This is a genomic window from Phenylobacterium sp. (genome assembly GCF_022402485.1).
Taxonomy (GTDB): domain Bacteria; phylum Pseudomonadota; class Alphaproteobacteria; order Caulobacterales; family Caulobacteraceae; genus Phenylobacterium.
Window position 1 is genome coordinate 37,922 of sequence record NZ_JAKRSA010000025.1, and the last position, 108,488, is coordinate 146,409.

The 108,488-nt window shown below is 66.7% G+C and carries 101 protein-coding genes, 1 tRNA gene, 4 pseudogenes and 1 riboswitch; of the genes and pseudogenes, 58 read left to right on the forward strand and 48 right to left on the reverse strand.

The window, feature by feature from the left end; all coding sequences use genetic code 11:
* From MH112_RS10140 to MH112_RS10150, 3 genes and pseudogenes are all read left to right on the forward strand, one after another.
* A pseudogene (locus MH112_RS10140) lies at positions 1 to 723 on the forward strand (hypothetical protein); the annotation flags it as partial.
* A gap of 153 nt (positions 724 to 876) precedes the next feature.
* Complete coding sequence (locus MH112_RS10145; RefSeq protein ID WP_296567300.1) at positions 877 to 1,353, forward strand: response regulator; 477 nt, start codon at positions 877 to 879, stop codon at positions 1,351 to 1,353.
* A gap of 103 nt (positions 1,354 to 1,456) precedes the next feature.
* Positions 1,457 to 1,882, forward strand: a complete 426-nt coding sequence (locus tag MH112_RS10150; protein ID WP_296567302.1) for a YbaN family protein — start codon at positions 1,457 to 1,459, stop codon at positions 1,880 to 1,882.
* Here MH112_RS10150 and MH112_RS10155 read toward each other — a convergent pair.
* From MH112_RS10155 to MH112_RS10165, 3 genes are all read right to left on the reverse strand, one after another.
* Positions 1,855 to 3,429 carry a cryptochrome/photolyase family protein gene (locus MH112_RS10155; protein ID WP_296567304.1) on the reverse strand — a complete coding sequence of 525 codons (1,575 nt, stop codon included), beginning with the start codon at positions 3,427 to 3,429 and terminating at the stop codon, positions 1,855 to 1,857. The genes MH112_RS10150 and MH112_RS10155 overlap by 28 nt on opposite strands.
* Positions 3,423 to 4,139: an SDR family NAD(P)-dependent oxidoreductase gene (locus MH112_RS10160; protein ID WP_296567305.1), complete on the reverse strand. Its 717-nt coding sequence runs from the start codon at positions 4,137 to 4,139 to the stop codon at positions 3,423 to 3,425. Before MH112_RS10160 ends, MH112_RS10155 begins: the two co-directional genes overlap by 7 nt.
* A gap of 311 nt (positions 4,140 to 4,450) precedes the next feature.
* On the reverse strand, positions 4,451 to 6,838 hold the full coding sequence (locus MH112_RS10165; protein WP_296567308.1) for a DNA translocase FtsK 4TM domain-containing protein: 2,388 nt from the start codon (positions 6,836 to 6,838) through the stop codon (positions 4,451 to 4,453).
* Between the two features lie 157 nt (positions 6,839 to 6,995).
* Here MH112_RS10165 and MH112_RS10170 point away from each other — a divergent pair, with 157 nt between their 5' ends.
* Positions 6,996 to 7,427, forward strand: a complete 432-nt coding sequence (locus MH112_RS10170; RefSeq protein WP_296567310.1) for a hypothetical protein — start codon at positions 6,996 to 6,998, stop codon at positions 7,425 to 7,427.
* 27 nt (positions 7,428 to 7,454) lie between these two features.
* On the opposite strand, the gene MH112_RS10175 is transcribed toward MH112_RS10170, so the two are convergent.
* From MH112_RS10175 to MH112_RS10185, 3 genes are all read right to left on the reverse strand, one after another.
* Entirely contained in the window at positions 7,455 to 8,156 is a 702-nt protein-coding gene (locus MH112_RS10175) for a DUF502 domain-containing protein (RefSeq protein WP_296567313.1), read from the reverse strand.
* 74 nt (positions 8,157 to 8,230) lie between these two features.
* A complete protein-coding gene (locus MH112_RS10180) occupies positions 8,231 to 9,118 on the reverse strand; it encodes a dienelactone hydrolase family protein (protein ID WP_296567317.1) in 888 nt (295 codons plus the stop codon).
* A 60-nt stretch (positions 9,119 to 9,178) separates the two neighbouring features.
* Positions 9,179 to 9,796 carry an alpha-ketoglutarate-dependent dioxygenase AlkB gene (locus tag MH112_RS10185; protein ID WP_296567320.1) on the reverse strand — a complete coding sequence of 206 codons (618 nt, stop codon included), beginning with the start codon at positions 9,794 to 9,796 and terminating at the stop codon, positions 9,179 to 9,181.
* A 20-nt stretch (positions 9,797 to 9,816) separates the two neighbouring features.
* Between MH112_RS10185 and MH112_RS10190 the strand changes: the two genes are divergently transcribed.
* The 3 genes from MH112_RS10190 (at position 9,817) to dnaJ (ending at position 13,715) form a co-directional block, all read left to right on the forward strand.
* Positions 9,817 to 10,317, forward strand: a complete 501-nt coding sequence (locus MH112_RS10190) for a hypothetical protein (RefSeq protein ID WP_296567323.1) — start codon at positions 9,817 to 9,819, stop codon at positions 10,315 to 10,317.
* 175 nt (positions 10,318 to 10,492) lie between these two features.
* Positions 10,493 to 12,394 (forward strand): molecular chaperone DnaK, encoded by a 1,902-nt coding sequence (gene dnaK, locus MH112_RS10195; RefSeq protein WP_296567326.1) that lies wholly within the window; start codon positions 10,493 to 10,495, stop codon positions 12,392 to 12,394.
* 163 nt (positions 12,395 to 12,557) lie between these two features.
* Positions 12,558 to 13,715: a molecular chaperone DnaJ gene (gene dnaJ / locus MH112_RS10200; RefSeq protein ID WP_296567328.1), complete on the forward strand. Its 1,158-nt coding sequence runs from the start codon at positions 12,558 to 12,560 to the stop codon at positions 13,713 to 13,715.
* A gap of 30 nt (positions 13,716 to 13,745) precedes the next feature.
* Here the strand turns inward: dnaJ and MH112_RS10205 are convergent, their stop codons facing one another.
* The gene (locus tag MH112_RS10205) at positions 13,746 to 15,287 is read right to left on the reverse strand and encodes an NAD(P)/FAD-dependent oxidoreductase (protein ID WP_296567330.1); all 1,542 of its coding nucleotides are present in this window, start codon (positions 15,285 to 15,287) and stop codon (positions 13,746 to 13,748) included.
* A 185-nt stretch (positions 15,288 to 15,472) separates the two neighbouring features.
* Between MH112_RS10205 and mutS the strand changes: the two genes are divergently transcribed.
* Together mutS and MH112_RS10215 are read left to right on the forward strand one after the other, a co-directional pair.
* Positions 15,473 to 18,157, forward strand: a complete 2,685-nt coding sequence (gene mutS, locus MH112_RS10210; RefSeq protein ID WP_296567331.1) for a DNA mismatch repair protein MutS — start codon at positions 15,473 to 15,475, stop codon at positions 18,155 to 18,157.
* Positions 18,154 to 18,759, forward strand: coding sequence for an HAD family hydrolase (locus MH112_RS10215; RefSeq protein WP_296567333.1), 606 nt, complete (start codon positions 18,154 to 18,156; stop codon positions 18,757 to 18,759). The genes mutS and MH112_RS10215 overlap by 4 nt, the downstream gene beginning before the upstream one ends.
* A 141-nt stretch (positions 18,760 to 18,900) precedes the next feature.
* On the opposite strand, the gene MH112_RS10220 is transcribed toward MH112_RS10215, so the two are convergent.
* Positions 18,901 to 19,887, reverse strand: a complete 987-nt coding sequence (locus MH112_RS10220) for a D-glycerate dehydrogenase (RefSeq protein WP_296567335.1) — start codon at positions 19,885 to 19,887, stop codon at positions 18,901 to 18,903.
* An 88-nt stretch (positions 19,888 to 19,975) separates the two neighbouring features.
* Between MH112_RS10220 and MH112_RS10225 the strand changes: the two genes are divergently transcribed.
* The 5 genes from MH112_RS10225 (at position 19,976) to MH112_RS10245 (ending at position 24,533) form a co-directional block, all read left to right on the forward strand.
* Positions 19,976 to 20,518: an SH3 domain-containing protein gene (locus MH112_RS10225; protein WP_296567339.1), complete on the forward strand. Its 543-nt coding sequence runs from the start codon at positions 19,976 to 19,978 to the stop codon at positions 20,516 to 20,518.
* 68 nt (positions 20,519 to 20,586) lie between these two features.
* Positions 20,587 to 21,099 carry a 3-hydroxyacyl-[acyl-carrier-protein] dehydratase FabA gene (gene fabA, locus MH112_RS10230; RefSeq protein ID WP_296567341.1) on the forward strand — a complete coding sequence of 171 codons (513 nt, stop codon included), beginning with the start codon at positions 20,587 to 20,589 and terminating at the stop codon, positions 21,097 to 21,099.
* Positions 21,100 to 21,122: 23 nt separating this feature from the next.
* On the forward strand, positions 21,123 to 22,337 hold the full coding sequence (fabB, locus tag MH112_RS10235; RefSeq protein ID WP_296567344.1) for a beta-ketoacyl-ACP synthase I: 1,215 nt from the start codon (positions 21,123 to 21,125) through the stop codon (positions 22,335 to 22,337).
* Between the two features lie 42 nt (positions 22,338 to 22,379).
* Positions 22,380 to 23,192: an enoyl-ACP reductase gene (locus MH112_RS10240; protein WP_296567347.1), complete on the forward strand. Its 813-nt coding sequence runs from the start codon at positions 22,380 to 22,382 to the stop codon at positions 23,190 to 23,192.
* 90 nt (positions 23,193 to 23,282) lie between these two features.
* Positions 23,283 to 24,533 carry a UbiH/UbiF/VisC/COQ6 family ubiquinone biosynthesis hydroxylase gene (locus tag MH112_RS10245; protein WP_296567350.1) on the forward strand — a complete coding sequence of 417 codons (1,251 nt, stop codon included), beginning with the start codon at positions 23,283 to 23,285 and terminating at the stop codon, positions 24,531 to 24,533.
* Between the two features lie 48 nt (positions 24,534 to 24,581).
* Here MH112_RS10245 and MH112_RS10250 read toward each other — a convergent pair whose 3' ends face one another.
* The 4 genes from MH112_RS10250 to MH112_RS10265 all read right to left on the reverse strand — a co-directional run bounded on the left by MH112_RS10250 (position 24,582) and on the right by MH112_RS10265 (position 27,089).
* A complete protein-coding gene (locus tag MH112_RS10250) occupies positions 24,582 to 24,797 on the reverse strand; it encodes a Trm112 family protein (RefSeq protein WP_296567351.1) in 216 nt (71 codons plus the stop codon).
* 22 nt (positions 24,798 to 24,819) lie between these two features.
* Positions 24,820 to 25,479 carry an LON peptidase substrate-binding domain-containing protein gene (locus MH112_RS10255; RefSeq protein WP_296567353.1) on the reverse strand — a complete coding sequence of 220 codons (660 nt, stop codon included), beginning with the start codon at positions 25,477 to 25,479 and terminating at the stop codon, positions 24,820 to 24,822.
* A gap of 116 nt (positions 25,480 to 25,595) precedes the next feature.
* Positions 25,596 to 26,495 carry a co-chaperone YbbN gene (locus MH112_RS10260; RefSeq protein WP_296567356.1) on the reverse strand — a complete coding sequence of 300 codons (900 nt, stop codon included), beginning with the start codon at positions 26,493 to 26,495 and terminating at the stop codon, positions 25,596 to 25,598.
* Between the two features lie 90 nt (positions 26,496 to 26,585).
* Positions 26,586 to 27,089, reverse strand: a complete 504-nt coding sequence (locus tag MH112_RS10265; protein ID WP_296567359.1) for a YbaK/EbsC family protein — start codon at positions 27,087 to 27,089, stop codon at positions 26,586 to 26,588.
* Between the two features lie 112 nt (positions 27,090 to 27,201).
* Here MH112_RS10265 and MH112_RS10270 point away from each other — a divergent pair, with 112 nt between their 5' ends.
* The 3 genes from MH112_RS10270 to MH112_RS10280 all read left to right on the forward strand — a co-directional run bounded on the left by MH112_RS10270 (position 27,202) and on the right by MH112_RS10280 (position 28,466).
* Complete coding sequence (locus tag MH112_RS10270) at positions 27,202 to 27,945, forward strand: DUF6065 family protein (RefSeq protein WP_296567363.1); 744 nt, start codon at positions 27,202 to 27,204, stop codon at positions 27,943 to 27,945.
* 82 nt (positions 27,946 to 28,027) lie between these two features.
* Positions 28,028 to 28,102, forward strand: a tRNA-Gly gene (locus MH112_RS10275).
* A 166-nt stretch (positions 28,103 to 28,268) separates the two neighbouring features.
* Positions 28,269 to 28,466 (forward strand): hypothetical protein, encoded by a 198-nt coding sequence (locus MH112_RS10280; RefSeq protein ID WP_296567365.1) that lies wholly within the window; start codon positions 28,269 to 28,271, stop codon positions 28,464 to 28,466.
* Between the two features lie 139 nt (positions 28,467 to 28,605).
* On the opposite strand, the gene MH112_RS10285 is transcribed toward MH112_RS10280, so the two are convergent.
* A complete protein-coding gene (locus MH112_RS10285; protein WP_365786909.1) occupies positions 28,606 to 29,181 on the reverse strand; it encodes a hypothetical protein in 576 nt (191 codons plus the stop codon).
* A 320-nt stretch (positions 29,182 to 29,501) separates the two neighbouring features.
* Between MH112_RS10285 and MH112_RS10290 the strand changes: the two genes are divergently transcribed.
* A complete protein-coding gene (locus MH112_RS10290; protein WP_296567370.1) occupies positions 29,502 to 30,272 on the forward strand; it encodes a sulfite exporter TauE/SafE family protein in 771 nt (256 codons plus the stop codon).
* 68 nt (positions 30,273 to 30,340) lie between these two features.
* On the opposite strand, the gene MH112_RS10295 is transcribed toward MH112_RS10290, so the two are convergent.
* The 4 genes from MH112_RS10295 to MH112_RS10310 all read right to left on the reverse strand — a co-directional run bounded on the left by MH112_RS10295 (position 30,341) and on the right by MH112_RS10310 (position 34,517).
* On the reverse strand, positions 30,341 to 30,745 hold the full coding sequence (locus MH112_RS10295) for an MAPEG family protein (RefSeq protein ID WP_296567374.1): 405 nt from the start codon (positions 30,743 to 30,745) through the stop codon (positions 30,341 to 30,343).
* 106 nt (positions 30,746 to 30,851) lie between these two features.
* Positions 30,852 to 32,084: an argininosuccinate synthase gene (locus tag MH112_RS10300; protein WP_296567376.1), complete on the reverse strand. Its 1,233-nt coding sequence runs from the start codon at positions 32,082 to 32,084 to the stop codon at positions 30,852 to 30,854.
* An 89-nt stretch (positions 32,085 to 32,173) separates the two neighbouring features.
* A complete protein-coding gene (locus tag MH112_RS10305; protein WP_296567378.1) occupies positions 32,174 to 32,536 on the reverse strand; it encodes a hypothetical protein in 363 nt (120 codons plus the stop codon).
* 64 nt (positions 32,537 to 32,600) lie between these two features.
* Entirely contained in the window at positions 32,601 to 34,517 is a 1,917-nt protein-coding gene (locus tag MH112_RS10310) for a potassium transporter Kup (RefSeq protein ID WP_296567379.1), read from the reverse strand.
* A gap of 235 nt (positions 34,518 to 34,752) precedes the next feature.
* On the opposite strand from MH112_RS10310, the gene MH112_RS10315 reads away from it, so the two are divergent.
* Entirely contained in the window at positions 34,753 to 35,553 is an 801-nt protein-coding gene (locus MH112_RS10315; protein WP_296567381.1) for an SDR family NAD(P)-dependent oxidoreductase, read from the forward strand.
* Positions 35,554 to 35,560: 7 nt separating this feature from the next.
* Here MH112_RS10315 and MH112_RS10320 read toward each other — a convergent pair whose 3' ends face one another.
* Complete coding sequence (locus tag MH112_RS10320; protein ID WP_296567383.1) at positions 35,561 to 36,247, reverse strand: MarC family protein; 687 nt, start codon at positions 36,245 to 36,247, stop codon at positions 35,561 to 35,563.
* A 191-nt stretch (positions 36,248 to 36,438) separates the two neighbouring features.
* On the opposite strand from MH112_RS10320, the gene pyrF reads away from it, so the two are divergent.
* A complete protein-coding gene (gene pyrF / locus MH112_RS10325; RefSeq protein WP_296567385.1) occupies positions 36,439 to 37,137 on the forward strand; it encodes an orotidine-5'-phosphate decarboxylase in 699 nt (232 codons plus the stop codon).
* Between the two features lie 27 nt (positions 37,138 to 37,164).
* Here pyrF and MH112_RS10330 read toward each other — a convergent pair whose 3' ends face one another.
* The gene (locus tag MH112_RS10330; RefSeq protein WP_296567388.1) at positions 37,165 to 37,851 is read right to left on the reverse strand and encodes a hypothetical protein; all 687 of its coding nucleotides are present in this window, start codon (positions 37,849 to 37,851) and stop codon (positions 37,165 to 37,167) included.
* A 191-nt stretch (positions 37,852 to 38,042) separates the two neighbouring features.
* Positions 38,043 to 38,240 (reverse strand): DUF1674 domain-containing protein, encoded by a 198-nt coding sequence (locus MH112_RS10335; protein ID WP_296567392.1) that lies wholly within the window; start codon positions 38,238 to 38,240, stop codon positions 38,043 to 38,045.
* Between the two features lie 138 nt (positions 38,241 to 38,378).
* On the opposite strand from MH112_RS10335, the gene MH112_RS10340 reads away from it, so the two are divergent.
* The 4 genes from MH112_RS10340 (at position 38,379) to purH (ending at position 43,931) form a co-directional block, all read left to right on the forward strand.
* The gene (locus tag MH112_RS10340) at positions 38,379 to 39,662 is read left to right on the forward strand and encodes an RsmB/NOP family class I SAM-dependent RNA methyltransferase (RefSeq protein WP_296567394.1); all 1,284 of its coding nucleotides are present in this window, start codon (positions 38,379 to 38,381) and stop codon (positions 39,660 to 39,662) included.
* Between the two features lie 66 nt (positions 39,663 to 39,728).
* Positions 39,729 to 40,391 carry a ribulose-phosphate 3-epimerase gene (rpe, locus tag MH112_RS10345; protein WP_296567397.1) on the forward strand — a complete coding sequence of 221 codons (663 nt, stop codon included), beginning with the start codon at positions 39,729 to 39,731 and terminating at the stop codon, positions 40,389 to 40,391.
* An 11-nt stretch (positions 40,392 to 40,402) separates the two neighbouring features.
* Positions 40,403 to 42,142, forward strand: coding sequence for a heparinase II/III family protein (locus tag MH112_RS10350; protein WP_296567399.1), 1,740 nt, complete (start codon positions 40,403 to 40,405; stop codon positions 42,140 to 42,142).
* 67 nt (positions 42,143 to 42,209) lie between these two features.
* Positions 42,210 to 42,292: riboswitch (ZMP/ZTP riboswitch) on the forward strand.
* A 25-nt stretch (positions 42,293 to 42,317) separates the two neighbouring features.
* Positions 42,318 to 43,931: a bifunctional phosphoribosylaminoimidazolecarboxamide formyltransferase/IMP cyclohydrolase gene (gene purH / locus MH112_RS10355; RefSeq protein ID WP_296567402.1), complete on the forward strand. Its 1,614-nt coding sequence runs from the start codon at positions 42,318 to 42,320 to the stop codon at positions 43,929 to 43,931.
* Positions 43,932 to 43,953: 22 nt separating this feature from the next.
* Here purH and MH112_RS10360 read toward each other — a convergent pair whose 3' ends face one another.
* Complete coding sequence (locus MH112_RS10360) at positions 43,954 to 48,828, reverse strand: NAD-glutamate dehydrogenase (RefSeq protein WP_296567404.1); 4,875 nt, start codon at positions 48,826 to 48,828, stop codon at positions 43,954 to 43,956.
* A gap of 498 nt (positions 48,829 to 49,326) precedes the next feature.
* Here MH112_RS10360 and MH112_RS10365 point away from each other — a divergent pair, with 498 nt between their 5' ends.
* Entirely contained in the window at positions 49,327 to 50,802 is a 1,476-nt protein-coding gene (locus MH112_RS10365) for a helicase HerA-like domain-containing protein (protein ID WP_296567407.1), read from the forward strand.
* 93 nt (positions 50,803 to 50,895) lie between these two features.
* Here the strand turns inward: MH112_RS10365 and MH112_RS10370 are convergent, their stop codons facing one another.
* Positions 50,896 to 51,678 (reverse strand): SDR family NAD(P)-dependent oxidoreductase, encoded by a 783-nt coding sequence (locus MH112_RS10370; protein ID WP_296567410.1) that lies wholly within the window; start codon positions 51,676 to 51,678, stop codon positions 50,896 to 50,898.
* A gap of 55 nt (positions 51,679 to 51,733) precedes the next feature.
* On the opposite strand from MH112_RS10370, the gene MH112_RS10375 reads away from it, so the two are divergent.
* The gene (locus MH112_RS10375) at positions 51,734 to 52,168 is read left to right on the forward strand and encodes a YkvA family protein (protein ID WP_296567414.1); all 435 of its coding nucleotides are present in this window, start codon (positions 51,734 to 51,736) and stop codon (positions 52,166 to 52,168) included.
* On the opposite strand, the gene MH112_RS10380 is transcribed toward MH112_RS10375, so the two are convergent.
* The 3 genes from MH112_RS10380 to MH112_RS10390 all read right to left on the reverse strand — a co-directional run bounded on the left by MH112_RS10380 (position 52,165) and on the right by MH112_RS10390 (position 55,087).
* Positions 52,165 to 53,028 (reverse strand): DMT family transporter, encoded by an 864-nt coding sequence (locus MH112_RS10380; protein ID WP_296567570.1) that lies wholly within the window; start codon positions 53,026 to 53,028, stop codon positions 52,165 to 52,167. The two genes, MH112_RS10375 and MH112_RS10380, sit on opposite strands and share 4 nt — an antisense overlap.
* 69 nt (positions 53,029 to 53,097) lie before the next feature.
* A complete protein-coding gene (locus MH112_RS10385) occupies positions 53,098 to 53,964 on the reverse strand; it encodes an SDR family oxidoreductase (RefSeq protein ID WP_296567417.1) in 867 nt (288 codons plus the stop codon).
* A 121-nt stretch (positions 53,965 to 54,085) separates the two neighbouring features.
* The gene (locus MH112_RS10390; protein ID WP_296567420.1) at positions 54,086 to 55,087 is read right to left on the reverse strand and encodes an NADPH:quinone oxidoreductase family protein; all 1,002 of its coding nucleotides are present in this window, start codon (positions 55,085 to 55,087) and stop codon (positions 54,086 to 54,088) included.
* Positions 55,088 to 55,280: 193 nt separating this feature from the next.
* Between MH112_RS10390 and rlmN the strand changes: the two genes are divergently transcribed.
* From rlmN to MH112_RS10405, 3 genes and pseudogenes are all read left to right on the forward strand, one after another.
* Positions 55,281 to 56,468 carry a 23S rRNA (adenine(2503)-C(2))-methyltransferase RlmN gene (rlmN, locus tag MH112_RS10395; protein WP_296567421.1) on the forward strand — a complete coding sequence of 396 codons (1,188 nt, stop codon included), beginning with the start codon at positions 55,281 to 55,283 and terminating at the stop codon, positions 56,466 to 56,468.
* A 69-nt stretch (positions 56,469 to 56,537) separates the two neighbouring features.
* Complete coding sequence (locus tag MH112_RS10400) at positions 56,538 to 56,966, forward strand: DUF350 domain-containing protein (protein ID WP_296567424.1); 429 nt, start codon at positions 56,538 to 56,540, stop codon at positions 56,964 to 56,966.
* Positions 56,967 to 56,973: 7 nt separating this feature from the next.
* Positions 56,974 to 57,798: pseudogene (locus MH112_RS10405) on the forward strand (serine protease); the annotation flags it as partial.
* A 101-nt stretch (positions 57,799 to 57,899) separates the two neighbouring features.
* Here the strand turns inward: MH112_RS10405 and MH112_RS10410 are convergent.
* The 3 genes from MH112_RS10410 to MH112_RS10420 are packed head-to-tail and all read right to left on the reverse strand — an operon-like array spanning position 57,900 to position 61,679.
* On the reverse strand, positions 57,900 to 59,642 hold the full coding sequence (locus MH112_RS10410; protein ID WP_296567427.1) for an MFS transporter: 1,743 nt from the start codon (positions 59,640 to 59,642) through the stop codon (positions 57,900 to 57,902).
* Positions 59,643 to 59,676: 34 nt separating this feature from the next.
* Positions 59,677 to 61,233, reverse strand: a complete 1,557-nt coding sequence (locus MH112_RS10415) for a response regulator (protein ID WP_296567432.1) — start codon at positions 61,231 to 61,233, stop codon at positions 59,677 to 59,679.
* 35 nt (positions 61,234 to 61,268) lie between these two features.
* The gene (locus tag MH112_RS10420) at positions 61,269 to 61,679 is read right to left on the reverse strand and encodes a helix-turn-helix domain-containing protein (RefSeq protein WP_296567435.1); all 411 of its coding nucleotides are present in this window, start codon (positions 61,677 to 61,679) and stop codon (positions 61,269 to 61,271) included.
* A 128-nt stretch (positions 61,680 to 61,807) separates the two neighbouring features.
* Between MH112_RS10420 and MH112_RS14970 the strand changes: the two are divergent.
* From MH112_RS14970 to MH112_RS10435, 4 genes and pseudogenes are all read left to right on the forward strand, one after another.
* Positions 61,808 to 61,978 (forward strand): annotated as a pseudogene (locus MH112_RS14970) (helix-turn-helix transcriptional regulator); the annotation flags it as partial.
* A gap of 136 nt (positions 61,979 to 62,114) precedes the next feature.
* On the forward strand, positions 62,115 to 62,447 hold the full coding sequence (locus tag MH112_RS10425; RefSeq protein ID WP_296567438.1) for a hypothetical protein: 333 nt from the start codon (positions 62,115 to 62,117) through the stop codon (positions 62,445 to 62,447).
* Between the two features lie 200 nt (positions 62,448 to 62,647).
* Positions 62,648 to 63,004 (forward strand): hypothetical protein, encoded by a 357-nt coding sequence (locus tag MH112_RS10430; protein ID WP_296567441.1) that lies wholly within the window; start codon positions 62,648 to 62,650, stop codon positions 63,002 to 63,004.
* A 103-nt stretch (positions 63,005 to 63,107) separates the two neighbouring features.
* Positions 63,108 to 63,554 carry a hypothetical protein gene (locus MH112_RS10435; protein WP_296567444.1) on the forward strand — a complete coding sequence of 149 codons (447 nt, stop codon included), beginning with the start codon at positions 63,108 to 63,110 and terminating at the stop codon, positions 63,552 to 63,554.
* On the opposite strand, the gene MH112_RS10440 is transcribed toward MH112_RS10435, so the two are convergent.
* The 7 genes from MH112_RS10440 to MH112_RS10470 all read right to left on the reverse strand — a co-directional run bounded on the left by MH112_RS10440 (position 63,509) and on the right by MH112_RS10470 (position 70,137).
* Positions 63,509 to 65,041, reverse strand: a complete 1,533-nt coding sequence (locus MH112_RS10440) for a YifB family Mg chelatase-like AAA ATPase (protein ID WP_296567446.1) — start codon at positions 65,039 to 65,041, stop codon at positions 63,509 to 63,511. The two genes, MH112_RS10435 and MH112_RS10440, sit on opposite strands and share 46 nt — an antisense overlap.
* A gap of 154 nt (positions 65,042 to 65,195) precedes the next feature.
* On the reverse strand, positions 65,196 to 66,143 hold the full coding sequence (gene gshB, locus MH112_RS10445) for a glutathione synthase (RefSeq protein ID WP_296567448.1): 948 nt from the start codon (positions 66,141 to 66,143) through the stop codon (positions 65,196 to 65,198).
* 78 nt (positions 66,144 to 66,221) lie between these two features.
* The gene (locus tag MH112_RS10450; protein WP_296567573.1) at positions 66,222 to 67,040 is read right to left on the reverse strand and encodes a transglutaminase family protein; all 819 of its coding nucleotides are present in this window, start codon (positions 67,038 to 67,040) and stop codon (positions 66,222 to 66,224) included.
* 10 nt (positions 67,041 to 67,050) lie between these two features.
* On the reverse strand, positions 67,051 to 67,452 hold the full coding sequence (locus MH112_RS10455) for a YraN family protein (protein WP_296567450.1): 402 nt from the start codon (positions 67,450 to 67,452) through the stop codon (positions 67,051 to 67,053).
* Positions 67,439 to 68,323, reverse strand: a complete 885-nt coding sequence (rsmI, locus tag MH112_RS10460; protein ID WP_296567452.1) for a 16S rRNA (cytidine(1402)-2'-O)-methyltransferase — start codon at positions 68,321 to 68,323, stop codon at positions 67,439 to 67,441. Before rsmI ends, MH112_RS10455 begins: the two co-directional genes overlap by 14 nt.
* Positions 68,324 to 68,368: 45 nt before the next feature.
* Positions 68,369 to 69,538 carry a radical SAM family heme chaperone HemW gene (gene hemW, locus MH112_RS10465; RefSeq protein WP_296567454.1) on the reverse strand — a complete coding sequence of 390 codons (1,170 nt, stop codon included), beginning with the start codon at positions 69,536 to 69,538 and terminating at the stop codon, positions 68,369 to 68,371.
* Positions 69,535 to 70,137, reverse strand: coding sequence for a non-canonical purine NTP pyrophosphatase (locus MH112_RS10470; RefSeq protein WP_296567456.1), 603 nt, complete (start codon positions 70,135 to 70,137; stop codon positions 69,535 to 69,537). The genes hemW and MH112_RS10470 overlap by 4 nt, the downstream gene beginning before the upstream one ends.
* A 390-nt stretch (positions 70,138 to 70,527) precedes the next feature.
* Here MH112_RS10470 and MH112_RS10475 point away from each other — a divergent pair, with 390 nt between their 5' ends.
* Positions 70,528 to 71,058 (forward strand): DUF2975 domain-containing protein, encoded by a 531-nt coding sequence (locus MH112_RS10475; protein ID WP_296567458.1) that lies wholly within the window; start codon positions 70,528 to 70,530, stop codon positions 71,056 to 71,058.
* Positions 71,059 to 71,071: 13 nt separating this feature from the next.
* Positions 71,072 to 71,305: a helix-turn-helix transcriptional regulator gene (locus MH112_RS10480; RefSeq protein ID WP_296567461.1), complete on the forward strand. Its 234-nt coding sequence runs from the start codon at positions 71,072 to 71,074 to the stop codon at positions 71,303 to 71,305.
* A 354-nt stretch (positions 71,306 to 71,659) separates the two neighbouring features.
* On the opposite strand, the gene rph is transcribed toward MH112_RS10480, so the two are convergent.
* Positions 71,660 to 72,376 carry a ribonuclease PH gene (gene rph, locus MH112_RS10485; protein WP_296567463.1) on the reverse strand — a complete coding sequence of 239 codons (717 nt, stop codon included), beginning with the start codon at positions 72,374 to 72,376 and terminating at the stop codon, positions 71,660 to 71,662.
* Positions 72,377 to 72,528: 152 nt separating this feature from the next.
* On the opposite strand from rph, the gene hrcA reads away from it, so the two are divergent.
* The 6 genes from hrcA to MH112_RS10515 all read left to right on the forward strand — a co-directional run bounded on the left by hrcA (position 72,529) and on the right by MH112_RS10515 (position 80,694).
* The gene (hrcA, locus tag MH112_RS10490) at positions 72,529 to 73,596 is read left to right on the forward strand and encodes a heat-inducible transcriptional repressor HrcA (RefSeq protein ID WP_296567467.1); all 1,068 of its coding nucleotides are present in this window, start codon (positions 72,529 to 72,531) and stop codon (positions 73,594 to 73,596) included.
* Between the two features lie 11 nt (positions 73,597 to 73,607).
* Positions 73,608 to 74,228, forward strand: a complete 621-nt coding sequence (gene grpE / locus MH112_RS10495; protein WP_296567469.1) for a nucleotide exchange factor GrpE — start codon at positions 73,608 to 73,610, stop codon at positions 74,226 to 74,228.
* Between the two features lie 129 nt (positions 74,229 to 74,357).
* The gene (gene dnaN, locus MH112_RS10500; RefSeq protein WP_296567472.1) at positions 74,358 to 75,476 is read left to right on the forward strand and encodes a DNA polymerase III subunit beta; all 1,119 of its coding nucleotides are present in this window, start codon (positions 74,358 to 74,360) and stop codon (positions 75,474 to 75,476) included.
* 108 nt (positions 75,477 to 75,584) lie between these two features.
* A complete protein-coding gene (gene recF, locus MH112_RS10505) occupies positions 75,585 to 76,727 on the forward strand; it encodes a DNA replication/repair protein RecF (protein WP_296567495.1) in 1,143 nt (380 codons plus the stop codon).
* Between the two features lie 10 nt (positions 76,728 to 76,737).
* A complete protein-coding gene (gene gyrB / locus MH112_RS10510) occupies positions 76,738 to 79,176 on the forward strand; it encodes a DNA topoisomerase (ATP-hydrolyzing) subunit B (RefSeq protein WP_296567497.1) in 2,439 nt (812 codons plus the stop codon).
* Positions 79,177 to 79,266: 90 nt separating this feature from the next.
* Positions 79,267 to 80,694 carry an amidase gene (locus tag MH112_RS10515; RefSeq protein ID WP_296567499.1) on the forward strand — a complete coding sequence of 476 codons (1,428 nt, stop codon included), beginning with the start codon at positions 79,267 to 79,269 and terminating at the stop codon, positions 80,692 to 80,694.
* A 217-nt stretch (positions 80,695 to 80,911) separates the two neighbouring features.
* Here MH112_RS10515 and MH112_RS10520 read toward each other — a convergent pair whose 3' ends face one another.
* The 3 genes from MH112_RS10520 to MH112_RS10530 are packed head-to-tail and all read right to left on the reverse strand — an operon-like array spanning position 80,912 to position 82,895.
* On the reverse strand, positions 80,912 to 81,640 hold the full coding sequence (locus MH112_RS10520) for a hypothetical protein (protein ID WP_296567502.1): 729 nt from the start codon (positions 81,638 to 81,640) through the stop codon (positions 80,912 to 80,914).
* Between the two features lie 32 nt (positions 81,641 to 81,672).
* Positions 81,673 to 82,509 carry a DUF3445 domain-containing protein gene (locus tag MH112_RS10525; protein WP_296567504.1) on the reverse strand — a complete coding sequence of 279 codons (837 nt, stop codon included), beginning with the start codon at positions 82,507 to 82,509 and terminating at the stop codon, positions 81,673 to 81,675.
* On the reverse strand, positions 82,506 to 82,895 hold the full coding sequence (locus MH112_RS10530; RefSeq protein WP_296567506.1) for a hypothetical protein: 390 nt from the start codon (positions 82,893 to 82,895) through the stop codon (positions 82,506 to 82,508). The genes MH112_RS10525 and MH112_RS10530 overlap by 4 nt, the downstream gene beginning before the upstream one ends.
* A gap of 122 nt (positions 82,896 to 83,017) precedes the next feature.
* On the opposite strand from MH112_RS10530, the gene MH112_RS10535 reads away from it, so the two are divergent.
* From MH112_RS10535 to MH112_RS10545, 3 genes are read left to right on the forward strand one after another with little or no spacing between them, the layout of a single operon-like run.
* The gene (locus MH112_RS10535; RefSeq protein WP_296567508.1) at positions 83,018 to 83,680 is read left to right on the forward strand and encodes an HAD-IA family hydrolase; all 663 of its coding nucleotides are present in this window, start codon (positions 83,018 to 83,020) and stop codon (positions 83,678 to 83,680) included.
* On the forward strand, positions 83,677 to 83,970 hold the full coding sequence (locus tag MH112_RS10540; RefSeq protein ID WP_296567510.1) for a 4a-hydroxytetrahydrobiopterin dehydratase: 294 nt from the start codon (positions 83,677 to 83,679) through the stop codon (positions 83,968 to 83,970). The genes MH112_RS10535 and MH112_RS10540 overlap by 4 nt, the downstream gene beginning before the upstream one ends.
* A 48-nt stretch (positions 83,971 to 84,018) precedes the next feature.
* Positions 84,019 to 84,795 (forward strand): SDR family oxidoreductase, encoded by a 777-nt coding sequence (locus MH112_RS10545; RefSeq protein ID WP_296567512.1) that lies wholly within the window; start codon positions 84,019 to 84,021, stop codon positions 84,793 to 84,795.
* Positions 84,796 to 84,805: 10 nt separating this feature from the next.
* Here MH112_RS10545 and MH112_RS10550 read toward each other — a convergent pair whose 3' ends face one another.
* Positions 84,806 to 85,228, reverse strand: coding sequence for a hypothetical protein (locus MH112_RS10550; RefSeq protein ID WP_296567515.1), 423 nt, complete (start codon positions 85,226 to 85,228; stop codon positions 84,806 to 84,808).
* Between the two features lie 95 nt (positions 85,229 to 85,323).
* On the opposite strand from MH112_RS10550, the gene pseB reads away from it, so the two are divergent.
* Together pseB and pseC are read left to right on the forward strand one after the other, a co-directional pair.
* On the forward strand, positions 85,324 to 86,379 hold the full coding sequence (pseB, locus tag MH112_RS10555) for a UDP-N-acetylglucosamine 4,6-dehydratase (inverting) (protein WP_296567517.1): 1,056 nt from the start codon (positions 85,324 to 85,326) through the stop codon (positions 86,377 to 86,379).
* 6 nt (positions 86,380 to 86,385) lie between these two features.
* Positions 86,386 to 87,549, forward strand: coding sequence for a UDP-4-amino-4,6-dideoxy-N-acetyl-beta-L-altrosamine transaminase (pseC, locus tag MH112_RS10560; protein WP_296567519.1), 1,164 nt, complete (start codon positions 86,386 to 86,388; stop codon positions 87,547 to 87,549).
* 16 nt (positions 87,550 to 87,565) lie between these two features.
* Here the strand turns inward: pseC and MH112_RS10565 are convergent, their stop codons facing one another.
* Positions 87,566 to 89,278, reverse strand: coding sequence for a hypothetical protein (locus MH112_RS10565; protein WP_296567522.1), 1,713 nt, complete (start codon positions 89,276 to 89,278; stop codon positions 87,566 to 87,568).
* Between the two features lie 181 nt (positions 89,279 to 89,459).
* Here MH112_RS10565 and MH112_RS10570 point away from each other — a divergent pair, with 181 nt between their 5' ends.
* The 5 genes from MH112_RS10570 to MH112_RS10590 all read left to right on the forward strand — a co-directional run bounded on the left by MH112_RS10570 (position 89,460) and on the right by MH112_RS10590 (position 92,923).
* The gene (locus MH112_RS10570) at positions 89,460 to 90,170 is read left to right on the forward strand and encodes a response regulator transcription factor (protein WP_296567524.1); all 711 of its coding nucleotides are present in this window, start codon (positions 89,460 to 89,462) and stop codon (positions 90,168 to 90,170) included.
* Positions 90,139 to 91,752 carry a stimulus-sensing domain-containing protein gene (locus MH112_RS10575; protein WP_296567527.1) on the forward strand — a complete coding sequence of 538 codons (1,614 nt, stop codon included), beginning with the start codon at positions 90,139 to 90,141 and terminating at the stop codon, positions 91,750 to 91,752. Before MH112_RS10570 ends, MH112_RS10575 begins: the two co-directional genes overlap by 32 nt.
* Positions 91,753 to 91,754: 2 nt before the next feature.
* Positions 91,755 to 92,162: an HPr kinase/phosphorylase gene (locus tag MH112_RS10580; protein ID WP_296567575.1), complete on the forward strand. Its 408-nt coding sequence runs from the start codon at positions 91,755 to 91,757 to the stop codon at positions 92,160 to 92,162.
* 87 nt (positions 92,163 to 92,249) lie between these two features.
* Complete coding sequence (locus MH112_RS10585) at positions 92,250 to 92,654, forward strand: PTS sugar transporter subunit IIA (protein ID WP_296567529.1); 405 nt, start codon at positions 92,250 to 92,252, stop codon at positions 92,652 to 92,654.
* The gene (locus MH112_RS10590) at positions 92,651 to 92,923 is read left to right on the forward strand and encodes an HPr family phosphocarrier protein (protein WP_296567532.1); all 273 of its coding nucleotides are present in this window, start codon (positions 92,651 to 92,653) and stop codon (positions 92,921 to 92,923) included. Before MH112_RS10585 ends, MH112_RS10590 begins: the two co-directional genes overlap by 4 nt.
* Positions 92,924 to 92,941: 18 nt before the next feature.
* Here the strand turns inward: MH112_RS10590 and bioB are convergent, their stop codons facing one another.
* A complete protein-coding gene (gene bioB, locus MH112_RS10595) occupies positions 92,942 to 93,937 on the reverse strand; it encodes a biotin synthase BioB (RefSeq protein ID WP_296567534.1) in 996 nt (331 codons plus the stop codon).
* Positions 93,938 to 94,036: 99 nt separating this feature from the next.
* Here bioB and MH112_RS10600 point away from each other — a divergent pair, with 99 nt between their 5' ends.
* The 4 genes from MH112_RS10600 (at position 94,037) to MH112_RS10615 (ending at position 99,097) form a co-directional block, all read left to right on the forward strand.
* Positions 94,037 to 95,512 (forward strand): CHAD domain-containing protein, encoded by a 1,476-nt coding sequence (locus MH112_RS10600; RefSeq protein ID WP_296567537.1) that lies wholly within the window; start codon positions 94,037 to 94,039, stop codon positions 95,510 to 95,512.
* Between the two features lie 124 nt (positions 95,513 to 95,636).
* A complete protein-coding gene (ahcY, locus tag MH112_RS10605; protein WP_296567539.1) occupies positions 95,637 to 97,028 on the forward strand; it encodes an adenosylhomocysteinase in 1,392 nt (463 codons plus the stop codon).
* A 102-nt stretch (positions 97,029 to 97,130) separates the two neighbouring features.
* Positions 97,131 to 97,976 (forward strand): bifunctional hydroxymethylpyrimidine kinase/phosphomethylpyrimidine kinase, encoded by an 846-nt coding sequence (locus MH112_RS10610; protein WP_296567541.1) that lies wholly within the window; start codon positions 97,131 to 97,133, stop codon positions 97,974 to 97,976.
* On the forward strand, positions 97,973 to 99,097 hold the full coding sequence (locus MH112_RS10615) for a serine hydrolase domain-containing protein (RefSeq protein ID WP_296567542.1): 1,125 nt from the start codon (positions 97,973 to 97,975) through the stop codon (positions 99,095 to 99,097). The genes MH112_RS10610 and MH112_RS10615 overlap by 4 nt, the downstream gene beginning before the upstream one ends.
* Positions 99,098 to 99,116: 19 nt before the next feature.
* Here the strand turns inward: MH112_RS10615 and MH112_RS10620 are convergent, their stop codons facing one another.
* Together MH112_RS10620 and MH112_RS10625 are read right to left on the reverse strand one after the other, a co-directional pair.
* Complete coding sequence (locus MH112_RS10620; protein ID WP_296567544.1) at positions 99,117 to 100,292, reverse strand: carboxynorspermidine decarboxylase; 1,176 nt, start codon at positions 100,290 to 100,292, stop codon at positions 99,117 to 99,119.
* Positions 100,293 to 100,296: 4 nt separating this feature from the next.
* Complete coding sequence (locus MH112_RS10625) at positions 100,297 to 101,502, reverse strand: saccharopine dehydrogenase family protein (RefSeq protein WP_296567546.1); 1,206 nt, start codon at positions 101,500 to 101,502, stop codon at positions 100,297 to 100,299.
* Between the two features lie 279 nt (positions 101,503 to 101,781).
* On the opposite strand from MH112_RS10625, the gene MH112_RS10630 reads away from it, so the two are divergent.
* Positions 101,782 to 102,501: a DUF4336 domain-containing protein gene (locus tag MH112_RS10630; RefSeq protein WP_296567549.1), complete on the forward strand. Its 720-nt coding sequence runs from the start codon at positions 101,782 to 101,784 to the stop codon at positions 102,499 to 102,501.
* Between the two features lie 80 nt (positions 102,502 to 102,581).
* Positions 102,582 to 102,914, forward strand: coding sequence for an isocitrate lyase/phosphoenolpyruvate mutase family protein (locus MH112_RS10635; protein ID WP_296567552.1), 333 nt, complete (start codon positions 102,582 to 102,584; stop codon positions 102,912 to 102,914).
* 240 nt (positions 102,915 to 103,154) lie between these two features.
* On the opposite strand, the gene MH112_RS10640 is transcribed toward MH112_RS10635, so the two are convergent.
* Both MH112_RS10640 and MH112_RS10645 read right to left on the reverse strand, forming a co-directional pair.
* Positions 103,155 to 103,904, reverse strand: a complete 750-nt coding sequence (locus MH112_RS10640; protein WP_296567555.1) for a hypothetical protein — start codon at positions 103,902 to 103,904, stop codon at positions 103,155 to 103,157.
* Complete coding sequence (locus MH112_RS10645; RefSeq protein ID WP_296567558.1) at positions 103,877 to 104,452, reverse strand: hypothetical protein; 576 nt, start codon at positions 104,450 to 104,452, stop codon at positions 103,877 to 103,879. Before MH112_RS10645 ends, MH112_RS10640 begins: the two co-directional genes overlap by 28 nt.
* Positions 104,453 to 104,603: 151 nt before the next feature.
* Between MH112_RS10645 and polA the strand changes: the two genes are divergently transcribed.
* A complete protein-coding gene (polA, locus tag MH112_RS10650; RefSeq protein WP_296567561.1) occupies positions 104,604 to 107,441 on the forward strand; it encodes a DNA polymerase I in 2,838 nt (945 codons plus the stop codon).
* Here polA and MH112_RS10655 read toward each other — a convergent pair.
* Entirely contained in the window at positions 107,438 to 108,229 is a 792-nt protein-coding gene (locus MH112_RS10655) for a metallophosphoesterase family protein (protein WP_296567563.1), read from the reverse strand. The genes polA and MH112_RS10655 overlap by 4 nt on opposite strands.
* A 74-nt stretch (positions 108,230 to 108,303) precedes the next feature.
* Positions 108,304 to 108,488: pseudogene (locus MH112_RS10660) on the reverse strand (methyl-accepting chemotaxis protein); the annotation flags it as partial.

Sequence of the window (108,488 nt, forward strand, 5' to 3'; positions counted from 1 at the left end):
CATATCATGGCTGAAGACGAGGTCCTGCCCCTTCCGACCAGCGGCGAAACCTTCCTGCCGGTCGGCTTACGCGCCTGCCTGGTTGAAGACTTCGAGTACTGCCCAGACCTTTGGTTAGAGTTCCCAGAGTACTCTTCTAGCGGGTTTGAATTGGCGCTGGACTTGTTCAACGAAGCCCACAGCCTGCCCGATACCGCGACGCTCTACCAAGATCGAAAGTGGCGGCTCACCGATTCCTGCGGGCTGGGACTGGCCAGGGCCTGCGCCCGGGCGGCCTGGGAGTGGAAACACGGTTTTCGCAACCAGCCTGTCGATCCCGTCCACGCCATGAGGTTCTACACATTTGCCTGCCTGCTCGGGGACGGCGCAGGGTGTAGCGAGGCTGGCGACGCCGCACGAAGTGGGGTCGGCACGTCGAAAGACCTGGGGATGGCCACCCAGTACTACAGCTACGCTTGCCAACTGGCCTATCCCCCAGGGTGTCAAAGCCTGGCCGGGATGCACAGACGCGGGGAAATCGCCGCTGACCTGCCTTTGGCGCGCAAGCTGGAGCGGTTTGTCTGCGACTCTGGTTGGGGCTGCGTCATCTATGCGGACATGCTGGTCCAGGGCGTCGGGGGCGCGCGGGACATGACCCTGGCCCGGCAGCTCCTGCAGGCCGAGTGCGACCGCCTCGGCACCTCAACCACCGCCTGCAACAGCCTGGCGCGACTTGGCGGCTAGGTCCCTTTCGCAGGGCTGATCGACGGCTCAAGCCTGCGGTGGACCATTTTGCCGCAGTGCAGCATCTTGCTGACCACGGAGGATTCTCGTACTGGAGGCGCCCACGCGTACTTACCGTAACAGTCGTCACACCCACCGCGTGGGTGACGCGACATGCCCCCAGAGTCGATCCCGGAGTCCTCCCCCGCCATGTCGGCCGCCCGTGCTGTTCAGGCTCTGCCAACGCCCAACGCCGCGCCCCGCCAGACGACGTCTCAGGTGGCGCGGGCGACCCGCGTCCTCGTGGTGGATGACTCTGCGGTCATTCGGATTCTGCTGGACGATGTGCTGAGCGCCCTGGGCTACGAGGTGCAGGTAGCTGAGGACGGGGTCAGTGCCCTGGCCATGATGGCGGCCTCCCGCCCCGACGTGGTGCTCACCGACCTCAATATGCCTCAGATGGACGGATTTGCCCTACTGGCCGCCATGCGCGACCTACCAGACCTGGCGACCCTGCCCGTGGTGGTCATCTCCAGCGAGGATGGAGAGGCCAAGCAGGCCCGAGGCAAGGCCGAAGGCGTGGCCGGCTGGATCGTCAAACCCTTCGAACCCGCAGAACTGATCGAAGCCCTCTGGCGTCTGGACCTTTGAGGCCCTGGGATCAGCCCGGACGAGGGCTTGTCCTCCCAAGCGTCCGCAACAGACCAGCATCTTTTCTGCGACCCCCTCGCAAGACCTGTGGCATGCTGGCGTGATGTCGGTGCCGAGCGATCCCGAACCACGGCCAGAGGAAGCCGCCGCGCCGCCCCCGACGCTCGCGCCAGGCGCGACCCTGCTTTATCGGCTGGTGGGCTTTCTCGCCCTGGGACTTGGCATTCTGGGCGCATTTCTGCCCCTGATGCCCACCACCATATTCCTGATCATTGCCGCGTGGGCCTTCGGCAAGAGCGCCCCCAAGCTGCGGGCCAGACTCTATGCGCATAAGCGGTTCGGCCCGACCCTGCGCGCCTGGGACCAGAAGGGTGCGATCCCGCCACGCGCCAAGCTCGCCGCCGTCATTGGCATGGGCCTGAGCCTGGTTTTGGTGATGCTGACCGCTACCACGCCCTGGGTTCCCATGGCCGCGGGCGTGGTCCTGACGCTCTGCGCCCTCTATGTGCTGACCCGACCCTCCGCCTGATCATCGTCCGGCGTAACGCCAAATCGGCGGCGCAGGTGCTTGGCCCGGCTGGCGATGGCCCTACGCTCAGCATCATCCAACCTGGCGAGGTTCTTGTAGGGCAGGGCCATCCGCGGATTGGCCGCCAGACGCGCGGCGTTCCGGTCCAGGAAGTCCCAATAGAGACTGTTGAACGGGCACGCCACATCCCCCAGCCGCGCCTTCACGTCATAGGCGCAACCCGAACAATAATCGCTCATCCGGCTGATATAGGCCCCGCTGGCCGCATAGGGCTTGGAGCCCACAATTCCGCCATCGGCATAGGTGGCCATGCCATGGGTGTTCGGGGCCTCCACCCATTCGTAGGCGTCGGCATAGACTCCCAGATACCAGGCATTGATCTCTGCCGGTGCCACGCCCAGCAGCATGGCGAGATTGCCGGTGACCATCAGCCGCTGGATGTGGTGGGCATAGGCATGGGCCTGGGTTTCTTCGACCACAGCCCGCACACAGGCCATGTCGGTCTTTCCCGTCCAGTAGAAGTCCGGCAGATGCCCTGTGGCGTTCAGGGCATTGGTCGCCAGATAGCCTGGCATCTTCAGCCAATAGATCCCGCGGACAAATTCCCGCCAGCCGAGGATCTGTCGGATGAACCCCTCCACGGCGTTGAGCGGTGCCCGGCCTGAACGCCACTCTGCCTCAGCCCGCCGGCAGAGATCCAGGGGGTCGAGGAGGCCAAGGTTGAGGGCCGCCGACAGCCGCCCATGCCAGAGCCAGGGTTCACCAGCGGCCATGGCGTCCTGGTGGTCCCCAAAGCCTGGTAGGATATCGGCGAAGAAGTGGTCAGCCAGGGCCTCAGCCTCCTCGGCATTGGTCGCCCAGCCAAAAGCTGACAGGTCACCGAAGCCCTTCGGCCTCAAGGCTGCGATCTCGGCGATCACCCCCTGGGTCACAGGATTGGGCGCAATGATCCGCCGGGCCGGGGGGCGCACCCCTTTGGGCAGCCGCCGCCGGTTTTCAGCATCGAAGTTCCAGCGGCCGCCTGCCGGCTGGTCTGCCGTCATCAGAAGGCCGTGACGGCGGCGCATGTCCCGGTAGAAGAACTCCATCCGCAGCTCCCGCCGCCCCGCCGCCCAGCGGGCAAAGGTCGCCAGGTCGCAAAGATAACGGTCATCGGCCAGACGCTGCAGAGGTTGGGCCAGGGTCAGCGCCAGGTCATCAAACCCCTGCTCCAGCCGCCATTCCCCCGACCGGGTGACCCAGACCTCATGGGGGGCCAGGTCTTGCGCGGCGCGCCGCACCTCACCCGTCAGGCTTCCCGCGTTACGGGGATCATCGTGGCGCACATACCGCACCCTGAACCCGCCCTCGCGCAGGCGATCGGCATGCTGGCGCATGGCGGCAAAGACCATGGCCACCTTCTGGCGATGATGTGGCGCGTAGGACATCTCCTCGGCCACTTCGGCCATCAGCACCACATCGCCCTCAGGGTCGGCGTCGCGGAGGGATGAGAGCCGGTGGGGGGGCGAAAGCTGGTCCCCCAGCACCAGGATGAGGCGCCTCACCATGGGACCGGCTGTCCGTCCCAGGCGAAAAAGCCGCCACTGTCGCCAGCCGTGAGGCCCGCAAGGACCTCAAGCAGACGCTCAGCGGCAAACTCCGGGGTAAACAGCGCCTCCCCGCTCACCCCGGCCTGAAAGGGCGCACTCAAGCCCGTATCCACAGTCCCAGGATGCAGGGCGACGCAGATGGCCTGGGGTCTCTGGCGGGCCAGCTCAATGGCCAGGGTGTGGATCAACTGGTTCAGGGCGGCCTTGGAGGCCCGATAGCCGTACCAGCCTCCCAGATGATTATCGCCGATGCTGCCCACGCGAGCCGACAGGGCGGCAAAGACGCAGGGCCGGTCCCGGGGCAGACGGGGCAGGAAATGCTTAGCGGCCATGGCGGGGCCCACGGCATTGGCGGCAAACGCCGCCATCAGCGCCTCGGCCTCCAGGTGACGCCAGGACTTCTCCGGGGGGCGTCCTGCGATATGCAGACGGCCGGTGGTCACCAGGACCCGGTCGAGGGGAACCTCAGGATCCAGGCTGTCGGCGGCCCGCAGGATTGAGGACTCGTCTTCAAGATCAATGGGTCTCCACATCACGCCGGAGGGCAGCGTCTCAGGACGACTGCGGGAGAGGGCCAGGACAGGCCCCGCATTCGGCTGCGCCGCCAGCCGCGCCACCAGGGCGGCCCCGATACCGCCGGCGGCCCCGATAATCACTGATGCGCCCATGAGCCCTCACGCCTTGCGGCCACGGCCGCCACGACCGCCACGGCCAAACTACGCTCGACAAGGCTGGATTGATGCGCTTCACCGGCTGAAACCCATATCGGGGTGCCAAAAAGTCGCAGGCGCTTGAATTTTCGCCCGGCAAACCAATTTGTTGGAGGCGCGAGGCGGCACCCCCCCACGACTGTTGAAAGACAGTTCGCCCGCCCCGCGCAGGGCGCGCCGGGCGTGAGACTGAGACGCTTCTCTCCCCCCAAGCCCCGTCCGGACTTCGTCGGGCGCGCCCCATCCTGGTTTCTGTAGCCGCCCGTGATCTAGGGCGGCGCTGCGGCCAGGATTTCCCGCTTACCTGCGTGATTGGCCGGGCTGACCACGCCCTCCTGCTCCATACGCTCAATGAGCGAGGCCGCCCGGTTGTAGCCGATCTGCAGCCGGCGCTGGACATAGCTGGTCGAGGCCTTGCCATCCCGGGTGACCACGGCCACAGCCCGATCATAGAGATCATCCCCAGACCCACCGCCGGTGCCGAAGTCGTCGCCGCCGCCGTCTTCGTCATCGCCGCCTGCAGTCACGTCCTCGACATACTGAGGTGCGCCCTGGGCCCGCAGGAACTTGGCGACCGACTCGACCTCCTCATCGGAGACAAAGGGACCATGCAGGCGGGTGATACGACCGCCGCCGGCCATGTAGAGCATGTCACCTTGGCCCAGCAGCTGCTCGCCGCCCTGCTCGCCCAGGATCGTGCGGGAGTCGATCTTGGACGTGACCTGGAAGGAAATCCGCGTCGGGAAGTTGGCCTTGATGGTGCCGGTGATCACATCGACCGAAGGCCGCTGCGTGGCCATGATCAGGTGGATGCCCGCCGCACGGGCCATCTGGGCCAGGCGCTGGACGGCGCCTTCCACATCCTTGCCCGCCACCAGCATCAGGTCGGCCACCTCATCGATGACCACCACCAGATAGGGCATCGGCTTGGGATCAATCCGTTCGCTCTCGTAGACGGCACGACCTGAGTCATCGAAGCCGGTCTGCACGGTGCGCTCGAAATGCTCGCCCTTGGCCGCAGCCTCCTTGGCGCGCTCGTTGTAGGAGGCGACATTGCGCACGCCGATCTTGGACATCAGGCGATAGCGGTCCTCCATCTCGCGCACGGTCCATTTGAGCGCGACGATGGCCTTCTTCGGGTCGGTGACCACAGGCGCCAGCAGATGGGGAATGCCGTCATAGACCGACAGCTCCAGCATCTTCGGGTCGATCATGATGAACCGGCACTGGTCAGGTGCCAGCCGGTAGAGGATCGACAGGATCATGGCGTTGACCCCCACCGACTTGCCCGAGCCAGTGGTGCCGGCGATCAGCAGGTGAGGCATCTTTGACAGATCAGCGATGTAGGGCTCGCCGCCGATATTCTCGCCGAGCGCCATGGGCAAGGCGAGGGTGGAGCGCTCATATTCCGGGCTGGCCAGCAGGTCGCGCAGATAGACTGTCTCGCGCTTCTGGTTGGGCAGTTCGATGCCGATGGCGTTTCGACCGGGCACCACAGCGACGCGACAGGCCGCAACGCTCATGGAGCGAGCGATATCGTCAGACAGTGCCACGACCCGGGCTGACTTCACCCCCGGGGCCGGGACGAGTTCATAGAGGGTGACGACGGGACCTGGGCGGATCTGGTCGATCTGCCCGCGGACGCCGAACTCGGCCAGAACGCCCTCCAGCAGTTGGGCGTTCTGGCGCAGAGCGCCCTCATCAAATGCGGCCGCCCGGGGCTTGGGCTTGGCCAGCATGGAAAGTTCAGGCAGCGAGAAGCCATCCGGGCGGACGAAGTCAAACACCCCCTGGTTCTCACGGCTTTCGCGCGAGGAGTCCCGCGGCGGGGTCTTGGGCGCGCGGATGCTCAGCCCTGAAGCCGGCTCCATAGGTTCGGGCTCGACCTCGCCCTCGGGCTGGTGGGTGACGGGCAAAGGCTGGCCCACAGACGGGGCCGACCTGTCGGCGGGCTGGGCGGCGCGGCGCGCCCGGGCGGCCCGGGCCGGCGCAGGGGGCGGCGGGGGCTCAATCTCGATCCGCGGACGGGGCGTGAGCGCCTGGGCCAGCCCCTCGGCCAAGGCCGAGAGGTTCACCCGCCGGATGCCAAGCGCATACGCCAAGGCGACCGCGCCTGCCGTTCCAAGACCAAGGGCTGCGAGAGGCCGCGCCAGGGGAATCTGGGCAAAGTCCAGCACCCCGGCGAGGCCTGCCAGAATGCCATGCCCCCAAAAGCCGCCAAGCCCCTTGGCCAGGGGCCAGAGGGCTGGCGGGGCAGGCCAGGCCAAGAGGGCCGCCAGACAAAGCGCGCCAATGACGCCCACCCCGGCCCGCAGGCGCAGGTCGGTGCGGCTGGCGTCGGGGTCGGGAGACAGGGCGCGGGACAGGCCAAACAGCACCATCATCAATGCCCCCAGGGCCGCCGCCAGACCCAGGGACTGGATGGCAATATCGGCGATGGTCGCCCCAGGGCGACCTAGGACGTTCAGAGGAGACTGAGGCGTTGCGGCGTTCAGGCTGGGGTCGGCGGCATTGTAGGTCGCCAGGGCCAAAGCCACGGCGATTCCCGCCGCCGCCAGCACACCACCGCGCAGGCGCGCGGTCAGGGGATGGGTCCATGCCAGCCGGGCGATATACAGCCCAAGCTCCAGACCAGACTTTCGCACCGCCCGCGCCATGGGGCCTCCAAATCGACTGGCGAACATCTATGGCCGCGGAGGGTTAAGAGGCGTTTACCCCGTGACAACCCGCTCCGCGTGCTCTGCGGCACACGAGGCTCGCTCTCGGTGATGATCGCGCTTCCGCTTCCGCCCGGGCCGCACTAGGTTTCGGCCCATGTGGACCATGCCTCACCCCGTCCTGCGCCTTGTGGCGATTCTGTTGCTGACCTGCGCGGTCGGCGCCTTTGTGCTCGGCATCCTGGGGGCCGAGCCCCGGGGTGGACGCCTGCCAGGTGAAGGCCTTGCGGAGGGCGCAGGGTCTGCGCCCATGAGCGCGACCGACGCCCAGGCCCTGGACCTTGCCGCGCCTGAACCGCCGCCGGTGGTGGTCATCGAGGAGACCGCCGAGACCCCGGCGCCTGCAGCCCCTGCAGAGCCTGCCCCGTCCGATCCACAGACGCCGGCCCTGCAGGTTCCCGACGAACCCGCACCAGCCCCTCGCGCCCCCGCCCCAACGGCACCAGCCCCCAAGGCACCCACGCCCCCAGCCAATGGCGACGCCATCGGCGATCTGGTGGACGGGCTGAGCGAGCAGCCCCCCTTCTGAGGGCTTGAGGCGGCGTGAAAGGCCGGCCTACGGGATAGGGGGAGGATCGTCGGCGGCGGCCACATCGGGCTGCGCCAGGGGCGGTCTCCCCCTGTCGCGGTACTTGATGGTCTCGGGGGCGGTCACCCCCGCCGAGACCACAAACTGAATCGCTTCATTCAGGGTCCAGTCCAGCCAGACCAGCCGCTCCACCGGCACAATCTCCACATAGCCAGATGTCGGATTGGGTGTGGTGGGCACATAGACCGCCGCCAGTTCTTCGCCGGTGTCGGCCGCGGTGAAGATCTGGGTCACCAGACCGACCGTTTTCATTTCCTCAGACGGAAACTCGATCAGCACCACCTTCTGGGCCTTTTCCATGGGCGACTGGAAGCTGGTGATAAGCTTCTGGGCTGAGGAATAGATCGTGCGGCCGATGGGAATGCGGCTGATGGCGTCATCCACCGCCTTACCCACCGCCCGGCCGGCCGCACCTCGGGCCAGCGTCCCGACAACCGTCAGGATCACCAGGGCGACGAGGATCTCCAGGATTGTGGTTGCCACCCCGCGCTCGCCGTCGCCGCCGCCCCAGGCCGTCAGGGGCCCGATCACCAAAGCCCCCAGCAGAGCCGCCAGCTTGGCCAGCAGCCACAGCGCCCAGACCGTCAGGGCCAGGGGAGCCAGGGTGATGGCTCCCACCGCCAGGGTCTGGGGCCAACGGATCAGCGTCTGTCGAAGGGCGGGGTCCATGGGCTGCGACTCTCTCGTATGGGTAAGTCAGGCTTACCTAAACGCAGCCGCAGCCCTTCGGAACCATGGCGAAGTTATGCCGCGCCCGGTGCCACGCCATGGGCCGCGAAGTGGGCCAGCATCCGCGCCCACCCGTCCTTGGCCGCAGCCGCGTCATAAGCCGAGCGATAGTCGGCATGGAAGCCGTGCTGGGACTCCGGATAGACGATGATCTGGCTGTCGGTCTTGCCGGCAGCCGCCAGGGCAGCACGCATCTGTTCCACGTGCTCCAGGGGGATGCCCTGGTCCTGGCCGGCATAGAGGCCCAGCACAGGGGCAGAGATCTGGCCGGCCAGGTCCACCGGCCACTGACGGCCATCAGCGGGCGCGTCGGCAGGTCTTGCCAGGCGCCCGTACCAGGCCACCCCGGCCTTGAACAGGTTCAGCTTTTGGCTGGCCTGCCAGGTGATGTTGCCCCCCCAACAGAAGCCGGTGATCGCTGCCGCGTCGGTCCGGGCGTAAGGCTGGGTGCTGAGGAAGGCCATGGCGGCTGACACATCGCCCATCACCTGGTCGTCGGTGGCGGTGGCGACAATCTTCCGAATCTCGGCAAAGTCTGTGAGCCCGGAGGGATCGCCGGCCCGGGCGAAGAAGTCCGGGGCCAGGGCGACATAGCCCAGCTGCGCCAGTCGGCGGCAGACATCGCGGATGTACTCGTGAATGCCAAAGATTTCCGACACCACGATCACCACGGGAAAGGCCCCGTCCGCAGCCGGCCGCGCCAGATAGGCCGGGATCTGGGCGTCGGCTGGGGACAGCTGGACGGTCTCAGTGATCAAGCCGGCATCGGGGGTGGTGATCGGCTCGGCCTTTGCCGACAGGGCAAAGACCGCATAGCCGCCGAGGGCGGCAACTGCGAGGCCCCGGCGCGACAGGTTCAGATCTGACGGCTGGGTCCCCTCAGGGCGAGTCAAGGTGGTCATGGCGTCCTCCATTATCCGGTTGCGGTGATCCTGCGGGCCAACCTCAGGGGAGTCCAGGGTTCAGCCGGGTCCTGGGCTGGCCCGGCGCAGAGTCAGGTTGATTCGTCCGCCGCCCGGGGTCAGACGCGAAGATCCCGCCAGGACGCGATCGATCCCATGATGGGCCAGACGGGCATCCCCGGTCAGGATGCAAACATCACCAGAGGCCAGCCGCACCGAGGTAGTGGGATCGCGGCGGTTCACACCGCCGATCCGAAACACCGCCGTGTCCCCCAGGGAGACTGAGAGCACCGGGAAGCTGAAATCGGCCTCGTCCCTGTCCTGGTGCAGGCCCATCCGCGCGCCGTCCCGGTAGAGATTGACCAGGCAGGCGTCCGGGGGTGCCGTTGCCCCGGCCACCTGATCCCAGAGCTTGAGCAAGGCTGCAGGAATGTCCGGCCAGGGCGCTCCGGTCACCGGATGGGTCGGCTGATAGCGATAGCCCAGCGCGTCGGTGACCCAGCCGAGGGGGCCGAAATTGGTCATCTCCACGCTCATCGGCTTTCCGCCAGGCGTCATCGGCCGGTAGAGCGGCGCAACCTCCACCCGGCGCAGCACCTCGGTCAGCAGGCTGGCCTGGGCCTCGGCGTCCAAGGCTCCTGGCAGGAGTCGAAATCCGGTTTGCGTCAGAGGCACCATCGGGCTCCATATAGGGCGTAATGATCGCCCGCGCGCCCTCGCCTCACCTTGCCTTGCGACCGCTGACGGCGGGGGAAATCGCCCTGGCCCACGAGGTGTTCGGCCACGGGCTCGAGCCGCGTCGGGTGCGAATCCTGGTCCAGCCCCTCTGGCCCCGGGCCTTTGCGGCCGGCGCGCGGCTGATGGTCTTTCCCCGTAAGGCTTCAGCTGCAGATTTCTCCTCAGCCCCCCTGGGACTGCAGGGCCTTTTCATCCATGAACTGACCCATGTCTGGCAGGCCCAACAGGGGGTCGGCCTGCTGTGGGCCAAGCTCAGATGTGGCGATGGGCCAGAGGCCTACGCCTATGACCTGGGTGCCGGTCGCGGCTTTGGTGAGCTGAATATCGAGCAGCAGGCCATGGTTGTGCAGCACGCCTTTCTGGCCCGGCGCAAGGCCATAACCCCGTTCCCAGCCTTGGCCTATGGGGCTTTCCTGGCCGGCCTTTGCACAACCCCCGGGGATAAACCCCGGATTCTTTAGGGGCATTGGGGTTGTAGCGGCGACCAGGAGCCCCATATCGCGACTCGACGGCGGTGCCCTGTTTGGGCTAACCGCCCGAGACCCTTTTTCGATCGGGGGCGGTGACAAGAACCGGGGCGCTTCACTAGAAGGCCCACACGCGCCGTCCGCCAAACAAGAGCGAGCAGGACTCGATATGAGCAAGATTATCGGTATCGACCTCGGCACCACCAATTCGTGCGTGGCCATCATGGACGGCAAGACGCCGAAAGTGATCGAGAACGCCGAGGGCGCCCGCACCACCCCCTCAGTGGTTGCCATCCTCGACGATGGCGAACGCCTCGTCGGCCAGCCGGCCAAGCGCCAGGCGGTGACCAACCCCTCCAACACCCTCTTCGCCATCAAGCGCCTGATCGGCCGCCAGTATGGGGACCCGACGGTGGAGAAGGACAAGGGCATGGTGCCCTATGACATCGTCAAAGGCCCCGGCGGCGACGCCTGGGTCCGGGCCCATAACAAGGATTACTCCCCCCAGCAGATCTCGGCCTTCATCCTTCAGAAAATGAAGGAAGCCGCCGAGCAGCACCTGGGCGAGAAGGTCGAGAAGGCGGTCATCACCGTCCCGGCCTATTTCAATGACGCCCAGCGGCAGGCCACCAAGGACGCCGGCAAGATCGCCGGTCTGGAAGTCCTGCGGATCATCAACGAGCCCACCGCAGCAGCGCTCGCCTACGGTCTTGAGAAGAACGACGGCAAGAAGATCGCGGTCTACGACCTGGGCGGCGGCACCTTCGACGTGTCCATTTTGGAAATCGGCGACGGCGTCTTCGAGGTGAAGGCCACCAATGGCGACACCTTCCTCGGCGGCGAAGATTTCGACCTGCGGATCGTCAACTACCTGGCGGACGAGTTCAAAAAAGAGAACTCCGTCGACCTGCGCAACGACAAGCTGGCCCTCCAGCGCCTGAAGGAAGAGGCCGAGAAGGCCAAGAAGGAGCTGTCCTCGACCGCCCAGTACGAGGTGAACCTGCCCTTCATCTCGATGAATGCGTCGGGTCCGCTGCACCTGAACATCAAGCTCTCCCGCGCCAAGCTGGAAGCCCTGGTGGAAGACCTGGTGGCCCGCACCATCGGTCCCTGTGACCAGGCCCTGAAGGATGCTGGCCTCAAAAAATCTGACATCGACGAAGTGATCCTGGTGGGCGGCATGACCCGCATGCCCAAGGTCGCCGAAGCGGTGAAGGAGTTCTTCGGCCGTGAACCCCACAAGGGCGTGAACCCGGACGAGGTCGTGGCGCTGGGCGCTGCGGTCCAGGCCGGGGTGCTGCAGGGCGACGTCAAGGACGTGCTGCTGCTCGACGTGACCCCCCTGACGCTCGGCATCGAGACCCTGGGCGGGGTCTTCACCCCACTGATCGAGCGCAACACCACCATCCCCACCAAACGCTCGCAGACCTTCTCCACCGCTGACGACAACCAGTCTGCAGTGACCATCCGGGTCTTCCAGGGCGAACGCCCCCTGGCAGCCCACAACAAGATGCTGGGTCAGTTCGACCTGGTCGGCATCCCGCCAGCGCCCCGGGGCGTGCCCCAGGTCGAGGTCACCTTCGACATCGACGCCAACGGCATCGTCAATGTCCAGGCCCGCGACAAGGCCACGGCCAAGGAGCAGTCGATCCGCATCCAGGCCAATGGCGGCCTGTCGGACGCCGACATCGAGGCCATGGTCAAGGAAGCTGAAGCCAATCGGGCCGAGGACGAGAAGCGCAAGGCCGTCGTCGAGGCCAGGAACCAGGGCGAGGCGGTGGTCCACTCCACCGAAAAAGCCATGGCTGAACACGGAGACAAGGTCTCCGGCGACGACAAGACAGCGATCGAAACCGCCCTGGCTGACCTGAAGTCGGTTCTGGACGGGGAAGACGCCGAGGCGATCTCCACCAAGACCCAGACCCTGATCCAGGCCTCCATGAAGCTCGGCGAGGCCATGTATGCGGCTCAGCAGGGCGGTGCGGGCGAGGCCCAGCCTGACGCAGCCGGCGACGACGTGGTCGACGCAGAGTTTGAAGAAGTCGACGGCGACGACAAGAAGTCGGCGTGAGCCTGCGCCCTGCGGGGCGCGGCCTGGCCCTTCGCCGGATGGCGGGGCCAGGCGCGCCATCCCAAGGCTCCGGCGTTGAGCGCCCCCGGTTAACCCTCCACCTTGCGGCGGACCGGGGGCGTGCCCACCTCAATTTCCACACTCATTCAGACATCTGACGCGCATGCGGGACTATTACGAGATCCTGGGCGTGAGCCGCGGCAGCGATGACGCCACGCTCAAGGCCGCCTATCGCAAGCTGGCGATGGAGCATCATCCCGACCGCAATGGCGGCTGCGAGGACTCCGCCACCCGTTTCAAGGAGATCAACGAGGCCTATTCGGTCCTCTCTGACGCTCAGAAGCGTGCGGCCTATGACCGGTTTGGCCACGCCGGTGTGAACGGCGGCGGCGGCGGCGGCCCCGGCGGGGCTGGCTTTACCGACGTGCACGACATCTTCAACGAAGTGTTTGGCGATGCCTTTGGCGACATGTTCGGCCAGGGGGGCCGCGGCCGACGCAGCGGACCGGCCAGGGGCCAGGACCTGCGCTATGATCTGGAAATCACCCTTGAACAGGCCTTCGCCGGTGCCGAGGTGGAGATCGTGGTCCCCGCCGCCATCACCTGCGAGGCTTGTGATGGCTCCGGTGCCAAGCCTGGCACCAGCCCGACTGTGTGCGGCGGCTGCGGCGGCGCGGGCCGCGTACGGGCTACCCAGGGCTTTTTCGCCGTGGAGCGCACCTGCCCCCGCTGCGGCGGTTCTGGCCGGCTGATCCTTGAGCCCTGCACGACCTGCCATGGCCATGGACAGGTGCGCAAGGAACGCACCCTGCAGGTACGCATCCCTGCAGGCGTCGATGACGGCTCCCGTATCCGTCTGGCTGGGGAGGGTGATGCCGGCGGCCGTGGCGGCCCCCGGGGCGACCTCTACCTGTTCCTGTCGGTGACCCCGCACGAACTGTTCGAGCGCGATGGCCTGGATCTGCTCTGCACCGTACCTGTTCCCATGGCCGTCGCGGTCCTGGGCGGCGAGATCGAGGCCCCCTGCCTCATGGGCGGGGAGGACTGCGATGGCCACTGCAAGATCCCAGTGAATGTCCCGGAGGGTGCCCAGACCGGCAAGACCCTGCGCCTGAAGGGCAAGGGCATGCCCTCCCTGCGTTCGCGCGAGCGCGGCAACCTGGTGGTGGAAATCTTCGTCGAGACGCCCACCCGCCTCAGCCCCCGCCAGAAGGAGCTGATGGCCGAGTTCGCCGCCCTCAGCGGCGAGCAGACCCATCCCAAGTCCTCGTCCTTCGTCGGCAAGGCCAAGCGGTTCTGGGAAGAGATGACCGGCGGCTGAGGGGCCTGAGGGGAGCTGGGCTTTGCCCCCTTACTCTGCGGCCTCCACAGCCCGGGCCGTTGCCGGCTGGTCGTCATAGCGGAAGATCGGGGCATCGAGATCGATGGCCGGGATGTCGGAGCGTTCGGCCCAGTAGTCCTGGGTGTGGCGCCATTCGGCGCTGTCGCCGCACTTGGGCATCTTGTCCATGTCGCGCATCAGATAGCCCGGATTGAAGTTGTCTGGATCGATCCAGGGACCGCGGGCCATGGTGGCGGCGGCTTCACCGGGATCAACCATCACCTTCTTGACGCCCTTGGCCTTCATGTGGTCCAGCAGCCGGGCGACAAAGTCCCCCATCAGGTCCACCCGCAGGGTCCAGCTGGCGCGGAAATAGCCAAACACCCAGACGAGGTTCGGCACGCCGGTGAACATCATGCCGCGATAGGTCAGGGTGTCGCCGAAATTCACCGGGTGGCCGTCCACCTGGAAGGGAATTTCCCCCATGACCGACAGGCGGAAGCCTGTGGCGGTGATGATGATGTCGGCCTCCAGCACCTCGCCGGACTTGAGCAGGATGCCCTTGTCGGTGAAGCGCTCAATCTGGTCAGTGACCACCGAAGCCTTGCCCGCGCAGATGCCCTTGAACAGGTCGGCGTCCGGCACGAAGGCCAGGCGCTGCTGCCAGGGCCGGTAGCTGGGGGTGAAGTGCTTCATGTCATAGCCCTCCGGCAGGACGGCGGCGACATTCTTGAGGATCTCGTCCTTGACCGCGTCGGGATACTCCCGGGCCATGTGGGCGAACATGCCCTGGTCCTTGAGGATGCGGCGGCGCACGATCTCGTGGGTCCACTCCTCGGGAACTTCCAGGTCGCGCAGCGTGTCGGCCAGTTCGTTGGCATTGCGCCCGGTGGCAAAATAGGTCGGCGAGCGCTGCAGCATGGTCACATGGCCGGCCTTCTCGGCGAGCGCTGGCACCAGGGTGGCCGCTGTGGCGCCAGACCCGATCACCACCACCTTCTTGCCGGCATAGTCCAGGTCTTCCGGCCAGGTCTGCGGGTGGATGATCGGCCCCTTGAAGTCAGCCATGCCCGGCCATTCCGGCGTATAGCCCTCGTCGTGGTGGTAATAGCCCTGGCACATCCAGAGGAACCCGCAGGTAAAGGTCAGGGCCTCGCCGGTGGCGGTCTTCACCGCGTCCACGGTCCAGACCTTCTTGTCGCTGGACCAGGCGGCGTTGGTGATCTTGTGGCCATAGCGGATATGGCGGGCCAGATCGTTCTCCTCGATTACCTCGCCCATATAGCTGAGGATTTCCGCCGACGTGGCGATGGGCGCGCCCCGCCAGGGCTTGAACCGGTAGCCGAAGGTGTAGAGGTCGCTGTCGGAGCGCACGCCGGGATAACGGTGGGTGACCCAGGTGCCGCCGAAGGTTTCCTTGGACTCCAGCACCACAAAGCGCGTCTCCGGCGACTGGTGCGTCAGGTGCCAGGCCGCGCCGACCCCGGAAATCCCCGCCCCCACCACCAGCACGTCGAAGTGCTGAACGCCCGACGTCGCCGAAGCCTTCGGCGCCACATCCACGCTGGTCATGGGGTATCCTCTTCCTTGTCGTTTCCCGTCGTCAGTATCTGCGTCTGACGATCTGCGATCCCTGATGGAAATCAAGTTAGGTGATCGACGATCAGTTGGCGAGGGGGGAATGGCGGACGCGCCAAGGCCCAAGTCATGCGCCAAGGGATGACCGAATCCCCCTGGGCCGCTAGCTTGAAGGCCTGATGAACGCCCCCTCCCCCACCCTGCCAGATGTCTCGGGTGCCACCCCGGTGATGGCCCAGTTTTTTGCGGCCAAGGCGGCCCAGCCCGACGCGCTGATCTTTTTCCGCATGGGCGATTTCTACGAGCTGTTCTTCGAGGACGCCCAGAAGGCGGCTGCGGCGCTGGGCATCAGCCTGACGGCCCGGGGCAATCATGGGGGCCAGCCGATCCCCATGGCGGGCGTGCCGGCCCATGCGGCCGAGGCCTATCTGGCCAAGCTGATCCGGGCAGGCTTCAAGGTCGCCGTCTGCGACCAGATGGAGGACCCGGCCGAGGCTAAGAAGCGCGGCTCGAAATCCATTGTCCGGCGCGAGATCGTCCGAGTGGTGACCCCGGGCACCCTGACCGAGGACGGCCTCCTGGACGCCCGCGGCGCCAATCGCCTGGCCGCCGTGGCGGTCCGCGCGGGCCAGGCGGCCATTGCCTCGGTGGAGCTCTCCACCGGCGAGGTGGAGTGCCTGTCCCTGGACGTAGCCGGCCTCGCCTCGGCCCTGGCGGCGCTCGCGCCCTCAGAGACCCTGGTCCCAGACCGGTTGTTTTCCGATGGCCCGGCGGCCGAAGCCCTGCGCGCTGTGGGCGGCTTCGTTCAGCCCATGCCCCAGGCGCTCGCCGAACCTTCCGCCTCGGAGGCCCGGCTCAAGCGGCTTTACGGGGTCGAAACCCTGGACGGCTTCGGGGCGCTCAGCGGGGCGGAGGTTTCGGCGCTCGGCCTCATCGCCGCCCATCTGGAGACCACCCAGGCTGGACGCCTGCCGGCCCTCTCAGCCCCCCGCCGGATCGGGGAGAGCGAGGTCATGGCCATCGACCCGGCCACCCGGACAAGCCTGGAGATCGAACGCAGCCTTTCCGGCGGCCGGGAGGGCAGCCTGCTGGCGGCCATTGACCGGACCGTGACGGCGCCCGGTGCCCGGCTGTTGGCCACCCGGCTGGCGCGACCCCTTGTGGAGCCCGCCGCCATCGACGCCCGGCTGGATGCGGTGGCCTTCTTCTGCGCCCGCCGAACCCTTCGCCAGGACCTGCGGGCTCAGCTGAAGTCCATGGGCGATATGGCGCGCGCCCTGTCGCGCCTGGCGCTCGGGCGCGGGGGACCTCGGGATCTGGGTGCCCTGCGCGATGGTCTGGCGGCCGGAGAGGCCATCACTGGCCTGTTCACCAGCCCCGCCCCCCTGGACCCGATCCCGCCCCCAGAGGTGGCCCAGGCCCTGACGGCCCTCGACCTCAACGTCCAGACGGGGCTCTCTGACCTGCGGGACCTGCTGGCCGCAGGGCTTGGACCAGAGCTCCCGGCCCAGGCCCGGGATGGGGGCTTTGTGGCACCGGGGGTGCGCCCCGAGCTCGACCAGGCCCGCGCCCTGCGCGACGACAGCCGCAAGGTGATCGCGGGCCTGGAGGCGCAGTTGGCCAACGAAAGCGGCGTGGCCCTGAAAGTCCGCCACAACGCCGTCCTCGGCTATTTCGTGGAGACCAGCGCCAAGGCCGGCGAGCCCCTGTTGAAGCCGCCGCTGAACGCGACCTTCATTCACCGCCAGACTCTGGCCAGCCAAGTGCGCTTCACCACGGTCGAACTGGCCGAGCTGGACGCCAGGATCGCCCAGGCGGCCGAGCGGGCCCTGGCCATGGAGGTGGCCACCTTCGAGGCCTGGCGGGAGGCTGCCACCCATGAGGCCCAGGCGATCCAGGCGGCCGCCTTCGCCGCCGCCACCCTGGATGTGGCGGCCGGCCTCGCCGAATGGGCCGATGAGGCTGGTGCCACGCGGCCCGTCGTGGATCGCTCCTGCGCTTTCGAGGCGGTCGCCGCCCGCCACCCGGTGGTGGAGGCCGCTGTCCGGCGGGCCGGGGCCGCCTTCACCCCCAATGACTGTCGCCTGGACGGGGCCGGCGCCGGGGCGGCACGACTGTCCATCGTCACCGGGCCCAACATGGCCGGCAAGTCCACCTTCCTGCGCCAGAACGCCCTGCTCTGCGTGCTGGCCCAGGCCGGGTCTTTCGTGCCAGCCCAGGCCGTGAGGCTTGGCGTGGTTGACCGCCTGTTCAGTCGGGTCGGCGCCGGCGATGACCTGGCCCGGGGCCGGTCGACCTTCATGGCCGAGATGGTCGAGACCGCCGCCATCCTCACCCAGGCCACGCCCCGCTCCTTTGTCATCCTCGATGAGATCGGCCGAGGCACCGCGACCTATGACGGCCTGGCCATCGCCTGGGCCTGCGCCGAGGCCCTGCACGAGACCAACCGCTGCCGCGCCCTGTTCGCCACCCACTATCACGAGCTGGCGGTGCTGGAGGACCGGCTGCCCCATGTGGCCAACCTCTCCATGCGGGCCAAGGAATGGCAGGGCGACCTGATCTTCCTGCACGAGGCCGGCCCTGGCCCCGCAGACCGCTCCTATGGCGTCCAGGTGGCCAAGCTGGCCGGCGTGCCGCCAGCTGTGGTCGCCCGGGCCCGACAGGTGCTCGACCGCCTGGAGCGCGAAGCCGGGGCGCCGGCCCATCTGCAGGACCTGCCGCTATTTGCGCTCAGCGTCGCCGAACCCGACGTGGCCTCGCCGAGCCCGGTCGAGGAGTCTCTGCGGGCGCTGGACCTGGACGGCATGAGCCCACGGGAAGCCATGGACGCCCTCTACCGGCTGAAGGGCCAATTGCCGCCATGACCGTCCGCACCTTGATGATCGACGTGGACGGGGTGGTGATCCGCCATCCGCAGGGCCTGCGCTGGGACCACACAATCCAGGCCGATCTGGGTGTCGATCCGGTCAAGTTGCAGAGCGCATTTTTCGCTGTGCACTGGCCCGACGTGGTGAATGGCCGCGCAGACTTGCATCAGCGGCTAGCGCTGGCTCTGCCGGCCCTTGCGCCGCATCTGACCCCGGACGTCCTGACCGCTTACTGGTTTTCCAAGGACGCCCATCTGGACCAGGGCTTTCTCGATCAGCTCGACGCCCTGGATGGCCAGTACGCCCTGCATCTGGCCACGGTGCAGGAGCACCTGCGGGCGGACTACCTGTGGAACGGGCTTGGCCTGAAGGATCGCTTCGCGGAGATCCATTACGCCGCCGATTATGGCTGCGGAAAGCCCGATCCCGCCTTCTTCGAGGCGGTCGCCAAGCGCACAGGCCATGGGCCGCACGAGCTTCTGCTGATCGATGATTCCCCCCGCAACGTGGAGGCCGCGCTCGCCTGCGGCTGGCGGGCGGGGTTGTGGGACGGGACGCGGACAGTGGCCAATGTGATCGCCGAGGCGGAAGCCCGCTGAGGCCCTGCACGCCGCAGGCGCATTCAAACGGGGACACAAAGGACACCAAGGGGCGCGAAGAACACTAAGGACGAGGCCACCGGAACCTTCGTGTCCTTGGCTGACTTTGGGTCCTTTGTGTCGCCTCTTTTTTCCCGATGCCTAAAGCATCGCCGGGATGACCCGGTCGGGGGGGCGGTGGCCGTCCATCCAGGTACGTATGTTGATGATCACCTTCTCGCCCATGTCCACCCGGCTCTCCACCGTGGCCGAGCTCATATGGGGCAACAGGACCACATTGGGCAGCTTGAGCAGCTTGGGGTTCACCGAAGGCTCGTGCTCGAACACATCCAGTCCGGCACCGGCGATCTCCCCCTTGGCCAGGATATCGATGAGGGCGTCCTCGTCGACGATCTCGCCCCGGGCGGTGTTGATCAGGATGGCATGGGGCTGTAGCAGCTTCAGCCGGCGCGCCGACAACAGATGGAAGGTGGCCGGAGTGTGTGGGCAGTGGATCGAAACCAGGTCCATCCGGGCCATCATCTGGTCCAGGCTGTCCCAGTAGGTGGCGTCCAGCTCCTCTTCGATGCGGGGGCTGACCGGCTTGCGGTTATGGTAGTGGATCTGCAAGCCAAAGGCCTTGGCCCGCCGGGCCACCGCCTGGCCGATCCGGCCCATGCCGACGATGCCCAGGCGCTTGCCCGTGACCCTTCGGCCGAGCATCCAGGTGGGCGACCAGCCGGTAAAGCCGCCCGACTGCACCACATTGGCCCCCTCGACGATCCGCCGGGCGACCACCATGATCAGGGCCAGCGTCATGTCGGCGGTGTCCTCGGTGAGAACGCCCGGCGTATTGGTGACGCTGATGCTGCGGGCGGCTGCGGCGGCTACGTCAATGTGATCGACACCCGCCCCGAAGGAGGCGATCAGCTTGAGCTGCGGACCCGCCTGGGCGATGAGATCAGCATCGATTCGATCGGTGATGGTGGGCGCCAGCACATCGGCGCGTTTGACCGCGTCCAGAAGGGCGTCACGACTCATCGGCTCATCCGATAGGTTGAGCTCGGCGTCGAACAATTCTCTCATCCGGGTCTCCACCTGGTCGGGGAGCTTGCGGGTGACGATGACTTTGGGCTTACGGGCGACCATGACCGAGTCTGAGACGGGAGCCTTGCGGCGGGGCGCCTTGGGCGGGCGAGGTTCAACCTGTAGCAAACCGGCCTTGCAGGGCCAAGGCTTGCAGCACGCAGGCAAGGCTTATGCGGTCCGCCGAGGATGGGTCCTGGGAATCGCCCTGGCGGTAAGCCTCCTGGCGCTCATCCTCGCCAGCCCGGCCGCCGCCCGGGACCCCGCCGACACGCCTTCCGGTTTTCCCGTGCCCCGCTACCTGGCCCTGAAGTTTGACGAGGTGAACGCCCGGGCAGGGCCCGGGGATGACCATCGGGTGCTCTGGGTCTACCGGGCCCGTGGTCTGCCGGTACAGATCGTGGCTGAGACACGAGAGTGGCGACAGATCTGTGATCCCGAGGGGGGGGTGGCCTGGGTGCACCGCAGGGTCATCGACGGCAAGCGCACCGTCATGCCTATGGGCCCCGAGCCCATCGCCCTGCGCCGACGGCCGAGGGCTGAGGCCGACATCACGGCCTACCTCAACCCCCGCGCCATTGCGGTCCTGGACAAATGCGACAAGGGTTGGTGCCGCCTCAGCCTTGAGGGCGTGCGGGGCTGGACCCCCGAAACCGAGGTCTGGGGGGTCGCCGCCCCTGTCCAATGTCGTTGAGCCCCGCCTTGGCCTCGTGCTAGGGCCAGTCCCTTCCTTTGTTATCGCCCGAACTGAAAAGGCGGCGCATGACCATTCACGAGCCCCAAAGCCGCTACGAGCTGGACGAATTGCTGGCCTGCGCCCGCGGTGAGATGTTCGGCCCAGGCAACGCCCAGCTGCCGTCGCCGCCCATGCTGTTGTTTGATCGGATCACCACGATCAATGACGACGGTGGGCCCCACGGCAAGGGCTACATCGAGGCCGAGTTCGACATCAATCCTGGCCTCTGGTTCTTCGACTGCCACTTCAAGAACGACCCGGTCATGCCTGGCAGCCTCGGTCTGGACGCCATGTGGCAGCTGGTCGGCTTCTATCTGGGCTGGATCGGCGGCAAGGGCCGGGGCCGGGCGCTTGGCTGCGGCGAGGTCAAGTTTGCCGGTGAAGTCACCCCTGACATCAAGGTCGTCACCTACAAGGTCGAGATGAAGCGGGTCATCAACCGCCGCCTGGTCATGGGCATCGGCGACGCCGTGCTCGAAGCCGACGGCAACGTCATCTATACGGCGCAGGACCTCCGCGTCGGCCTCTATCAGCGCTAAACACGCCAGGAACGGGAGCGAACATGCGCCGGGTCGCCATCACCGGAATCGGTATTGTTTCATCCATCGGCAAGTCTGCAGATGAGGTGGTCGCCTCTTTGCGGGAGGCCCGCTCAGGCATTACCGCGGCACCGGAATATGCCGAGCTTGGCTTTCGCAGCCAGGTGCATGGGGACCCCAATATTGACTGGGAGAGCCTGGTTGATCGTCGGGCCGCCCGCTTCCTGGCCCAGGGCACGGCCTTCGGCCATATCGCCATGGAGCAGGCCATCGCCGATTCGGGCCTTGGCCCCGACGAGGTCAGCCATGAGAAGACCGGCCTGATCATTGGCTCTGGCGGCCCTTCCACCAAGGCCATCATTGAGGCGGCCGAGACCGCCCGTACCCGGGGTCCCAAGCGCATCGGCCCCTTTGCTGTGCCCAAGGCCATGAGCTCAGGTGCCTCAGCGACGCTCGCCACCTGGTTCAAGATTCGCGGCCTGAACTTCTCCATCTCCTCGGCCTGCGCCACCTCCACCCACTGCATCGGCTCGGCCTATGAGCAGATCCTCATGGGCAAGCAGGATGTGGTGTTCGCCGGCGGAACCGAGGAGCTCGACTGGAGCCTGTCGGTGCTGTTCGACGCCATGGGCGCCATGAGCTCCAACTTCAACGACCGCCCTGCCACCGCCAGCCGGGCCTATGACGCAGCCCGGGACGGCTTTGTCATCGCCGGGGGTGCCGGCATCGTGGTGCTGGAAGAATGGGAGCGGGCCAAGGCTCGCGGTGCCAAGATCTATGGCGAGATCATCGGCTACGCCGCCAATTCCGACGGCTTCGACATGGTCGCGCCCTCCGGCGAAGGTGCTGTGCGCTGCATGAACCTGGCCATGGAAGGCCTCGGCGGTCGCAAGATCGACTATCTGAACCCCCACGGCACCTCCACCCCGGTCGGCGACGTCAAGGAGATGCAGGCGGTGCGTGACACCTTCGGGTCGGCCGCGCCGTTCATTTCGTCCACCAAGTCCCTGACCGGACACAGCCTGGGGGCGGCCGGAGCGCAGGAGGCGATCTATTCGCTGCTGATGCTCAATAACGACTTCATGGCCAAGAGCGCCCACATCGAGACCCTCGACCCGGCCTTCGCCGACATGCCGATCCTGATGGATCGCCGCGACGGGGCCTTCGAAACGGTGATGTCCAACAGCTTCGGCTTTGGCGGCACCAATGGCTGCCTGGTGATGACCCGGGCCGACTAAGCCCGGCCAAGACTGACGATTCGACACAGGGGCGAGGAAGCCATGGCTGACGATTACAACATGCCCAAGGGCGAGCTGATGAAGGGCAAGAAGGGGGTGGTGACCGGGGTCGCCAACCACCAGTCCATCGCGTTTGGCATCGCCTCGCAGCTGGCCGCCCAGGGTGCCGAGATGGCCTTCCTGCATCTGCCGGGCATGGAGCGCCGGGTTCAGCCCCTGGCCGATCAGCTTGGCGTCAAGACCCTGGCGCCGGTGGATGTCACAGATGACGCGGCCATGGACGCAGCCTTCAAGGTGGTGGCGGACTCGCTGGGCGAAATCGACTTCTTCGTCCACTCCATCGCCTTCGCCAACAAGGACGAGCTCAAGGGCTCCTTCGTCGACAACACCACCCGCGAGGGCTTTCTGCGGGCCATGGACATCTCGGTGTTCTCGTTCGTGGATTGCGCAAGGCGGGCTGCGGCCCTGATGCCTAACGGCGGCTCCATCGTCTGCATGACCTATCTGGGGGCCGAGCGGGCCATCCCCAACTACAACACCATGGGCGTGGCCAAGGCCGGCCTTGAGGCCGCCACCCGCTATGCCGCCCGGGACCTTGGCCCCAAGGGCATCCGCGTCAACGCCATCTCGGCCGGCGCCATGCGCACCCTGTCCCTGGCGGGCATCTCCGGGGGCCGCGGCATGCTGGCCCAGGGCCGCGCCATGTCGGCCATGAAGGAAGACACCTCCATGGAAGGCGTCGCCGGGGCGGCCCTGTGGCTGATGTCCGATCTCGGCCGCTCCACCACCGGCGAGGTGGTGCATGTGGATGCCGGCTTCCATATCATGGGCCTGGCCGACGACGCCGAAGCCTAGGGTCTCTGGGCGACCCGTCTGCTGGAGGCCCGGGGGTTTTCCTTGGGCCGCCCACTGGACGTGAGCCGGTCCCAACCCCCATATCGGGCCATGGATAAGATCGATCCCGACGTGATCATAGCCGGTGCCGGCATGGCGGGCGCCACCCTGGCCCTGGCCCTGGCGCAGGGGGGGCTGAAGCCGCTCCTGGTGGACCCCGCACCCTTCGACACCCAGCTGGAGCCGACCTTCGATGGTCGCGCCTCGGCCATCGCCTATGCCGCCTTCCGCCAATGGCGCGCCCTGGGCCTGGCCGACGCCCTCGCGCCCCATGCGCAGCCGATCGCCCAGATCCTGGTCACCGACGGCCGCGCCCCTGGGGCCGCAACGCCCCAGGCCCTGCCCTTCCACCTGAGATTTGATTCCGCCGAGATCGCCGATCGGTCAGACGGCGAGCCCCTGGGCTACCTGCTGGAGAACCGGCAGATCCGGGCGGTCTTGGCAAAAGCTGTGATCGACGCCGGCATCCCCATCCTGGCCCCAGCCAAGGTGGTCAGCGCCGTCTTCGAGACGCGGGGGGCAAGGCTCACCCTGGATGATGGCCAGGTCATCTCGGCGCCCCTGGCCGTAGGGGCCGAGGGCCGCGGCTCGGTGCTGCGCCAGGCCGCCGGTATCGGCACCGTGGGCTGGGACTACGGCCAGACCGGCGTGGTGGCCACGGTGCGCCTGGAGCGGCCGCACGAGGGCGTCGCCCATGAATACTTCCTGCCCAGCGGTCCCTTCGCCATCCTGCCCCTGACGGATAACCGGGCGAGTCTGGTCTGGACCGAAAGCACCGCCCGGGGGGCGGCCTTGAAATCGGCCCGCCCCGAGGTCTTCCACGCCCATCTGATGCGGCGCTTCGGGGCCTTTCTGGGGCAGGCGCGGCTGGACGGGCCAGTCTTCTCCTATCCCCTGTCCCTGCAACTGGCCGAGCGGTTCACCGCCCCGCGTTTGGCGCTGCTGGGGGATGCCGCCCACGGGGTGCACCCCATCGCCGGTCAGGGGCTGAACCTGGGCCTCAAGGGCGCCGCAGCCCTGGCCGAAGTGTTGGTGGACGCCGCCCGTCTGGGGGAGGATCTGGGCTCAGAGGTGGTGCTGGAGCGCTATGGCCAGTGGCGGCGGTTCGACACCGCCCTGCTGAGCGCTGGCATGGACGCCTTCGTGCACCTGTTTTCCAACAATAATCCGGTGCTGCGCCTGGCCCGGGGGGCAGGGATGTCGGCGGTGAACCGCATCCCGTTTGCCCGCAAGATGTTCATGCAGCAGGCCGGCGGCGCATTTGGGGACCTGCCCCGCCTGCTGCGCGGACAGGCGCTCTGAGATCGCCGCACCGGCCTGCAGGCCTTGGCCCTAGCCTTGGGTCAGGCGCTAATCGTCCAGTTCGCGGGCTTCTTCAGGCAACATGATCGGCACGCCGTCGCGGACCGGGAAGGCGAGCTTGGCGCTGCGGCTGATCAGCTCGGCCCGCTCCCGATCATAGTCCAGAGGCCCATGGGTCACCGGACAGACCAGGATCTCCAGCAGGCGCGGATCAATTTCAGCGGTCAGGGCCAGCATGGGCTCAGCGGGGGCATTCTCGGTCATGGATCGTCCTTAAACCAGCGGGCTACTGGACGCTATGGGGGGCACCGTCGTCGTCCTCCAGGGCGTCGATTTCCAGCAGAGCCGTCAGGCTCCGGACCCGCTCAGCCAGGGTGAGCGCTTCGAGCAGGGCCTGCTTCTCGGACGGCTCAAAGGGCAGGCCCATGGCAAGGCTGGTGACCAACGGTGCCATGGGGGCGCTCATGGCCGTTTCATCGTCCACGTCCAGCTCCCGGCGGTTGAGATAGCGCTTCAGAGCCCGGGCGAAACGCACCCGGTCCATGTCCGGCGCGTCGTCATCCTCCGGCGAGAGATCGCCCTCAAACCGGGTGTAGTCGACCCGCAGTTGCCGATAGGGGGTGCGGGCTGAGAGCTCCTCGCCGGCCGCAAAGCGGCAGATCCCGGTCAGGGTGATCAAATAGCGCCCATCAGAGGTCTCGGCGAAACTGGTGATGCGCCCCAGACAGCCCACATGGACGAGGTTTGGCCGCACCCGTTCGCCGCCCGCCCGGGTCTGGATCATGCCAATGACCCGGTCGCCGGCCATGGCATCATCGACCATGTTCAGATAGCGCGGCTCAAAAATCTGCAGGGGCAGCTCCCCCACGGGCAGCAGCACCGCCCCATCCAGGGGGAAGATCGGGATGATTTGCGGCAGATCGGCCGCGCGCCGGTAGCCCGGCATAGGGATCACCTCTTGGCTTCAACGAGCGCGCGTTCCGCTGAGGGGGAATACGCGCCTGTCTTGGAATCTTGAGCCTGAATCAACGCTCAGACGGGTCCGCCTAAGCGCTTCACGCCCTAGGAGAACAGGATCGCCGACAACCGCCGACGCCCGTTGCGGGCAACCTCGGAGGCGGGACCCGCAGCTTCGAATATGGTCAGGAGCTGCTTGCGCGCGGCCTCATCGTTCCAGGTGCGGTCCCGTTCGATGATGTGCAGCAGGTGATCGGCCGCAGCCTCCATGGCACCACGTCCGGCCAGGGCCTTGGCCAGGGCCAGCCGCGCCTCATGGTCATCGCCGTCGGCGGCCAGCCGGGTTTCGAATTCCTGGGTGTCAGAGGGGGCCTCGGCGGCCAGGTTGAGGGCAGCGCGAACGCTGTCGAGGTCAGCATCCTTGGCACCCTCGGGGGCCATGTCCAGAATCTCCCAGGCCCGCTCAGCCTCACCCCCAGCCAGGTAGCAGCGGGCGAGCCCTCCCAGGGCCTTCACATGGTCAGGCTCGGCTTGCAGCACCTGCGCAAAGCCCTGAGCGGCCAGGGGCAGATCGCCGGCCTCCAGGGCCGCCTTGGCCATGTCCAGGAGCTCGTCGACCCCATCGGCCGGGGCCATGGCCGCCAGCTTGTCGACAAAGGCCTTCACCTGGCTTTCGGGCAAGGCGCCCATGAACCCGTCCACCGGCCGACCGCCCACAAAGGCGAAGACCGCCGGAATCGACTGCACCCGAAGTTGCCCGGCATAGGCCGGGTTCTGGTCGATATCGATCTTGACCATCTTGACCTTGCCCTTGGCGGCGGTGACCGCCTTTTCCAGGGCCGGGCCCAGTTGCCGGCAGGGGCCACACCAGGGTGCCCAGAAGTCGACAATGACCGGCGTATCCTGGCTGGCCTCAACCACATCGGTCATGAAACTGGCGTCGGTGGCATCCTTGATCAGGGCACCGCCCGCGGCGGGGGGAGCGGTCTCTCCGATGAGGCTCATGGTCGAACTCGTCTGGCTGGACTTAAGGGGGCAACGCGGCAGGCCCTAAGATGGTCCCATGACCCGCGCGCTTCAACGGAAGGATTGTCGCTAGATGACCTGGAGGGCCTGAAAATCCACCACCAGGGGGACAACGCCCAGGACTGAGAGAAAGGTTTGGAAGCCGGCCTGAGTCAGGCCCGATGTGGCGGTGTTGGTCAGGGGATGGAAATTGACCACCTCAGCCTCGGCCAGGACCCTGTCCAGCACGAAGCTCACCCGGCGGTCGGTGTCATTGATCAGGCCTAGGGCCGTCACCGATCCCGGCGTCACCCCCAGGGTCTCGACCATCAGGGCCTCGGGGCCAAAGGACAGGCGCGCAGCCCCGATCACCGGCGGCAGGCGCTTGAGGTCGATCACCGTCCGGTCAGCCGCTGAAATCAGCCACAGCCGACCCTTGGCGTCTTTCAGGAACAGATTCTTGGTGTGAACGCCGGGCAGGCCGGCCTTGATGTCCTCCCCCTCCCCGACCCGGAAGACGGCGGGGTGGTCCACCGTCTGGTGGGCAATCTGATGGGCGTCGAGGAAGGCGATCAGGTCGGCGCGGGTCTTCATGGCGCTCTCATAGGGGCCTTGGGGCGATCGTGGAACTGGACGGCGCCCGTGAGGGCTGGCTAGAGCAGAGGACGGTCGGTCTGCGACCATCTGTCGAGAGGTTGGACGCCCCATGGAGCTCGAGTGCTACCCCACCGCTGATCGCCCGCCCGAGATCGTGCCGGGCCGCCCGCAGCGGGCCTGGATGGAGAGCTTTGCTGACCGACACCCCTACCGGTGCCTGCCGCTCACCATGGCCAACACCACGGGCTGGGAGATTCTCTGCCCCATGGGCTTCACCGCTGAATGGAACGGCGGAAAGTTCCAGCACGACATCACCCTGACCCCGGACAATCCGCATCCCGATTTCCACAACTTCGCCAAGTCGCACTTCAGCCACGGGGTGGTGACCTTCCATCCGGGATATCTGTTCCGCACGCCACCGGGCTGGTCGATGATCGCCCAGGGGCCCCCCAATCACGTCAAGGATGGCATCCAGCCCCTGGCCGGGCTCGTGGAGACCGAGTGGCTGCCCTTCCCCTTCACCATGAACTGGATCTTCACCCGGCCCGGCAGCGTGCATTTCCGCAAGGGCGAGCCGTTCTGCTTCATCACCCTGGTGCAGGACAAGCCCCTGGCCGAGTTCCAGCCGGTGATCCGCCCCCTGGCCCGCAACACTGACCTGCTGGGGCAGTACACCGCCTGGGAACAGCACCGGACCGAGTTCAACGCCAAGATCTACCGGGGCGACCCCGAGGCGACCAAGGAGGCCTGGCAGCGGTTCTACTTCCGTGGGGAATACCCCGATGCCGTGGCCGAACCCCCGAAGGATCATGTCAACAAGCGCCGGCTGAAAGCCCCGAAATTCGGCGGCTAGGCCGCTTGCCAAGGCCCTAGTCCTCTGCCATAAGCCCGCTCTCGATTTTCGGGGGCGGCCACTTGGGTCGGCAGCGAAAAACGCGGGCGTAGCTCAGTGGTAGAGCACAACCTTGCCAAGGTTGGGGTCGAGAGTTCGAATCTCTTCGCCCGCTCCAATTCCCCTCTGGCAGGGGCATTGCAGCGATACAAGAAGCGGCCCCGTCGGGCCGCTTTTTTGTGACCTGGGCCCCGGCCGCCTAGGGGCAACCAAGACGGCGGCGAGGGCATTCTCCTCTGTGACGGGCCCCGCCACCGTGGCGGGGAAAGCCAGAGGAAGCCCCCATGAGCGAGCCACGCAGAGACCAAGACCCCAAGACACCGAGCTCGCGCCCGGCCGCCCCGGTCCCTGAGGGCCAGAAGCCTGACCAGCTTGACCCCAAGCACCGGGACGCCGAGTCCCGCCAGGAGGCCCTGATCGACGAGGCCGTCGAGGAAACCTTCCCAGCCAGCGACCCGATCTCCCCCAAGCACATCACCTGAAGCAAGGCGAGGCGGCCGTCGGCCAGACCCATGGCATAGGGGCAGACCTGCCGGTCTGCCCCCGTATCAAGTCTGACCGCCCCGGCCGCGAAGGACCGGAGCCCAGTCTTTCGGTGAACTGCCGCTCAGACCCTTAAGGCTAAGGCACCGGGCGCACGATCCGGGGACCAAGGTTCTCCAGGACAGCGCGGGCGTCAAAGGCATTGGGATCGCCGAGCGTCTTGGCACCTCGGTACATGACGATCTCGGCGGTGGCTTCGTAGCGCTCCACCGTGCGGACATCCATGCGATCAGCCCAGAAGGGGTCCCCCCAATAGGGGTCCCAGCTGCGCCAGCTCAGGGCCGAGTAGTAGCGCCAATGGGGCCGCCAGTAGGCGTAACGCGCCCCGTACCAGGGATTGTAGAAGGGGTCGGGCTGAACAAAGGTGCGGGCGTCCCGGTCGGTCGCCCGGGTGACGATGGCGAAACCATCAAAGCCCTGTTGCAGGGTCAGTTCGGCGGCCCGGTAGAGCAGGAACCCTTCCACGGTTTCGCGGCCGGTGAGGCTGTTGCCGGCAAAGCTCACCCGCCAGCGGTCCGGCTCAATCCGCATTTCCGAATAGCCCCCCGACACGGCCGACCCGGGCAGGTTGGGCTGGTAGGGGGTGGCGGTGGCGCAGGCGCTCAAGCCCGCCAGCAGGGCAAGGGCGACAACGGGACCCGACAGCTTTTTCATCTTCGTCTCGCTCCACATGGGACCACCTTGAAACGCTCAGCTTCCGCTTAAGAGCCCAAGGTGGCGCAAATTTGGTGATCGGGCCATGTCCCAGCAGGGGGCGGTCGAGGTCGCACACCCCTGGATGACAATTTCGTGTGCGCGCCCGCCGGGCGAGAGACTCCTGCCCTGCCCAAAACCAGAGCAAAATTGGCGGGTTAGGCACATCCGAACCGAACTCTGATCGGGATACATCCCGAGATCTGCTCTTATTTCATTTAATTCCCATTGGAACACTAGGATATTCTCACATAGGCTTTGCGCGCTGAGGGGGGATGACAATGGACTCAGACTTCATGCTGTTTGCCGCCGTGGGCTTCGCCGCCCAGCTGGTGGATGGGGCGCTGGGCATGGCCTATGGGGTGGTCTCCACCACGACCCTTCTGGCCATGGGGGTCTCGCCGGCCAACGCCTCAGCCAGCGTGCACGCGGCCAAGGTTTTCACCGGTGCAGCCTCGGCGATCTCCCACATGGTCTACAAGAACATCAACTGGCGGCTGCTGGCCCTGCTGGCGTCGGGCGGCGTGGTTGGCGGGGTGGCCGGCACCTATCTGCTGACCTCTATCGATGGGGAGAAGATCAAGCCCTTTGTGGTCGCATGGCTGGGCCTGATGGGCCTGGTGATCCTCTACCGGGCATGGAAGGGCACCCGCCCCAAGCCCTTCTCATGGAAAAGTCCCCTGCCGCTCGGCGGGGTAGGGGGGTTCTTTGACGCGGTCGGCGGAGGGGGATGGGGCCCTGTGGTCACCTCGACCCTGCTGGGCTCAGGCGCCGACCCGCGCCAAGCCATCGGCACCTCCAATGCCGCCGAGTTCTTTGTGGCCGTTGCCGTTTCAGCGGCCTTTCTGACGGCGCTGATCTCCGGGCACTGGGAGACCGAAGGCCTGCGTGATCACCTGTCTTCAGTGCTCGGCCTGATCGCTGGCGGCGTCGTGGCCGCCCCCCTGGCCGGATGGATGACCAAGGTCCTGCCCATCCGCGCGCTCACCTGGTTGGTGGGTGTCCTGGTAACAGGCTTGGCGATCTGGCAGGCGGTGGTTCTATTTCTGTAGTCGCATACCCGATCTGATCACGGCGACCAGATCGGGACGCGCCCTAGCTATAGAGCCTCGGGTGGGGCTCAGGCCCCCACGGTCACCAGGGTCCAGATGATCCGCCCGCCGGCCCCCAGCAACAGGACTGCGGCCGCCAGGAACTGAATGATGAACCCCAACTCCCGCTTGCCCGGGTCGGCCACATAGCCGAAGGCGTAGAGGAGGCGGCCGATGATCCACACCACCCCCAGGCCAGCAGCGATGAGATCGTTCCAATAGATGGCAAACAGCCACAGGGCTGGCAGGAAGATCGGCAGCCATTCCAGGGTGTTGGCCTGAACCCGGATATGCCGTTCCAGAACCGGGTCGCCGGTCATGGCCGGGGCGTCGATGCCGCTGACCCGGCGAGCGCCGGCCACGCGAATACCCATCCAGAAATAGACGATCAGCGCGGCGATGGTGACCAGCGCGACCCAGCTATGCGGACTCATGGCAAATTCCCCCGTTCATTGATGGCGGCGCAGCCTCGCGCCTTGCCATCAGACTGGCACAGACTGAGCCGCCTGCGCCAGACACCCGAGGTCGCGCCAAGACGCGCTAACGGCCCCGACGATCGCGCTTGGCGGTCCCGCGCAGGCGCAGGGCGTTGAGCTTGATGAAGCCCGCCGCGTCGCGCTGGTCGTAGGCGACCTTGCCCTCTTCGAAGGTGACCAGCTCCTGGTCATAGAGGGAATAGGGGCTGGAGCGACCAATGACGGAGACATTGCCCTTATAGAGCTTCACCCGCACCTGGCCCGACACATGGGTCTGGGAATGGTCGATGGCCGCCTGCAGCATCTCGCGCTCGGGGCTGAACCAGAAGCCGTTATAGATCAGCTCCGCATAGCGGGGCATCAGCTCGTCCTTCAGGTGGGCTGCGCCCCGGTCGAGGGTGATGGACTCTATCCCCCGGTGGGCGGCCAGCAGGATCGTGCCGCCCGGGGTCTCATAGACGCCCCGGGACTTCATGCCCACGAAGCGGTTTTCCACCAGATCCAGGCGGCCGATACCGTTGTCGTGGCCCAGCTGATTCAGGCGGGTGAGCAGAGCGGCCGGCGACAGGGCCTCGCCGTCGATGGCGATGGGATCACCCTTCTCGAAGTCGATGGTGATCACCGTCGGGGTGTCCGGCGCGTCCTCCGGCGAAATGGTGCGCATATGGACAAACTCCGGGGCCTCGACCGCCGGGTCCTCCAGCACCTTACCCTCGGAGGAGGAGTGCAGCAGGTTGGCATCGACGCTGAACGGGGCCTCGCCGCGCTTATCCTTGGTGATCTGGATCTGGTGCTTTTCGGCGAAGTCCAGCAGGGCCTCACGGCTCTTGAAGTCCCACTCCCGCCAGGGCGCGATCACATGAATGTCGGGCTCCAGGGCGTAGTAGCCGAGTTCAAAGCGCACCTGATCATTGCCCTTGCCGGTGGCGCCATGGCTGACGGCGTCGGCACCGGTCATCCGGGCGATTTCGATCTGCCGCTTGGCGATCAAGGGCCGGGCGATGGAGGTGCCCAGCAGGTACTGGCCCTCATAGACCGTATTGGCGCGGAACATCGGGAACACGAAGTCCCGCACGAACTCCTCACGGACATCCTCGATGAAGATGTTCTCGGGCTTGACGCCGGCGGCCAGGGCCTTGGCCCGCGCCGGCTCGATCTCCTCCCCCTGGCCGAGGTCGGCGGTAAAGGTCACCACCTCGGCCCCATACTCGGTCTGCAGCCACTTCAGGATGATCGAGGTGTCCAGGCCGCCGGAATAGGCGAGGACGACTTTCTTGATCGGCTTGTCGGCGGCCATGGGGCGGGTCTTTCGAGGAGAACGGAGAAGGGCGAGAAGATCGGAGACGGAAAAACTGGCGCGGCTTTAAGGTCGAACGGGGCGTCCGTTCAAGACCTAAGCGCGCCTTCCTGGTCGAGCTGGCTCATCGCCGCTTCAAGCCAACGGAGATGATAAAGGGCGAACACCCCGGCCAGGGTGGCGCGAATGCCAAACAGCACCAGGGCGTCGGAGCCTGGGACGGTCTGGCGGTTCTGCCACATCAACATCAGGCTGATCAGGAAGGCGATACCCGGGATCAGCAGCAGGGCGATGTGACGCGGCACCCGCATGATGGCCCGGCCATCCCTTGAAAACTGCAGGGGCATTTTCGTCTCAGGCGGCACCCGCCGCCAGGCCCGATGGGAGGCGCCGGCCATGATCGCCAGGGAGACGATCCAAAGGGCGTCGCCCACAATGCCCAGCCAGTTCATCACAATCTCTCCGCAGCCTCAGTCGATCGACCCATGGCCCAGTTAGGGCGGAGGAGTCCAGAACCTAGACGGTCACCTGGGTGCCCAGCTCCACCACCCGGCCGGGGGGGATCTTGAAGAAGTCGGTGGGATTGGCCGCATTGCGCATCAGGTAGATGAACAGACGATCCTGCCAGAGCGGCATGCCAGACTGGGCCGAGGGCACCACCGAGCGGCGTCCCAGGAAGAAGCTGGTGGCCATGATGTCGAACTTCAGGCCGAGCTTGCGGCACAGGCCCAGGGCCTTGGGCAGGTTGGGGCTCTCCATGAAGCCGTAGGAGACCACGACCTTCTTGAAGTCCTCATTCACCGGCTCGATCTTGATCCGGTCCTCATCCTTGACCCGGGGGGTCTCGGTGGTGCGCACGGTGAGGATGACGTTCTTCTCGTGCAGCACCTTGTTGTGCTTGAGATTGTGCATCAGGGCGACTGGTGCCACGTCCGGGTCCGAGGTCAGAAAAATGGCCGTCCCCGGCGCCCTGTGCGGGGCCCGGGCGCGGAGAATCTCGCTCAGCTCGCTGAGCTGAATGCTGTCGCGGCGGGTCTTGTCACTGAGGATCTGGGTGCCCCGCATCCAGGTCCACATGATGATGACCAGCGCGCCGCTGAGCGCCAGGGGGAACCAGCCGCCCTGAAACACCTTCAGCAGATTGGATGACAGGAACACCAGATCGATAGCTGCGAAGCTGCCAGCGAACAAAGCCGCCTGCCACCAAGGCCGCTTCCAGAGGACCCCGATGATGACCGACAGCAGCAGGGTGTTCACGAACATGGTTCCAGAGACCGCAATCCCATAGGCCGAGGCCAGGTTGGAGGAATTCTGGAACAGGGCGAGGGTCAACAGCACCCCGGCCAGCAGCAGCATGTTGACCTGCGGCACATAGATTTGACCGGCCTGGGTTTCACTTGTGCGCCGAATATCGATGCGCGGAAGCAGGCCAAGCTGCACCGCCTGCTGCGTCACCGAGAAGGCGCCGGTAATCACCGCCTGACTGGCCACCACGGTGGCCGCCGTAGCCAGCAGAAGCACCGGCCAATAAATGACCTCCGGGATCATTTCATAAAAAGGGCTGACCCGTGTTTCAGGATAGGCCAGCACCAGGGCGCCCTGCCCCAGATAGTTGAGCAACAGGGCCGGCAGGACCAGGACCACCCAAGCCGCGCGGATCGGACCTTTGCCGAAGTGCCCCATGTCGGCGTAGAGCGCCTCAGCCCCGGTCACTGCCAGGAAGACACTGCCCAGGATGACGAAGCCCAGGAACCCGTTATCCAACAGGAACAGCACGCCATAGTGGGGGGAAAGCCCCATCAGGATGCGTGGATCATCGAAAATATGGAAAATGCCAAGACCTGCGAGGGTCAGGAACCACAGGCCTGTAATGGGACCGAAAAACCGCCCGATCTTCGCTGTGCCCCGGGACTGAGCCATGAACAAGGTGATCAGAATGCCCGCCGAGATCGGTAGCACGAAGGGCGAAAGGGTGGATCCGACCCCCGGCGCAACCTTCAGGCCTTCCACCGCCGAGAGCACCGACAGGGCCGGGGTGATGACGCCGTCTGAATAGAAAAGCGCCGCGCCGATCATGCCCAGCAGCAGGATGGCCCCCGACCGGCGGCCCAGGGACTGGCGGGCAAGCGCCATCAGGGCCAGCGCCCCGCCTTCCCCCTTGTTGTCAGCCTTGAGCAGGAACATCACGTACTTGACCGTGACAATCAGGATCAGCGCCCAGGCCATGAGGGACACCACGCCGAACACGGCCAGTTCGTCGGTCCCGCCGCCCTTGGAATGCGCCAGGGCTTCGCGCATGGCGTAGAGCGGGCTGGTGCCAATGTCGCCGAAGACGACCCCGACGGAACCAAGGGCCAGCGCCCAGAATCCGTCGACCTTGTGATGGGGCGTGTCCGAAGTCGCCTCCGCAGCCGAGGGGGTCGGCTCACTCATCAAGACTCTCCGGAGACCGTTGGGGTACGGTCATGCCATCCCAGACATCAGGTCTGCGCACGGGCGGTGCGGCGGGCGCGATACACCCTTTCAGCATGGGGTTCAATCTCACGCCCCTGAGTGGCCTACACAGAACAGGCGGCTTGCCGGGGGGCCTGTCGATGTCCAACCTCAGACCAAAGCGGCGGCAATCCTGTCCTGACCGCCAAAGCCTGCCCAGCCTTGAGGAGCGCCTATGGTCCGCCGCCTTGCCCTGATCACCGGGGCGTCCGCCGGGATCGGAGCCGCCTTCGCCCACGCCCTGGCGGCAGGGGGCTACGACCTCGCCCTTACCGCTAGGCGTCTGGACCGCCTGGACACTCTGGCGGCAGAGCTCCGGTCCCGGCATGGGGTCGAGGTTCTGACCTTCGCCGCTGACCTGGCCAAGCCAGGTGCCCCGGCCGCCCTGGCTGAGGCCCTGAACGCCGCGGGCCGCCAGGTGGACATGCTGGTCAACAATGCCGGCTATGGCCTGCCTGGAACCTTTGCGACCACCCGCTGGGCCGATCAGGCCGATGTGCTGCAGGTGATGCTGACCGCGCCCTGTGACCTGACGCATCGGTTCCTGCCGGGCATGCTGGCGCGAGGCTATGGCCGCATCATCCACGTCGCCTCCCTGGCCGGTCTGACCCCAGGCGGGGCGGGTCACACCCTCTATGGGGCGGTCAAGAGCTTCCTGATCCGCTTTTCCCAGAGCCTGCACCTGGAATGCGCCGGCACAGGGGTTCATGTGAGCGCCCTGTGCCCCGGCCTGACCTGGTCGGAGTTCCATGATGTCAACGGGATGCGAGACCAGTTGAACCGGTCTACCCCGGCCTGGCTCTGGATGGACGCACCGGCCGTGGTGGCCGCGGGTCTGGCGGCGGTGGAGGAAAATCGGCCCGTCTGCATCCCCGGCAGGGTGAACAAGACCCTGGCCCTCTTGGTCCAGCTGCTGCCTGATCGTTGGATCATGGCGCTAACGGCGTCACAGGGCTGGCGCTTCCGCAAGCCCTGAGGGCATCTCACTCGGACACATAGGGCTTGGCGGCCTCATTGAGGATCACCCCGCTGGTGGCGTCGGCAATCCCCACCAGGATGAACTGAACTGCCATGGCGCAAAGGATCAGGCCCAGGACCCGGACGACGATGGTCATGCCGATCCGTCCGAGGATCTTGCTGATCACCGGTGCCGCCCAGAAGCAGAGCATGGTGACCAGAGAAATGGCCCCGATCACCCCCACCCCGATGGCCGCCCCGCTCAGACCATAGGCCTTGGCCTCGCTGGCATAGATGACCACCGAGGAGATCGCGCCTGGGCCGATCAGCAGGGGCATGGCGAAGGGCACGATCATCCGCTCGAACTTGCGCCCGGCCCGGCCCTTGGGATTCTCATCCCCCTCGGCCATGGCCGAGAAGGTGGCGGTGAAATCGTCCCGCGCCATTTCCAGGCCCAGCAGGAACAGGATGATGCCGCCGGCGATCCGAAAGGCCGGCAGGGAGATGCCAAAAAAGGCCAGCAGGGCCAGACCAGAGAAGTAGAAGAAGGTCAGGAAGCCCAGGATGAACAGGGCGATGTAGACCGCCACAAGCCGCGCATCGCGGCCCTTGCTGCCCTGGGTCGCAGCACCAAACAGGGGCACGTTCCCGATCGGATCGATCAGGGCGAACAGGGCGACGAAGAAGTTGACCGCGAACTCAGCCTGGCTCATGCCTCGCTCCCGCAGCGCATTGGGCAAAAATACGGGTATTTCGCCCCAAAACACGCCCTGAACTCTGCAATTTGGAGCATGATTCAGCGGCGGGGCGATTCCCTTTACCCGCCGTGCTCTAGCCCAAAAATGACGCGGCGCCGATCTTCCTGATGGGATCAGATCGACGCCAACCGCCCGGAGCCTGCCCCTTGAGCGCCCCTGCCTGTGATCTGCGACTGATCGTCCCTCTGGACCTGCCCGATACCGATCAGGCCCGCGCCATGGTCGACGCCATCGGCGGGGCGGTGAGCTTCTATAAGATCGGGCTGGAGCTGTTCGCCACAGACGGCATGGGTCTGGCGCGGGCGCTGAAGGACCAGGGCAAGCAGATTTTCCTCGACTGGAAGCTGCATGACATCGGCACAACCGTGCAGCGCTCGGCCGCCGTGCTGGCCGATTCCGGCTGTGACTTTCTGACCGTTCACGCCGAGCCTCAGGTCATGGCTGCGGCCGTCCGGGGACGGGGGCGCTCTGGGCTCAAGGTGCTGGCCGTCACCGTCCTCACCAGCCTGACCGACGCGGACCTTGCGGAGATGGGGTTCTCCGAGACCACCCGCAGCCTCGTGGAGCGGCGCATCCATCAGGCCGTCGCTGCCGGTTGTGACGGGGTTATCGCCAGCCCGCATGAGGCGGCCCTGGCCCGGGCCATTGGCGGGCCGGACTTTCTGGTGGTTACGCCGGGGGTTCGCCCCGACTGGGCAGCCAGGAACGATCAGGCCCGGGCAGCAACGCCCGCCGAGGCGCTCAGGGCCGGCGCCTCGCACATCGTCTGCGGCCGTCCGATCACCGGGGCCAATGACCCGGCGGCGGCGGCACAGCGGATTATCGCGGAAATGGCCGCCAGCTAGGTCCTGCGAGGGGGCGGCGATGGGGGCCTAGTGACCCTTGCCGCCTTTGCCCCCATGGCCGTGGCCCCCAGGACCGCGTCCGCCGTGGCCGCCCCAATGGCCGCCATAGCCCCCATGGCCGACCGAATAGCCGCCATGGATCGAGATGCGGGCGGATGCCACCGCCGAGGCATAGGCCTGAGCATAGGCCGTGGTGCCCGAGAAGGCCTCACCCGACCCGCCGGCCCCGACCACATAATAGCCGCCGCCGCCATAGCCATCCGACGGGATCGGCCCCACGCCGCCGGCACCAGAGAAGAAGCTGCCTGGCAGTGTCAGGCCCTCGGCACCCTGGCAGGGATTGAAGCACGGCGCGCAGCAGGGCCCAGAGGCCACAGGCCCATGGACCGGCGTCATGTTGATCGGCGGTGCAAAGCCCGGGGGGCCGTAGACCTGCGGATAGACCTGGGCCGGGGGATAGGGGCCATAGGCCGGGTTCTGTCCCCAGGCCGTCTGCACGTCGCTGAAGGGGGGAAAGGCCCCCGGCGCATAGCCCGCCGCAGAATAGCCGCTGGATCCATAGGGAACGAGCGCCGGCGCGCCGGGATCAAAGCTCACAGGGCCTTGGCCATAGACCGGCGCACAGGGGTAGACGACGTTGCAGGCGCTGGCGACGCCGCCACTGAGCAGGGTCAGGGCAAGGCCGACGGCCAGGGAAACGGGCCAGGGCGACATCGGGGGCTCCTGTCAAAAATCTTAACAGAAACCTAACACTAACCGGCGGCACGGCCAGCCGGTGCAAGCGCGAGGCGAGCGCGACGCCCCCTAGGCACGATTGACGGCAGCGCCGAAATGGGGGGCCGTTCCCCCCGATGGGCGGCGCATTTCGACCTCAAAAAGCCAGCGCGGCCACGGGGAAACAGGCCCTAGAAGTCTACGGCGATACCCTTGCGCTCCCAGTCCCCAAATCGGGTGGGCTCTGGGCCCTTGGGCCCTCCCTCCTCCGGGGCAGGCTGCAGGGCGGCTTCCGCCGAACGGCGGGCTTCGGCCTCTTCGAGGGCGCGGCGGGCGGCGGGGCTCAGGGGCTTATCGGGCGCCGCATTGGGGGGGAGGGTTTCGCTCATGGGCCTGATTTAGGACGCCGAGCCCCGCTTCGCCAGTCGCAGCCCGCCCTGGTGGCGACAGATCGCCGTGCTGACGAAAGGCACCCAGCCTGCGATCTTTCCTTGCCTGAGGGCTTTGGAGCGGGCACGTCGCAGCCGGTGAACGACGAAAATGATCTTGGCCTTCCCGCCCGGGCCGCCGCCCTGGACATCCTGACCGCCGCCCTGGCCCGCCGCACGGGGCTGGAGGAGGCGATCTCCACCAAGGCTTTCGGTGCCCTGTCGCCCCGCGACCGGGCCTTTGCCCGGGCCTTGGCCATGGCCACCCTGCGCCGGCTCGGCCCCATCGACCGGGCCCTGGACGCCAAGCTCGCCAAGCCCCCCCCGGAAGGTATCCGCCAGATCCTGCGAATCGGCGTCGCCCAGGCTTTCCTCCTGGAGACCCCGCCCCACGCCGCGGTGGCCACCAGTGTCGACCTCGCAGCCTCCCGCCGGGACACCGCGCCCTTCAAGGGCCTGGTCAATGCGGTCCTGCGCGGCCTGTTGCGGGAGCCGCCAAACCTGGACGACCCTGAGGCGCTCGCGCCACCCTGGCTGATGGCCCGCTGGCGCGCCGCCTTTGGCCCCGAGACCGCCCTGGAGATCGCCCAGGTGATCGCGCAGGAGCCGGCCACCGACCTGTCGGTCCGAGATCCCGCCACCAGAGAGGCCCTGGCCGCCGAACTGGAGGCCGAGATCCTGGACGGCGGCAGCCTGCGCACCGCCCGCCGGGGGGACCTGGCCACATGGCCCGGGTTCGAGGCCGGCGCCTGGTGGGTTCAGGACGCGTCTGCCGCCATCCCAGCCCGCCTCCTGGAGGCCGGCCCCGATCAGCAGGTCCTCGACCTCTGCGCGGCACCCGGCGGCAAGACCCTGCAACTGGCGGCCACCGGGGCCCGCGTAACGGCCCTGGACCGCTCGGCCGGCCGCCTCAAGCGCCTGGCGGCCAATCTGGAGCGCATGGGCCTGAAGGCCACCACCGTCACGGCCAATGCGGTGGACTGGACGGCACCCGACCTGTTTGACGCGGTCCTGCTGGACGCCCCCTGTTCTGCCACCGGCACCTTCCGCCGCCATCCCGATGTGCTTTGGGCCGCGCGGCCGGCGGATATCGCCAGTCTGGCCGAGACCCAGGCCCGGCTGCTGGACGCCACAGCCCTGCGGGTCGCTCCCCAGGGCCGGCTGATCTACTGCGTCTGCAGTCTGGAACCTGAGGAGGGCGAATCGCAGGTCGACGGCTTCCTGGCCCGTCACCCGAACTTCGCCCTGGAGCCCATTGTGGCAGGAGAAGGCGGCGCCCCGGCGCCTAGCGTGCGAGCAGACGGTACCTTGCGCATCCTGCCATTCCATAGCCCAGGGGGCACCGACGGCTTCTACATCGCTCGGTTTCTACGCCTGAGCTGAGCCCAGGCGACAAAGCCGGCGCGGCGGTCCTTGTAGCCCCCCCGCGGCTTGGGTTAAGTCCAGACGATGCCGCGCACACCCCTCATCGCCCCCTCGATCCTGGCCGCTGATTTCGCCCGCCTGGGCGAGGAGTGCCGGGCCATTGAAGCCGCCGGCGCCGACTGGGTGCATATCGATGTGATGGACGGCCACTTCGTGCCCAATATCACCATCGGGCCCGACGTGGTGAAGGCCCTGAAGCCCCACGTCGCCATCCCCTTTGACGTGCACCTGATGATCGCCCCGGCCGATCCCTATGTGGAGGCCTTCGCCAAGGCCGGCGCCGACCTGATCAGCGTCCATCCTGAGAGCGGGCCGCATCTGAGCCGCACCTTGCAGCTGATCCGCAGCCTGGGCTGCAAGGCCGGTGTGGTGTTCAACCCCTCCACCTCGCCCACGGTCATCGAGGCGATCATGGACCAGATCGACCTAGTTCTGGTGATGTCGGTCAATCCTGGCTTTGGCGGCCAGAAGTTCATGACCTCGCAATTGGCCAAGATCGCCCAGCTGCGCCAGATGATCGATGCCACAGGTCGGGACATCCACCTGGAGGTAGATGGCGGCGTGACGACGGAGACCGCCCCTCTCTGCCTTGAGGCCGGCGCCACGGCCTTGGTGGCCGGCACAGCGGTCTTCAAAGGCGGGCCTGAGACCTACGCCGCCAACATCACCGCCCTCCGGGGCGGGTGAGCGGGGCACCCGTGGCCGGACAGCCTTTCCTGGCGCCGGCGTTCAGACGCCTGCCCGGTCAGGTGGCCATCCTGGCCCTTGCCGTCGGCCTGCGCCGACAGGTCCGTCGGGAGTGGGCTGGATCGCCCTTGCACCGATGGATGCTGGCCAGCCCCAAGCCTGAGGGCCTGACGGGGGCCAGCCGCGACCCAAGGCCCGGCCGGGCCGAGAATGGCCGCCGCATCCAGCTCGGTGACTTTACCTTCGCTGGCGTGACCCTGCATGCAGGACCCAAGGGCGATCCCTGGGATCGCCCCAATCCCAGCCGGCGTTTCGCCGTCGCCCTGCACCGGTTTGACTGGATGCGCGACCTGCTCGCGGTTGGCGAAAGCGGCGCGGTGGAGGGCCTGCGCCTGACCCTGCTGTGGCGGCGGACGTTCGGGCGGTGGAACGGATTTTCCTGGGACCCCGAGGTTCTTGAGCGACGGGTGTTCAACCTGGCCTGCGCCGCACCCGCCATCTGCACCGGGGCCTCGGACGCTGAGAGCGCCCAGATCGCCCTCGATCTCGCCCGCCAGGCCCGACACCTGCTGGCGACGATCGATAGTCCGGCACGCGCCGCAGAGCGGGCCTGCGCTGCCGCCCTGGCCGGCGCCGTCCTGACCGGCGAGGCCGGGGACCGTCTGGCCGCCAAGGCTTTGGAGCGGCTGACCCAGGCCCTGGCCGAGACGGTTCAAGCCGACGGGGGGCACGCCTCCCGGTCCCCTCAGGCGGCGCTACATCTGCTGCTAGATCTGCAAACTCTGGACGAAGCGCTCGTCCAGCGCGGCATTGCGCCCCCTGATGAAATGATGCGGGCCATCGACCGCCTAGTAGGCGCGGTACGTTTCTTTACCCTGGGCGACGGAGCCCTGCCGGTATTTCAGGGCGGCGAGGCTCTGCGTCCGACGGTGGTGGGTGCCGCACGCGCCAGCGAGAACGATGCTGGCCGCACCCTGCCGGCCAGCCGCAACGGCTATCAGCGTCTGGAGAGCCGCAGCCTGCAGCTGCTGGCTGACGCATCGCCCCCTGCCACAGGGGCCTGGAGCGTCACCGCCTGTGCCCAGCCCCTGGCCCTTGAAGTGCTCATCTCAGGCCGTCGGGCCATCACCAACTGCGGCTGGTCCCCCGACGCCACAGGGCCCGAGGCCCTGCGCCTGGCCGACGCCGCCTCCACCGCTTCCTTAGGCGACCTGGCCTGTGGTGCCCCCGTGAGAGGCCTACAGGCCCGCGCCCTTGGGCCTCGGCTGATTGGTGCCGATGCACCGGTGAGCGCCAAGCGCCAGCAGGCCGAAGGTGCCCTTTGGCTGGAAATGTCCCACGATGGCTGGGTGCGCCGGTTTGGGCTGCGCCACGAGCGCCGACTCTATCTGGACCTGGCGGCCGACGAGCTGCGGGGGGAGGATCGGTTTTCCCCGGCGACAGAGGCCCCATCCGGCGAGGACCCCCGCCGGTTCATTCCCTTTGTCGTGCGCTTCCACATCCATCCCGACGCCAAGGCGTCCCTGGCCCGGGACGGCAAGAGCGTGCTGATCAAGCCCGACGGTGAGGAAACCGGCTGGTGGCTGCGCAATGACGCCATGGAGGTGGCCATCGAGGCCTCGGTGTTCTTCCAGGATGGTCAGGCCCGACGCACCAGCCAGGTGGTGTTGCGCGGACAGGTCCGCCAGGAAACCGGTGCCCGGCTGCGCTGGAAGCTGGCGGCCGCCGAACCCTGGCCACCGCCCCGCTAGATCTTGATCGGTTGAGGGGGGAGCCCCCACCGCATTGACAGCCGCCGCCGCCGGGGGCTAGAGCGCCCCTGTCCTGCGTGACTGGCGAAATTGAGGTGGGTGACCACCGGGGAGCCAGGACCTCATCTGCCGCTCGCCTGGGCACGCCTTGTCACCTTCCCGCCAGGAGACCGCCGTGCCCGCCGCCCCCGACTTTCCCCCTGCCCCCGACGCCGTCAAACCGGTCCGCGCCCTTCTGTCGGTGTCCGACAAGACCGGACTGGTCGAGGCCGCCCGGGCGCTTTCTGAGATGGGGGTGGAGCTGGTGTCCACCGGCGGCACCAAGGCGGCCATCGCGGCGGCGGGCCTGGCCGTGAAGGACGTGGCCGACCTGACGGGTTTCCCGGAGATGATGGACGGCCGGGTCAAGACCCTGCACCCGGTGGTGCATGGGGGCCTTCTGGGCGTCCGCGATGCTGAGCATCACGCCCAGGCCATGGCCGAGCACGGCATTGGCCCCATCGATATCGTCTATGTCACCCTCTATCCGTTCGAACAGACGGTGGCGGCAGGCGGCGATTTCGCCGCCTGTGTTGAGAACATTGATATCGGCGGGCCGGCCATGATCCGCTCGGCGGCCAAGAACCACGGCTATGTGGCGGTCTGCACCGAACGGACCGACCTGGAGGAGGTGATCGCGGCCTTGGAGGCCAGTGGCGCGACCTCGCTGGCCCTGCGCAAGTCCCTGGCCGCCCGGGCCTATGCTCGCACAGCCGCCTATGACGCGGCCATTTCCCAGTGGTTCGCCCTTGAACTCGCCGATCCCGCGCCCCGACGCCGGGCCTTCGCCGGGGAACTGGTCCAGACCATGCGCTATGGGGAGAACCCCCATCAGGCCGCAGCCTTTTACCGCGACGGCTCAGGCCGGCCGGGCGTGGCCAGCGCCACCCAGCTTCAGGGCAAGGCGCTGTCCTATAACAACATCGCCGACACCGACGCGGCCATCGAGCTGGTGGCCGAGTTCGACCCCGCCGCCAGCGCAGCGGTGACCATCATCAAACACGCCAATCCCTGCGGCGTGGCCCTGGGTGCCAACCTGGCTGAGGCCTACAGCCGCGCCCTGCAATGCGATCCGGTCTCGGCCTTTGGCGGGATCGTGGCGGTCAACCGCCGGCTGGACGCCGCAGCGGCCCGGGAAATCGTCAAGGTGTTCACCGAGGTGGTGGTGGCACCGGACGCCGATGAGGACGCCATCGCCGTCTTTAAGAAAAAAAAGGACCTGCGCCTCCTGATCACCGGGGCCTTGCCCGATCCGAAGGGGCCTGGGCTCACCTGGCGCCAGGTGGCCGGAGGCTTTCTGGTCCAGGGCCGCGACGTGGCCCACATCACCGCCGCCGATCTGAAGATCGTCACCCAGCGCCAGCCCACCGAAGCCGAGCTGCGCGACATGCTGTTTGCCTTCACCGTGGCCAAGCATGTGAAGTCCAACGCCATTGTCTATGCCCGGGACGGCCAGACCGCCGGCATTGGGGCGGGCCAGATGAACCGCAAGGATTCGGCCCGCATCGCCGCCGTCCGCGCGGCTGAGGCCGCCGAGGCCGCCGGGTTGCCGGAGTCCCTGGCCAAGGGTGCCGCCTGCGCCTCGGACGCCTTCTTCCCCTTCGCTGACGGCCTGCTGCAGGCCGCCGAGGCCGGGGCCACCGCCGTGATCCAGCCCGGCGGCTCCATCCGTGACGACGAGGTCATCGCCGCCGCTGACGCAGCAGGCCTCGCCATGGCCTTCACCGGCGTCCGGGTCTTCCGGCACTGAAGACCCACCGTTTGAGCCCCGCTCAACCCTCGGCGCGGACGGCCAGTTCGCGCAGGGCGCTGTGAGCAATGGTCAGCTTGGCGAAGGTCCAACCCCCGGAGGCGGCTTCGATTTCGGCCAAGGTTCGGCGCGCTGCGGTAACGGCATCTTCGGCCCGGACGGCCCAGGCCTTGATCGCGGCCTCCGCAGCCATGGCATCAGCCCCCGCGCCCGGGCCCTTGGCCCTGGCCATAACGCCTTTGGCGACGGCGGTCTGTTCGGTGAGCAGGTCCTCGATCAGCCGCCGAACGGCGGTGCGCTCGAAGATATCGCCGGCCGAATGCCCGCCAGCCGCCGCCCGTAGCCGGTCGAAGCCGAACACCTCGCCGACCTTGTGGTGCAGGCGCGCCACCGCCTCGATCGGCCAGCTGGACGCCTCCGCCAGGTCCGCGAGATCCGCCGCGATGGTCAGGGGCTGAAGCTCAACCACCGCCCGCGCCAGATCCTCTGGGGCACCGGCGGCCACCAGCCGTGTGGCCAGGGCGTCGAGGCCCGCCCGCTCCACCGGGGTCAGCACCTGTGGTGCCAGGGCCTTCAGCGCCCGGGCCGGCTTGGCGTAACGGTCGATCAGACCGCTGACCCCTTCACCCTGGCGTTGGGCGCGGCGGGCGAACCAGAAGGTCAGGCCGCGCAGCTGGCGGGCCAGTTGGCGCAGCAACAGCAACTGAGCCTGGGCCGGGATCTGGTTGTCGAGGGCCTCTACAGCTTCCCAGAGGGTGGTCAGATCCAAGACCGCACGGGCCGCCTCATAGCCCACGAAGAAAGCCCGGGCCTCGCAGCCGGCGGCCGCCATGAGGCGGCCAGGGAAACTCGGCCCACAGCGATTGACCACATCATTGGCCACCACCGTGGCGATGATCTCCCGGCGCAGGCGATGGCGGCGCATTTCGGGAGCAAACCGCATGAGGGGGCCGGGGAAATACCCCTCCAGCACCTGCTCAAACCAGGGGTCGTCGGGGACTTCGGTCTCGACCATGTCCCGGAACAGCTGGATCTTGCCGTAGGCCATGAGCACGGCCAGCTCAGGCCGGGTGAGGCCCAGACCCGCCTCAGCACGCTTGGCGAGGGCGAGGGCATCCGGCAGCCCCTCGACCACCCGGTCCAGGCGCCCGATGGACTCCAGGCGGACCATGAAGCGGGCATGGGGTTCCAGCTCCCCGACCGTATCCAGCTCCAGGAGGGACAGGGCCTGATTCTGATCGTAGTTGTGCGCCAGTACATGGTCGGCCACGTCGGTGATCATCGACCGCAACAACTTGTCCCGGTCGGGCCGCGTCAAGGCACCGGCCCGCTCAGCCATGCCGGTGAGGATCTTGATGTTCACTTCATGGTCGGAGGAATCCACCCCCGCCGAATTGTCGATGGCATCGTTGTTCACCCGACCACCGGCCTGGGCAAACGCAATCCGGGCAGCCTGGGTCAGGCCAAGATTGGCCCCCTCCCCCACCACGCGCACCCGAAGGTCCTGGGCGTTGACCCGCAGGGGATCGTTGGTCTTGTCGCCCACATCGGCGTGGCTTTCGGTGGCCGCCTTCACATAGGTGCCGATGCCGCCGAGATAGAGCAGTTCGGCCTTGGCCTTTAGGATGGCGCTGATCAGCTCCACCGGGGTCAGGGTCTCGGCGCTGAGCCCAAGCACAGCGCGCACCTCGGGGCTGAGGGGAATGGACTTCTGGCTGCGGGGGAAGACGCCGCCGCCTGCGGAGATTTTGCTCCGGTCATAATCGTCCCAGGACGAGCGCGGCAGGGCGAACAGCCGCTCGCGCTCGGCGAAGCTCGCGGCGGTGTCCGGGTCGGGGTCCAGGAAGATGTGCCGGTGGTCGAAGGCGGCCAGCAGGCGGATCTGCCGCGACAGCAGCATGCCGTTGCCAAACACGTCCCCGGACATGTCGCCCACGCCGACGACCGTGAAGGGCTCGGCCTGGATGTCCTTGCCGAGTTCCCGGAAGTGGCGCTTGACCGCCTCCCACGCCCCCCGGGCGGTAATGCCCATTTCCTTATGGTCATAACCGGCAGAGCCCCCCGAGGCGAAGGCGTCCCCCAGCCAGAACCCGTAGGACTCGGCCAGCCCGTTGGCGATGTCGGAAAAGGTGGCTGTGCCCTTGTCGGCGGCCACCACCAGATAGGGATCTTCCCCGTCGTGGGCGACCACGCCCTTGGGGGGGATCACCTGACCTTCCGGGGTCAGGTTGTCAGTGATGTCCAGGAGCCCCCGCAGGAAGGTCTTATAGGCTTCGACGCCCGCCGCGCGGACAGCCTCAGGGCTGCCCCCCACCGGCAGGGCCTTGGGATAGAAGCCGCCCTTGGCGCCGACCGGTACGATGACCGCGTTCTTGACCTGCTGGGCCTTGGCCAGGCCCAGCACCTCGGTGCGGAAATCGTCGCGGCGGTCAGACCAGCGCAGACCCCCACGGGCCACGGGGCCAAAGCGCAGGTGCACCCCCTCCACCGTGGTCGACCAGACATAGATCTCCCGATAGGGCTTGGGCGCGGGCAGATCCGCCAAGGTCTCGCTGGCCACCTTGAAGCTGATGAACGGCGACGGCGCCCCGTCAGGGCCGATCTGATAATAGTTGGTCCGCAGAATGGACTGCACGAGTAGGGCGATGCGGCGCAGAACCCGGTCATCGTCCAGGCTCTCGACCATCTGCAGGGCTTCGGTGATCTCCTCCATCACCGCCTCGGCCTGAACCTGCCGTTCGGCCAGGTCGGCCCGGACCGCCGGGTCAAAGCGGGTGCGGAACAGGTCAAGGATCAGCCGGGTGACGCCGGGCCTGCGGCTCAGGGCGTCTTCCTGCAGGCGTTGGGAGGGATCAAGGCCGGTCTGCTGACGATAGCGGGCCAATGCCCGGACCAGGGCCGCCTCCCGCCAGCCGATGGACAATTCCAGCACCAGGCGGTTGAAGCCGTCGTTTTCGGTCTGACCGGTCCAGACCGCAACAAAGGCCTGCTCGAAACAGGCCTTCACATCTTCGAACACCAGGTCGGCACCCCGGGGATCATCCAGCTCAAACTCGTGCACCCAGACGGGATCGACACCCAACCGGCGGATGGGAAAGCCCGCCTCGCCCATGGCCTTTAGGCCCATGCTCTCCAGGATCGGCAGCACATCGGCCAGGGGAGCAGGCTCTGCAGGCCGATAGAGCTTGAAACGGAAGTTGCGCTCAGTATCGCCTTCGCGGCGGAAGGCGCGGACCCGGACGGCTTCGCCCGGGGACAGGTCGTCGATCACCGCAGCATCCGCCAGGGCTTCGGCGGCATCATAGCGATCACGGTAGCCCGCCGAAAAGGCCCCGGAATAGCGGCCCAACAGGTCGCCCGTCACGGCGGCAGGTCGCTCCAGATTCCGGACGGCGGCCTCGAATCGATCTTCCCAGGTGCGGGACGCCTCGGCGATCTCAGCCTCAATAGCCGACAGATCCGGGGATCGCTTCTGGCCCGCCGAGAAGCCGATGATGAAGTGGACCCTGGCCAGGGGGGAGTCCGAGAAGCTCGGATAATAGGCCGAAACCCGCCCGCCATAGGCCTTGGCCAGCAGCTGGCCAGCCCGGACGCGCAGATCGGAGTCGTAGCGGTCCCGGGGCACGAACATCAGGATCGAGCAGAACCGGTCAAAGGGATCGCGGCGCTCGAACAGACGAACTCGGGGGCGATCATAGAGATGCAGAACCCCGAGCGCGTTGGTCAGCAGCTCGTCCTCTGTCATCTGGAACAATTCGTCGCGGGGATAGTTCTCGACGATGTTCTTCAGGCGCTTGGCGTTATGGCTGCCTGGGGCCTTGGCGGCCCGGGCCAGGGCGCTGGACGCCTTGGCGCGCACCAGGGGTACGGCACTGACCGGCTGGTCATAGGCGTCTGCGGTAAAGAGGCCGACGAACCGCACCTCGCCCGAGGGACGCCCGTCGGGGCCGTACCGGCGGACTCCCACATAGTCCATATAGCCCCGCCGGTGGACCCGGGAGCGCATATTGGCTTTGGCCACGGTGACTGCAGCATCATCCTCCAGCCGCCGCGCCAGCTGGGCGGTAAGCACGGCGGGTTCATTGGTCCGGCGCAGGACCCGCTGCTCGGGGTCGCGCAGCACGCCAAGGCCGTCCTGGGGCTGGAAGAGGGGCTCCTCAGGGGCATAATCGCCCCCAGCGATGCGGGGATACTCGTAGATCCGCGCGCCCAGGAACACGAAGTTCTCGGTATGCAGCCAGCGCAGAAAGGCCAGTTCCTCGGCCCGGCGCGGGGTGTGGGGTGCCAAGGCCTCAAGCTCCGCCAATGTGCGGCCCATGAGGTCGAGCATGGCCGGGAAATCGGCGACGGCGGCCCGGGCGTCGGCGAGGGTCTCCCGCAGACCGTTCAAGAGCTGATCTTCACGGTCGGGCCCGATCCGGTCGATGAAAACCTGGATCATCGATTCCCGTCGAAGGGCACCGTCCATGGCGCGCAGACCCTTGCTGTCGCGGGACACCTGCACCACCGGATGGAACATCGCCCGGACCTGAAAGCCCTGCTCGGCGATCTCCCCCATGACACTATCAACCAGGAAGGGGGCGTCTTCCTGGACGATTTCCAGCCGGTCGAGGTCAAGCCGAGGGGAAGACTCATCGGCCCGCTCGGCCCGTACCACCCGCAGGATCGGCGACAGACCTCGGCGCTTTTCGGCGAAGGTCCAGAAGCTGGCGAGGTTGGCCGCCAGATCGTCGAGGTCAAACTCTGGCAATTCGGCGGGTGCCACATCCTCGGCGGCCTGGGCGGCGAAGGCGTGCAGAGCCTGGTCTTTAGCCGGGCCGGGGCCAAGCCGCGCCAGAAGGCGGTCGGCCAGGGCCTGGCCCAGATCAGCCGCAGCAAAGGGATCTATGGCGCTCATGGCTGTCGTCCTTGCGCAAGTGCGACGGCGGAGGCCAGAACGCCGCCGGAGGAGAGAGTCCGGCGGCGCCTGGTTCCGACGGGGGGGACCGTCGGAACCCTTGGGGCTCGTCGCGTCGGCGACCCAGTTGGGGCGACGCTTTGAGGCCGGGGAGGGTTGACCCCCGACAGACCTTCAGATGGGTGTTGAGTCGTCAAAGGGAAGACCTGTGCTTCAATCATTCCGCGCCACCGGACGCGAGGCTCCGCCTGGCGGATGGGGCCTTCGGGCAGGACCCGGAACGCAAGGACAGGTGATTCTCCAACTGTCCTTCGACCCCAGGCGCACGTCAATCGGCTTGCACGGCGGCGCCGGTCTCCGGCCTGGTTCCGAGCAGATTTTTCCCCGACTCTCGACGCGCAAAGGTCGATCCTTGTCCACCCGGACGGGTAACGCCATGGCTGGCCGATCCAGGTTCGGCCAGCTAGCCTAAGCGCTAAAGTGAGCGGGGAGACGAAGATGGCGAGCACAGGGGCGGGCGGTGTTCTGGTGGGGCTGGGCGGGGGCGAAGTGCTGTCCCTTCGTCTGGACCGGGCAAACCGCCATGGGCTGGTGGCCGGGGCCACTGGCACCGGCAAGACCATCACCCTGCAGATCCTGGCCCAGGGCCTGTCCGATGCCGGGGTGCCCGTGTTTGCGGCTGATGTGAAAGGTGATCTGTCCGGGGTCGCCATGCCCGGGACCCCCAATGAAAAGCTCATGGCGCGCGCCGCCAAGATGGACCTGGTGCTTTCACCACAGGGGGCGCCGACGGTGTTCTGGGACCTGTTTGGCGAACAGGGCCATCCGATCCGCGCCACCGTGTCCGAAGTCGGACCTCTGCTGCTCTCGCGGATGCTGGAGCTGAACGATGTCCAGGAGGGCGTCCTCACGGTGGTCTTCCGGGTGGCCGATGAGGAAGGCCTGCTTTTGCTGGACCTCAAGGACCTGCAGGCGGTGCTGGGGTATGTGGGCGACAATGCCACCGAGATCAGCACACGCTACGGCGCTGTGGCCAAGCCGAGCCTTGCGGCCATCCGCCGCAAGTTGCTGGTGCTGGAGGACCAGGGAGGCAGCAGCTTCTTCGGCGAGCCGGCGCTGGCCCTGTCGGACCTGATGCGGGTGGACGGCTCAGGGCGGGGCCATGTGAACATCCTGGCCGCCGACCGGTTGATCAATTCACCCCGGCTTTACGCCACCTTCCTGCTTTGGCTTTTGTCGGAGCTGTTTGAGGAATTGCCCGAGGTGGGCGATCCGGAGAAGCCACGCCTGGCCTTCTTCTTCGATGAGGCGCACCTGCTGTTCCGGGACGCCCCAAAGGGGCTCCTGGAGAAGGTCGAGCAGGTGGTGCGGCTGATCCGCTCCAAGGGGGTGGGCGTCTATTTTGTCACCCAGAACCCCGCCGACATCCCCGACAGCGTGCTCGGCCAGCTGGGCAACCGCATCCAGCACGCCCTTCGCGCCTATACCCCGGCCGACCAGAAGGGCCTGCGGGCCGCAGCCCAGTCCTTCCGGGTCAATCCCGACTTCGATACTGCAGACGCGATCCAGGCCCTGGGCGTCGGGGAGGCCCTGGTTTCCCTGCTGGATGAAAAGGGTGCCCCTGGGGTGGTCCAGCAGACCCTGATCCGCCCCCCCGCCTCGAGGCTAGGACCCGCCACCGCAGCCGAGCGCACCGCCCTGATGGCCCAAAGTCCCGTGCGGGGGCTATATGACGAAACCCGCGACCGGGATTCCGCCCATGAGCGGTTGCAGGCCCGCGCGGAGCGCCAGGCGGCCGAGGCACCGCCGGTCAAGGCTGCGCCCGCGCCCCGGCAGCCCGCCCAGAGCAGCCGCAGCCGCAGTGGCGGACAGGGCCTAGGGGAAGCCTTCACCAAGTCTGTCCTGCGCACAGTCGGCAGTCAGATCGGACGGGAGATCGTCCGGGGCATGCTCGGCGGCCTGCGCCGGCGCTGAGGCCCCGGCCGCGACCAGGACCAGCCCTGGTCCCCGACCTCACCCCTCCTGGTCTGGATGGGGCGGGACGGGGATGGGCTGGTCCAGCGCTGATTAGCGCGGCGGCATGCGGATCGCGCCGTCGAGGCGGACGTGCTCGCCGTTGAAATAGCCGTTGCGGCACATTTCCACCGCCAGAGAGGCATACTCTTCGGCGTTGCCGAGACGCTTGGGGAAGGGCACCGAGGCGGCCAGGGCGGCCTTCACATTTTCCGGGGCGGCGTTCATCAGCGGGGTGTTGAAAATGCCCGGCAGGATGGTGTTCACCCGGATGCCGTCGTTCATCAGGTCCCGGGCGATGGGCAGGGTCATGCCCACCACGCCGCCCTTGGAGGCCGAATAGGCTGCCTGGCCCACCTGACCATCGACCGCGGCCACAGACGCCGTGTTGACGATCACGCCACGCTCGCCGTCTTCCAGAGGCTCCAGGGACAGCATGCCCTGGGCGGCCTTGGCCACGCAGCGGAAGGTGCCGACCAGGTTGATCTGGATGATCTTCTCGAAGATGGCGATGGGGTGGGACTTGGTCTCGCCAGTGGCCTTGTCGCGGCTGGCGGTCTTGGCGGCGAAGCCCGTACCGGCGCAATTGATCAGGATGCGCTCCTGGCCATGGGCAGCGCGGGCCGCTTCGAAGCCCGCCACGACAGTGGCGTCGTCGGTGACATCGACCTTGCAGAACACGCCGCCGACATCCTTGGCCACGGCTTCGCCCTTTTCGGCGTTCATGTCGAAGATGGCGACCTTCACCCCGTGAGCGGCGAGGGCGCGGACCGTGGCTTCGCCGAGGCCAGATGCGCCGCCGGTGACGACGGCGGCGACAGAGGAATCAAGTTTCATGGACGCTACGCCTCCTGATGCGTTTAATGATGCAACCTGAAACTGGCTTAACCCGATGACCGGCCGGACCAAAGCATCACCCCACGTCAAGACCGACGGATTTGATCCCACCGAGGCCCTGGACCCCAAGCGGGCCCTTGTTCCAGCCGTGGTCAAGGTCAATGAGGAGCGGGTTCGACGGGACTTCTGGCCCAAGATCGTCCGGACCGCGTCGAAAATCCCCTTTGCCTCAGACGCCATCGCCGTGTGGTTCTGCGCCCGGGACCCGGCCACCCCCAGCGCGGCCAAGGGCATGATGCTGGCCGGGCTGGCCTATTTCGTCATGCCCGCCGACGCGATCCCGGACATCCTGGCTGTGGTCGGTTTCACAGACGATGCTGCGGTGTTCGCCGCCATGCTGGCCCTGGTGGGACGCTATGTGAAACCCCGCCACAAGGCGCAGGCCCAGGCCTTTCTCGACCGGCAGGCCAAGGATGGCGAGGCGGCCTAGAGGTCTGCCGCCACCTTGACCCTGGCCTGGCGGGACATGTGCTGCTCGCGCCAGGTGATGAACAGGGTTGAGGCGACCACCACGCCAGCCCCGACCAGGGTCCAGACCGTGGGCAGTTCGTTGAAGAGGGCAAAGCCTGCGGCAGCGGCGAACACCAGGCGGATATAGTCGATCGGGGCCATGGCGCCGGCGTCGCCGATGGACATGCCCTTGATATAGAAGCCCTGGGTCAGGGTGCCGACCACCCCCATGACGCACAACAGGAACAGGTCGAAGGGCTCTGGCCAGCGCCAGACGAACAGCGCGCCTGGCAGGGCGAAGACCAGGCCAAGGGTCGCCGACCAGACCAGCAGCACCATGGGGGTGTGGTCCCGGGTCATCACCTTCATGCCCGTGATGGTGAGGGCGAAGAGAAAGGACGAGGCCAGCATGGCTGCAGCTGGCCAGCCGATGGCGAACTCCCCCCCAGCCCCAGGCCGGACCATGATCAGTACCCCGGCAAACCCCACCAGGGCCGCACCGATCCGCAGGGGCCCCACCGGCTCGCGCACAATGAAATAGGCCAGGGGCACCAGCCACAGGGTCCGGGTAAAGGACAGGGCGTTGGCGTCGGCCAGGGGCATTTCCTGGAAGGCGTAGAATGACAGGATCATCCCCAGCGTGCCCGCCGCCGAGCGGAACAAAAGGATGCCCGGCCGAGAGGTGGCAAAGGCCGCCCGGCGCCGGTGCAGGATGAAGGGGATCAGGATCACGAACCCCGCCACCTGCCGGTAGAAGGTCTGCAGGGCCGCCGGATAGTCGTCGCCAAGGAACTTGATCAGCGTCGTCATGACGGTGAAGCCCAGAGCCGAGGCCACCATCCAGAGCGCGCCATGGACATTGGGTGCCAGGATGGGGCGGGGCTCCGGGGTCAGGCTCACCGGTTGCCCTTAAGACGCCGTCGCTGGCGGAGCGAAAGGACTGTCCTCGCCGAACATCTGCGCAAAGGGCGAAGGTGACGTCGTATCCCAGCTATGGCGTCCGCCGACGGTGATGCCGCCGTCCACCACCATATGAATTCCAGACACGAAGGCCGAGGCGTCTGAGGCCAGATAGAGGGCGGCTTGGGCGATGTCGGCGGGAAGGCCCGCTTTGGGCACCGGTTGAACGCTGGCAGCCCCCTGCTCGACCCGGGCGGCCATCTGATCAGCCACCTCCCGGGGCAGGCCAAGGGAGGCACCGAAAATCGAGGTGGCGATCAGGCCCGGGCAGATGGCGTTGACCCGCACCTTCTGGCGCGACAGCTGGGCGGCGGCCACCCGGCTCATATGGATGACGCCGGCCTTGGCGGTGGAATAGGCGATGGGGCCAAAGCCCGCCTGCAGGCCGGCGATCGAGGCGGTATTGATGATTGAGCCCCCGCCCCGGGCGATCATCATCGGCGCAGCATGCTTCATGCCGAGCGCCGGACCGCGCACCAGAACCGAGAAGATCCAGTCCCAGCCTTCGGTAGTGACCTCGGTGATGGCCCCCATCCGGTCTGAGATACCCGCGTTGTTGAACAGAATGTCCAGGCCACCAAACGCGGTCTCGGCCAGCTTCAGGGCGGCGACGATGTCGGCCTCGGAGGTCACATCGCAATGGGCATAGCGAACCGCCTCGCCGAAGCGGGCCTCCAGCATGGCACCTTTCTCGTCCTGAATGTCGGCAGCCACCACCTGGGCGCCCTCGGCGATGAAAAGCTCCACCGTGCCCAGGCCGATGCCGGAGCATCCGCCAGTGATCACCGCAACCTTGCCCTCAAGACGACCAGCCATGACGCATCTCCCGTTTGGGCGCACGCACAGTCGGCGACGCCTCATCTATGTGATCGTCGATCACTAGATCGGTGCGGGCGGGAGGGGAAGATGCTTCCGCCCCCCGCCGCCGAGATCGGGGTCAGTCGATGGTGACAACCACCTTGCCCATCGCCTTGCGGCTGGCGAGATGGGCGATGGCGTCGGCGCCCTTCTCCAGGGGGAAGCGTTCGGAGACATGGGGCTTGATCTTGCCGGCCGCATAGAGGTCAAGCAGGTCCTTGACGCTCTGGGCAAAGGCCTCTGGCTCCCGGGCCGCCCAGGTGCCCCAGAACACGCCGACAATCTCGCAGCCCTTCAGCAGGGTAAGGTTCAGGGGGATCTTGGGGATTTCGCCAGCCGCAAAGCCGATCACCAGGTAGCGGCCCTCCCAGGCGATGGTGCGCAGGGCCGGCTCGGCATAGTCGCCGCCGACGGCGTCGTAGATCACGTCAAAGCCGTTCGGCCCGGCCTTGGACTTGAACAGCTCCGACAGCTGTTTCTGGCCGTCCCGGTCAAAAGGCCCGCGTCCATAGATCACGCCCTCGTCGGCCCCATGTTTGATGGCCAGATCAACCTTCTCCTGGCTCGAACAGGCGGCGACGACCCGCATGCCCATGGCCTTGCCCAGCTCCACTGCAGCAAGGCCGACGCCGCCGGCCGCACCGAGCACCAGCAGGCTATCGCCGGCCTTGACCCGACCCCGATCCTTCAGGGCGTGGAAGGAAGTGCCATAGGTCAGGATGAAAGCTGCGGCCTCGTCATGGGGCATGCTGTCGGGGATGTGCCAGAGGCGGTTGGCCGGCAGGGCGACTTCCTGCGCCATCCCGCCCCAGCCGGTATTGGCCAGGACGCGGTCGCCGACCTTCACATTGGTGACGCCTTCGCCGACGGCCTTGATGACGCCCGACAGTTCCCCACCCGGGGAAAAGGGCCGCGGCGGACGGGACTGATACTTGTCCTCGATCATCAGCACGTCGGGGAAGTTGACGCCCACGGCCTTGACCGCGATCAGCGCCTGGCCCGGGCCGGCGGTCGGAGCGGGAACATCCTCCAGCACCAGGGTCTCTGGCCCGCCCGTCACCTTGCTCAGCACAGCCTTCATGTCGTTCTCCCTGGTCCAGTTTCGCGTTTGGCGCGGACGCTAACCCAGCCCCTGCGACGGCGGAAGATCGAAGGCAAACATTTGTTTGACAGCGCCTGTCCCTGTCCCCCCAGACAAAGCCTGCGGGCGCGATTTGGAAGCCGGCCCGCCCTGGCCTATATAGGCCGATCCTTCAGTCCGTGAGTTCAGAGCCTTGGGCGTCACCCTCGACCTATCGCGCGCGGCCCGGCCCGCCGTGCCGACCTTGCCCAATCTCTCGGGGCTGACCCGGCCGCAGTTGGCTGCGGCTCTGGTGGAGGCCGGTGTCGTGCGGCCTGACAAGGCCAAGATGCGGGCCACCCAACTGTGGCGCTGGATCCATCACTATGGGCTCACCGACTTTGCCGCCATGACCGATGTGGCCAAGGAGACGAGAGCGGCTCTGGAGAGCGCCTTCACCCTGGCCCGGCCCGAAGTTGTCGAGCGACAGGTCTCCCGGGACGGTACCCGCAAGTGGCTGATCCGCATGGCTCCGGGCATCGAGGTGGAGACCGTCTATATCCCCGACGTCGGGCGCTCGGGGGCCCTGTGCGTCTCCAGCCAGGTGGGCTGCACGCTGAACTGCACCTTCTGCCATACGGGCACCCAGGCCCTGGTGCGCAACCTCACCGCGGCTGAGATCGTCGCCCAGGTGCAGGTGGCCCGAGACGACCTTGAGGAATGGCCAAGCCCCAAGGAGGACCGCCGGCTCTCCAACATCGTGTTCATGGGCATGGGTGAGCCGCTCTATAATCTCCCCCATGTGGCGGCGGCCATCGACATCATCGCCGACAATGAGGGCATCGCCATTTCCCGGCGGCGGATCACCGTGTCCACGTCCGGTGTTGTTCCTGAACTCGGCCCCCTGGGAAGCCAGACCCAGGCCATGCTGGCGATCTCCCTGCACGCCACCCATGATGAGCTCCGCGACGAGCTGGTGCCCCTGAACCGCAAGTATCCGCTGGCACAGCTGATGGCCGGCATCCGGGCCTATCCGGGCCTGTCCAACGCCCGGCGGGTGACGTTTGAGTACGTCATGCTCAAGGGGGTGAATGACAGCCCGGCCGAGGCCAAGGCGCTGCTCAACCTGATCAAGGGCATCCCGGCCAAGATCAATCTGATCCCGTTCAATCCCTGGCCGGGCTCTCCCTATGAATGCTCGGACTGGAAGACCATCGAGGCCTTCGCCGCCATCCTGAACCGGGCCGGTTACGCCTCTCCGATCCGCACCCCCCGGGGTCGGGACATCCTGGCCGCCTGCGGTCAGCTCAAGTCGGAGAGCGAAAAAATGCGGGCCAGCACCCGTCGGCGGCTGGACCAGGAGGCGCTCGCCCAGCAGGAGAAGGACGCACCTGCGGCCTGAACTGCTTGCCGAAGCCCGCGGACCTCGTGCTAACCATCACCCTCCTGACGCCGCCGAGGTGAGCCCCCCATGCCCCCCGACCTCCAGTCCCCGGAAATCCAGGCCTTCGCCATCGGCTTTCCCACCACCCTGCTGCACGCCGGCGTAGCCGTCCTGATCCTCTTTCTGGGGGCCGCCCTCTATGTGCTGCTGACCCCGCACAAGGAAGTCGCCCTGATCCGCGACGGCAATGCTGCGGCTGCGATCTCGCTGGGCGGGGTCCTGGTCGGCCTGGCCGCGCCCCTGGCCCTGTCCCTGAACTCCTCGACCTCCCTGGTGGAGATTGTCATCTGGGGGGTGTCGACCGTGATGGTGCAACTCCTCGTCTTCCGGCTCGTGGACCTTCTGCTGCGGGGCCTGCCCCAGCGCATCCAGGAGGGCGAGGTCGCCGCTGCGGCCCTGCTGGTGGGGGCCAAGCTGGCCACCGCCCTGATCCTCGCCGCCGCCGTGGCGCCCTGATCGCCTGATGCACTTTCCCCGACTTCCGGACTGGCTGGTCTACGCCGCCGTGGTCCTGGCCCTGCTGATCTCCGCGATCGGCCGCCAGGAAAACGCGGCTGCACCGCCGCCGCCGCCGCCGGTGCCGGGGGAAGAGGGCCTGCCGCTTGGACCAGCCTCCCCCTTCGACCCCGCCGTGGTGGTGGAGGTGCCGCAGACCGCCGAGCCGGGCGCCGGGACCGCCTTCGCCGTCTCTGACGACGGGGTCTGGATGACCGCCCGCCATGTGGTGGAAGGGTGCAGCCACGCCGCCATCATGGTCGCTGATGGCCGGGGCGTGGACGCCGAAGTCTTCATCGACCCCCGGGGAGAGGCCGCTATCCTGATCACCGAAGGCGGCGCACCGGCCCTGCCGCTTGGCCTGGACCGTACCCTGCGCCGCGGGGACCGGGCCTATCATCCAGGCTATCCGCAGGGACGGGCTGGGGAGGCCACCTCTCGACTGCTCGGGCGTGAAAACCTGGTGGTGCGCGGCCGTGGGGAGCGGACGGAATCGGTGCTGGTCTGGGCTGAAACCGGGCGCACCGATGGCCTGACCGGCACCCTGGCCGGGCTCTCAGGGGCCCCGGCCCTGGACAGCGGCGGGCGGGTCATCGGGGTGACTGTCGCCGAGGCCCCCCGCCGGGGCCGGATTTACACCACATCTCCGGAGACCGTGCTGACCGCCCTGAACGCCTCAGGCCGCAACGCCGCCAGCTTCGCTGTCGGCGAGCCGGTGACGCCGGAAAACTATGGCCGCGTCGCCGACAATCTGCGGCGAGACCTCAGGGTCGCACAGGTGATCTGCATTGCACCGGGACAGGCCGGAGCCCCCGGCCGCCCGGGGCCTGCAACCCCCGCCCCCATGCCGACCCCGGAAGCCGCGCCCAAGGGGGCCGCCTCGGGCACGGCGGCTCAGGGAGCCGGCGAGGCTGGCGGGGCCTCAGAGGACTGAGTCGCCTGAGTCGGACGCTGCCGGGCGGCGACCATGAAGGCCAGGACAATGCCGACCACCCCGATCAGGGCCGAGTAGAAGAAGAACAAGAGATAGCCCGTGCCCAGGGCGGCGGGGCTGACCCCGGACTTTTCCACAGCGCCCGCATAGGCTTCGGGGGGCAGGCCGGCGAAGAGCCCCTTAAGGGCCCCCAGGACACCGCCGGTCTCCGCGGCTGCGGCTGTACTCTCCACAATGCGTCCGGACTGGGAGGCCAGCAGCTTCCCGGGCAGGGAATAGAAAGATGAGAACACCGCATACTGGGTTGCGGTGAACCCGTAGCCAGTGAGGCTGGACATATAGGCGATCAGACAGGTGCCCGCGAAGCCGCCCGCCACATTGTCCACCCCGATGGCCACGAACAGGGCCGGCAAGGAGGCTCCCTCCAGGGCGAGCCAGGCGAACACCAGATTGCTCAACGGACCAGCGAAAGCGCCGATCAGTAGAGCCCCAATGAGACCAAAGCGGGCCACCGCCAGACCGCCGAGAAAGACCCCCAGCATGGACATGGCCACCCCAAAGACCTTCCGGACCTCGGCGATCTCCACCAGGGTAAAGCCCAGATCGAGGTAGAACGGGGTCATGATGTTGAGGACGAAGTCTGCCAGCCGATAAAGGCAGATCAGGGCCAGGATCAGGGCTGCGGTCCCCCGGTAACGATCGAAGAAGTCGATAAACGGATCAAACAGCGCCGCCGAGAGATAGACCCCAGGCCGGGTGCGGAAGCCCGGGATGGGAAAGGCCGCCAGGACAATCAGTCCGCCCCCCGCCAGGACCGCGCCGACCTGCAGGAAAACCCCCCAGGGACGGCTGGTCCAGGCCGCCGACAACCCCTCAGCCGCCGCCGACTGGCCAAGGGCGTTCAGACCCTGAGCCAGGATATCGGCCGAGCCGGCCAGCCCTGAGCCCAGCACCATGGCACCAGCCCCCACCAGGGCCAGACGGGCCACCCATTCTGGAAGCTCATAGCCCGGGCGGGAGGGCACCCCCTCCAGATTGATCGGCCGCACCACATGCTGAGCCTCCCGGGGGGCACCCAACACCCCAGCCACCCCGATCAGCATCAGGGCCGCCATGACCATGTAGGAGACGTTCCAGCTGTACTGCTGAGCCAGGATCAAGGGGACGGCACCGGCGACGATGATGGCGATGCGGTAGCCCCACTGATAGGCCGCCGCCAGGGCACCTTGGCGGGTCTCGCCGGCCGCTTCGATCCGCCAGGCGTCAATGACGATGTCCTGGGTCGCGCCGGCAAACGCCACCAGCACCGCCAACAGGGCCATCATGCCGAGGTTGCGCACTGGGTCGCCCCCGGCCACCAGCCACAGGCCGATCATCACGGCGGCCTGAGCCACCAGCATCCACGACCTTCGATGACCCAGACGGTTGGTGAGCCAGGGAATCTTCGTCCGGTCCACCAGGGGTGCCCAGAGCAGTTTCATGGAATAGGCCAGGGTCGCCAGGGAGAAGACGCTGATCACCTGCAAGGACAGACCCGATTCCCGCAGCCAGGCCGACAGGGTGTCAAAGATCAGCAGGTTGGGCAGGCCCGAGGCGAAGCCCAGGGCAAGCATGATCAGGGCCCGGCGCTCCCCATAGACGGTCAAAGCAGACCACAGGCTGGGTTTCGCCCCGGGCGCCTGGCCGGTGTCTTGGGTGTTCATGGCGTCTCCCCCGAGGCGGGACGCCCCGCCAGACTCAGCCGAACTTGGCCCGCTCAGAGGCTCCCGTCCAGACCGGCTGGTCCACGGGGCGTCGCGCCCATCGGGAAAGGGCACCTCGCAAGGCTTCGACGGCCAGCGGCTTGACCAGGAAGTCGTTCATCCCCGCCGCCATGCAGGCTTCTCGATCTTCCTGGAAGGCATTTGCCGTCAGGGCCACCACCGGGGTCTCCACGCCGGCGATACGCAGCCGCTTGGTGGTCTCTTCGCCGGTGATATCGGGCAAGCGCATATCCATCAGCACCAGATCGTAGGACCCGACCTGCAGGGCGGCCAGGACCTCCTGGCCGGTCAGGGCATGATCGACCGTGCAACCCTCCCGGGTCAGCAGGGTCCGGGCCAGCAGGGCGTTGACCGGATTATCCTCTACCAAGAGCACCCTGGCGCCCGGTGCCGCAGCCGGCGCGACCCGGTCATCGTCGGGCGCCTGGGTCTGGTCAGTAGCACTCTGCAGGGCCGCCAGCACCCGCTCCGCCAAGGAGGCTCTCCGGAGAGGCTTGATCAGGTAACCGCAGAATCCCGAGGCCCGATAGCGGGCGATCCGGTCTCGCTCCTCGGGTGCCAGCAGGATCAGGGCCGGCCGGTCAAAGGGCCGGCGGACCTTGCGGCCCCCCTGGCTGAGTGCATGGTCGAGCAGCAGCACATCCTGAGGCCCGGTCAAGGGCAGGAGGGCCTCGACCTGGGCGGCGACCACCGCCTCCCCACCACAGGCCTGGATCTGCAGGCGGGCCGCCTCCCGGACCACAGGATTGGGCGAGGCAATCCCGACCCGCAGGCCCTTCAACGAACCGGAAGGGACATTGGTCACGGCCGCCGCCGTTTCAAAGGGCGCCTCGAACCAGAAGACGGCACCTCCCTCGCGGGCCGCCTCGACACCCACGTCGCCGCCCATGGCCAGGGCCAGGCGCCTGGCGATGGCTAGGCCCAGGCCAGATCCCGTAGCCTGGTGGCTGGGATCAGATTGGGCGAAGGCCTCGAAGATCAACTCCTGGGCCGACTTACTGACACCAGGGCCGGTGTCGGCGACGGTAAAGCGCCACCGGCCGGGCCCCGCAGGACATGCGCCCAGAAGCACGCCGCCCTTGGCCGTGAATTTTACCGCATTGCCCGCGAAATTGAGCAGAATCTGCCGGAGACGGCTTTCGTCAGCCATCAGGACCACGGCGGCGTCGGGGCAAGCCCAGGCGATCTCCAGGCCCTTTTCATGGGCCCGGGGGCTGAGAAGTTCGCACACCGCCCGCAGCAGATCCTCCACCGGGACTGGGGCCAGCCGCAGTTCAACCTTGCCAGCGCCAAGGCGGGCATAGTCCAGGAGTTCATTGACCAGACCCAACAGGTGCTCGCCAGAGTCGCGCATGGCGCTGACATAGGCCCGCTGTTCGGCGCTGAGCCTGGTGCTCTCCAGGAGTCTCGCCATACCTAGCACGCCGCTGAGCGGAGTTCGGAACTCGTGGCTCAGGGCCGCAAGCTGTCCGGTGCTGATCCGTTCTTCCGGGCCGTCCGGCCCTGCAATGTCATCGGCTGAAATTCCCATGCAGGAAACCTAGCCTGCGGGACTTTAACGGGCCGTCAAAGCCCAGCTTCCGCATCGTCCTGACGACCCATTTCCCGGGCCAGCGCCAGCAGCGCCTGCCGGGCCCGAGGGCGCGCTATCACCCGATAGGCCTCCAGGATCTCCAGGGCCCCTGGGGTCATCAGGGCGGTGAAGGCCTCATCCGGAGGCGCGCTCTCATGGGCGTCCTGGCCCACCAGCCAGCTGACCGTGGTCTGGAGGGCGCGGCTGGCCGCCACCAAGGTCGAGCCGGAGATCCTGTTGGCACCGCGCTCGTACTTCTGGACCTGCTGAAAGGAGACCCCCAGCCGGTCGGCCAGGTCGGACTGGCTCATGTTCAAGGACCGGCGCCGGGCGCGGACCCGGGCGCCGATCGCCCGGTCGACGCCGTCGACCTCCGCTTTTGCATCCGGCTCCGTCAAGTTCATCTTCGGCTCCATATCGCCGCTCAACCTTTGAGCGACCCTTGCTATGAGCTTCATACGGATCACTCTGGGATATGGACGCAGGGCCCCGCATAGCGTGTAGTGGCGCTCTCCATTTGGGAGGAAGGATCATGGCCGATCAGGTTGAACTTCTGACCGCGCGGGAACGGGAGTGCCTGCGCTTGGTGGACCGTCATTTCAGCTCCAAGCAGATCGCCCGCGAGCTGGGGATGTCCAAGACCTCCGTCGACACCTATTGCGACCGCGCCCGACGTAAGCTGGGGGTCAGCGACCGCTACCACGCCGCTCGGCTGCTGGCCGATCACGAGCGTGAGTCCGGCGGGGCGGCTGTCCTGATCAGATCAGGACAGGACGCAGTCAGGACAGACGCCGGGCCGAGGCCATGGTCGGGTGGGGCCTCATCAGGAGGCGAGACCCATGAAGCACTGGAACGGCGAGGGCCGGAGAGCGTCGGTGAACCGCGCTCTGCACCTGAGACGCGAGATCGAGATCTTCGAGGAAAAGTGGCCGACGCCCTCTTCGCCGGTGGCGTTGATGCCGTCCTTCGCCTGGGATCAACTGGAGCGCCAGCTGACCGATCTGGCGGCCTCCCCGGTGCAGGCCGAGATGGTCACCCATCTGGTGTCGGCGACCCGCAAGCTCGCACCTTTCAAGCCCCCGGAAATGGTGATGCGAGAGATCCTCTGCCTCACTTGGGTGCTGCTGGACGAGAACTTCCACCGTGGCGATACGGCAGCAGCCACGACCTAGGCCCTGGCGCGCGGGTCAGCCTGATCCTCGCCATCGCCATCGGATCGGCCCTGGCTTTCGGGGGCGTCCTGGCGGGGCTTCAGGCGCTCACCGCCCTGGTCTGACGTCAGCTGGTCCGACGCCAAGTCCGACAACCCGACCACTTCCCTATCCCCCTTCGCAATCCCCCGGCCGATGCGCCGGCGGGAAGGAGACCCCCCATGCTCAAGCAACGCCGACTCTATGCCGACCAAGTGGCCGCCAGCCTGTTCGAGGCTGAGACCGCCATTGACGCCGCCCTGGCCAAGACCGCCGCCCTGGCGGGCGTTATGCCAGGCCTGAGAGCCCAGGCCGGTCTCTCGGCCTTGATTGGCCAGGAGGCCATGGAATGGACGAGCCGCTCCATCGTCGCCCTGGCAGAGGCCCGCAGGGCCGTGATCGAAGCGCATAAGGAACTCAGCCTGGCCCAGAAACAGATCGGCCTGGGGGCTGTCCTCTACGGGGATGGGGCGCCTAAGCCGGCCGAGCCGGTCCGCGGCCCTGCCCTGCGTGCGGTGAAGGATGCCAACGCCGCCTGAATCGAAAGGCCGATCTATCCCCATAAGCGGGAGGCCGGCGCCTATGCCAGGGCGTCGGCCTCTGCCACTTTGGCGGGCGCAAACCCGTGAAAGATCCCTGGCCTTGTACTTTGCCGTACTTCCGCAGCAGATCTGGTTCGTCGCCATGGTCCTGGTCTCGGGTGCCGCCCTCTGGCGGGGGGGCGTCCCTGAGCAGCGCGTGGCTGTGGCCAATGTGGCGGCCTGGTTCCTTACCCCCCTGGCCTATGACCGGGACGTGATTGGGCTGCAATGGGGGGTCCTTGGGGTCGACGCCCTGTTCCTGGCCTATCTGCTGTTTCTGGCCATGACCACGAACCGCCTGTGGCTGCTGTTTGCCGCCGCCTTCCAGCTGCTCGGCATCATGACCCATGTGGCCATGTGGGTGGACGAAGGGGTTCCGGCCTTGCCCTACCGCTGGGGTCTGGTGATCTGGAGCTACCTGATCCTGGCGAGCCTTGCGGTGGGTGCCTGGATTCACCGCCGTCAGCCGGCCAGGACGCTCGACCCGTCCGCCGAGACCCGGCGATAGATCAGGGCCTCGGCCAGATGGACCCGGCGCACCCGATCGGCCCCCTCAAGATCAGCGATGGTGCGGGCCAGGCGCAGGGTCCGCGTCCAGCCCCGAGCTGTCAGACCCGCCGCCTCAGCCGCCTTGGACAGCAGGGCCTGGGCCGAGGGCTCAAGCTGGGCCATGGTCTCCAGCCGCTCGCCGGAGGCCTGGGCATTGAGGGGTGCAGCGCTCTCGCCGGCCGTGAAGGCCCGGTCCAGCTGGATCGCCCGGGCCTGCGCCACCCGGGCTGAGGCCTCGGCCGTGCCCTGAGCCGGCGGGGGCAGGGCCATGTCGGCAGCGGTGACCGGCGGCACCTCCACCACGAGATCCATGCGGTCCATCATCGGGCCGGAGATCTTCCGCTGATAGTCGCTCTGGCACCGGGGCGCCCGGCCGCAGGCCCCGCGGCCAGGCCCGCCAAGTCCGCAGCGGCAGGGATTCATGGCCGCCACCAGCTGGAACCTTGCCGGATAGCGCACATGGGCATTGGCCCGGGCCACCACCACTTCGCCGGTCTCCAGGGGCTGGCGCAGGCTGTCCAGGGCCTGGGCGGAAAACTCCGGCAGTTCATCAAGAAACAGCACGCCGTTGTGGGCCAGGGAGATCTCGCCCGGCTTGGCCTTCAGACCGCCGCCGGTCAGGGCGGCCATGCTGGCGGAATGGTGCGGGGTGCGGAACGGCCGCTGGCGGGTGAGTTCGCCTTTGGCGATCAGCCCTGCCACCGAGTGGATCATGGAAGTTTCAAGAAGCTCGGCGGCGGACAGGGGCGGCAGCAGACCCGGCAGCCTTGCGGCCATCATCGACTTGCCCGACCCCGGCGGTCCCATGAACAGCAGATTGTGGCCTCCCGCGGCGGCGATCTCCAGGGCGCGCTTGGCATTCTCCTGTCCCTTCACGTCCCGCAGGTCCGGTGCACGCTCGCCCTCGACCACAGGGCCCGGCTGCGGCGGCGAAAGGATCTGAGTCCCGCGAAAGTGGTTCACCAGGGCGATGAGCGAGGGGGCCGCCAGAATACGGGTCTCCCCAGACCAGGCGGCTTCTGCGCCGCAGGCCTCAGGGCAGATCAGGCCAAGCTCCATGCCGCCCGCAGCCACAGCAGCCGGCAGGGCCCCAGCCACCTGAACGATCCGGCCGTCCAGGGATAACTCCCCCACCGCCGCCCATCCGCTCAGGGCGTCGGGGGGAACGATCCCCATGGCCGACATCACCGCAAGCGCAATGGGCAGGTCATAATGGCTGCCTTCCTTGGGAAGGTCGGCCGGGGCGAGATTGACGATGATGCGCCGGGCCGGCAGTGCCAGGCCTAGGCCCGCAAACGCCGCCCGCACCCGTTCGCGGCTCTCGGCCACGGCCTTGTCGCCGAGCCCCACCACCACGAAAGCCACCGCCCCACCGGTCAGCTGGACTTCAACATCCACCCGGCGCGCCTCGACCCCGTCGAAGGCCACCGTCACCACACCCACCATGGACGCGCCTCCCGCCCCAGACCCCGCTCGCCGCCGACAGGGGCGATTCTATCCACAGAGCCAAACCCGTTATGAGTTCAGATCACGAACAAAGATAGAACGCAACGGGAAGTTGGGCCAGATGCCAGATGCACGACCTGGGGGAAGGGCCATCCTATGCCCCAGCGCGGATCGATTCCACCTTGTCCCACATAAGATCGGCGGCGTTGATCCCGGTGAACTGCAGAAGTTGGCGGGCCCCAGTGGGCGAGGTGACATTGATCTCGGTGAGATAGTCGCCAATCACGTCGATGCCGACAAACAACAGGCCGCGAGCCTTCAATTCAGGCGCGATGATCTCGCAGAGCTCATGGTCCCGGGCCGTCAGTGCGACCGCCTCAGCCCGCCCTCCCACCCGCAGGTTTGAGCGGATCTGGCCGGCCCCCGGGACGCGGTTGATGGCACCGACGGGCTCGCCGTCCACCAGCAGGATTCGCTTATCCCCCTTGGTCACGGCCGGGATGAACTTCTGGGCGATCAACTGCTCGCGGCCGATCAGGGCGTGCAGCTCCAGGAGGGCGTCAAGATTGGGGTCATCGGCCAGCAGGCGGGCAACCCCAGAGCCGCCGCCGCCATAGAGCGGCTTCAGCACCATGTCCCCGTGTTCGGCCCGAAAGTCGTAGATGGCCTCGATGTCCGAAGTGATCAGAGTCGGCGGCTGAACCCCAGGGAAGCCCGTGACGAACAGCTTCTCCGGCGCATTGCGGACCTCCGTCGGGTTGTTCACCACCAGGGTCTTGGGGTGGACAGCGTCGAGAATGTGGGTGGCGGTGATATAGGCCATGTCGAAGGGGGGATCCTGGCGCAGCAGCACCACGTCCATCTCGGCCAGATCAACCCGCTCCCAATCCCCGAAGCTGGCATGGTCGCCCTTGACGTCCTGCACCTTGACCGCGCGCCCCCGGGCCATGGCCCGGCCGCTCTCGAGGGACAGCCGGTCGGGGGTATAGACCCACAGACTGTGCCCCCGGGCCTGGGCGCTGAGCATCATCAGGAAGGTCGTGTCCCCCGCGATGTTGATCGATTCAAGGGGGTCCATCTGGACAGCGACCTTCAGGGTCATGGCGTGCTCCCGGTTCAATTGCCGTTCCGACATAGGCGGCGGCGGCGGCGAGCGCCAGAGCTCCGCGGCCCTGGGTGCTCAGTTGAGCCTCAGCCGGACGCGCTCGCGCTGTACCCGGGCACCTAGGTCCGCGCCGTGGTCCAACTCACTGGCCCGAGCCAGAGCCTCCAGGGCGCCGGCCAGAGCGCCCTGGCCCTCCCGGGCGGTGGCGATATCCAGCCAGGGCCGGTGGTCATGGGGGTCCAGCAGGGCCCGACGCAGGGCCGCGCGCTCAGCACGGGGATAGTCGCCGGCGGCGGCGGCCCGGGCAAAGATGTTGTTCTGCAGCCGGATCAGCACGGCCCGTTCGGTGGCCGGCGCCATGAGAAGATCCAGCCGGTCGGCCACATTGGGGGTCAGCCCGGCATGCAAGGCCCGCCGGGTGAGTTCTGAGGGCAGCACCACCCGCCCCTCGCTGAAAGGGTCAAGGGCCAGAGGCCCCCCGGGGGTTTCGATCCGCAGCAGGAAGTGGCCTGGAAAATCCACCCCTCGGACATCCAGACCGCCGCTTCTGGCCACATGCAGGTAGAGAATACCCAAGGTGACCGGGAGGCCCTTTCGCCGCTGGGCCAGGGCGATGATGTCGGCATTGTCAGGGTGATCATAGGAGAGCAGGTCGCCAGATAGCCGCAGATCTCCGGCCATCGTCTCGGCCAGGGCTTCTTCCGGACTTTCCCGCCGCAGGCGGGCGGTCAACCGCTCAAGTCCGGCCGCTGCGAGGTCTCGCACCGGTTGCGGATCGCGGCCAGGATCCTCGTGAATGGCACAGGCAATGGCCGCCTCAATCAAGGGGAAGGTGGCGCCCGGGCCCAAGGCGCCGGCTCCCGCAATCATCTCTTCCGCTGCCTCGCGGGTCATGGCCGGGGCCTCACGTCCCATGCCAGGCGTCCGGGCGATGTTGCGGCAGACGACCAGGTGCCAGAGCGATCAGATCCAGCCGGACTGCCAAGGCCTTCAGGCGTGGCCTTGTGGCGGCCACCGCAGCTCCAGCGCGGCGCAGACGGTCGCGCTGCTCTGGCAGAACTGCGGCCAGGGCGTCCTCCAGGGCCTTGCGGCGCTTGACCTCAACCACGGCCAGAACACCGCCCTTCTGAGCCAACAGGTCGATCTCGCCCTGCCGGGTGCGCAGTCGAAAGCCCAGAATTCTGTAGCCCTTGAGCATGAGCCAGAGGGCGGCCCAGGCCTCGGCCCGACGACCGCTATGGCGGGCCGCAGTGCCCCGCAGTCGTCTCTGCCCACGCCGACCATGGCCAGGGTCAGGCTTCCGCATCGGCCTGTTCCGCCTTGAGTTCCAGGGCTCGGCGATAGAGCTCCCGCCGGGGCAGGCCCAGCGCCCGGGCCACTTCCCCTGCAGCCTCGGCGGGTTTCAGCCGGGCCAGGGCGTCGCGCAGGGCAAGGTCAGCGTCGGCCGCCGTCGCCTCCATTTCGCGGCCTGGGCCCACCAGGATGACGATCTCACCCTTGGGGGCCTGAAGGGTCGGATCAGCCGCCAGCACATCCAGGGGGCCGCGCACCACCGTCTCATAGAGCTTGGTGAGCTCGCGGCAGACCACCGCCTGACGGGACCCAAACACGTCTGCCATGTCCGCAAGGCTTTCCCCCAGACGTGAAGCGCCCTCGAAGAAGACCAGGGTGGCGCGCAGGCCCGCGACCTCCTGCAGGAACGTCCGCCGCGCCGCGCGCTTGGGAGGCGGGAAGCCGGCGAACAGGATCCGGTCCGAGGGCAGGCCGGCCACTGACAATCCAGCCAACAGGGCCGAGGCCCCGGGGATCGGATAGACCGGGAAGCCGGCGGCGGCGGCCTCGCGCACCATCCTATACCCAGGGTCAGAGATCAGCGGCGTTCCGGCATCGGAGACCAGCGCCACCCGTCCGCCCTGCTCCAGAACCGCCAGGGCCTTGGGCCTGGCCCGCTCTGCGGCGTGCTCGTCATGCCGCTCCATCTTCCCGGAAATCTTGAAGGCGGCCAGCAGCTTTCCGGTCACCCGGGTGTCCTCAGCCAGGATCAGGTCCGCGCCGGCCAATACATCCAGAGCGCGAAGCGTGATGTCGCGTAAATTTCCGATCGGCGTTGCGACGATATAGAGCCCCGGCGCAAGGGGGGCGGCGGACAGGGGCGGCGGGGCGACAGAATGGGCCATGAGGCAAGGGTTCGCCGGTCACAGCCTGCAAAGCAAGCCTGACCATCAGACCAACAGCTGGCGGGTCACATGGTCAAGCAGCAGCCGGCCCGCGGGGGTGGATCGCAACCTGAAATTGTCTTTTTGGAGCAAGCCAGCGTCTACAAGGGCTTGCACCCGGGGATGTTCCGGAGACAGCCCCAGCGGCGCCACTTCTGCGAAAGTGACCCCGGGCCAGACCCGCAAGCCGCTGAGCACACGTTCCTCGGCTGCTGAGATCGGGGATAGGGCCTCAAGCTCAGGGAAACCCCACCCCGATTCGGCCACTCGGGCGATATAGTCCGCCGGCCGCGCGAGGGCTTCGGTCGCCTGACGGACGCCACCAAGGGTGATCCGCCCATGGGCCCCAGGGCCGACCCCCACATAATCCACGCCCTGCCAGTAAACGAGATTGTGCCGGGATCGGGCGGCTAGACCCCGGGCGTGGTTGGACACCTCATAGGCCTCGAAACCCGCCGCCTCCAGAACCGCCTGGGTCGTCTCATAGAGGGCCGCGCCCACCGCTTCATCAGGGGGCGAGAACCGCCCCCGCCGCACGGCGCGGTCAAAGGCAGTACCGGCCTCTATGGTCAGCTGATAGGGAGACATGTGCTCGGCACCGGACTCCAGGGCTTCGGCCAGCTCCGCCGCCCAGGCGCCTGGCGTTTGGCCAGGCCGGGCATAGATCAGGTCGAGGGAAAGTCGCGGAAAGGTGCGGGCCGCCATGGCCAGGGCCCTTCGGGCGGCCGCGGCATCATGATCACGGCCCAGAAAGGCCAGGGCCGCGTCATCCAGGGCCTGCACCCCCAGGGACAGTCGCCCGATCCCCGCCTGGGCCAGGGCTGAGAACCGTTCAGCCTCGGCGTCGGTGGGATTGGCCTCCAGGCTGACCTCCAGATCCTGGGCCGGGGTCCAGAGACTTTGGGCCGCCGCCAGCACCTGCGCCACGGCCGCCGGATCCATCAGCGAAGGCGTGCCGCCGCCAAAGAACACAGAGACCAGGGTCCGGGGCCCGGTCAGGGCCGCCTGGGCGTGGAGATCATCCACGATGGCCTGGACAAGGGCAGCCTGCTCCTGCCGGCGCCCCCGATCACGATAGACGTTGAAGTCGCAATAGGGGCAGATCCGCGCGCAATAGGGCCAGTGGATATAGATCCCCAGGGGCGGCCCAGCCGAGGCCGGCGCGGCTTGGGTCAAAACAGGGCGGCCTTGAGCTTGGCGAAAGCCAAGGCCCGATGGCTCATGGCGTCCTTGGCCACAGGGTCCATCTCGCCAAAGGTCTCCCGCCCCCCCTCAGGCACAAAGATGGGGTCATAGCCAAAACCACGGTCGCCCCGCCGAGGGAACACCAGCCGGCCATCCAGTCGGCCCTCCACCACCAGGGCGGGCCCCTCATCGGGCCAGGCCACGGCCAGGGCGCAGGTGAAAAAGGCGCTGGCGTCCTCGCCGCCAACGGCTCTCAGTTCCCCCTCCACCCGGTCCATGGCGACACCGAAGTCCTTCCCCGGCCCCGCCCAGCGGGCCGACAACACGCCGGGCGCGCCGCCCAGGGCGCTCACGCTGAGACCGGAATCGTCGGCCAGAGCGATCAGACCTGAGCCCCGGGCGGCAGCGCGGGCTTTCAGCAGCGCATTGCCGACAAAGGTGGTTTCGGTCTCCTCGGGTTCCGGCAGCCCCAATTCCCCCGCCGTCACCAGCTCGAACCGATTTTCAAGAATGGCGGCGAGCTCACGGGCCTTGCCGGGATTGTGCGTCGCCACCACCAGTCTGGCGCCAGGTTCGAGCTTCAGGGCCATGGGCCATCCTTTCGTGCGAGCGGCCGAACATAGGGACGGCGCGAGGCCGGGGCAAACCGGCGAGGCGGAGGTCTGGCCGGCGTCAGGCCGATGACAGGATGTTCACTTCATTGCCTCGATTTAATATCGTTTTTCGATAATTTTCTTGATCGAAAAACGGCATGTCCGTATCGACTATCGACATGGAGCCGCGTCGCTCCACACCGGTGTCCTGCCCTCAGGCGCCTTCAATTTCAGGAGATTTCCCATGTCCAACTTCACCCCGATCAACGGCTTTGAACGTCTTGCCCTGGCGTTTGCCCTCTGTCTGGCCGTCCTGCCGATCGTCACCGTGGTCGCCGGCGTCGGCATCCTCTAATCTCGGGCGAAGATAGACGGGGCTAGAAGACCATGCGCGCTCTGGGGCCAGGCTCGGTGTCGAGCTTTCTGAAGATCATCCTCGACGTGGTCTATGTGGCCCTCTGGATCGGGGTGGGCGCCGTGGGTGCCCTGATGCTCCTGGCCTTGCTGTTCTCGTTCAATCCAGACCTCCTGGCCGACCTGGTGGTCACCGCCGGAGGGGAAGAGGTCAAGAACCGGGGGCCTGTGATGACCCTCGGCCTCCTGGCGGCGACGGTCTATATGGGTGGTGTTCTGGTGATCGTGGCGCAGCTGCGCAAGATCTTCGCCACCTTGACCGCCGGAGACCCTTTCCACCCCGAAAATGTCCGCCGCCTGCGGGTGGTGGGCCTGATTCTCGCAGGACTGGAGCTTGGCCGCTATGCCTTCTGGGTGTTGTCGCGGTCGATCCTGCCCGATGCGAACGCCGTCGAACCCAGCCTGAGCCTCACCGCATGGTTTTCCGTCCTGGTGGTCTTCGTGCTGGCCGAGGTGTTCCGTGAGGGTGCCCGCCTGCGCCGCGAAGCCGAACTGACCATCTGAGGAGCCGCTTTCCGTGCCCATCCGCGTGCTTCTTGACCGTGTCCTGCTGGAACGACGTATGTCCCTCACCGAACTGGCGGACCGGGTGGGCGTGACCATCGCCAACCTGTCGATCCTCAAGACCGGCAAGGCCCGGGCCGTTCGGTTCTCTACCCTGGCGGCCCTGTGCCGCGAGCTCGACTGTCAGCCCGGCGACCTGCTGCACTTTGAGCCCGGACCCGGGGATGAGGATTTCGAAGACGATTAAGTCGCCGGAACGGATTTATGTTGCATCGCCACAACACAACTCCGTGATCTTGCGGCGCACCCCTCAGTTTCTTGGTCGCCCCCGTTGCAGGGCAAAGACCCCCCGCCTATGTGCAATGCAACATTTTGCACTGCACAAAGGGGCAGAACATGTTTGCAGCGATCGAACGCTTCCTGGCGCTCTGGCTGGCGCCGCTGGCCAATGAACTGGCCCGCATGCCGCCTTCAGCCCAGCGCGACCTGCTGATCGGCCTCTAAGGGCGATCGTCCTTGAGGCCTCAGCAAGAGGTCTGAAATACACGAACGGCCGGAGGCGGAACGTCGCCTCCGGCCGTTTTTTCTTGGCTGAAACCGCTCAGCGGGCGACGGCGGCCAGCTGCAGCGCGAACAGCTCGTTGATCCCCTTGCGCGCGAGACCAAACAGGGCGTCGAACTCACCTTGGGTGAAGCCGCGCTTCTCGCCGGTGGCCTGGATCTCGACGATGTCGCCCGCCCCAGTCAGGACGAAATTGGCGTCGGCCTCGGCGTCGGAGTCTTCCTCGTAGTCGAGGTCCAGCACCGGGGTGTCTTGATGCACGCCACAGCTGACAGCCGCCACCTGGTCAAGGATCGGATCAGCGGTGATCACCCCTTCGTCCATCAGGTAGCGGGTGGCCAGACGCAGGGCGACCCAGGCGCCCGTGATGGACGCGGTACGGGTGCCGCCGTCGGCCTGGATCACGTCGCAGTCCAGCGAGATCTGACGCTCTCCGAGGGCCTTCATGTCGGTAACCGCGCGCAGGGACCGGCCGATCAGCCGCTGGATCTCCTGGGTGCGTCCCGACTGCTTGCCCTGGGCGGCCTCGCGGCGGCCCCGTGTGTGGGTGGCCCTGGGCAGCATGCCGTACTCCGCCGTCACCCAGCCCTGGCCCCGCCCGCGCAGGAAGGGGGGCACGCCCTCCTCCAGGCTGGCGGTCACCAGCACCTTGGTGTGGCCAAAGGTGACGAGGCATGAGCCTTCGGCATAGCGATTGACCCCGGTCTCCAGGGTAACGACGCGCAGCATATCGGGGGCGCGTTGCGAGGGGCGCATGGGGAGAACCTTTCCTGAGGTCGTCGGCGGCGTGGTATCTAAATCCACCGAGGCACCGCATCACTTGCGCGGCTGTGTCGGGGGCTTATCCTAAAACTTGAACCGCCCGTCCATGGGCCCCGGCAACAGGTGAAGGCTCCGGCCGCCAGATCGTGAACACACCACTGCTCTCCCGCGGGCCCACGCTCGCCGAACTGGACGAGCGGGCGCGCGACATCTTCCGCCGCATCGTCGAGAGCTACCTCGACACCGGCGATCCTGTCGGCTCACGAACCCTCTCCCGGGGCGGCGTCTCCCTGTCTCCGGCCTCGATCCGCAACACTATGCAGGACCTGACCCAGCTTGGGCTGCTGGGGGCGCCCCACTCCAGTGCCGGGCGGCTGCCCACCCATGCGGGCCTGCGCCTGTTTGTCGACGGCTTGCTGGAGGTCGGCGACATTGGCGAAGATGAGCGCCGGCTCATCGAAACCCGGCTGCGGGTCCAGGGTCGCAGCTTCGAAGAGGCCCTCAATGAGGCCAGTGTCCTGCTTTCGGGCCTGGCGGGCGGTGCCGGCGTGGTGGTCACCCCTGTGCGCGATGCGGAGGTCAAGCATGTGGAGTTCGTTGCCTTAGGCGGCGACCAGGCCCTGGCCATCATGGTCTTTGAGGACGGGACGGTGGAGAACCGCCTGATGGCGCTGGGCGTCGGGGTGACGCCCTCGTCCCTGCAGGAGGCCTCGAACTTCCTCAACACCCGCGCCCGGGGAAAAACCCTGGATGACGCCAGAAGCGAGATCAGCCAGGACCTCGACCGGGCCCGGCGGGAACTGGACCACAAGGCCGCCCGCCTGGTCGAAGATGGTCTGGCCGCCTGGGGCGGGGGCGACGGCGCCGACCGGGCGCTGATTGTCCGGGGCCGCGCCAACCTTCTGGGCGACCGTGACGCGCTCGAGGATCTCGAGCGGGTGCGGATGCTGTTCGACGATCTGGAGCAGAAAGAACAGCTGATCGGCCTGCTGGACGGGGTGCGTGAAGCCCAAGGGGTGCGCATCTTTATCGGCGCTGAAACCCGGCTGTTTTCGCTTTCGGGTTCCTCCGTGATCGCCGCGCCCTATATGACGGGGCGTCAAAAAGTTCTGGGGGCGATCGGCGTGATCGGCCCCACCCGCCTGAACTATGCCCGGATCATTCCGTTGGTGGATTACACCGCCAAGGTCCTGGGCCAGGTGATGAACACGTAAGGAAGTAGAGAATGTCCGACGATCACACGCCCGCTGAGACGGACGCCGTCGCTGATGCCGCCATCGAGATGATGGAGGCCCTGAAGGCCGAGAACGCCTCCCTGAAGGAACAGGTTCTGCGGTTCGCCGCCGAGGCGGAGAACACCAAGCGCCGGGCCGAGCGCGAGGCCAATGACGCCCGGGCCTATGCGATCCAGAAGTTCGCCCGAGACCTCCTGGGCGCGGCCGACAACCTGTCCCGGGCCACCGCAGCGGCACCGTCCAACCTCGATGATCCAGCTGTGAAGAACTTCGTGCTCGGCATCGAGATGACCGAAAAGGCCCTGCAGACGGCCTTTGAAAGCAATGGCCTGAAGAAGATTGAGCCCCCCCGGGGGGAGAAGTTTGATCCCCACAAGCACCAGGCCATGATGGAACAGCCGGCCCCCGATGTCGCCGCCGGCGGCGTGCTGCAGATCCTGCAGTCGGGCTACGAACTGTTTGGTCGCATCGTCCGTCCGGCCATGGTTGTGGTGGCGGCCAAGGGGTCTGGAGCTGATCTCGCTGCACCTCCGACAGAGACGGCGGCCGCCAACCCCTATGCCACCAGTGAGCCCGAGGAGGCCGGTGGGGCGGTGGACACGAAAGCCTGAGATCGATTGGGCACCCAACACCCCGCCAGGGCTTTCACAGGCGGGCCAAATGAGTAAAGTCCCAGGTCCCCTCCATCCGGGGGGCGCTGGCGAATCGTATCGCCGGCGCAGGGAGGTTCGGACGGAATCATGAAGCTGACGATCGAACGGGCGGCGCTCCTCAAGGCGCTGGGTCATGTGCAAAGTGCGGTCGAGCGCCGCAACACCATCCCGATCCTGTCCAATGTGCTGCTCTCAGCCGAGGGTCAGAGGCTGAGTTTTTCGGCCACGGACCTGGACCTGGAGATCACCGATGAGGCCATGGCCCAGGTGGACCAGCCTGGCCAGATCACCGCGCCCGCCCACACCCTCTATGAGATCGTCCGCAAGCTGCCTGAGGGTGCCGACGTCTCCTTGAGCTTCACCGGCGAAGACCCTCGCCTGACGGTTCAGGCCGGGCGTTCGCGCTTCAACCTGCCGGTCCTGCCGGCAGGAGATTTCCCCGTCATGTCCGCCGAGGGCCTGTCTGCCCGCATCGGCGTCGATGTGAACGAGCTGATCCGCCTGATCGACAAGACCCGGTTCGCCATTTCCACCGAGGAGACCCGCTACTATCTGAACGGGCTCTATCTGCACGTGGTCAATGACGGCGGGGTCCAGAAGCTGCGCGCTGTGGCCACCGACGGCCACCGCCTGGCCCTGGCCGAAATGCCGGCACCGGAAGGCTCGGTGGGCGCGCCTGGCGTCATCGTGCCCCGCAAGACCATTGGCGAAGCCCGTCGCCTGCTGGACGACGCCGGCGAGCAGATTGACCTGCAGCTTTCGCCGCAAAAGGTGCGCTTCGAGCTGGGCGGCGCGGCCCTCACCTCCAAGGTCATCGACGGCTCCTTCCCGGACTATGGCCGGGTGATCCCCAAGGATAACGACCGCATCCTGCGGGTGGACAACAAGCTGTTCGCCAAGGCCGTCGACCGGGTCGCCACCATTTCAGCCGAAAAAAGCCGTTCGGTGCGCATGGCCATTGAGCCTGGCCGCATCATCCTGACCGTCCGCAACATGGAGGCCGGCCAGGCCGTCGAAGAGATCGAGGCCGACTATTCCGGCGAGGCCTTCGAGCTGTCCTTCAACGCCCGCTACATCCTGGACGTCACCGACCAGATCACGGCGCCCGAGGCCGAGTTCCGCTTCGGCGGCCCCAATGATCCGGCCCTGGTCCTCGACCCCGCCGACAGCGACGTACAGTACGTCCTCATGCCCCTGCGGGTCTGAGGCTCAGACCACCTTGAGGCCCAGCCCGACCAGGCGCTGGGCCGCCTGGGGCTGTTGATCGCGGCGGGAGACTTCGCGCCCGTCGGCGAAACCGGCTAAGAGCTGCGGGTGCCCCGCGCTGTTCTCACCCGACTGACCCTCACCGACTTCCGTTCCTATGTCCGCGCCGAGCTGGCGATGGACGGGCGGCCTGTGGTGCTGGCCGGGCCCAATGGGGCGGGAAAGACCAATCTACTGGAAGCCGTCTCCCTGCTGACCGCCGGTCGGGGCCTGCGCGGCGCGGCCATGGCCGACTTCGGTCGGCGCCTGCCGGGCGAAGTGAAGGGCAGGGCCTGGGCTGTGGCGGCCGAAATCCTACTGGGCGACGAGACCCTGAAGGTCGGCACCGGGGTCGAGGCGGCCGGGGCGGCCCGTCGTACCGTGCGGCTGGAGGGCGAGACGGTGACCCCTGGCCGGTTGTCGGACCTGCAGCGCCAGGTCTGGCTGACGCCCGCCCAGGATCGCCTGTTTCTGGAGGGCGCGTCCGAGCGCCGTCGGTTCTTTGACCGCCTGGTCTATGCCGCGCGCCCCGACCACGCCGCCCAGGCCAGCGCCTATGAGAAGGCGCAGCGAGAGCGCATGCGCCTGCTGACCGATGGCCCCAACGATCCCGCCTGGCTGAGCGCCCTGGAGGCGCGGATGGGACTGGCGGGTGCCAGGATGGCCAGCGCCCGGGCCGCCACCCTTGTGGACCTGCAGGCGGAGATCGACAGTCGGGGCGAGCGGCCCTTCCCGCAGGCGCGGCTGGAGCTCACCGGCGAGTGGGAACAGATGGCGAAGGCGGGCGTTGAAACCCCCGAGATCGAGGGGCGGCTAGTCCAGGCCCTGGCCGCTGTCCGCGACCGCGACGCCAGCGCAGGCCGCGCGCTCACCGGCCCCCACCGAGGTGACCTGGCGGTCGTGCACCTGGAGAAAGACCGTCCGGCGGCGGAATGCTCCACGGGTGAGCAAAAGGCCCTGATCCTGAACCTGGTCCTGGCCCAGGCCGCGAGACTTTCGCGTGCAGAATCAGCGCCAAACCCTATATTGTTACTGGATGAAGTCGCAGCGCACCTGGATCGCCGTCGGCGAAAGGCCCTGTTTGACGAAATCGAGGCGCTCGGCCTGCAGGCCTTCCTGACCGGAACCGACGAGCACCTGTTCGAAGACCTTCGCGGCCGAGCCCAGGGCGTCCGGGTGGATGCTTCAGGCCTGGCCCTATTGGACGCGTAAGAAGAACCTCATGAGCGACGAGACCCAAGGCGCCGGCGACGCCCCCGAGAGCAACGGCCAGGCCGAGTATGGCGCGGAATCGATCAAGGTTCTGAAGGGCCTCGATGCCGTGCGGAAACGGCCGGGCATGTATATCGGTGACACCGACGACGGGTCTGGCCTGCACCACATGGTCTATGAGGTGGTGGACAACGCCATCGACGAAACCCTGGCCGGCTATGCCAGCCGGGTCGAGGTGATCCTCAATGGCGACGGGTCTGTGACCGTCACCGATGACGGCCGCGGTATCCCCGTGGACATGCACGAAGGCGAAGGGGTTTCCGCCGCCGAGGTCATCATGACCCAGCTGCATGCAGGCGGGAAGTTCGACCAGAACAGCTACAAGGTCTCCGGCGGCCTGCACGGGGTCGGCGTCTCGGTGGTCAACGCCCTGTCGGACTGGCTGAAGCTGAAGATCTATCGCGGCGGCAAGGCCTATGAGATCGAGTTCCGCCGGGGCGATACGGTTTCGCCCCTGGTGGAGACCGGGGTCGCCCCTATGCGGGAGAACGGCCTGCCGCTCTCGGGCACGGAGCTGACCTTCTATCCCTCGACCACCACCTTTGCCTTCATCGACTTCGACCGGAAGACCCTGGAACACCGCCTGCGGGAGTTGGCCTTCCTCAATTCAGGCGTCACCATCTGGCTGAAGGACTTCCGCGGGGCCGAGCCCTTCGAGGAGGTCATGTCCTATGCTGGCGGCATCGAGGCCTTTGTCCGCCACCTAGACAAGGCCAAGACACCGCTGATCCGCGACCCCATCGTCATTCGCGGTCGCCGCGAGAACGTCGAGATCGATCTGTCGCTCTGGTGGAACGACGGGTTCCACGAGAACGTACTCTGCTTCACCAACAACATTCCGCAGAAGGACGGCGGCACCCACCTGGCCGCCTTCCGCTCCGCCATGACCCGGCTGATCACCAGCTATGCGGAGAGCTCCGGCACCGCCAAGCGCGAGAAGGTCTCGCTGTCTGGGGAAGACGCCCGGGAAGGCCTGACCTGCGTCCTGTCGGTGAAGGTGCCTGATCCCAAGTTTTCATCCCAGACCAAGGACAAGCTGGTCTCCTCAGAAGTGCGCCCTGCCGTGGAAGGTCTGGTCTCCGAGGGCCTGTCCACCTGGTTCGAGGAACACCCCGCCGAAGCCAAGATCATCATCCAGAAGATCGCCGAGGCTGCCGCCGCCCGGGAGGCGGCCCGTAAGGCCCGGGACCTGACCCGCCGCAAGTCGGCGCTGGACATCACCTCCCTGCCCGGCAAGCTCGCCGACTGTTCGGAGAAGGATCCGGCCAAGTCTGAGATCTTCCTGGTGGAGGGCGACTCCGCCGGGGGTTCGGCCAAACAGGCTCGAAACCGGGAAAATCAGGCGGTCCTGCCCCTGCGCGGCAAGATCTTGAACGTCGAGCGGGCCCGCTTCGACAAGATGCTGTCATCGGACCAGATCGGCACCCTGATCACGGCACTGGGTGCTGGCATCGGCCGCGACGACTTCAACATCGACAAGGTCCGCTACCACAAGATCGTCATCATGACCGACGCCGACGTGGACGGCGCGCACATCCGCACCCTGTTGCTGACCTTCTTCTACCGGCAGATGCCGCAGGTCATTGAACGGGGCTACCTCTATATCGCCCAGCCGCCCCTCTATAAGGCGACCAAGGGCAAGTCGATCCGCTACCTGAAGGATGATCCCGAGCTTGAGGCCTTCCTGGTCAATGAGGGCGTCGACGGCGCAACCTTGACCCTGGCCAGCGGCGAGCGCCTGGCCGGACCTGATCTGCACGCCCTGGTGCAGACCGCCCGCGGCGCCAAAGCCAATGTGGATCGTCTGTCCTCCCGCGCCCCGGCCTTCGCCATCGAGCAGGCGGCCCTGGCCGGCCTGTTGGGGGAAAGCGGTGACCTGGAGGCCGCGGCCCAGCGCCTGAACCTCTATGCCGAAGAAGGCGATGGTCCCTGGAGCGGGGAGAGCGCCGCCACCGGCGGTTATGTCTTCAGCCGTGTTCGCCGGGGGGTCTCCGAGCGGGTGGTGCTGGATGACCTGCTGCTGAACGCCGCCGACGCCCTGCGCCTGGCCGAGCGGGCAGCGGCCATGGCCGAAACCTTCGCCGCCCCGGCCAGCTTCTCCCGACGGGACAAGGTGACCACGGTCCGCGGACCGCTGGACCTTTTCAATGCGGTCATGGAGGCCGGTCGTCGGGGCCTGGCCATCCAGCGCTATAAGGGTCTGGGGGAAATGAACCCCGATCAGCTGTGGGAGACCACCCTCGACGTGGAGGCCCGCACCCTCCTGCAGGTCAAGGTGGCCCATGCAGACGACGCCGACGGCATGTTCACCCGCCTAATGGGCGATCTGGTGGAGCCCCGCCGGGAGTTCATCCAGGAGAACGCCCTGGACGCCGAGGTGGACGTCTAGACCCTCCCAGGGCCTGGACAGGCCACGCCATCTCCTGAACTCTCTGGCCCTTGAGGAAACAAGAGCCGGAAACCGGCAGGGAGTTGGGCCATGGCTTTCACTGAATATGCCGAGCATGACGGGCTGGGCCTCGCCGCCCTGGTGGCCAAGGGGGAGGTCAGTCCCTCTGAGCTGGTCGAGGCGGCGATCGAGCGCATTGAACGCCATAATGGCGTCCTTAATGCCGTGGTCCACAAGGCCTATGACGAGGCCCGCGCCACAGCCGCAGGTGCCCTGCCCGATGGCCCGTTCAAGGGTGTGCCCTTCCTGATCAAGGACCTGGGTGCACAGGTGACGGGCTGGCCCCGCACCTCGGGCAGCCGGTTCGCCCAGGTGGCCGCCGACGACAGCGACAGCGAGCTGGTGGCCCGCTACAGGGCTTCGGGCGTCGTCCTGCTGGGCAAGTCCAATACGCCTGAGTTTGGCATTCCCGGCGTCACAAATTCCGACCAGCTCGGTGCCTGCCGGAACCCCTGGAACCCGGACCATATTTCCGGCGGCTCCTCTGGCGGGGCGGCCTCGGCGACCGCAGCGGGCATGGTGCCCCTGGCCCACGCCAGCGACGGTCTGGGTTCGATTCGCATTCCAGCAGCCTGCTGCGGCCTGTTCGGCATGAAAATCACCCGTGACCGCACCCCCATCTGCGAGGTGGTGGATGGTGCCCTGGGCTTCTCGGTGCACCATGTGGTCAGCCGAAGCGTGCGCGACTCCGCCGCCATGCTCGACGCCACCGGCTATCCCCAGGCTGGCGATCCCTTCCAGGCCCCGGCCAAGGCCGGACCCTATCTGGACGAGGTGGACAGGAGCCCTGGTCGACTGCGCATCGCCTGGTCGGCGGAGACCCCCAGCGGACGGCCCATCCCAGATGAGATGCTCGCCCACATGCTGCGCACGGTCGACCTGCTGAAGAGCCTGGGCCACGAAGTGTTCGAGCAGGGTCTGGGCATTGACTACCGTCAGCTCTACCGGGCCCAGAGCCTGGCCAGCGCATCCAACTTCTCGGCCAATGTGGCCCGTTGGGTGGAAAAACTCGGCCGGGAGCCAGGACCAGACGAACTGGGGCCCCTGGCCCGGCGCGGTTACGAGGCTGGGAAGCGGCTCAATGGCCAGCAAGCCTTCTGGGGGTTCCAGCAACTGCGGCTGCTGAACCGCCAGATCCTGTCGGCCTTTGAGGCCTTTGATGTCTACCTCACGCCGGTGATGAACACCCCGGCCCCGCGGATCGACTGGCTTGACCCAAACATGGACGACACCCGGGAGTTCGATAAGCGCCAGGCGTCCACCTATGGGACAACCCCACCGGCCAATTTCACCGGCCAGCCCTCCATGTCGGTTCCACTCTGGGAATCGGAAGGGGGCCTGCCCGTGGGCATGATGTTCACCGGTCGTTTCGCTGACGAAGCCACCCTCTATCGCCTGGCCGGCCAGCTGGAGAAGGAACAGCCCTGGGCGGGGCGGCGCCCGAAGCACTGGAACTGAGTTCGGCTCAAGGCGTGTGGAATCCTGACCGATCTGGCGGCAAGTGCCAGATCGGACCTGGGCTCTAGATCACCAGGCCGAGCTTGGCCAGCAGCAGGGCCACGCTTCCAAAAGCGACCACGGCAGCCAGTTCGTACCACTTGAAGAGTGGACCGCTTGGCGAGCGCATTCTCATCGTTTCCCCCCCGGGATGTTCGAATGTTGAGAGCCTTTCAGCTCAATAGTAGGGCGCAGGCGGGCGCTTGCCCGACCAGGTGAGGTAGCCGGCGGAGTCCCGACCTGCGGCCTGGACGGACGGGCCTGCACAACAGGGGCCAGATCCGCCGCCGCCAGCATGGGCGTAGCCCTGGGGCGGGGACACATAGCCTCCGTGCGCCCCATGGGACCGATGAATCAGCGGCACCGCCACAGGCGGCGGCGAATGCGCCGGGGCCGGCGACACGTGGGCGTATCGCTCATGGCCGTAGGTATGTCGGGTTCCCTGATAGGTGTCATGCCGCCGCACATAGCCGTCACGAATGACGGGCTCCGGTGCCGGCTGGACGACATAGCCCCCATGATGGCCAACAGGCTGATGGCTCTGATCGCCGTAGTCCACGGCCGGCGGCGGCACCGGATGATAGGTTGCTGGCTGCACTCGCGCCGGGCGATGGGCGTAGGCCTGCTCGGACCTCTGACGCGGGGGCCGGGACGGGGCTGCCGCAGGCGTTGCTGCGACCTGGGTTGGCGCGACCTCGGGACAGGCAGGGGCGGCGAGCGACGGACAGGCGCAACAGGCCGCGCCCAGAGCCTGAGGGGCCATGGCCTCGACCGCTGCAGGCAAGGCTTCAGCCGCCGGTGCCGCCTTCTCGGTAAAGGGGGGCAGGGGCGGCCGCTCGTCACAGGCGCTCAGCGCCAGGACGCCGGCCATGGCGGTGATGATTGGCGGCACAGGCCAAATGCGCATAGCGAGAACTCCCTCGCCCGCACGCTGCGCGTTTACACCTCGTTAACGCTGTAGGATTCTTCCCTGGCGCGAAGAAAGGTGGTCACCAAGGTATCATAGGAGGCGAACCCTTTGTAATTGCGGAACTCTGGGGTCGCCCCACGCCAGGCCTTGGCGAAGGCCGCCAGGCGCAATGGGTCCTCTGCCACCGTCTCGAGCGGCGCCCGCCAGATGCGGATGGTGAACAGCGCCCCGCCGGTCTCGGGAAGCCGGCGCAGGGTCTGACGCTCCACCCGCACATAGAGCGCCTGACCGGCGTCCTTGGGATCGATCTGGCTGATCTGGGCCCGGATGGGCGCAGAATCCGGCGTGTACAGGGCCTCAGAATTCAGCACCGTCCAATTGCGGCGCTCGAGGATCAGGCCGGGCCGCAGACCTCGGAAGATCCGCTCCAGCCGCCCTCCGAACCGCGGCGCGAAGCCGTCCACCGGGGCATGCAGCTCCGCCAGACTGAGGCCCAGGGCGTCCCGGGCGGTAAAGAAGCTCGGCGCACAAAGGCAAAGCGCACTCAGTCGCCAGACCCCGTCGCGCAGCTCCATCAAGCACAGGTCATCGGGAACTCGCCGCGCAGCCGCCATCAGAGGCGGCAGGCCCGCCTCATCCGACAAGGGACCCCGCACCTGGTCAATAAAGGCCAAAGCCTCGGCCTGCCCGGGCCGAGAGCCCTCGGTCTCGCCCCACACAATGTCCGGGTGGGCGGCGATCAAAGGGTCCTTGCGCTGGGCAGGGTCTGCCTCCCCGCCCTCCAGCCAGGCTGAGGCCGGAATGGGCCGCAGACCGATGGCAAAATCTCCGCCGGCCTCGGTCCAGGGACTGTGAGGCAGGCTCACGGCCGCCGCCCCAGGCGGGACACGACCAGCCAAAGGGCCACGGCCAGAGCCTCGCCGCTGAGATTGGCCAGGAGATCAGCCCACTCGCCCTGGCGGCCAAATCCCATGGTCGCCTGCGCCACCTCGACCCCGGCCCCCAGACTCGCGATTCCCATCAGCAGCGTCCAACGTGGGCCAAAGGCGAGGAGGCCCAGACCCGTGAGGACGAAATAGGCCAGGGCGTGACGCACCTTGTCGCCCCATAGCTCCGGAGCCAGGGTGGCTTCCGCAGGGGCCAGAGAGAGAAACAGGATCGCCAGCAGCCACAGGACAAAGGCCGCCGCCCCATAGCGGCGCGCCAAGGGGGAAAGCTCAGGCAAGGACGGACGTCGGGAACGCAGGACCATGGCCCTAGCTTGCATGTCAGCCCGGGCCTCTCCAGAACCATTTGTGCCCGATAGCGGTTTCACACCCTTCCGAAAATGCTCTAGCCTCGGGGTGTAAAACAGGCGTTTGAAGGACGGGGCTGATGGCGATCGAGGCGGTGATCTGGGACTTCGGCGGCGTCTTCACCTCCTCGCCCTTTGAGGCCTTCGCCCGGCACGAGGCGACCATCGGCGCGCCCAAGGATCACATTCGCCGGGTGAATGCGACCAACCCTGACACCAATGCCTGGGCCCTTTTTGAACGCAACGAGATCGACACCGCAGACTTTGACGCCCTGTTCCTAGCGGAATCTACGGCCCTGGGCTTTCCCATCCGCGGTGCCGATGTGCTGCCGCTGATCTCGGGATCAGTGCGGCCGCGCATGGTTGAGGCCCTGAAGCTCTGCAAGGCGCACTTCAAGGTCGGCTGCATCACCAACAATATGGTCAGCCACCACAGCCCCGGCGCGGACGGCAATCAGAAGCCCCGGGGCCTGATGGGAGAGATCATGCCCCTGTTCGACCATGTGATTGAGAGCTCCAAGGCCGGGGTGCGCAAGCCCGACCCGCGCATCTATCGGATGATGTGTGAGGCCCTGTCGGTGGAACCGGACGCCTGCGTCTATCTCGACGACCTTGGGGTCAACTGCAAACCCGCCGCCCAGCTGGGCATGAAGGCCATCAAGGTGGTGGACGTGGATCAGACCCTGGCCGAGCTTTCCGCCGCCACTGGCCTGACCTTCTCGGGTCGGGAGGCCGCCCAATGAGCCGACCCCAGCGTATGGACCTGGCCCTGACCCTGGCCCAGCTGCCCGCCTGGCGCGCCGGTGACGGCGAACGCGACACCCTGGTGCGGACCTTTACCTTTGCCGACTTCAACGCCGCCTTCGGCTTCATGAGCCGGGTGGCCCTGATGGCCGAGAAGCTCGACCATCATCCTGAGTGGTTCAATGTCTACAACCGCGTAGAGGTCACCCTGACCACCCATGACGCCGGCGGGGTGACGGAGCTTGATCTCCGCCTGGCGCGCTTCATGGATGAGATCGCCGCCGCCTGAGGCGATGGCGCAAAACCACAAAAGCTAGAGTTTCGGGGAGCAAAACAGATGAGCGGACGGGTCGCCGGCAAGAAGGCTTTCATCACCGGGGGCGCCCAGGGTCTGGGGGCTGCCATGGGCGCAGCGCTCGCTGCGGAGGGGGCCAAGGTCACCCTGGCCGATATCAACCTTGAGGGCGCCAAGGCCCAGGCCGCCGCGATCAACGCCGCCCACGGGTCTGAGGTCGCCTTCGCCCTGGCCCTGGACGTCACCCAGGAAGACCAGTGGATCGCTGCGCTGGCAGCAGCCGATGCGGCCATGGGCGGCCTGTCGGTGCTGATCAACAATGCCGGGATCAGCCGCAGCGGCGACATCGAGCAGTTGTCCTATGAGGACTGGAAGCTGGTGATGGACGTCAATGTGGACTCGGTATTCCTCGGGACCAAGCACGCCCTGAAATACATGCGCCAGCACCAGCCGGGCTCTATCATCAACATCAGCTCCATCGCGGGTCTGATCGCCGCCCACAACAGTCCGGTCTATAACGCTTCAAAGGCTGCGGTCTGGCTGTTGTCCAAGGGCATCGCCCTACACTGCGCCAAGCAGGGTCTGGATATCCGCTCCAATTCTATCCACCCGACCTTTATCGACACCCCGATCCTGGATCCGCTGCGTCAGCGGTTCGGCAAGGAAGTGGCCGAAGGCAAGCTGGCCCGTCAGGTGCCCCTTGGCCGGATCGGCGCCCCATCGGACATCGCCAATGCCGCCCTCTATCTGGCCTCCGATGAGAGCCGCTTCATGACCGGGGCTGAGCTCAAGCTCGATGGCGGTATCTCGGCCATGTGAGGCGCCGGCCTCAGTTCACCAGGATGGTGCCCAACAACAGGGTTGAGCCCGTCTTGGCCAGGACCCGGTCAGCGTCTCGCTGCAGCTGTCGGCCGAGATAGTCGGCGTCCGGCAGGGCGGCCGGCGCCAGGCCGGCGGCATAGACCCGCAGGGTCTGGGAAAAGGCGGCCCGCAGCCTGGGCTGGGACAGCTCGGCCAGTTCCCGGAGCTTGGCGTCGGGAATGTCCAGGCCGGCCTCCACCGTGAGAACGGCGCGCCGTCCCCGCTCTCCGGCCACTGTGGCGGTCAGGGCCTGGAGCTGGAGGAAGCTGGCTCCCCCACCCTTTTTCTTGTCGCCCCCCTTGGGAGCGGCCGTGGCGGAGCCCGCGGCAAGGGCGGCAAGGCCGCCGAGCAGGACGGGCAGGGCGAGACGCAGGCGTTGAATCTGTTCCATACGCGTCGGTGTGCCGCATTCATGGTTAGCGGTCTCTTTACGCGGGCGGTCGAAGACTGCGGCTAAGATTCGCATGGACCGCATCGGAGGCCGCCTTGGGCCGTTTCGCGCCAGACACCCTCGACCTCGACGGCAAGGTGATCCTTGTCACCGGCGGCACCGGCTCCTTCGGCCGCCGCTTCATCGACACGGTGCTCAGCCGCGCCGCGCCACGAAAGCTCATCGTCTACAGCCGCGATGAGCTCAAGCAGCATGACATGCAGATCGACATGGCTGAGCGCTTCGGTCCCGAAGACATGGCGCGCATGCGGTTCTTCCTGGGGGATGTCCGTGATCGGGAGCGTCTGACCCTGGCCCTTCGGGGGGTGGACATCGTCATTCACGCTGCGGCTCTGAAGCAGGTGCCGGCGGCAGAGTACAATCCCTCGGAGTGCATCCACACCAATGTGCTGGGTGCCGAAAACGTGGTCTGGGCCTGCCTGACCAATCGGGTGAAGAAAGTGGTGGCCCTGTCCACCGACAAGGCCTGCAACCCGGTCAACCTCTATGGTGCCACCAAGCTCGCCTCGGACAAGACCTTCGTCGCCGCCAACAACCTGGCAGGGGACATCGGCACCCGCTTCTCCGTGGTCCGCTATGGCAATGTTGTCGGCTCCCGGGGGTCGGTGGCACCGCTGTTCCAGCGCCTGCTGGATCGGGGTGCACAGGAACTGCCGATCACCGATCCCCGGATGACCCGCTTCCTGATCACCCTCGACGAGGGGGTGGACTTCGTCCTGTCCTCCCTGGACATCATGCGCGGGGGCGAGATCTTCGTGCCCAAGATCCCGTCGACCAAGATCGTCGACCTGGCGGAGGCCATGGCACCGGGCCTGCCGCACAAGGTGGTCGGCATCCGGCCGGGGGAAAAGCTGCACGAAATGATGATCTCGGCTGACGACGCCCGCTCCACCGTCGATCTGGGCGATCGCTACGCCATTGAGCCCGCCTTTGTGGAGTATGCCCGGGCGCCCTTCGCCACCACCCATAGCGTGGTCGCCGAAGACTTCTCCTATGCCAGCGACACCAATGAGGACTGGCTGACGGGCCCAGGCCTGCTGGCCTTACTGGACGAGGCACCCCAGGCCCGTCGCCGTCGCGCCACAGACTGAGGACCCATGGCCCTGCCCTTTCTGCCCTATGGTCGACAGACCATCGAAGATGACGACATCGCTGCCGTAGCCGACGCCCTCAGGGACGACCTTTTGACCACCGGTCCTCGGGTGGAAGCCTTCGAGGCGGCCTTTGCCGAGGCCGTGGGGGCTGACCACGCCGTCGCCTGCTCCAACGGCACCGCAGCCCTGCATCTGACCATGATGGCCCTTGGCGTACGGGAGGGGGACGTCTGTATCGTTCCGTCCACCACCTTCCTGGCGACCGCCAACTGCGTCCGCTATGTGGGCGGCGAGGTGATCTTTGCCGATGTGGATCCCGACAGTGGTCTGATGCGCCCGCAGGATCTGACCAAGGCCCTGGGGCGGGCATCAAAGCCTGTGACCGCCGTCCTGCCGGTGCACATGCGCGGTGAAGTGGCCGATCTGCCCGCCATCGCGGCTCTGGCCGAAGAGGCTGGCGCAGTGGTGGTGGAGGACGCCTGCCATGCCCTGGGGTCTCGGCGGCGCCTCGGCAATACCGAAGTGCCCGTAGGATCAGGACGCTGGTCCTCGGCCTCGACCTTCTCCTTTCACCCGGTGAAGACCATCGCCACGGGCGAAGGCGGCATGATCACCACCCCAGACGCCGGACTGGCCGAGCGCCTACGCCGGCTGCGTAGCCATGGCATGGTGCGTCCTTCTGGGGGTGATCCCTGGTGGTACGAGATGGCAGAGCCTGGGTTCAATTACCGCCTGCCCGACATACTTTGCGCCTTGGGTCAGGCGCAGCTGGCCAAGCTGCCAAGGTTCGCCGCGGCCCGTCAGGACCTGGCGGCCCACTATCTGGAGGCCTTGAAACCCCTGGCACCGGCGGTGCGCGCGGCGTCATCCCCCGAGGCCAGCCTGGCCACGCCGCACCTGATGTGCGTGTTGATCGACTTCGAGGGCATGGGGCTCAGCCGCCGGGCGGTGATGGAGGCTCTGAAGGCCCGGGGGATCGGCAGCCAGGTGCACTACATCCCCGTGCACACCCAGCCCTACTATCAGAACCGCTATGGCGCGCTCAGCCTGCCCGGCGCCGAAGCCTGGTACGCGCGAACGCTCAGCCTTCCCCTCTATCCGAGCATGGAGCGCAAGGATGTGGACCGGGTGGTCGCCGCCCTGGGAGAGGCTTTAGGCCTGAGCTGACCGGCCCGATTGAACGTCAGGCCGCCAGGCCGGCGGCCTGGATCAAGGTGCGAACCTCGGCCATGCGCTCGGGCGACCGGGAAAGCTCGGCCCGGGTGTCGTCCAGGCGGACCAGCTTCAAGGCCTCGGCCTTAGCCCGGTCGGCGGCCGGCCCCAGGGGGGCGGCCTCGCCACAGGCCAGTTTCAGCAGCAAGGTCAGGCGGGTGGCGGCTGGCGCATTGGCCTTCGCCAGGCCCTGGGTCACCTTGGCGTCGGCCTCGGCCAGCCCGCCCAGATCCCCCAGCTTCTGCTGGATCGGCACATAATCCTCAGGCAGCAGACCACCCCGGCCCAGACCGCGATAGAGCTTGGCGAGACTGAACAGTCTCTGGGCCGCAGATGTCACGGGGTTGCGGGCATCCTTCTCGAACGCAAGGGAACTGACGACTGCCGCCAGCCACCGTACGGCCAGTCGCTTGTTCGCCGCGCCGATCACGTTTTCAACCAGCCACAGCAGGGCCTCGGCTTCCTGGATGGCGGTCTGCCCCTTGCCCAGATAGGTCTCCACAAAGTCGCCGGTGACCAGCATCTTAGAGCGGTTGACGAAGGCCTGATGCACATCGTCCAGGGGCACCAGATCACCCGCCGCCGCGGTCAAGGCCATGGCAAGACCCCGCAGCAGATCGATCTCGCCGGCCCCGTCATCGGGCTTCAGCCGCCGCGGACCGTTCAGTTCCTTCAGCACCCGCTTGGTCAAGGCGCTCCGTACTGCCCGGAAGTCCTCTGTCGCCAGCCACTTGGCCAGCCGCTGGGCGGGCTCTGACAGGTCCGGCATGATCTTGGCCACCGAGGGCTCAATCCGGATCAGGGCCTCTACCGCGTCATGGGCGGCCAGGCGGGTCATGGCGGCGAGACGGACCCCGAGATCGAGATCCTTGCCAATCAAGCCATCCAACCCTGCGACCGACCCCACAATCTCGGCCAGGGGCTGTTCAATAGTCTGGAGGGCCAGCCCCCGGGGCGGACCGGCAATGGGGGCAGCGTCGGCCAGATCCAACAGACGCGAGACCTTCTCGCTCCAGTTCCGCGCCGGCGCGATGGAGGCGGCCACCCCAGCGCCCAGCAGATAGGCTCGCTCCGGGGCGTGGGAGATACGCTCCGCCGCCGCAGCGAAGCCTTCCTTGTCAATGTCCGGCAGGTTGCCCTTCCGGGCGTCCCCCAGGAGCCGCTCGATGGCCCGTTCCACCAAACCCTGGAAGGCCCGCATGATCTCATGGATCGACATGCTGCGCGCCTGGGACTCCGGCACGGCAATCTTCTGGATGGCGTGCTGCAGCTCAACCCCGGACGCCTCGAGCCGCTCCACCAGGTCAGCCCGGTGCAGGAGCTCAAAGGGGGTCGCGTGGTTTCGGGCCAGCCAGTTGTCCAACAGCCGGCCAATACGCTCGCGGGCATGAACGGTGTAGAGATCCTGCGGCGTCACGCAGAGGGGATCGTTGCGCTCGGGTGTCTTCTTGACCTTGGCTGTGTCCGGCAGACCAAGGGACTGGATGACCACCGTCTGAAACTCGTTGGTCTCAGGGTTCATGGTCTCCTTGGTGACCCTTGCAGACGCCACACGCCGCTCAGTCACCAGCTGTTCAGCAGCGGCGACAGCCTGGGTCCGGTTCTCTGTCGCCATTTCTAGCGTCCAGCCGGATCCGACGGTTTTCTTGATGAAAACCTCGTAATGCACTTTGGCGCGTTCCATCTGGTCTTTCCCCGGGACCCTAAGATCACCTTGAGGCAAGAGCATTAAGGTCCTCTTGATTGTGGAACGGGCCAATCTGTCAGGAATTTAACCGGGGCCGTGCAAGCGACGCCACATTGAGGCCATGAGGCGGAACCACTAGCTTCGCCATCAGCTGAAGACTTCAGGAGTTCCATTTCCCATGGCCAAGATCACCCTGGTCGACGACGATGAGAACATTGTCACCTCGGTCAGCCTCGCCTTGGAAAGCCACGGCCATGCCGTGAAAGCCTTCTATGACGGTGCAGCCGGCCTGGCGGCCCTGGAGAACGAGCCCCCCGACCTGGCCATCCTCGATGTGAAAATGCCCCGGATGGATGGGATGGAGGTCCTGCGCCGACTGCGCCGCACAAGTGATCTGCCGGTGATCATCCTGACGTCCAAGGACGATGAGATCGATGAGTTGCTGGGCTTCAATCTTGGGGCCGACGACTACATCCACAAACCCTTCAGCCAGCGCCTGCTGCTGGAGCGGGTGAAGGCGGTGCTCCGTCGGGCGGGCGTCGATAGCGGCGAGGGGGTGGCGGGACCCGTGTCTGAGGCTGAGGCCAAGGCCTTGAAGCGCGGAAAGCTGACCCTGGACCCCGCCCGTCACGACTGCCTGTGGGAGGAGCGGCCGGTCAAGCTGACCGTGACGGAATTCCTGCTCCTGCAATCCCTCGCCCAGCGCCCAGGCTTTGTGAAGAGTCGGGACAATCTGATGGATGCAGCCTACGACGATCAGGTCTATGTGGACGACCGGACCATCGACAGCCACATCAAGCGCATGCGCAAGAAGTTCCGCGAGATCGACCCTGAGTTCGATGCAATCGAAACCCTCTATGGCGTCGGATACCGGTATCGCGAGTCCTGAGCGGCAGCCTCGGCGCGGCGGGTGGCGATGGCTGCCCAGCTCGCGCCTGGGCCGGCTGATCATCGTCCTTAATCTGTTCGGTCTGGCGATCCTGATTTCCGGAGCCCTGGTGCTGAACGAGCTGCGGCGCGGCCTGGTCAATGCCCGGATCGACAGCCTGACGACCCAGGGCGAGCTGCTCGCCACCATCATCGACCAGGCCGCCACGGTAGGCGAGCCAGAGCCCATGATGGATGGTGCCTATGCCTCGCAAATCCTTCAGCTCCTATCCAATCCCCGCTCCCAGCGGGCCCGGCTGTTTGACGCCGAAGGCCGCCTGATCGCCGACTCATATTGGGTCTCTGATCGGGTGGAGTGGCGCACCCTTCCCCCCGCCCGGGCCCGGGACGAGGGGCCAGGGCTTGATCTGAATCTCAAGGGCGGCTCAGAAACCGACCCCGAAAGCGCCGAGGCGGCCAAGGCACAGGCCGCCCTGCGGGCGGAAGTGACCACCGCCCTGCGGGGGGTCCATTGGGCCGGCCTGCGGGACGGGGCCGACGGCGAGCGGGTGGTGTCGGTCTCCATCCCGATCCAGCATGTCCAGGCGGTGCTAGGCGTTCTGACCCTCGAGGCCCGGGACGTGGACGAGATTATCGCCGCCGAACGGGCCGCCTTGCTGCCGTTCATCCTTATCGCCATCGCTGTGTCGCTGATGTCCTCCCTGCTGCTCAACCGGCTGATCGCCCATCCGGTGAGACGGCTGGCGCGGGCCGCTGACCGGGTGCGCCTGGCCAGGGCCCGGGCGATTTCAGTCCCAGACATTTCAAGGCGGGACGATGAACTGGGCGATCTCTCCCGGGCCCTGGAGGAAATGACCCATGCCCTGTCGGAACGCATCGACGCCATTGAGCGCTTCGCCGCCGATGTGGCCCACGAGATCCGCAACCCGCTGACCTCCCTGCGCTCGGCTGTGGAGACCCTGGGGCTGGTGGAGGAGCCCGCCGCCCGTGACCGGCTGATGGCGGTCTTGCAAAACGACGTGCGCCGGCTCGACCGTCTGGTCACCGACATCTCCAACGCCTCACGTCTCGACGCCGAACTGTCCCGCGAGCCGCCGGCACCCGTCGACCTGCGCCGGCTGATCTCCGATGTGGTCTCCCTGTACCAGGCCACCGCCCGGACCGGCGAGCCCACCGTGACCTTCACAGCGCCCGAGACCCTTGAAGCGGTCATGGTCTCCGGTCAGGAGGGTGCCCTTGGCCAGGTTCTGCGCAATCTGATCGACAACGCGCGCTCCTTCAGCGCGTCGGACGGTGAGGTCCGTGTGGCCCTGGGACACCAGCGCGGTCAGGCGCAGATCACCGTCGACGATGATGGCCCCGGCATTCCCCCTGAGAATCTCGAGAGCATCTTCGAGCGCTTCTATACCTCGCGGCCCAAGGGCGCGGCCTTTGGTGGCAATTCCGGACTGGGTCTGTCCATCGCCCGGCAGATCATCATCGCCCATGGGGGAACAGTGTGGGCGGAGAACCGCCCAGAGCCGGCAGGTGGTGGCGTGGCCGGGGCGCGATTCACCGTCGCCCTGCCTGAGTCGCGCCGGTGATCGTGCATGGCGGCCTCATCGCCCGCCCAGGTCCGAAGGGCTGGCAGGGGGTCTTGATCGAGGGGCCCTCCGGCGCAGGCAAGAGCGATCTTGCTTTGCGTTGCCTCCAGATGGGCTTTCGACTGGTCGCCGATGATCGGGTGGTGACGTGGGTTTCTGGCGGGCAGCTGTTTGGCCGCGCCCCCGACAGCCTGGCTGGCCGCATGGAAATCAGGGGCCTCGGGGTGCGGCCTTTGAGCGCCCTGCCCATGGCACCGGTGAGCCTTTGGATCCGTCTCGGGACCCCGGAACGGCTGCCTGATCTCGAAACTGTGACACATCTTCGGGTTGAGATTCCCCTGGTTATACTCTCCCGGCTGGAGAATTCGGCCCCTTTGAAACTCACCTACGCGCTCGATGCACTTGGATGACGTGCGGAAGGCGCGTATCACAGCGCGCTTCTGGTCCGCATTCTGCGACAGCGCGGCCGACAGGGGATAACCTTTGAGAGCTTGGGCATGATCGGGCTCGTGATCGTCACGCACGGGCGATTGGCCGCAGAGTTCGTTTCGGCGATGGAGCATGTGGTGGGACCGCAGGCTGCGGTCGAGGCCATCTGCATCGGACCCGACGACGACATGGAGCGGCGGCGGATGGATATCCTGGCCGCCTGCGCCCGGGCCGATACCGGCGGCGGGGTGATCCTGCTGACCGACATGTTCGGCGGCACCCCGTCGAACCTGGCCATTTCGGTGATGGAGCAGACCCGGGCCGAGGTCATCGCCGGCCTCAACTTGCCTATGCTGATCAAGCTGGCCAGCGTCCGCACCCGTTGCGGCCTGGAGGACTGCGTCTCTGCGGCCCAGGAAGCCGGCCGCAAGTACATCTCCGTGGCCTCCTACGTCCTGGCGGGCGAAAAATGACCGCCGAACGGACGGTCGAGATCCTCAACAAGCGGGGTCTGCACGCCCGCGCCTCGGCCAAGTTCGTCCGGCTGGCCTCAACCTTTGAGGCCGAGGTGCTGGTGTCCAAGGATGGGCAGAGCGTCGACGCCCGCTCAATCATGGGCCTGATGATGCTGGCCGCCGGTCCTGGCAGCACCATCCATATCGCCGCCGAAGGCGAGCAGGCGGCCGAGGCCCTCGACGCCCTCTGCGCCCTGGTGGCCGCCCGCTTCGAAGAAGACCAGTAGGCCCCAGCCCCCGAAGAGTCAGGCCTGCACAGCCGCCCCGGTTCCCATGGGACGCAGGCCCAGTTCGGCCATCAGCGCCGCATCGGTGTCCTTGTCCGGATTGCTGGTGGTCAAAAGCTTGCCGCCGACGAACATGGAATTGGCACCGGCGAGGAAGCACAGCGCCTGTAGTTCCCTGGACATGTGCTCACGCCCCGCCGACAGGCGCACCACCGCCTTGGGGCAGACGATGCGGGCGACCGCAATCATGCGCACGAACTCCAACCCATCCACCGCTTCGCTGTCGCCGAGCGGCGTGCCGGGAATGGGCATCAGGTCGTTGATCGGCAGGCTGTCGGGATGGGCCGGGAGTGTGGCCAGCGCATGCAGCAGTCCGGCCCGGTCGCGCCGGGTCTCACCCATGCCGACAATGCCGCCGCAACAGGTGGACAGGCCTGCGTCGCGCACCGCCTCAAGGGTATCCAGCCGGTCCTGATAGGTCCGCGTGGTCACCACCTGGTCGTAATAGTCCGGGCCGGTGTCCAGGTTATGGTTGTAATAGTCGAGGCCGGCGGCCTTGAGCGCCTTGGCCTGCTCGGGCTTGAGCATGCCGAGCGTCGCACAGGTCTCCAGGCCCAGCGCCTTCACACCGGCGATCATCTCTGCCACCTTGGGCAGGTCGCGGTCCTTCAGGTCCCGCCAGGCCGCCCCCATGCAGAAGCGCTGGGCACCGCCGGCCTTGGCCTCGGCGGCCGCGGCGATCACGCTTTGGGCCTCCATCAGCTTGGTGGCGGCCACCCCGGTCTTGAAGTGCTGGGACTGGCTGCAATAGCCGCAGTTTTCGGCACATCCGCCGGTCTTCACCGACAAGAGCTGCGACAGCTGGACCTCGGAAGGATCAAACCAGCGCCGATGGATGGCGGCGGCCTCGAACACCAGTTCCATGAACGGGCGCTCGAACAACCCCTCGATCTCTTCCAACGTCCAATCATATCGCGGCTGGGCGGGGTCGACATGGCGGATCGGGGCGTTCATGGGGGAGCACTCCTGGTCTGCGCGGCAGCGCAATCGCTTGGGGCCTCCCTATAGGACGCTTGGCGAGGGAGGAAAACGCCTTCGAATCGGAGCTGAACCGTGAGCGCCATTTCTGAAGAGATTGAACTGAAATTTCTGTGCGAAGCCGCCGACGTCGAGGCGCTGCTGGCCGCAGCGCCCCCCGGGGAAGACCGTTCTATCGCCCTGGCGGCGATCTATTTCGACACCCCTGAACGCCGCTTACGCGACCTGGGCGCGGGCCTGCGTATCCGCGAGGAACCCGAGGGTCGCCGCCAGACCCTGAAGACCGGCAGGGGCCTGCGCCGCCAGGAATACGAGATCGCGCTCGAAAGGGACGGGCTGGACGCCAGCCACGCCCCCTTGCGTGACCTGCTGGGCCGCGAGCATGTGGCGCGGCTGGAGCCCCTGTTTGCCGTCCACGTCCAGCGGCGCTTGCGCGCCGTGGCATGGGAAGGGGCCCAGATCGAACTGGCCCTGGACGAAGGCGAGATCATCGCCGGCGGCCGCCAGGCCAGCCTCTGCGAAGTCGAGCTTGAGCTGAAGTCCGGCGAGCCGGCCGCCTTGTTCGCCCTGGCCCGCAGGCTGTTTGAAGCCGCCCCCCTCTATCTGAGCTTTGAGTCCAAGGCCGATCGCGGCTTTGCCCTCGTGGAGGGGGAAGATCCCGCCAGTAGCCACGCCCCGGTCAGGCTGAGCCGCGAGATGACCGCGGCAGCCGCCTTCCAGGCTATCTGCCGCGCCGCCCTGGCGCAGATCGCGGCCAAGGGCTTGATCCTGCGGCAGGGGGGCGACTCCCCTGAAGCCATCCACCAGCTCCGGGTGGCAATCCGCCGTCTGCGCAGCGCCATAAGCACCTTTGGCGTCCTGGTGGCCGGAGACCCCCTCGACGCCCTCAAAGGTGAGCTGAAATGGTTGGCCAGCGCCTGTGACGAGGCCCGGAACCTCGATGTGTTCCTTGAGGAAACCTATCGGCCCGCGGCCCTGGCGGGCGCGACGATCCACGGTCTCGCCGATCTGGGACAGGCTTTGGACGCCGCCCGGGGCAAGGCCCATGCCCGGGCGCGAGCGGCCGCGGCCTCCACCCGGTTTCGCGCCCTGCTGCTGGAGCTGCAGGCCTGGATCGAGACTGGCGACTGGCTGGCCAGACTGGAGGCCGGCGGGGGTCCGGCGCGGGACTTTGCCGAAGGCGCGCTCAGCGGCCTGCGACGGAAGCTCGCCAAACAAGGCCGAGGCCTGATGTCGCTGTCTGATGCTCAGCGCCATCAGGTGCGCATCCAGGCCAAGAAGCTGCGCTACGCCGCCGAGGCCTTTGCCCCCCTTTTGGCCGACAAGGCCGCCCGGCGTCTCATCAAGAAGACCCGGGCCCTGCAGACCGCGCTGGGGGCTCTGAACGATGGGGCAACCGCCGAAGCCCTGCTGGCCAGCCTTGGCCTCGAGGGGCCAGCCCTCTACGCCGCCGGACATCTGGCCGGGGAGATCGCGGCAGGCCGTGAAACCCGGATGGCGGCGGCGGCCCGGGCCTGGAGCGCCTATCGGGATGTGGACGATCCCTGGTAAGGAAGATATAAGGATATCTTTATACGTTCCTTGCTCCGGACCGGCGTCCCGGCTATAGAGCGCCAAAATCGCACCCTTGGTCGCGCATGCTCGCGCCGAGGACAGGACCGCAGGACCCACCGACATGACCGACTACATCGTCAAGGACATCAGCCTGGCTGACTTTGGCAGCAAGGAAATCGAGATCGCCGAGACCGAAATGCCCGGTCTGATGGCGACCCGCGAGGAATTTGGCCCGAGCCAGCCCCTGAAGGGTGCCCGCATCGCCGGCTCCCTGCACATGACGATCCAGACCGCCGTGCTGATCCAGACCCTGGAAGCCCTGGGCGCTGAAGTCCGCTGGGCGTCCTGCAACATCTTCTCCACCCAGGACCACGCCGCTGCGGCCATCGCCGCGGCTGGCACGCCGGTGTTCGCCATCAAGGGCGAAACCCTGGTGGAGTACTGGGAATATGCCCACAAGATCTTCGAGTGGGCCGACGGCGGCTATCCGAACCTGATCCTCGACGATGGCGGCGACGCCACCCTGCTCACCGTGTTGGGCCCCAAGGCCGAGAAGGACCCCTCGGTCCTGAACAATCCGGAGAACGAGGAGGAAGAAGCCCTCTATGCGGTGATGAAGCGCTACCTGAAGGAAAAGCCGGGCTTCTATTCGGCCATCCGGGCGGCCATCAAGGGCGTCTCCGAGGAGACCACCACGGGGGTCCATCGCCTCTATCAGATGGCTGAGCGGGGCGAGCTGCCCTACCCGGCCATCAATGTGAACGACAGCGTCACCAAGTCGAAGTTCGACAACCTCTATGGCTGCCGTGAGAGCCTGGTGGACGCGATCCGCCGGGGCACCGACGTGATGCTGGCCGGCAAGGTCGCCGTGATCATGGGCTATGGCGATGTGGGCAAGGGCTCAGCCGCCTCCCTGCGTAATGGCGGTGCCCGGGTCATGGTCACCGAGGTCGACCCGATCTGCGCCCTGCAGGCGGCGATGGAAGGCTATGAGGTCGTCACCATCGAGGACGTGGCCGACAAGGCCGACATCTTCGTCACCGCCACCGGCAACAAGGACGTTCTGACCGTCGACCACATGCGGGCGATGAAGAACAACGCCATCGTCTGCAACATCGGCCACTTCGACTCCGAGATTCAGATCGCGGGCCTGCGCAACTTCAAGTGGGACAAGATCAAGGATCAGGTCCACCACGTGGAGTTCCCCGATGGCAAGAAGATCATTGTCCTGTCGGAAGGCCGACTGGTGAACCTCGGCAACGCCACGGGCCATCCGAGCTTCGTCATGAGCGCCTCGTTCACCAACCAGACCCTGGCGCAGATCGAGCTCTGGACCAATGGCGGGCGCTACGAGACCAAGGTCTACACCCTGCCCAAGCACCTGGACGAGAAGGTCGCCATCCTTCACCTGGAGAAGCTCGGCGCCAAGCTGACCAAGCTCACCAAGGAACAGGCCGACTATATCGGCGTACCGGAAGCTGGCCCGTTCAAGCCCGATCACTACCGCTACTAGGGCCCACGCCGGGCACTTGCCCGTCGTTTTGAGAGATTATTTTGCCACGCCGCGTCGAGGCCCCTTGCGGGTCTTGGCGCGGCGCTTCTCTATGCGGCCCTCATGACGCTTGCCCTGATCATCTCCAGCCATGTGGCCGCCAGCCGCGTCGGCGGCTCCGCCCAGGCCCTGGCGCTGGTCCCGTTCAAGGTGGACGCCATGGTCGTGCCCACCGTGCTCTATGGGCGCCATCCCGGCTGGGGGCCGCCCGGCGGAGCTGCGGTTCCGGTGGAAGCCATCGACGGCATGCTCGATGGCATCGAGGCCAACGGCTATTTCGCCCAGGTCGATCTCCTGATCACCGGCTATTTCGCCAGTGCCCCGCAGGTGCGCGCCGCCGCCCGGGCCATTGACGCCGTCCGCGCCGCCCCCCGGGAGGCTGGCGCCCGCAAGGCCTTCGTCATCGTAGATCCGACCCTCGGCGACCACGGCAAGGGTCTCTATGTGCCCCTTGATGTGGCCGAAGCCGTCACCGCAGACCTCGTGCCCCGGGCTGACCTGGTGGCCTGCAACACCTGGGAGCTGCAGCGGCTGACCGGGGCCGAAACCCGCAGTCCGGCCCAGGCCCTGTCGGCGGCCCGCCTTCTCGACAAGCCCGCCCTGATCTCCTCCGTGGTGCGGGAGAGCGAGGTCGGGGTGATCTATGCCGACCGTCGGGAGGCCTGGCTGGCCGCCCATCCCCGCACGGCCGATGCGCCCCAGGGCACCGGCGACCTGCTCACCGCCCTCTATGGCGCCGCCGTCCTCGACAGCCTGGCGCCGGCCTACGCCCTGCCCCGGGCCGTGGGCGGGGTCGCCGAGACCGTGTCTGCCGCCCAGATGTGGAAGGCCCCCGAACTGCCCCTGGTGGCCATGGCCCAGCGGCTGAAGGCCATCTCCCCCCATGTGCGCATGGAGCGGCTCAAATGAGCCTGATCCAGGGCCAGAGCGCCCCGGGCTTTGAGGCGGTGACCGCCGCCTTTGCGGATAACTTTTCTGAAGGCCACGAGCTCGGCGCCCAGTTCGCCCTGGTCCGGGACGGCGAGGTGATCGTCGACCTCTGGGCCGGACACGCCGACCGGGCCCGCACCATCCCCTATGGCCCAGACACGTTGACCCCGCTGTTTTCCACCACCAAGGCCGTGGCCGCCCTGATGGTGGCCAGGCTCGTGGACCAGGGCAGGCTCGCCTATGACCAGCCCGTGGCCGAGGTCTGGCCAGACTTCGCCCAGGCCGGTAAGGGCGCGGTCACTGTCGCCCAGGCCCTGTCCCATCAAGCCGGGCTCTCGGGCTTTGTGGAGGCCATGGATCCGGCCCTCTGGTTCGACTGGGACGCCATCTGCGCCAAGCTTGCGGCCATGGCGCCTCTGTGGCCGCCAGGCACCGCCAGCGGCTATCACCCGGTGACCTATGGCTACCTGGCCGGAGAGATCTTCCGCCGGGTGGATGGCCGGACCCTGGGCACGGCCCTGCGGGAAGACCTGGCCCAGCCCCTGGACCTGGATATCTGGATCGGCCTGCCCGAGGCCGAACACGGCCGCTGCGCCGACCTGCAGCGGCCCCCGGCCCTGCCGGACTTTGGCGAGATCAATGTCCCCACCAAGGCCGCCTTCCTCGAGCCCTGGTCCTCGCCGGGCGGGCGCGGCCAAGCCGAATGGCGCCGGGCGGAAATCCCCTCCGCCAATGGTCACGCCACCGCCCTGTCCCTGGCCAGGCTCATGGGCGCCCTGGCCGGCGACGGCCGCCTGGACGGTCAGAGGATCCTGTCGCCGGGCCAGATCGCCGAGATGGCTCAGGAGCAGATCCGCGGCCCCGACCTCGTCCTGCCTCTGGAGATGAGCTGGGGGGCCGGGGTCATGCGCAATGGCCCGCTGAAGCCCTGGGGTCCCGGGGAGGCCACCTTCGGCCATTCCGGCTGGGGGGGCTCCTGCGTCTTTGCCGACCCGGAAACGGGGCTGGCCGGCGCCTATGTGATGAACAAGCAGTCGGCCTATCTGCTGGGCGATCCCCGCCCCCGTCGGCTGATCGAGGCGGCCTACGGCGGTCTCTGAAAGCGCGTTGCGACAAGCGCTAGGATAGGCGGTCGCGGAACGCGGTGTAGTCGAACTCGCGCACCATCCTCAGGGCGTCCGTCTCGCTGTTCCACAGGGCGATGGCCGGCAGGGGCACCCCGTTGAAGGTGTTGGTCTTGACCATGGAATAGTGCGCCTGGTCGAGGAAGGCGATGCGGGTCCCGGGCGCAGGTCTCTCCGCAAACCGGTAGTCGCCGATGATGTCGCCAGCCAGGCAGGAGGGGCCCCCCAGGCGCAGGATCACGCCGTCCTTCGCCTCGTTCAGCAGGGCCGGGCGATAGGGCGCCTCGATCACATCGGGCATGTGGCAGGTGGCCGAGAGATCGGTGATGCCGATGGCCATGCCGTTGTCGAAGGTGTCCAGCACCTCCCCCACCAGGATGCCGGCGTCCAGCGCGATGGCCTCGCCGGGCTCCAGGAACAGGCCGATGTCAAACCGCGCCCGCACGTCCCGCAGGAAAGCCACCAGGGCCTCGCGGTCATAGTCGGCCCGGGTGATGTGGTGGCCGCCCCCTAGGTTCACCCACTTGATCTGGCGGCCCAGCACGCCCGCAATCTGCGGCTCCAGGGCGGCCCAGATGCGGCTGAGCGGCTCAAAGCCCTGTTCGCACAGGGCATGGATGTGCAGTCCATCGACGCCAGCCAGGCTTTCAGCGGTCAGCTGCGACACCGGAAAGCCCAGGCGCGAGCCCAGCTGGCAGGGATCATACTTGGCGACCTCGGCCTCGCTGTGCTCGGGGTTCAGCCGCAGACCGATCTGGAAGGTTTCGCCTGCCGCCCGCGCCGCCGCGATCAGATCTGAAAACCGGGCGATCTGGTCCGGCGAATTGAAGATCACCGTGTCCGACAGCCGCAAGATTTCCGGCAGGTCCGCCGCCTTATAGGCTGGCGAATAGGTGGTCAGCTCGCCGCTATAGAACTCCCGGGCCAGCCGCGCCTCCCAGAGGCCCGAGGCGCAGACCCCGTCCAGATGCTGGCCCACAAGGTCCGCCAGGGACCACATGGAAAAGGCCTTCAGCGCCAGCAGCACCTGAGCGCCCCCCCGGTGACCCACATCGGCGAGCACGGCCAGATTGCGCGCAATCGCCGCCTCATCCACCACGAAACAGGGGGAGGGAACCCGGGTCAGATCAAATCGGGAAAACGCGCCGGCCCCGCCGGCCTTGGTCTCCATGCCCCTAGAAGTCCAGGGGCGCGGGCAGCTCGCGCATCTTCCAGGGCAGGCCGTGGACATTGAGCATGTCCATGAACGGATCGGGGTCCATCTGCTCCATGTTGAAGACGCCGGCCCCGGAATAGACGCCTTGCACCATCAGGGCCGCCCCGATCATGGCCGGCACGCCGGTGGTGTAGCTCACCGCCTGGCTGCCGGTTTCGGCATAGGCCTCTTCATGGTCGCAGACATTGTTGATGTAGACGGTCTTTTGCGCCCCATCCTTCAGACCCGTGGCGATGGTGCCGATATTGGTCTTGCCCTTGGTGCGGGGACCCAGCGACGCCGGCTCGGGCAGCAGCGCCTTCAAAAACTGCAGGGGGATGATCTCCCGGCCCTCGAACATCACCGGATCGATCCGTAGCATGCCCACATTGCCCAGCACGTCGAGGTGCTTGAGATAGGCGTCGCCAAAGGTCATCCAGAACCGGATGCGTTTGATTTCCGGATAGAATTTGGCCAGGGACTCCAGTTCCTCATGGTACATGAGGTACATGTTCTTCGGCCCCACCTGGTCGAAATCGAACACCTGTTTCTTCGCCAGCGCCGGACCCTCAACCCACTGACCGTTTTCCCAGTGCCGCGACGGGGCGGTCACTTCCCGCAGATTGATCTCGGGATTGAAGTTGGTGGCAAACGGGTGGCCATGGTCGCCGCCATTGCAGTCGAGGATGTCCAGGGTCTCGATGGAATCCAGCAGGTGCTTAGCGGTGTAGGTGGTGAACACCGAGGTCACGCCCGGATCAAAGCCGCAGCCCAGCAGGGCCATGAGGCCAGCCTCTTTGAAGCGGTCCTGATAGGCCCACTGCCAGCTGTATTCGAACTTGGCCTGGTCCCGGGGCTCGTAATTGGCGGTGTCGAGATAGTGCACGCCGGCCGCCAGACAGGCCTCCATGATCGCCAGGTCCTGGTAGGGCAGGGCCAGGTTCACCACGAGCACAGGCTTGACCGCGCCAATCAACGCCGTGGTGGCGGCGATGTCGTCGGCGTCCAGGGCGGCGGTCTCCACCACCACGCCGGTGCGGGCTTTCACTGAGGCCGCGATGGCGTCGCACTTGGAGCGCGTGCGGCTGGCGAGCGTAATGTGGCTGAAGATCTCCCGCGACATGGCCATCTTGTGGACCGCCACCGAGCCCACGCCGCCCGCGCCAATCACCAGAACTCTGCTCATCTCGCGCCCTTCCCTGCCCCTTGCGGCAAATCACAGTCCCAAAACGCCCGACTTGCGGGGAAGGGGCCATATCACGGGACGCCGCCAGGGGCCAATCAGCGCCGCTGTCTGCCGATGAACCTTAGGTGACAGACCGCCCGCCCCCGCCGCAGGCGCCCTAAGTCCGAACCCCAAAGGGTACAAAGCCCACCAAGAGAGACCCGGCGTCTTTGTGCCCTTCGTGCTCTTTGTGGTTGGTCCTTCCTCCCGCCGCCCACCCCTTGCCCCGCGCCAGAGCCCATGCATCCTGCCCCCATCATGCTGCAGCCTTTGGACGAGAACATCTGGACGGCGGCGGGGCCGCAGGTGCGCGTCCTGGGGTTTGCCTATCCCACCGCCCTGGTAGTGATCCGGCTGAAGGACGGGGACCTGTTCATCTGGTCGCCCACGGCCCTGACCCCAGACCTCAAGGCTTCCGTCGACGCCCTGGGGCCGGTGCGCCACCTCGTCTCCCCCACCGCCCTGCACAACCTGTTTCTCGCCGAGTGGCAGGCCGCATATCCGGACGCCCGGCTCTACGCCCCGCCGGGCCTGCGCCAGCGCCGCCCCGACCTCGCCTTTGACGCAGACCTGCAGGACGGCACCGCACAGGATGGGGGCCACCCCTGGGCGGGCGAGATCGATCAGGTCCACATGGCGGGCAACCAGATCGCCACCGAGGTGGTGGTCTTCCACCGGGCCAGCCGCACCGTCCTCATCGCCGACCTGATCCAGCAGCTCGACCCCGCCAGCCTCAGGGGTTGGCGCGCGCTCATCGCCCGCCTGGACCTGATGACCGGGGACGCGCCCCAGACCCCGCGCAAATTCCGCCTGGCCTTCACCGACCGCAAGGCCGCCCGCGCAGCGCTGGCCCGCATTGAGGCCTGGCCCGCCCGCCGCGTGCTGATGGCCCACGCCCCGCCCGTGCTGGAAGACGGCCAAGCCTTCCTCACCCGCACCTTCGCCTGGCTGCGGGGCTGAGGGGGCGGACGCCCGCCGCAGGTGCCCCAAATCCGAACCACAAAGCCCCCGAAGCCCACAAAGACGGACACGGCCCCTTCGTGCCCTTTGTGTCCTTCGTGGTTGACCTCCTACCGCACCGTCCAGGACACGCCGGTGCCAGCGGAGTCTTCGTCCCCGGCCCAGCGGACGAAGCGGTGATCGGCACCCTGGCCGAGAGCGTCAAGGCGCCCCTCAACATCATGCTGCGCCCAACCACACCCCCGGCCGAGCGCCTCAAAGCCCTGGGCGTGCGCCGCCTCTCCTCAGCCACCGCCCCCTTCCGTGCCGCTTATGGCGCGTTGGTGGAGGCCCTGCCGGGCTATCTGGAGATGGGGACGTTCGGGTCGTTCGCCGGCGGGGTGCCGGATTTGAATGCTGCGTTTGGGGGATAAGGGTGCCCCAAGCTCACCGGTCTTGCCGGCCGGGGCCATACGGCTGGACGAAAAACGGGAAGGCTGCAGAACGCAAAAACGCCGCCCGGCAAGGGGCGGCGTTGGCGTTCGATCCGAACTGTGTATTTAACCGCCGTTGCTCATGGCAATTTCTCCAAGAGGGCAAGGTTCAGAACCAAAAGGGTACCGAGCTCGTTGGAAGGGATCGTCGTTCTTGCGCCCAGAAATGTCAAGGAATTTCTAGGCTGCATCCTTGTACAACACAACTTCCCCAGCGGCAGTTCCGATCAGATGCACCCAAGGTCGAAGCAGATCAAAATTTTTCGTTGTTGGACTTATGACGCCCCCTGTTTCCTGGTCACGGCCATGTGAAAGTGCATTCCTAATCTTCCGCAAAAGATCGCAAAAATGATCGAGTCCCTTCTGGCAGAAGGCTGCCTCTGTCTCGGCGTCAGAAATGAGCGCTTTAACTGAAAACCCTCCATCAAACTTTGTTTCTTTTAGAAAAAAGGCACGATTTGCCTGAATTTCTCGCCAGACAAGACTTTTGTCTACACATTTATTAACAATCCCCTTGAACTTTGGTATGTCGTCATTTTTCTTAACACTTATGATATCAGTTATTTCTTCCACAACAGATGGTAACTTGTCTCGTACATTTGGTGACGATAGAATTCTTGTTATCGATCTTCGGACAGCTTCGTCTAAATAATGGTGAGATGCATACTCAATAATTCTATAATATAATATAAATCTCATCACAGGAGTTTCTTCTTTACTGGTAGACGACCAGAATCCAAGAAGTTGACTATTCAATTCTGATCCGGAAATGGTGCGCGGAAATTCGCCTGAAATATACCGGGTGCGCCTCAGATTGCCGCCAGATTCGAACGCTGGCTCGTGTATAACAACTGTTGGACACATATCGTCAAAATATGACAAATAGAAATTGAGATGATTGATTATATCAATAAGCTTTTCTCGTTCCACTTTATGTTAGATATCCAGAAAGAACGGGGCGCGTCTAGACCTAGTCTTTCCCTATTGCTCTCAGTCGCGTTAGCAAACTGAAAGAATGACTGCATATTGCGGTGATTTGTAGACGACATACCCCGGGGAGAGGTGTTCTTAGCAATCTCAACCAAACGATCACTAGATTCACCAAATTTGCAGAGATGGCTCTTTCCTTTGAATGAAAATTCAAATTCACGATCCACGACCTCTCGCTGATTTTCTGATGGCGAGAATGCAGTCCAGATAATCTCAAGCCGATCTTCATCTGAGTGCCAAATTCCAGTAAGACGCTCGGGCAGATGAACCCTCTCAAGTGCTGCAGCAAGACTATCAGATTCATCTGGTATGTTTATAGCGACTGACCAATCTCCCCAAGGCTCTTCGATGCGAATCTGAGTGCCACCTGTTCGACGAGTAGTTTCGGCGATCTTGGCTTTAGGGTTTGCGGCCAAGAAGCCAGCGAACTTCTCTCGCGCTGCCTTAAGCGCCGGCGATGCTTCCGGTGACTTTGTATCGTCAGACATTTGTTTCTCCCCAACGCTCATGAAACGCGGCTCTATGGACAAGCGCAACCCTACAGTGCGCGCATACAGGCCATGTCAGATAGGTGAGCAGTACGATGTCCCCCCACCTCCGCACGTGACCACCGCGCCGCCGCCGCCTATCTTCCCGCGCATGACCGACTCCCTCTCCCTCACCCCCCTGCCGGACCTGCCCAGGACGATCACTCAGGATGGGCCGCCGGTGCGGCTCTATCTGGTGGATGGGTCGGGCTATATCTTCCGGGCCTTTCACGCCCTGCCGCCGCTGACGCGCAAGAGCGACGGCCTGCCGGTGGGGGCGGTGTCGGGGTTCTGCAACATGCTGTGGAAGCTCTTGGTGGAGATGCGGGCCCAGGCGGACGCGCCCACCCACCTGGCGGTGATCTTCGACCATTCCAGCAAGACATTCCGCAACGATCTCTATGACCAGTACAAGGCCCACCGGCCGCCGCCGCCGGAGGATCTGATCCCGCAGTTTCCCCTGGTGCGGGAGGCGACCCGGGCCTTTGGCGTGCCGAGCCTGGAGCTGCCCGGCTATGAGGCCGACGACCTGATCGCGGCCTATGCCTGCAAGGTCCGCGACATGGGCGGGGAGGTGACCATCATCTCCTCGGACAAGGACCTGATGCAGCTGGTGGGCGACCGGGTGTTCATGCTCGACACCATGAAGAACCTGAGGATCGGCCGCGAGCAGGTGATCGAGAAGTTCGGGGTGCCGCCGGAAAAGGTGGTGGATGTCCAGGCCCTGTGCGGCGACGCCGTGGACAATGTGCCAGGCGCGCCGGGCATCGGCATCAAGACCGCCGCCCAGCTGATCAACGAATATGGCGACCTGGACACGCTGCTGGCCCGCGCGGGCGAGATCAAGCAGCCCAAGCGCCGCGAGACCCTGATCAACTTCGCCGACCAGATCCGCCTGTCGCGCCTGCTGGTGCAGCTGGACTGCGACACCCCCCTGCCTGCGGCCCTCGATGAACTGGCCGTGGCCGAGCCGGAGCCCGCAGTGCTGGCGGCCTTCCTGGAGGAGATGCAGTTTCGCAGTCTGGCCCGGCGGGTGAGCGCGGGCGACGCGGCCCCCTCCCAGCCGGCGCCGGAGCGGGCGCCTGCGCCGGACGCCCCGCCCATCGATGTGAACGGCTATGTCTGCGTCCGCGATCTGGCGAGCCTGGAGGCCTGGATCGCCCGGGCGCGGGCGGCAGGGATCGTGGCCTTCGACACCGAGACCGACGCCCTGTCGTCCGCCAGTGCGGGCCTGTGCGGGGTGTCCCTGGCCGTGGCGCCGGGCCAGGCCTGTTACATTCCGCTGGCCCATGAGGAGATGGACGGTCTGGCCCTGGACGCGCCGGCCGACCTGACCCAGATTCCGCTGGCCGAGGCCATCGCGGTTTTGAAGCCGATGCTGGAGGACCCCTCGGTCCTGAAGATCGCCCAGAACGCCAAGTATGATCTGGCCGTCCTGTCGCGCTACGGCGTCCGCGTGGCGCCGGTCGAGGACACCATGCTGATCTCCTATGTGCTGGAGGCGGGCCTGCACGGCCACGGCATGGACGAGTTGTCGCGGCTGTGGCTTGGCCATGAGCCGATCCCCTTCAAGCAGGTGGCGGGCTCCGGCAAGGCCCAGAAGAGCTTCAAGAACGTGCCCTTGAAGGAGGCCACCGCCTACGCCGCCGAAGACGCTGACGTGACCCTGCGGCTCTATTCGGTGCTCAAGCCCAAGCTGGCAGCGGCGGGGCTGTCCACCGTCTATGAGACCCTGGAGCGGCCGCTCGCCGCCGTCCTGGCCGACATGGAGGTGGCCGGTATCGCGGTGGACCCTGAGCATCTCAGGCGCCTCTCCAACGATTTTTCCCTGCGCATGGCCGAGTTCGAGGCCCAGGCCCACGGGCTCGCCGGGCGGCCCTTCAACCTCGGCTCGCCCAAGCAGGTGGGGGAAATCCTCTATGCCGAGATGGGGCTGTCGCCGGGCCGCACCACGGCCACGGGCGCCTCCTCCACCGACGCTGCGGTGCTGGAGGAGCTGGCCGCCCAGGGCCACGCCCTGCCCCGGGTGCTGCTGGACTGGCGTCAGCTCTCGAAGCTGAAGGGCACCTATACCGACGCGCTTGTGGCGGCCATTGCCCCGGCCACCCGCCGGGTGCACACCTCGTTTGCGCTGGCGGCCACCAGCACCGGGCGGCTGTCGTCGTCGGACCCCAACCTGCAGAACATCCCGATCCGCACCGAAGAGGGCCGCAAGATCCGCAAGGCCTTTGTGGCCGAACCGGGCCACCTGCTGATCAGCGCCGACTACAGCCAGATCGAGCTGCGCATTCTGGCCCATATGGGGGACATTCCGCAGCTTAAACGGGCCTTTTTGGACGGTTTGGATATCCACGCCATGACGGCGTCCGAGATGTTCGGCGTGCCCATCGAAGGCATGCCGGCCGAGACCCGCAGGCGGGCCAAGGCGATCAATTTCGGCATCGTCTATGGCATCTCGGCCTTTGGCCTGGCCAACCAGCTGTCCATCCCCCAGGACGAGGCCGGGGCCTATATCCGCACCTATTTCGAACGCTTCCCCGGCATCCGCGACTATATGGACAAGGAGAAAGCCAAGGTGCGGGCCCAGGGCTTCGTCACCACGCTGTTTGGCCGCAAGGTGAACATCCCCGAGGTGGGCGCCAAGGCGGCGGGCATGCGGGCCTTTGCTGACCGCGCCGCGATCAATGCGCCGATCCAGGGTACCGCCGCCGACGTGATCCGCCGGGCCATGATCCGCATGCCGTCCGCCCTGGCCAAGGCCGGCCTTTCCACCCGCATGCTGCTGCAGGTGCACGACGAACTGGTGTTCGAGGCGCCGCAGGCTGAGGCAGACGCCGCCATCGTGGTGATCAAGCAGGTGATGGAGACCGCCGCCGAGCCGGCCTTCGCCTTCTCCGTGCCCCTGGTGGTGGAGGCCCGCGCCGCCGCCAACTGGGACGACGCCCACTAAGCTGGGCTGAAGGCCGCCGTCCGACTGACCTTGGCCTGGATGATCTTCTGGCCGCTGTCGTCCAGGCGGGCGGCGGTGAGCACGCCGGTGGCATAGGCACCGGTGTCCAGCCCCAGGCGGTGGGGGGTCATCTGCGGCTCCTCCATGGGGGTGTGCCCATGGACGATGACCTTGCCGAAGGGGCCAGACGCCTGCAGGAACTCGCCCCTGATCCACAACAGGTCCCGCTCGGCCTGCTGGGCCAGGGGCACGCCGGGACGCACCCCGGCATGGACAAAGGCGTAGTCGCCGACCTCGGTCATCAGGTCGAGCTGGCCATAGAAGGTCCGGTGGGCGGCCGGCAGAGCAGCGTCGAAGGCGCTCCTGGCCACGGCCCAGGCCTCGGGATCGGTGCGGGTGGCCGGGGGCTGCACCCCATAGGAGGCCAGGGTGGCGTTGCCCCCGTGCTCGGCCCAGGTGGTGCCGAACGCCGGCTCATCGAGAAAGCGCAGCAGGGCCTCCTCGTGATTGCCCTTCAGGGTCCGGACCTCAAAGCCCGGTGCGGCCTGCAGGGCCAGGATGGTCTCCACCACCTGCTGGGAGCCGGGCCCCCGGTCCACATAGTCCCCCAGGAAGACCAGGATCGGCTGGGCGTCCGGCGGCGCCTGCGTCACATCCTGGGCGATCTCGCGCATCAGGGTGACCAGCAGGTCGTGACGCCCATGGATATCGCCCACCGCATAGACCCGGCGCCCGCCGGTGGAGGGCGGGGCGTCGGTCTTTTTCTTGCCGAACAGGCGGTTGAACACGGGGCGGTCCTGGGCTAGCGGGCAGCCCCATTGTGGCTGGCGGGGGCCGCCCAAGGCAATGCCCTAGAACAAGGTCAGGCCGCCCTGCGGGTCACCGGCGCGGCGGCGGCGTGTCCGATGTCGAACCGGGCCACGCTTTCGGCCAGCAGGCGGGCTTCGCTGGCCAGGGCGTGGCTGGCCGCCGTGGTCTGTTCCACCATGGCCGCGTTCTGCTGGGTCACCCGGTCCATCTCATTGACGGCGGTATTGACCTCCTGCA

Coding starts and splice junctions, on each gene's coding strand:
- MH112_RS10145 (WP_296567300.1), top strand. CDS start 877: ATGCCCCCAGAGTCGATCCCGGAGTCCTCCCCCGCCATGTCGGCCGCC.
- MH112_RS10150 (WP_296567302.1), top strand. CDS start 1,457: ATGTCGGTGCCGAGCGATCCCGAACCACGGCCAGAGGAAGCCGCCGCG.
- MH112_RS10155 (WP_296567304.1), bottom strand. CDS start 3,429: ATGGTGAGGCGCCTCATCCTGGTGCTGGGGGACCAGCTTTCGCCCCCC.
- MH112_RS10160 (WP_296567305.1), bottom strand. CDS start 4,139: ATGGGCGCATCAGTGATTATCGGGGCCGCCGGCGGTATCGGGGCCGCC.
- MH112_RS10165 (WP_296567308.1), bottom strand. CDS start 6,838: ATGGCGCGGGCGGTGCGAAAGTCTGGTCTGGAGCTTGGGCTGTATATC.
- MH112_RS10170 (WP_296567310.1), top strand. CDS start 6,996: ATGTGGACCATGCCTCACCCCGTCCTGCGCCTTGTGGCGATTCTGTTG.
- MH112_RS10175 (WP_296567313.1), bottom strand. CDS start 8,156: ATGGACCCCGCCCTTCGACAGACGCTGATCCGTTGGCCCCAGACCCTG.
- MH112_RS10180 (WP_296567317.1), bottom strand. CDS start 9,118: ATGACCACCTTGACTCGCCCTGAGGGGACCCAGCCGTCAGATCTGAAC.
- MH112_RS10185 (WP_296567320.1), bottom strand. CDS start 9,796: ATGGTGCCTCTGACGCAAACCGGATTTCGACTCCTGCCAGGAGCCTTG.
- MH112_RS10190 (WP_296567323.1), top strand. CDS start 9,817: ATGATCGCCCGCGCGCCCTCGCCTCACCTTGCCTTGCGACCGCTGACG.
- dnaK (WP_296567326.1), top strand. CDS start 10,493: ATGAGCAAGATTATCGGTATCGACCTCGGCACCACCAATTCGTGCGTG.
- dnaJ (WP_296567328.1), top strand. CDS start 12,558: ATGCGGGACTATTACGAGATCCTGGGCGTGAGCCGCGGCAGCGATGAC.
- MH112_RS10205 (WP_296567330.1), bottom strand. CDS start 15,287: ATGACCAGCGTGGATGTGGCGCCGAAGGCTTCGGCGACGTCGGGCGTT.
- mutS (WP_296567331.1), top strand. CDS start 15,473: ATGAACGCCCCCTCCCCCACCCTGCCAGATGTCTCGGGTGCCACCCCG.
- MH112_RS10215 (WP_296567333.1), top strand. CDS start 18,154: ATGACCGTCCGCACCTTGATGATCGACGTGGACGGGGTGGTGATCCGC.
- MH112_RS10220 (WP_296567335.1), bottom strand. CDS start 19,887: ATGGTCGCCCGTAAGCCCAAAGTCATCGTCACCCGCAAGCTCCCCGAC.
- fabA (WP_296567341.1), top strand. CDS start 20,587: ATGACCATTCACGAGCCCCAAAGCCGCTACGAGCTGGACGAATTGCTG.
- fabB (WP_296567344.1), top strand. CDS start 21,123: ATGCGCCGGGTCGCCATCACCGGAATCGGTATTGTTTCATCCATCGGC.
- MH112_RS10240 (WP_296567347.1), top strand. CDS start 22,380: ATGGCTGACGATTACAACATGCCCAAGGGCGAGCTGATGAAGGGCAAG.
- MH112_RS10245 (WP_296567350.1), top strand. CDS start 23,283: ATGGATAAGATCGATCCCGACGTGATCATAGCCGGTGCCGGCATGGCG.
- MH112_RS10250 (WP_296567351.1), bottom strand. CDS start 24,797: ATGACCGAGAATGCCCCCGCTGAGCCCATGCTGGCCCTGACCGCTGAA.
- MH112_RS10255 (WP_296567353.1), bottom strand. CDS start 25,479: ATGCCGGGCTACCGGCGCGCGGCCGATCTGCCGCAAATCATCCCGATC.
- MH112_RS10260 (WP_296567356.1), bottom strand. CDS start 26,495: ATGAGCCTCATCGGAGAGACCGCTCCCCCCGCCGCGGGCGGTGCCCTG.
- MH112_RS10265 (WP_296567359.1), bottom strand. CDS start 27,089: ATGAAGACCCGCGCCGACCTGATCGCCTTCCTCGACGCCCATCAGATT.
- MH112_RS10270 (WP_296567363.1), top strand. CDS start 27,202: ATGGAGCTCGAGTGCTACCCCACCGCTGATCGCCCGCCCGAGATCGTG.
- MH112_RS10280 (WP_296567365.1), top strand. CDS start 28,269: ATGAGCGAGCCACGCAGAGACCAAGACCCCAAGACACCGAGCTCGCGC.
- MH112_RS10285 (WP_365786909.1), bottom strand. CDS start 29,181: ATGAAAAAGCTGTCGGGTCCCGTTGTCGCCCTTGCCCTGCTGGCGGGC.
- MH112_RS10290 (WP_296567370.1), top strand. CDS start 29,502: ATGGACTCAGACTTCATGCTGTTTGCCGCCGTGGGCTTCGCCGCCCAG.
- MH112_RS10295 (WP_296567374.1), bottom strand. CDS start 30,745: ATGAGTCCGCATAGCTGGGTCGCGCTGGTCACCATCGCCGCGCTGATC.
- MH112_RS10300 (WP_296567376.1), bottom strand. CDS start 32,084: ATGGCCGCCGACAAGCCGATCAAGAAAGTCGTCCTCGCCTATTCCGGC.
- MH112_RS10305 (WP_296567378.1), bottom strand. CDS start 32,536: ATGAACTGGCTGGGCATTGTGGGCGACGCCCTTTGGATCGTCTCCCTG.
- MH112_RS10310 (WP_296567379.1), bottom strand. CDS start 34,517: ATGAGTGAGCCGACCCCCTCGGCTGCGGAGGCGACTTCGGACACGCCC.
- MH112_RS10315 (WP_296567381.1), top strand. CDS start 34,753: ATGGTCCGCCGCCTTGCCCTGATCACCGGGGCGTCCGCCGGGATCGGA.
- MH112_RS10320 (WP_296567383.1), bottom strand. CDS start 36,247: ATGAGCCAGGCTGAGTTCGCGGTCAACTTCTTCGTCGCCCTGTTCGCC.
- MH112_RS10330 (WP_296567388.1), bottom strand. CDS start 37,851: ATGTCGCCCTGGCCCGTTTCCCTGGCCGTCGGCCTTGCCCTGACCCTG.
- MH112_RS10335 (WP_296567392.1), bottom strand. CDS start 38,240: ATGAGCGAAACCCTCCCCCCCAATGCGGCGCCCGATAAGCCCCTGAGC.
- rpe (WP_296567397.1), top strand. CDS start 39,729: ATGCCGCGCACACCCCTCATCGCCCCCTCGATCCTGGCCGCTGATTTC.
- MH112_RS10360 (WP_296567404.1), bottom strand. CDS start 48,828: ATGAGCGCCATAGATCCCTTTGCTGCGGCTGATCTGGGCCAGGCCCTG.
- MH112_RS10365 (WP_296567407.1), top strand. CDS start 49,327: ATGGCGAGCACAGGGGCGGGCGGTGTTCTGGTGGGGCTGGGCGGGGGC.
- MH112_RS10370 (WP_296567410.1), bottom strand. CDS start 51,678: ATGAAACTTGATTCCTCTGTCGCCGCCGTCGTCACCGGCGGCGCATCT.
- MH112_RS10375 (WP_296567414.1), top strand. CDS start 51,734: ATGACCGGCCGGACCAAAGCATCACCCCACGTCAAGACCGACGGATTT.
- MH112_RS10380 (WP_296567570.1), bottom strand. CDS start 53,028: ATGGTGGCCTCGGCTCTGGGCTTCACCGTCATGACGACGCTGATCAAG.
- MH112_RS10385 (WP_296567417.1), bottom strand. CDS start 53,964: ATGGCTGGTCGTCTTGAGGGCAAGGTTGCGGTGATCACTGGCGGATGC.
- MH112_RS10390 (WP_296567420.1), bottom strand. CDS start 55,087: ATGAAGGCTGTGCTGAGCAAGGTGACGGGCGGGCCAGAGACCCTGGTG.
- MH112_RS10400 (WP_296567424.1), top strand. CDS start 56,538: ATGCCCCCCGACCTCCAGTCCCCGGAAATCCAGGCCTTCGCCATCGGC.
- MH112_RS10410 (WP_296567427.1), bottom strand. CDS start 59,642: ATGAACACCCAAGACACCGGCCAGGCGCCCGGGGCGAAACCCAGCCTG.
- MH112_RS10415 (WP_296567432.1), bottom strand. CDS start 61,233: ATGGGAATTTCAGCCGATGACATTGCAGGGCCGGACGGCCCGGAAGAA.
- MH112_RS10420 (WP_296567435.1), bottom strand. CDS start 61,679: ATGAACTTGACGGAGCCGGATGCAAAAGCGGAGGTCGACGGCGTCGAC.
- MH112_RS10425 (WP_296567438.1), top strand. CDS start 62,115: ATGAAGCACTGGAACGGCGAGGGCCGGAGAGCGTCGGTGAACCGCGCT.
- MH112_RS10430 (WP_296567441.1), top strand. CDS start 62,648: ATGCTCAAGCAACGCCGACTCTATGCCGACCAAGTGGCCGCCAGCCTG.
- MH112_RS10440 (WP_296567446.1), bottom strand. CDS start 65,041: ATGGTGGGTGTGGTGACGGTGGCCTTCGACGGGGTCGAGGCGCGCCGG.
- gshB (WP_296567448.1), bottom strand. CDS start 66,143: ATGACCCTGAAGGTCGCTGTCCAGATGGACCCCCTTGAATCGATCAAC.
- MH112_RS10450 (WP_296567573.1), bottom strand. CDS start 67,040: ATGACCCGCGAGGCAGCGGAAGAGATGATTGCGGGAGCCGGCGCCTTG.
- MH112_RS10455 (WP_296567450.1), bottom strand. CDS start 67,452: ATGCGGAAGCCTGACCCTGGCCATGGTCGGCGTGGGCAGAGACGACTG.
- rsmI (WP_296567452.1), bottom strand. CDS start 68,323: ATGGCCCATTCTGTCGCCCCGCCGCCCCTGTCCGCCGCCCCCCTTGCG.
- MH112_RS10470 (WP_296567456.1), bottom strand. CDS start 70,137: ATGGCCCTGAAGCTCGAACCTGGCGCCAGACTGGTGGTGGCGACGCAC.
- MH112_RS10475 (WP_296567458.1), top strand. CDS start 70,528: ATGCGCGCTCTGGGGCCAGGCTCGGTGTCGAGCTTTCTGAAGATCATC.
- rph (WP_296567463.1), bottom strand. CDS start 72,376: ATGCGCCCCTCGCAACGCGCCCCCGATATGCTGCGCGTCGTTACCCTG.
- grpE (WP_296567469.1), top strand. CDS start 73,608: ATGTCCGACGATCACACGCCCGCTGAGACGGACGCCGTCGCTGATGCC.
- dnaN (WP_296567472.1), top strand. CDS start 74,358: ATGAAGCTGACGATCGAACGGGCGGCGCTCCTCAAGGCGCTGGGTCAT.
- gyrB (WP_296567497.1), top strand. CDS start 76,738: ATGAGCGACGAGACCCAAGGCGCCGGCGACGCCCCCGAGAGCAACGGC.
- MH112_RS10515 (WP_296567499.1), top strand. CDS start 79,267: ATGGCTTTCACTGAATATGCCGAGCATGACGGGCTGGGCCTCGCCGCC.
- MH112_RS10520 (WP_296567502.1), bottom strand. CDS start 81,640: ATGCGCATTTGGCCTGTGCCGCCAATCATCACCGCCATGGCCGGCGTC.
- MH112_RS10530 (WP_296567506.1), bottom strand. CDS start 82,895: ATGGTCCTGCGTTCCCGACGTCCGTCCTTGCCTGAGCTTTCCCCCTTG.
- MH112_RS10535 (WP_296567508.1), top strand. CDS start 83,018: ATGGCGATCGAGGCGGTGATCTGGGACTTCGGCGGCGTCTTCACCTCC.
- MH112_RS10540 (WP_296567510.1), top strand. CDS start 83,677: ATGAGCCGACCCCAGCGTATGGACCTGGCCCTGACCCTGGCCCAGCTG.
- MH112_RS10545 (WP_296567512.1), top strand. CDS start 84,019: ATGAGCGGACGGGTCGCCGGCAAGAAGGCTTTCATCACCGGGGGCGCC.
- MH112_RS10550 (WP_296567515.1), bottom strand. CDS start 85,228: ATGGAACAGATTCAACGCCTGCGTCTCGCCCTGCCCGTCCTGCTCGGC.
- pseC (WP_296567519.1), top strand. CDS start 86,386: ATGGCCCTGCCCTTTCTGCCCTATGGTCGACAGACCATCGAAGATGAC.
- MH112_RS10565 (WP_296567522.1), bottom strand. CDS start 89,278: ATGGAACGCGCCAAAGTGCATTACGAGGTTTTCATCAAGAAAACCGTC.
- MH112_RS10570 (WP_296567524.1), top strand. CDS start 89,460: ATGGCCAAGATCACCCTGGTCGACGACGATGAGAACATTGTCACCTCG.
- MH112_RS10575 (WP_296567527.1), top strand. CDS start 90,139: ATGGCGTCGGATACCGGTATCGCGAGTCCTGAGCGGCAGCCTCGGCGC.
- MH112_RS10585 (WP_296567529.1), top strand. CDS start 92,250: ATGATCGGGCTCGTGATCGTCACGCACGGGCGATTGGCCGCAGAGTTC.
- MH112_RS10590 (WP_296567532.1), top strand. CDS start 92,651: ATGACCGCCGAACGGACGGTCGAGATCCTCAACAAGCGGGGTCTGCAC.
- bioB (WP_296567534.1), bottom strand. CDS start 93,937: ATGAACGCCCCGATCCGCCATGTCGACCCCGCCCAGCCGCGATATGAT.
- ahcY (WP_296567539.1), top strand. CDS start 95,637: ATGACCGACTACATCGTCAAGGACATCAGCCTGGCTGACTTTGGCAGC.
- MH112_RS10610 (WP_296567541.1), top strand. CDS start 97,131: ATGACGCTTGCCCTGATCATCTCCAGCCATGTGGCCGCCAGCCGCGTC.
- MH112_RS10615 (WP_296567542.1), top strand. CDS start 97,973: ATGAGCCTGATCCAGGGCCAGAGCGCCCCGGGCTTTGAGGCGGTGACC.
- MH112_RS10620 (WP_296567544.1), bottom strand. CDS start 100,292: ATGGAGACCAAGGCCGGCGGGGCCGGCGCGTTTTCCCGATTTGATCTG.
- MH112_RS10625 (WP_296567546.1), bottom strand. CDS start 101,502: ATGAGCAGAGTTCTGGTGATTGGCGCGGGCGGCGTGGGCTCGGTGGCG.
- MH112_RS10630 (WP_296567549.1), top strand. CDS start 101,782: ATGCATCCTGCCCCCATCATGCTGCAGCCTTTGGACGAGAACATCTGG.
- MH112_RS10645 (WP_296567558.1), bottom strand. CDS start 104,452: ATGTCTGACGATACAAAGTCACCGGAAGCATCGCCGGCGCTTAAGGCA.
- polA (WP_296567561.1), top strand. CDS start 104,604: ATGACCGACTCCCTCTCCCTCACCCCCCTGCCGGACCTGCCCAGGACG.